The sequence below is a fragment of the Pseudomonas sp. FW305-3-2-15-C-LB1 genome, assembly GCF_058787615.1.
In genome coordinates this window covers 341,447-455,172 of the sequence record NZ_JBYSZX010000002.1, presented here as the reverse complement: position 1 = coordinate 455,172, position 113,726 = coordinate 341,447, and the positions used below count along the sequence as shown (strand labels likewise).

The following is a 113,726-nucleotide window of genomic DNA, read 5'->3' as shown; positions in this document are numbered from 1 at the left end:
TGAAGCCCGCGAGCCGTCGCCCAAGCGTGGCAAACGCACCGCTCCGGTGGTCGCGGAACCGCGCCAGGCCGACCTGGACCTGGACGTCAATGACGGCCCGAGCTTCAGCAGCCGCGATGATGATTTCCCGGACGAGAACGCCGGCAAGAATGCGCCGCGCCAATCCGTGAACGACCAGCCGGCCGCCGAAGAAGTGCTGGTGATCAGCGTGATCTGCCGCGACGCTGCTGGCTTCAAAGGCCCGGCCCTGTTGCAGAACATCCTCGAAAGCGGCCTGCGGTTTGGCGAGATGGATATCTTCCACCGTCACGAAAGCATGGCCGGCAACGGCGAAGTGCTGTTCTCCATGGCCAATGCGGTCAAGCCGGGCACCTTCGACCTGGACGATATCGATCTGTTCAGCACCCCGGCCGTGAGCTTCTTCCTCGGCCTGCCAGGCCCGCGTCACCCGAAACAGGCATTCGACGTGATGGTGGCCGCGGCCCGCAAGCTGTCCCAGGAACTCAATGGCGAGCTCAAGGACGACCAGCGCAGCGTGCTGACCGCCCAGACCATCGAGCACTACCGTCAGCGCATCGTCGAGTTCGAGCGTCGCGCCCTGACACAGAAGCGCTGAGGTCCGATCTTAAGCGTTGCCTGTAGAATCCGTGCACTAACATATTGAGCAGCTTCGGCTGCTCTTTTGCTTTATGAGAGAACACCCATGACCGCCGCCCACACACGCATCCTCGAACTGCGCGCTGAACTGGATCAGCACAACTACCGCTACCATGTCCTCGACGAGCCGAGCATTCCGGACGCCGAGTACGACCGCTTGTTCCACGAGCTCAAGGCCCTGGAGGCCGAGCATCCGGAACTGGTCACGCGGGATTCACCGACGCAGCGAGTCGGCAGTGCGGCGCTGTCGGCGTTCACCCAGGTCAAGCATGAGATCCCGATGCTCAGCCTGGGCAACGCGTTCGATGAAACCACCATGCTCGAGTTTGATCGCCGGGTCACCGAAGGCCTCGACCTGCCGGTGGGCGACCTGTTCGGCGTTGGCGCAGCGGTGGAATACAGCTGCGAACCGAAGCTGGACGGCCTGGCGGTCAGCCTGCTGTACCAGGATGGCGAGCTGGTTCGCGGCGCCACCCGGGGCGACGGCACCACCGGCGAGGACATCAGCGTCAACGTGCGCACCGTGCGCAATATCCCGCTGAAACTGCACGGCAGCGGCTGGCCGGCAACCCTGGAAGTGCGCGGTGAAGTGTTCATGTCCAAGGCCGGTTTCGAGCGACTCAACGCCGCGCAACTGGAAGTCGGCGGCAAGACCTTCGCCAACCCGCGCAACGCCGCCGCCGGCAGCCTGCGTCAGTTGGACTCGAAGATCACCGCCAGCCGCCCGCTGGAGTTCTGCTGCTACGGCGTGACCACCGACATCAGTGATACCCACATCGGCAACCTGCAACAGTTGAAGAAGTGGGGCATGCCCATCAGTCATGAGCTGAAGCTGGCCAAAGGCATTCAGGATTGCCTGGAGTACTACCGCGACATCGGTGAGCGGCGTAACAGCCTGCCCTATGAAATCGACGGCGTGGTGTTCAAGGTCAATAGCATCGCCTCCCAGCGTGAACTGGGCTTCCGCGCCCGCGAACCGCGCTGGGCCATCGCGCATAAATTCCCGGCCATGGAAGAGCTGACCGAACTGCTCGACGTGGAATTCCAGGTTGGCCGCACCGGCGCCGTGACGCCTGTGGCGCGCTTGAAGCCGGTCAAGGTTGCGGGCGTGACCGTGTCCAACGCCACCCTGCACAACATGGATGAAGTCGCGCGCCTGGGCCTGATGATCGGCGATACCGTGATCATCCGCCGCGCCGGGGATGTGATCCCGCAAGTGGTTTCGGTGGTCACCGAGCGTCGCCCGGAAAATGCCCGCGCCGTGCAGATCCCCGAAAGCTGCCCGGTGTGCGGCTCCCATGTGGAGCGCACGCAACTGGTCAAGCGCAGCAAGGGCAAGGAAACCGTCAGCGAAGGCGCGGTGTACCGCTGCGTCGGGCGCCTGGCCTGTGGCGCGCAGCTCAAGCAGGCGATCATTCATTTCGTCTCGCGCCGCGCCATGGACATCGATGGCCTGGGTGACAAGACCATCGAGCAACTGGTGGATGAAAAACTGATTGGCTCACCGGCCGACCTCTACAAGCTCAAGTACGAGCAGATCATCGACCTGGAAGGCTTTGCCGATATTTCCAGCAAGAAGCTGATCACTGCTATCGAAAACAGCAAGACCCCGACCCTGGCGCGGTTTATCTATGCCCTGGGCATTCCCGACGTGGGCGAGGAGACCGCCAAGGTGTTGGCGCGTTCGCTGGCATCCCTGGAGCGCGTACAGAAGGCCTTGCCGGCAGTGCTGACGTACCTGCCGGACGTGGGCCTGGAAGTGGCGCACGAGATCCACAGCTTCTTTGAAGACAGCCATAACCAGGACGTGATCGGTGCGCTGCTGTCGCCAGACGAATGCGGCCTGCAATTGCAGGACCAGGGCGACCTGAGTGCTGAATTCGCCGCCAGTACCACGCTGGGCGGCTTGCTCGACAAGTTGCATGTGCCAAGCGTCGGCCCCGGCGCCGCGCAGAAACTTGCGGACAAATTCGGCACCTTGGAAGGCGTGATCAAGGCCGACTGGCTGGATATGCGCCAGGCGCTGCCCGAAAAGCAGGCCAAGGCTGTGCGTGAGTTCTTCGATAACGCGGACAACGCCAACCATGCCCTGGCCATCGAGCAGCAGCTCAAGGACTTCGGCATGCACTGGCTGAGCGAGAAGAAGGTCGTCGAAGGCTTGCCCGAAGCGGGGCACACCTGGGTGCTCACCGGTTCCCTGGAGCTGATGAGCCGCGACGTGGCCAAGGAAAAACTCGAAAGCCTCGGCGCCAAGGTAGCGGGTTCCGTCTCGGCGAAAACCCACTGCGTGGTGGCGGGGCCGGGCGCCGGTTCCAAGCTGGCGAAGGCGAGCGAGTTGGGCCTGAAGGTACTGGATGAAGAAGCCTTCGTCGCCTTCCTGGCCAAGCACAACATCACGGTCTGATCCGGGCTTTGTGGCGAGCGGGTTCGCTGTGGAGAGCGGGCTTGCTGTGGCGAGCGGGCTTGCCCCGCGTCGGGCTGCGCAGCAGCCCCCTCCCAACCATCATCAAAGTGGAACGATCCTGAACAGAAAGTGATCTAGTCTCAGTCACTCAGGGAGAGATCGCCATGTTCCGCTACTTCGAGCAACTCAGTTCTCGCATCGCTGCCCCCTTCGTAGCCGGCACATCCCGCGACAGCAAGGTGTGGCAGTGCCGCTGCGGCCAATCTCTGTTCTTTCGCAACAGCCAGTGCCTGGCCTGCCAGGCGCTGCTGGGCTACCAACCCCAGCAAGCCCGGCTGGATTCCCTGCAGCCCGGCCCGGTCGAAGGCACCTGGCTGCAGGACGGCAACCTCGACGCCGGCGCCTTCCGTCGCTGCGCCAACCTCGACACCCCGGCCGCCTGCAACTGGCTGATCCCGGCCCACAGCACCGCGCCGCTGTGTGTGGCCTGTAGCCTGAACCGCACCATTCCTAACCTGTCGATCCCGGAAAACCATGAACGCTGGCGAAAAGTCGAAACCGCCAAGCGCCGGTTGGTCGCGCAATTGATCAGCCTGGGGTTGCAAGTGGTGCCCAAAAGCGTCGACGAAGACACCGGCCTGGCCTTCGATTTTGTCGGTATCGACCTGGAAGGCAACGCGCCCATGACCGGCCACGCGAACGGCCTGATCACCCTCGACATCAAGGAGGCCGACGACGCCCACCGTGAAAAGGTCCGCGTCCAGATGCGCGAACCCTACCGCACGCTGCTCGGTCACTTTCGCCATGAGGTCGGCCATTACTACTGGGATCGCCTGATCGCCAATACCCACTGGCTAGAACCGTTTCGCAACCTGTTCGGCGACGAACGTGCCAGTTATGCCGAAGCCCTCGACCAGCACTACCAGCACGGCCCACGTGCCGACTGGCAGCAAACCTGCGTCAGCGCCTACGCCACCATGCACCCCTGGGAAGACTGGGCAGAAACCTGGGCGCACTACCTGCATATGATGGACGCCGTCGACACCGCCCTCGGCTTTGGCATGAGCGCCCGCGAGATGGACCTGGACTACCAGCCATTTCCCCTCAGCACGCTCTATGATCCCGAACACCCTGGCGGCGCGGCATTCCTGTCATTCGTCAACGCTTGGATCGAACTGGCCGGAATGCTCAACGAACTGTCGCGCAGCATGGGCCAGCCGGATTTCTATCCCTTCGTGCTGCCACCGGCGGTGATCGCCAAGCTGCATTTCATTCACCTGGTGATCCAGGAAGAGGGCGGCCGAGCGGATGAGGTGGTACTGGCACAATGATGAGCACTGTGGGAGGGGGCTTGCCCCCGATGGCGCTGGGTCAGTCACCTGTTTATTGGCTGATGTACCGTCATCGGGGGCAAGCCCCCTCCCACAGATGCTGTTGGCGGTGACAAGTACTTGAACCCCTTCATATTTTTAATCCGTCCCCAACGGTTGTAACTTCCGATGAGATCGGTACAATGGCCCCGCTTGCCGAGAGGCAGGCGTCGTTATGGTGACCCCATCGGTCCCCCCGCAACGATTACCCGTGAACCTGGTCAGAGCCGGAAGGCAGCAGCCACAGCGGGAACATTGTGTGCCGGGGTGTGGCTGGTGGGGTTGCCTCCATAACGCTCTTCCTTGCAGTACCTGTTCAAATTCAAATCAAAAATGCTTTCACGCCATCTGCCATCGGGCAGTCCATGGCGGCATACTCCAGTGCCTGGCATCCGGAGACAGCACACGTGGAAAAAGTCGACGACCTCACTCGCGAAAAACTGCGGGAATGGCAGATGCGCCGCCTGGAGATCAAGGACCGCATTCAATCCCACCCTGAGCAGACCCTGGAATTGTCGAGGGTGCTGGACCTCATGGACGACGAACATGCGGAAATCCTCAGCCAGGCGGAAATGATCCGCTCTGCGCAAGTGGCTGATGAGCCCGCGCAGCCACCGCTGGCGGGCGCTTGCACGCTGCAATTGAACGTGGCCGCGCAGAGTGCCGAAGACTTGCGTCGCTTGCTCGATATGGCTGTGTTCGAACTCCAGCAACAGATCAATGCGATGGCGGCTGCGGCTGACGCAGGCCCTCATTGCGGCGGGATGTCGGGCTCGCTGGGCGAGTATCGGTTTGAACTGGGCGGTCAGGGCAATGCCTGACTCCCTGGTGGCGAGGCACTATGCAACCTGAACACTTCGATTTATCCAGCCCGGTCTTCCTGCCTGTCACGGAGCAAACCTGCACGGCTCTGCTCGGCTCGGACGGCGCCCAGGCCCTGGTCGGCCTGACGAATCCGGAGCTGGCCGCCGTACTGGTCATCCAGAACCTGGCCCAGGCCGCGGAAAAAGACCTGACCTGCGCAGGCGCCGAGCGCATCCTGACCAAGTTGCTCGACTGGTCGGTGGACACGCAGGCAGGGGGCGCCGCGACGCTGCTGTCCGAAGCCCAGCGACTGTTCGACCCGCGCAAGCTCTACTTCGGTTTCAACGCGCTGAAAAGTGTCAACCTGCGCCTGTTGTCGGCTGAAGAGGTCGCCGCGCGAGATTACCTGCTGCCTACGGGAAAATGGGATATCGGCTACAAGGTCCGCCACCTGCGCAGCAATGACCCCTTCAGCCAGCAGATGATCACACCCCGCCAGCGTGAGCGCTGGCTCAGCCCGGCCCAAGACAAACTGGTGCGTACCTTCCGCGCCAACCTCAACGAAGACCTGCACGTCCAAGGCTACGCCGGCATCGGCAAGAGCCACCTGCTCGGCGCCTTGATGGAGTGCCTGCGCCCCGCTCAGACCCTGGTGCTGGCCCGCACGGGGGCAAAACTGGCGACCCTGCGTGAGCGCATGGGGCTGGGGAAGGACAGCAAGGCGGGTTCGACCTTCGCTGCGTTCGCCAAGGCGCTGCTGCAGGGGCCACGCCCTACCGTGCAGGGCACGCCGGCCAGGTTGCCCGGCAAACATGAAGTGTCTGAGGCCCTGAATATCCACGGCTGGCGAGGGCACGAGGGCGTGGCGACGCTGGATATCTGTCTGAAGGTGCTCGAAAGCTATTGCCACTCCAGCCATCACAGCCTGTCGGCCAGGCACCTGCCGCATTTCAAGCACCCGTTGTCCAGCGTGGATACCCAGGCGTTGCTGGAGTATTCCAGCCGGTTGTGGACGTACCTGGAGGCCAACCCACAGTGGGCCGGCCAGACTGCTTTCGCGGCGCTATGGCTGATCAAGCGTGCGAGTCTCGAAGGCTGTGTGGTGCCGCCTCGCTATACCCATGTGTTGATCGATGAAAGCCAGGACATCCCGCCTTCGTTGCTGCAGATCATCGAGCGTGGCCGCCAAGTCTTGATCACCCTCGGCGATGAATACCAATTGGCCAGCGGTGTGATGGTGCGAAGAAAGCGCGAAGTCCGACACACCGACATCAATTATTCGGTGCGCTCGGGTCGCAACGTCGAGCGCCTGGTCAACCCGTTGATCAGTGTGCACTCACAAAAGTGCAAGACCCCCTTCGAAGGCGCACGGGACGCGGACGTCGGCATCGAACATTACCCCCAGGGCTTCGTACCGCCGGAAGGCTGCGTGGTGTTGACCGCCTCCCATTGGGACACCATGAAATGGGCCATCCAGTTGCAGCAGGCCAACTGCCCGTTCGGGTTCTTCGACACTGCGGCGCAGCAGGATCTGCAGCGTTTCATGATCAGCGTCATTGCCTTGTTCAAGCCGGAGTTCTACAGCAACGAGCACAACGACAACGGCCCTCACGCCTATTTCAGTGACATGCATGACTGGCAGCAGGTGCGCGACGCCAGCCAGTTCGACGAGGCGTTTCTGTGGGTCGAGAGCCAGCTGGAAAAAGGCTTCAATGTCGCCGACATCACGCGCTTGAACCGGCTGGGCGGCGTGCCCGGCAAACGTTGCCTGCTGATGCTGGCGGCAGAGGCGGGCGGAATGGAGTTTGACCGGGTGCTGCTGACGCCCGAGTTGCTGACCAACGTGAAGTTCAAGGACGCCTACGCGTTCGACCAACGGCTGTGCGAGGTGTATATCGCCATTTCCCGCGCGCGGATGCAGCTTTACCTGCCTTACGACGTGGTCGAGTGGATTGATTTCCACACGTATCAGAAAACCCGGGAGTTTCACGGTTACTGAGTGATTTAATTCGGCTGTTTCACAACTTTTGCAGGTCGCTCTGGACAACCCAAAACCACCTTGCTAGTTTCCGCCAGCTACTTGTTTCAGAGTGTGACAAGTACGTGAAGTTGATATTGAAGTGCCATCACTTCTTTAACTAACAAGGATGTCTGTGATGAAAAGCCTGCAAGGGTTGCCCCGTCTTATCAGTGCTTCGGTAGGCGCGCCCGGCAAAGCCCGCAACTTGCCCGCCGATGTGCAGTGCGTCCAGTACTTATTCAATCTGATCATTCCGAAAATGGGTTTCCCGCTGGCCGAAAACGGCAAGTGCGATGGCCAATTGGTGCAATGCATCAGCCAGTACCAATTCCGTCATCTCAAATATGCCCACCCTGATGGCGTGATCGACCCGACTGGTAAAACCTTCAACAGCCTGATCGAAGAAGCGGTGAAAGTGCCGGTGAAGGCGTTCCCGAGCATGCGTATCCCGAGCTTTCTGAATGTGTTCGGCAACAATCAGGGCGACGCAGTGCAGGCCACGGTCAATGTGTACCTGGACCGCATGCGCGCGATGATCGAGGCCGAGAAGCGCAACCGCCAATTGATGCTGCAGGCCACGTGCGACGGGGGCATGACCCTCAGCGAGACGGATTTCCAGAATGCCGCTACGCAGTTGGGTGGCGGTATTTCGGTGAACATCATCAAGGCCTTCGCCACGGTGGAATCCGGCGGCCGTTCGGGTTTCGGCCCGGCCAAGTTGCCGGTAATCGCGTTCGAAGGGCACCTGTTTCGCAAGTACACCAAGCACATCTACGACCAGGCGCATCCGCTGCTGTCCTACCCCTACAAGAAAAAAGCCGGGCCGCAGTGGCAGACCAATAACAAGGACCAGACCAAGGCCTGGGAAACCATGGCCACCGCGTTTGCGCTGGATCAGGAAGCCGCGTTGATGTCGGCGTCCTGGGGCATGTTTCAGATCATGGGCTTCAACTACGCGTCCTGCGGCTACAAGACGGTGTTTGAATTCTCTGCGGCATTAAAAGTGAATGCCGGTAACCAACTAAAGGCCTTCCTCGGTTTTTGCAGCAAGAGCCCGGCGTTGATGAAAGCCATGAAAGCCAAGGATTTTACCGGCATGGCGCGTAACTATAATGGCGAGGACTATGGCAACTATGACGTCCTTATGCAGAAAGCCTACGAGAAACTTGAAGGGAAAAAATAAGATGATCCGTTTTCTAGCGATGGGCCTGTTGTCGTTGTGTGCTGTAGCCCCTGCGTTTGCCGGTTCGCCCGCGTTGCATTCGGGCAAGTACGAAGGGCTGATGCTGGCGGTGACGCCTGAGCATCAGGTGGAAGGTTACTACTCGGAGGAGATGGGCGAAGGCGTGACCCGCAGTTGCGCGTTCTACCTGCAGGGCAAACCCGCGGCGTTGACCACCTGGGCCGACGCCACCTACCCCGGCAGCGTGGCACCCTCGTCCGATGGCGTGACCCTGACCGTGGCAGAAGGCCGCCAGCATCCGGGTTGCCTCAATGTGCTGATGCCGGAGATCGCCACCGGCCTGGACCTGAGCCAGACCGCCAACACGAAATGGATCGGCCTGGTGAAGGTGTCCGCCGACAAGGCTTACCTGCTGAAAAAACCAAGCGCCAAGGCCGCCAAGCGTCCGTACATCGTCAAGAATGACGTGGTCGGGGTGCTGGCCTTCAAGGATGGCTGGGCCCAGGTCGAGTTCATCAATGCCGATGACCGTTCGTTTACCGGGTGGATCAGCCAGGATCAGTACAGCCGCCTGGCGGCACCCAAAAGCTGATCAGCCGAAGGTTTCGCGCAACAACCCGGCAAACGCATCCCGTGCCAGGTGCCGCTGGGTGTCCTTGTGCCAGAACAGCAGGTTGTCCACCGCCTGCAGTTCCTCGAATCGGTACGACGCCAATTGGTTGGCCTGTTCATAGCGGGCCAGGATGCCCTCCGGCGCCAGTGCCACGCCAATTCCCGCACTGACACAACCGATGATCGTGCCCCAGCTGGCATAGCTGGCAATGGCCGGCTTGAACGCGTGGGGCTTGACCCAGTTCTCCAGCGCTGCCCGATAAGGGCAGCCGGGCGGCCATACCAGCAGGGTGCGGCCGGCCAGGTCTTCGGCGCTGTGGATCGGTGCGCTGGAGGCGCTGGCGATCAGCACCAGGCGTTCACTGTAGACCACGCTGTGTTCGAGCTTTGCGCGTTTGTTGCCCGCGGCCACCAGCGCCACGTCCAGGCGGTGGTGTTGCAGGTCATCGAGCAGTTCGCCCCAGGCGCCGGTCACCAGCTCCAGGCTGACATCCGGGTAGCGCCGATGGTATTCGGCCAGCAACGGCGGCAGGCGTCCGCTGGCGCTGGACTCCACAGCACCGATACGCAGGGTGCCACGGGGGATGGCATTGGCATCGACGGCGCGTTTGGATTCGTCCACCAGGGCAAGGATCCGTTCGCAATATTCCAGGAAGATCTCACCGGCCGCACTGATCGCCAGCCCGCGTCCGGCACGGATAAACAGCGGTGTGCCCAACTCGCTTTCCAGCTGCTTGATGCGCGTGGTGATGTTGGACGGCACACAATGCAATTGCACGGCGGCCTGGGCCACGCTGCCGGTTTGTGCCACGGCGCGCACCATTTTCAGTTGGGCCAGTTCCATTGCTCAGTTCCAGTGATTTCAGAAGTCAGAAACGGTTAATTGTCCTGCGCGTTGCTCGGGCGAAGACTGACGGCATTCCTTCCCCGTTTTCGGATGCCGTCGATGAACACCCCGTCACCCCTGAAGCTTACGCTAGTCATCGCCAGCGTCATCCTCTGTTGGGCCTATTCGCCGATTGGCGTGCACATGGGCCTGCACAGCTACAGCCCTGGCCAGCTTGCGCTGCTGCGGTTTCTGATCGCCTCGCTGTTCATGGCCGGCGTGGCGCTGGTGCTCGGCATCGGTCGGCCACGCCTGCGGGATCTGCCGTGGCTGTTGGTATTGAGTTTTTTCGGCGTGTTCCTGCACCACACCAGCCTCAATTATGGGCAGCAATTCGTGACGGCGGCGGCGTCCAGTGTGCTGGCACAATCGGCGCCGCTGTTCAGCGTGTTGATCGCGTTCTTCTGCTTGAAGGAGCGGGTCAGCCTCTGGCGCTGGAGCTGCGTGCTGCTGGGGTTGCTCGGCGTGCTGGTGGTGATCTGGGGCGATCACGGCGTGGGTGATATCGACCCGCGCGGCTTGCTGATTCTGCTGGCGGCAGTCTCATGGAGCCTGTACTTCGCCATCCAGAAACACTACGCCCATCGCTACAGCCCGCTGACGATGGCGTGCTACATGGTCTGGGCCGGCACCTTGATGCTCTGCGTGAACCTGCCGGGCCTGCCGGCTGCGGTGGTACAGGCGCCGTTGCCCGAGAACCTCGCGGTGCTGGTGCTCGGGGTTTTCCCCAGCGCCCTGGCGTACCTGGCCTGGGGCTATGTGTTGAAACATGTCGAGGTCAGCCGCGCCTCGGTAGCGATGTACCTGATCCCTCCGGCGGCGATGACGATGGCGGCCACGCTGCTCGGTGAGCACATCGCCCTGCAAGTGGTGCTGGGCGGCGTGATCGTGCTGGCCAGCGTGGCCGCCATCAGCCTGGAGGGGCGCTGGCGGTCAGTCGCTCAGGCAAAACGCGCGCAGCCGGTGGCCATCGAGGTCCTGGGCGACGAAGGTGTAGCCGAAATCCAGGGTGGTCGGTGACTGGATGATGGTTGCGCCGCGCTCTACCCATTGATCATGCAGCGCGTCCACCGCGGCCTGGTCAGCCAGGGACAGGCCCACTTCGCCGCCACCCCCGGTGAGCCGGGCCGCCGGTTCCACGGTATGACGCGACCACAGCCCCAGCTTTACGCCATTGTCGAGAATGAACAGCGCGAAGGTCGGGTTGAGTTCCACGGGCGGCTTGTCCAGCAGGCGGCTATAGAAGTTGGCGCTGGTGGCCGGGCTGTCGACGTACAGCAGGAAGTAATGGGCGAGGGTGTTCATGCAGGCTCCTTGGGAATGCGTGTTCGATTCGATGGAGCCAAGTCTATAAGGCGGCATTGTCAGTTTCTGTCAGGAGTCTCACCGGTGTAGAGCCGGATGATCTGCTCGATCTCGCCCGACTGCTGCATGCGCAGCAAGGTGCGCAGGATCAGCTGCACCGGCACATTCGGGTCGTTGCGCACGATGCAGCCCAGGCGCTGCTCATCAATCACCGCAACCTTGTGCAGCCGCTTGCCGACCGGCATGCGTTGGTTGAACCGCTCGAGCATCCATTCGTTGCTCACCGCAAACTTGAAGCGCCCGGCCACCAGTTTGTGCAGCACCTGCTCTTCGCTGCGCGCGTCGTCGCGGCTGAGCTGGCCGTTGGCGAACAGAGGGTCGAGGGACGCGTAGCGGTAATTGAGCACAGTGCCGATGGCCTGCGGTGCGAGTGTGTCCAGCTGTATCGGCTTCGGGGGGATGTGGGTGCTCACCAACAGGTTGCGCTGCACCATCAGCGGCACGCTCCAGACGTAATCGCCGGACGCGTCGTCGACCCAGGCCTGGGTGACATAACAGCGTACATCGATATCGCCATGCTCCATGGCGCTTGAGATACGCGCCCGTGCCAACACATGGAATTCGGCCGGCCGTCCGACCTGGGTAGCCAGGCTCAACATCAGGTCATACAAAATGCCCTGGGTGGGCCGGCCGCTGTCCAGTTGCACCATGGGCATCGCCCAGCTGTCGGAAACCGAGAAACGCAACGGTGCGGGCGCTGCCAGGCAAGCCGTGGTGATCATCCATAAAGCGCCCAGGACTACGCGCATACACACTCCGGGTTCAGGCCTTTTTGGGGCCAGCCAGGCAAGCTTAGTCAGATTAGGCGAGCGTGCCGGATGCAATTTCCCCCTTGCTCCGCTAGCATTACGGGCTTCCGCTTCCCAGTTGCGACGGTTTTCGATGAGTTATCAGGTTCTTGCACGTAAATGGCGTCCGCGCTCGTTCCGCGAAATGGTCGGCCAGACCCATGTGCTCAAGGCTCTGATCAATGCCTTGGACAGCCAACGGCTGCACCACGCCTACCTGTTCACCGGTACCCGTGGGGTGGGCAAGACCACCATTGCGCGCATCATCGCCAAATGCCTGAACTGTGAAACCGGTATCACTTCGACGCCCTGCGGCACCTGCTCGGTGTGCAAGGAAATCGACGAAGGGCGTTTCGTCGACCTGATCGAGATCGACGCCGCGAGCCGCACCAAGGTCGAAGACACCCGCGAGTTGCTCGACAACGTGCAGTACGCGCCCAGCCGTGGCCGCTTCAAGGTCTACCTGATCGACGAAGTGCACATGCTGTCCAGCCATTCCTTCAACGCCCTGTTGAAAACCCTGGAAGAGCCGCCGCCCTACGTCAAATTCATCCTGGCCACCACCGATCCGCAGAAACTTCCTGCAACGATTCTGTCGCGGTGCCTGCAGTTCTCCCTGAAAAACATGACCCCCGAGCGGGTGGTCGAGCATTTGACCCATGTGCTGGGCGTCGAGAACGTACCGTTCGAAGACGACGCGCTGTGGTTGCTCGGTCGCGCCGCCGATGGTTCGATGCGCGATGCCATGAGCCTCACCGACCAGGCCATCGCCTTTGGTGAAGGCAAGGTCATGGCCGCCGACGTGCGCGCCATGCTCGGCACCCTCGATCACGGCCAGGTCTTCGACGTGCTGCACGCGCTGATCGAAGGCGACGCCAAGGCGCTGCTCGAAGCCGTGCGCCACCTGTCGGAGCAAGGCCCGGACTGGAACGGCGTGCTCTCGGAAATTCTCAATGTGCTGCACCGTGTCGCCATCGCCCAGGCGCTGCCTGAAGGCGTCGACAACGGCCATGGCGATCGCGACCGTGTGCTGGCCCTGGCCCAGGCGCTGCCGGCTGAAGATGTGCAGTTCTACTACCAGATGGGCCTGATCGGCCGCCGCGACTTGCCCCTGGCGCCCGACCCGCGCGGCGGCTTTGAAATGGTGTTGCTGCGAATGCTGGCGTTCCGGCCCGCTGATTCGGCAGACGCGCCGAGACAGCCGCTAAAGCCAGTGGGGATCAGCCAGGCCACAGTTGATTCCGCCAAACCAGTGGCTGGCGCGGCGCAGGTCGCACCAGTGGTTGCTGCACCTGCACCTGCACCTGCACCGGTGCCTGAACCTGTGGCAGCTGCGCCAGTGGTCGAGCCGGCACCCGTTGTCGAGCCCGAGCCGGTCGTCGACCTGCCCTGGAATGATCCGGTCGAAGCAGACGCCGAGGCCGAGCAAGCGCCCGCCGTGGAGCCCGTGCTGGAAACCAGCGGCGAGCAGCCCGAACTGACACCGATGCCCACGCCGACTCCGGATAGCGTGGTGCCGGATGCCCCCGAATGGGTGTCTGCCCCCGTCCCCGAGCCGACCGTGGCCCAGGTGGAAGCCGCCACGCCGGGTATCGACCTCGACGACGAACCCCCGCTGGACGAAGACTACATCGAGCCGGACATGGATTCGGCCTACAGCTACCTGGACGACCTGGCCAGCGAGCACACCGCCGAACCGGCCCCCGAGCCCGAAGCGGAACCCGCTGCGGCCCCCGCCACCGGCCTGGCCCTGCAATGGCTGGAGCTGTTCCCGAAACTGCCGATCTCCGGCATGACCGGCAGCATCGCCGCCAACTGCACATTGATCTCCATCGAAGGCGACCACTGGCTGTTGCATCTGGACCCGGCCCACAGCGCCCTGTTCAACGCGACCCAGCAGCGCCGTCTCAACGATGCGCTGAACCAGTACCATGGGCGCACGCTGACCATCGCCATAGAGCTGATCAAGCCCGAGCAGGAAACCCCGGCCCAGGCCGCGACTCGTCGGCGCATCAACCGCCAGCGTGAGGCCGAGGATTCGATCCATGCCGATCCGCTCATCCAGCAAATGATGCAACAGTTCGGTGCGGTCGTCCGTCACGATACTATTGAACCTGTCGAAGCCCCGGTGCCCCAAGCGTCATAAAACCGGGCTACTTATTGATCCACGTACTTTTGAGGTGATTCCCATGATGAAAGGTGGCATGGCCGGCCTGATGAAGCAGGCGCAGCAGATGCAGGAAAAGATGGCCAAGATGCAGGAAGAACTGGCCAACGCCGAAGTCACCGGTAAAGCCGGTGGCGATATGGTCAGCGTGGTGATGACTGGTCGTCACGACATCAAGCGCGTGAGCATCGACCCGAGCCTGCTCGAAGGCGTCAGCGATGATGACCGCGAAGTGCTGGAAGACTTGTTCGCCGCGGCCGTCAACGACGCTGTGCGCAAGATCGAAGCCAACAGCCAGGACAAAATGTCCGGCGTGACCGCGGGCATGCAACTGCCTCCGGGCATGAAGCTGCCGTTCTGATCGGCGTGCTTTAGCTAGACTTCAATGCCAGGCCTTGTGCCTGGCATTTTTGTTTGTGCCAATTGGATCGAACCCGGGCACGCCACGCATGGTCTGCACCCTATACCGATGGATTCGATAAAGGAGCCCCTTCATGCCTCAAGAACCGACCCTGAACCAGCGCATCGTCCTGGTCTCGCGCCCCCAGGGCGCACCCACCCCGGAAAATTTCCGCCTGGAACGGGTGAACCTGCCGGAGCTGGCAGACGGCCAGGTCCTGCTGAAAACCCTGTACCTGTCCCTCGACCCCTACATGCGCGGCCGCATGAGCGATGCACCGTCCTACGCGGCGCCGGTAGAAATCGACGAAGTGATGACCGGTGGCGCTGTCAGTCGTATCGAGCAGTCGCGTAATCCGAAATTCGAAGTGGGCGACCTGGTGGTGGGTGCTACCGGTTGGCAGAGTCACAGCATTTCCGATGGTCGCAACCTGATGCCGGTGCCCAAGGGCCTGGCCAGCCCGTCGATGGCACTGGGCGTGCTGGGTATGCCGGGCATGACGGCCTACATGGGCCTGATGGACATCGGTCAGCCCAAGGCCGGGGAAACCCTGGTGGTGGCGGCCGCGTCCGGCGCGGTGGGCTCGGTGGTCGGGCAGGTAGCCAAGCTCAAGGGCTTGCGTGTGGTCGGGATCGCGGGGGGCGCAGAAAAGTGCCGCTATGCAGTGGACGAGCTGGGCTTTGATGCCTGCGTCGATCACAAGAGCGCGACCTTTGCCGATGACCTGGCGCAGACGTGCTTCAAGGGCGTCGACATCTATTTTGAAAACGTCGGCGGCAAGGTGTTCGATGCGGTGGTGCCGTTGTTGAATCCGAAGGCTCGCATCCCGCTGTGCGGGCTGATCGCCGGCTACAACGCCCATGAAGCCCCCAGCGGGCCTGATCGTTTGCCGGCACTGCAACGTACCTTGTTGACCAAGCGTGTGCGCATCCAGGGCTTTATCGTGTTCGATGACTACGGTGACCGCCAGCCTGAATTCCTCAGCGCCATGGCGCCGTGGGTGCGCGACGGCAAGATCAAGTTCCGCGAGGATGTGGTCGACGGTCTGGAGCAGGCGCCCGAAGCCTTTATCGGTTTGCTGGAAGGGCGCAATTTCGGCAAGTTGGTGGTACGCGTCGCGCAGGATTGAGTATTTGACGCTAATCCGGGGCGCGGGTATAAACCGCGTCTCGTTGTTTTGTCGGACCCATGCCCATGAGCTTCAGCCCCCTGATTCGCCAACTGATCGACGCCCTGCGCACATTGCCGGGTGTCGGCCAGAAAACCGCCCAGCGTATGGCGCTGCAACTGCTGGAGCGTGATCGCAGCGGCGGCACCCGATTGGCCCAGGCCTTGAGCCAGGCCATGACCGGCGTGGGTCACTGTCGCCAGTGTCGCACCCTCACCGAAGAAGAACTCTGCCCGCAATGCGCCGACCCGCGCCGCGACGACACGCTGCTGTGCGTGGTGGAAGGGCCGATGGATGTATACGCGGTGGAGCAGACCGGCTATCGCGGGCGCTACTTCGTGCTCAAGGGCCACCTGTCGCCCCTGGACGGCCTTGGCCCGGAAGCCATCGGCATTCCGCAACTGGTGGCGCGCATCGAAGAGCAGGGCACCTTTACCGAAGTGATCCTGGCCACCAACCCGACGGTGGAAGGCGAGGCAACCGCGCATTACATTGCCCAACTGCTCACCAACAAAGGTCTGATCACCTCGCGCATTGCCCATGGCGTGCCGCTGGGTGGCGAGTTGGAATTGGTCGATGGCGGCACGCTGGCGCATTCATTCGCCGGCCGCAAACCTATCGCGCTCTGACTCCATGACTTGATAACCAAGCAAGCGCTTGGTAATTTCGCTCCACCTCACCGTGGAGCTTGCCGATGTCTGCCTATCAGGACTACTTCGACCCCAGCCACCAATTGGTCCGCGACAGCGTGCGTCGCTTTGTCGAGCGCGAGATGCTGCCGGGTATCGAGCAATGGGAGGAGGCCGAAAGCTTTCCCCGGGAGTTGTACCTCAAGGCCGGAGCGGCGGGCATCCTCGGTATCGGTTATCCCGAAGCTTTCGGCGGCAGCCACGAAGGTGATCTGTTTGCCAAGGTCGCGGCCAGCGAGGAACTGATGCGCTGTGGCTCCGGTGGCGTGGTGGCAGGCTTGGGGTCGCTCGATATCGGTTTGCCGCCGGTGGTCAAATGGGCCAGGCCCGAGGTCCGCGAACGGGTGGTGCCCCAGGTGCTGGCCGGCGAAAAGATTATCGCCCTGGCAGTCACCGAACCGGGTGGCGGTTCTGATGTGGCCAGCCTGCAAACCCGGGCCATTCGTGACGGCGACCATTACCGCGTCAGCGGTAGCAAGACTTTCATTACCAGCGGCATCCGCGCCGATTTCTACACCGTCGCCGTCCGCACTGGCGGGCCGGGCTTTGCCGGGATCAGCCTGCTGCTGATCGAAAAAGACACTCCCGGTTTTACCGTCGGCCAGCCCCTGAAGAAAATGGGCTGGTGGGCGTCGGACACGGCTGAATTGTTCTTCGACGATTGTCGGGTGCCCGTAGGCAACCTGATCGGCGCCGAAAACATGGGCTTTGCCTGCATCATGGGCAACTTCCAGAGCGAGCGCCTGGCCCTGGCGCTCATGGCCAACATGACCGCGCAACTGGCCCTGGAGGAAAGCCTCAAATGGGCCGCCGAGCGCGAAGCCTTCGGCAAACCCATCGGCAAATTCCAGGTGATCAAGCATCGCCTGGCGGAAATGGCCACCGCCGTGGAGGTCTCTCGGGAGTTCACTTATCGGCAGGCAGCAAAGATGGCCGCCGGTATCAGCGTGATCAAGGAGATATCCATGGCCAAGAACCTTGCCACCGACACCGCCGACCGCGTCACCTACGACGCGGTGCAGATCCTCGGGGGCCAGGGTTATATGCGTGGCAGCCTGGTGGAGCGGTTGTATCGCGACAACCGTATCCTCTCCATCGGTGGCGGCACCCGTGAGGTAATGAATGAAATCATCAGCAAGCAGATGGGCTTCTGATCTTTAGTGCCTTTCAGTGCCTCATCGGGGGCAAGCCCCCTCCCACACTTGACCGGTTCACAGATCAAAATGTGGGAGGGGGCTTGCCCCCGATGGCGTCAGCCCAGGCAAGCGTTATTGTTCAGTCAGCGCAAACTGCGTCAGGCAGAATGTCGCAATCCCCATGTCCTCCAAACGTTGCGACCCCCCCAGCTCCGGCAAATCAATGATCGCCGCGGCCTCGAAGATCTTAGCGCCCATGCGGCGTACCAGGTTCGCCGCCGCGATCAGGGTGCCGCCGGTGGCGATCAGGTCATCGAACATCAACACCGAGTCGCCTTCGCACAGGCTGTCGGCGTGCACTTCGAGGAAGGCCTCGCCGTACTCGGTCTGGTAACCCTCGGCCAGCACGTCAGCGGGCAGCTTGCCCTGCTTGCGGAACAGGATCAGCGGCTTGTTCAGTTGGTAGGCGATGATCGAACCGATCAGGAAACCCCGCGCATCCATGGCGCCGATATGGGTGAAATCGGTCTCGACGTAGCGGTGGGCAAAGGTGTCGGCCACCAGGCGCAGGGCTCGGGGCGATTGGAACAGCGGCGTGATGTCACGAAAGATCACCCCGGGCTTGGGGAAGTCGATGACGGGACGGATCAGGGATTTGATGTCGAACGAATCGAAGGTCATCGTCGAAGAGTCCTGGGGCTGGAAACGGACTCGAAGTATACCTGCGGCCTCGCCGGTTGGCGCGGCCGCAAGTGTCTGCGTCAACCGTCTAACGAACCACCGGCCAGCGCGCACAACTGGATAGGGTCGAGGATATGCACTTCCTTGCCTTCGGCGGCGATCAGCTCGTTCTGCTGGAAACGGGTAAATACGCGGGACACGGTTTCCACCGCCAGGCCCAGGTAGTTGCCGATTTCGTTGCGCGACATGCTCAGGCGGAACTGGTTGGCCGAGAAACCCCGGGCACGGAACCGCGCCGACAGGTTGACCAGGAAGGTCGCGATGCGCTCGTCGGCGGTTTTCTTCGACAACAGCAGCATCATTTGCTGGTCGTCACGAATCTCGCGGCTCATTACGCGCATCAACTGGCGGCGCAGTTGCGGCAATTGCAGGGCCAGCTCGTCAAGGCGCTCGAAGGGGATTTCGCACACCGAGGTTGTCTCCAGCGCCTGGGCCGACACCGGGTGGATCTCGGTGTCCATGCCCGACAAGCCCACCAGTTCGCTGGGCAGGTGGAAACCGGTGAGCTGTTCTTCGCCGCTGTCGCTCAGGCTGAATGTCTTCAACGCACCCGAGCGTACTGCATAAACGGAATCGAACTTATCGCCCTGGCGAAACAGGAACTCACCTTTTTTCAGCGGGCGACCACGTTTAACGATCTCGTCCAGCGCATCCATGTCTTCCAGATTCAACGAAAGTGGCAAGCAGAGGGGGGCCAGGCTGCAATCCTTGCAATGAGCCTGGCTGTGAGCGCGCAGTTTAACTGGCTCGGACATTTCTTAAATCCTTGTGGGAAAACACACATAAGACGTAAGGGTAACGCACTGTGGGCTGGTGAGGCCAGCGTGTACAAAAAACCAGCAACGGTATAAAGAATTTTGTGTCGCCGCCGATACAAAGTCACGAATCCTTGAGCTTGGAGGCTCGATATCATGATTTCCATCGGTGCAACGAACGCTGCACGCACTCAGGTGCAGTCCTTTGCGGAGCCGAAAGACTTGGTAGCAGAAGCCAGGCTCGCCAAGGCTGCCAAAGCGCTCAAGGACCCTACTGAGGCGCCGCTGCGGGAAAAAAAGGACGAGGAGGGGGTGAAGGTGACCTTTTCCGGAGCTGCCTTGAAAGCCCTGACGGAGGCCAAGAAACCCAGCAGCGACATCGAAGACAGCGGTCTGCCGGATAACGTCCAGCAGGTTCTCAAGATGATTCGCAAGCTCAAGGAGCAGATCGCCGAGAAGCAGGCCGAACTGCAAGCCGTGATGGCGGACAAGAGCCTCAGCCCCGACGAGGCACGGATCAAGGTCAGCAATCTGCAAGGGGCGCTTGCCCAGTTGCAAGCGAGCCTGATGACCGCACAAACCTCCCTGGCCAAGGCCATGAAAGGCCTCAGCGGGGAAGACGCGTTGAAGGCCGGCTCCCTCGCTATGGCGTAGGGTGTTTCAGATCACCCGCGAAAACCGCTGCCTGTTCTGGTGTTCCAGGTAGGCATCGAACACCATGCACACCGAACGCACCAGCAGTCGCCCGGCTGGCAACACGCGAATGCCTTGGGCGTCGAGTTCGATCAGGCCATCCTCGGCCATCGCCGTCAGTTGCGGCCAGATGTCGTCGAAATACCCGCGAAAATCCATGTTGAAGGCTTGCTCGATCGTCTCGAATGCCAGGCTGAAATTGCAGATCAACTGCTGAATCACCTCCCGCCGCAAGCGATCGTCCGTGGTACAGACCAGGCCGCGACTGGTGGCCAGTTGCGCGCCGGCCAGGGTGTTCTGGTAGGCGTTGAGGTCACTGCTGTTCTGGCAGTACAGGTCGCCGATCTGGCTGATCGCTGACACCCCGAGCCCGATCAAGTCGCAATGACCGTGGGTGGTATAGCCCTGGAAATTGCGCTGCAGGGTGCCTTCTTCCTGGGCGATGGCCAACTCGTCGTCGGGCAGGGCGAAGTGGTCCATGCCGATGTAACGGTAGCCGGCCTGGGTCAGTTGCTCGATGGTGGTTTGCAGCATCAGCAGCTTTGACGCCGGGGACGGCAGTTCATCGGTGTTGATGCGCCGCTGGGGCATGAAACGTTCGGGCAGGTGAGCGTAGTTGAACACCGACAAGCGGTCGGGTTGCAGCCTGATCACCTCCTCCACGGTGCGCGCAAAATTGATCGGCGTTTGCTTGGGCAGGCCGTAGATCAGGTCGACATTGATCGAGCGAAATTGCAGGGTGCGTGCGGCATCGATCACCGCGCGGGTTTCTTCCAGGCTTTGCAGGCGGTTGACTGCCCGTTGTACCTCGGGGTCGAGGTCTTGCAGGCCGATGCTCACACGGTTGAAACCCAGTTCGCGCAGCAGGCCCATGGTGGCCCAATCCGCTTCGCGTGGGTCGATCTCGATGCCGTAGTCGCCCGAATCGTCATCCAGCAAATTGAAGTGCTGGCGCAGGCAGCTCATCACCTGGCGCAATTCGTCGTGGCTGAGAAAGGTCGGGGTGCCGCCGCCGAAGTGCAGCTGTTCCACCGGCTGTCTGGGGTCGAGGTGGCACGCCACCAGCTGGATTTCCTGCTCCAGGCGTTGCAGGTAGGCCTGGGCGCGGCCACGGTCCTTGGTGATGACCTTGTTGCAGGCGCAGTAGTAGCAGATGTTCGCGCAGAACGGCACATGCACATACAACGACAGCGGCCGCACCGCTTTGCGGCTGTCGCGCAGGGCGTGGAGCAGGTCGAAGGTGCCGACCTGGCTGTCGAATTGTACGGCGGTAGGGTAGGACGTGTAGCGCGGTCCCGCCAGGTCGTAGCGGTGAATCAGATCGGTATCCCAACGAATGGCGTCGAGCATGCGGGCGTTCCCCCGGATAGGCTAGTGGGCCGAGTCTAGGGGCGTGGCGGGGATGGCATCTTGATTTGCATCAACGGGGAGCGGCGCTATGCCACATGGCGATTTAGTGGCCCATCAACCAGTGCTGGTGCGGGCCGGGCAACGTCCAGATACCGAAGAGTATGACCAGCACGCCACCGGTCATCCGCACGCTGCGTTTGCGCAATAATGCAGTAACCCGTTCTGCGGCCAGGCCGGTAGCCAACAGCACCGGCCAGGTCCCCAGCCCGAACGCCAGCATCAGCAACCCGCTGTCCAGCGCATTGCCCTGGCTCGCTGCCCATAGCAGCGTGCTGTAGACCAATCCGCACGGCAACCATCCCCATAACGCGCCCAGCAGCAATGCACGCGGTACGTTGGACACGGGCAGCAAACGGTTGGCGACCGGCTGTATATAGCGCCATAGGCCGCGTCCGAGGCTTTCGATACGGGTGAGACCGCTCCACCAGCCCGCCAGGTACAGGCCCATGCTGATCAAGAGCAGGCCGGCGAGCACGCGCATGAACATCGCCGCCGGGCTGTTCGCCACCGCCCAGCCGGCGAGGCCGATCAACACGCCGGCCGCGGCATAGCTGAGGATGCGTCCCAGGTTGTAGGCCAGCAGCAATTGAAACCGGCGGCCGCGTTGCTCCTTGGGGATCGCCAGGGTCAGCGCGCCCATCAACCCGCCGCACATGCCCAGGCAATGGCCTCCACCGAGAAGGCCGAGGATCAGTGCAGAGACCAGCAGCGGCGCCAGCTCAAGCATGAGGCGGGTCTTTTGGTGGTTGTTCGGAGTGGTTGGCCTCTTCGACGCCGGCCAGGTGGTTCGGGTCCTGGTCGTCGAACAGCACGCTATGGGCCGGGCCGTCGAGGTCGTCGTACTGGCCGCTGTCCACCGCCCAGAAGAAGATGTAGATGGCCACGCCCACTAACAGCAGCGCCGCCGGGATCATTACGTATAAAGCTGGCATCTGCACTCCATGCCCGCACGGCTCACACTGGCAGCGGGCGGGTTACTGAGGGGGCTCGGGCGGCCGGCGCGCTCGGCAGGCGAGTCAGGCGCAGGGCATTGAGCACCACGGTCAACGAACTGAGGGACATGCCGATCGCCGCCCAGATGGGAGTGATCCAGCCCAGGGCGGCAAACGGCAGCATAAGGCCATTGTACAACCCGGCCCACAGCAGGTTTTCAATGATTACCCGGCGAGTGCGCCGCGCCAGAGTAAAGGCTTGCACCAGGGCGTCCAGGCGGTTTGACAGCAACACCGCATCGGCGCTGGTCTTGGCCAGGTCGGTGGCCGTGCCCATCGCCACGCTGATGTCCGCGGCGGCGAGTACCGGCACATCGTTGACACCGTCGCCAAGCATCAGCACTTTGCGGCCTTGCTTGTGCAGTTGCTGAAGGACTTGCAGCTTGTCATCCGGGCGCAGGCCGCCGTGGGCCTCGTCGATACCCAGCTCGGCGGCGACGCTGGCGACCATCGGCGAACTGTCACCGGACAGCAATAGCGTGCGCCAACCCCGCGCCTTGCACGCGGCCAGCAATGCAGGCGCATCACTGCGCAGGCGGTCGTCGAGCACGAACCAGGCCAGGGCGCCGTCGCGGTCGCCGAGCAATAGCCATTGGCCGCAAACCTCCGGCGCTGCCGGGATCGGGCAACCACTGAGTTCGCAGACAAAGCCCGGCTGGCCAATGCGCAATACGCGCTCGCCGACGCGACCTTCAAGGCCCAGTCCTGGCGAACTGACGACCTCATCGGCGGCCACTGGTGCCCGCCCAAAGGCGCGGGCAATCGGGTGTTCGGAGCGGTTTTCCAGGGCGGCGGCGAGGCTCAGGCACAGGTCGGTACTCAAGGTGCCCAGCGGGCGTATGGCTCTCAACGCCAGGCGCCCTTCGGTGAGGGTGCCGGTCTTGTCGAAGATCACCGTGTCGATCTGGTTGAGCCCTTCCAGCACATGGCCGCGCGTCAACAGCAGCCCGAGTTTGTGCAAGGTGCCGGTGGCGGCGGTGAGGGCGGTAGGTGTCGCAAGGGACAACGCGCAGGGGCAGGTCGCCACCAGCATCGCCAGCACAATCCAGAACGCCCGCGACGCATCCAGCTCCCACCACAGTAAGCCGATCAGCGCGGCGGCGATCAGCGAGCACAACAGGAACCACTGTGCGGCGCGGTCGGCGATCTGCGCCAGGCGTGGTTTATCGGCCTGGGCGCGCTCCAGCAGGCGCACGATGGCGGACAGGCGCGTGTCATGACCCAGGGCACGTACTTCGACGGTCAATGCCCCCTCGACATTCAGCGTGCCTGCCGTGACCGCATCGCCGCTTTGGCGCGGTTGCGGCAGGTACTCACCGGTGAGCAGGGATTCATCGATGCTCGATTGCCCGTCGAGGATCACGCCATCCGCCGGCAGCACGGCGCCGGGGTGCACCAGCACGCGGTCGCCCAGGGTCAGTTCGGGGAGCAGGATGCGCTCGCTCTGGCCGTCGGCCTTGAGTCGCAGGCACGAGGCGGGCAGCAGGTTCACCAGTTGCGCCGTCGCGGCGGCCGTGCGCTCCCTGGCGCGGCGCTCCAGGTAACGGCCGGCCAGCAGGAACAACGCAAACATGCCCACCGCATCGAAGTACAACTCGCCCACGCCGGTGATTGCCGTCCAGATGCCCGCCAGGTAAGCCCCGCCGATGGCCAGGGACACTGAGACATCCATGGTCAGGTGGCGCGTGCGCAAGTCGCGCAAGGCGCCCTTGAAAAACGGTGCGCAGCTGTAGAACACGATGGGTGTTGTAAGAAACATCGCCACCCAGCGCAGGATCACGTGCAGCTCCGGGCTCAGGTCGATATTGAATTCCGGCCAGGTAGCCATGGTTGCCATCATTGCCTGGAACCACAGCAAGCCGGCCACGCCCAATTGGCGCAGGGCCAGGCGATTTTCGCCGGCCAGCTGCTCGGCAGCGCGATCGGCCTGATAGGGGTGAGCGGCGTAGCCGATATGGCGCAGTTCACTGAGCAGTTGGCTCAATGGCAGTTGCCCATCAACCCAACGAACGTGCAGGCGGTGGTTGGACAGGTTCAACCGCGCCTCGGCCACGGCGGGCAGGCTGCGCAGGTGTTTCTCGATCAGCCAGCCGCAGGCGGCGCAGCTGATGCCCTCCATCAGCAGGGTGGTTTCGGCCAGCTCGCCCTCGTGGCGCACGAAGGGTTTCTGCACGTCGGCGCGGTCATACAGCGCCAATTCGTCCACCAGTTGCACCGGCAACGCCTCGGGGTTGGCCGAGGCTTCGCTGCGGTGCTGGTAATAACTTTCCAGGCCACCGGCCACGATGGCTTCGGCCACGGCCTGGCAGCCGGGGCAGCAGAGTTCGCGGCGCTCACCGAGGATGACCGTGGTGAAACGGCTACCGGAGGGGACGGGGAGGGCGCAGTGGTAGCAGGGGGTGGTCATGGCTTGGGAATCTATGGTGGCTGGTAGGGCCTCATCGGGGGCAAGCCCCCTCCCACATTTGACTGATTTCACCAATAGATATGTGTAAACCCAATCCAGTGTGGGAGGGGGCTTGCCCCCGATGCGCGAAGCGCAGGCTTTTTACTTTTTCAGGTCTTCGGCACCCTGCAACGGTTCATCACCCAGCAGCAAGTCCTTGTCGTGGCTGACTTGTTCTTCCTCGAACATGCGCCAGGTCCGGTCGCCTTCCACGCCGAGCAACTCGACGAACCGCCGGCCTTCGACCTTGTCGGTGACCTGGCCGATGTAGCGGCCGGGCTCGCTGTCGCTGCGGGCCAGGTTGATCTTGCGGTCTTTCTCCGGCTGGGTCGGGGAAATCAGGTTCAATTCCAGGGTTTTCGGGTTGCTGTAGCCGGTGAGGTTGACCTCGACTTCACCGGTCAGCTCATCCAGGTGCACCTTGGCGCGCAGTTGCAAGGTCTGGGCCAGCAGCTCGCGGTCCAGGGAGCGGTTGATGCCTTTGCCGGCCTCGTAGTAGTTGTCGTTGACCAGGTTGTCCGGGTTGTTGACCGCGATGGTCACCATGGACAGGGTCAAGGTCACCGAACAGGCCAGGATGCCGATGATGATCCACGGCCAGAGGTGCTTGTACCAAGGGCTTGCGGCGGTTGCTACGGACATTGTTCGGTTCCCTGTTAGCGGACTTGAGGGCCGATGAATCGGCTCTTGGCTTCAATATGGACGCTGGCGTCATCGGCATCGGTGAGGATGAATTTCACCTCGTTGGTGCTCGACGGCAATTGTTCCGGCGCACTCGACAGCTCCACCGGCATGCTGACGATATCGCCGGCCGCCACCTTGATCTCCCGGCGGCCTTGCAGCTTGAGGTCGGGCAGGCCGGCGGCATCGAGCACGTAGGTGTGGTCGCGTTGGTCCTTGTTCATGATCTTCAGGCTGTAGACGTTTTCGATGCGGCCTTCAGCGTTCTCGCGGTACAGCACGCGGTCCTTGCTCACGTCGAAACCCACCAGAGAGCGCATGAAGAACGCCGCCACCAGCAGGCTGATCATCGCCAGCAACACCAGGGCGTAGCCGATCAGGCGCGGGCGCAGCTTGTGGGTTTTCTGCCCGGACAGGTTGTGCTCGGTGGTGTAGCTGATCAGGCCGCGCGGGTACTCCATCTTGTCCATGATGTTGTCGCAGGCATCGATACAGGCGGCGCAGCCGATGCACTCGATCTGCAGGCCGTCGCGGATGTCGATACCGGTGGGGCACACCTGCACGCACATCGTGCAATCGATGCAATCGCCCAGGCCCTGGGCCTTGTAGTCGGTACCTTTTTTACGCGGGCCGCGCAGTTCGCCGCGGCGTGGGTCGTAGGAAACGATCAGGGTGTCCTTGTCGAACATCACGCTCTGGAAGCGCGCGTACGGGCACATGTAGATGCACACCTGTTCGCGCAGCCAGCCGGCGTTGCCGTAGGTGGCAAGGGTGAAGAAACCCACCCAGAAATACGACCAGCCATCGGCCTGGCCGGTGAAAAAGTCGAACACCAGTTCGCGGATCGGCGAGAAGTAGCCGACAAAGGTCATGCCGGTGACAAAGCCGATCAACAGCCACAGGGTGTGCTTGCTGAATTTGCGCAGGAATTTGTTGGCGCCCATCGGTGCCTTGTCGAGCTTGATGCGCTGGTTGCGGTCGCCTTCGGTGACCTTCTCACACCACATGAAGATCCACGTCCACACGCTCTGCGGGCAGGTGTAGCCGCACCACACGCGACCGGCGTACACCGTGATGAAGAACAGGCCAAACGCGGCAACGATGAGAATGCCCGAGAGCAGGATGAAGTCCTGGGGCCAGAAAGTTGCCCCGAAAATGAAGAACTTGCGCTCGGGCAGGTTCCACCACACGGCCTGGTGGCCACCCCAGTTCAGCCACACCGTGCCGAAGTACAGCAGGAACAGACCGGCCCCGCCGAGCATGCGCAAGTTGCGGAACAGGCCGGTGAAGGCGCGCGTGTAGATTTTCTCTCGCGAGGCGTAGAGGTCGACGGTTTTGGCAGGCGGGGTAACGTCATGTACCGGTATCTGGTTACTCATCATTGCATCCCACGGCGGTGGAGATTTGCCTTGGCCAGTACGTGCCAGCCGGGGTCAAATTAGGGGTGTTGCAGTGGTGTAATGATACGCCCCCGGTGGTGCTGAAAGGGGGCGACCTAAGTGATCTGGATCAATTGATCTGGCAAGTATGGCCGGTTTTGGCTGGCCCGGTTCTCTGAAACACTGCGGATCCAATGTGGGAGGGGGCTTGCCCCCGATAGCGGTGGATCAGCGACAGATGCACTGACTGACACACTGCAATCGGGGGCAAGCCCCCTCCCACATTGGTATTGCAGCGGCTTTTATTGCTCTTCAGCCTTCTTATCCCCATGGGACAAGCTGTACACATACGCCGCCAGCAAGTGCACCTTGTCATTGCCTTGCAGCTGTTCCTGCGCCGGCATCTGGCCCTGGCGGCCCCAACGGATGGTCTGTTGCAGTTGGGCGAAGCTCGAGCCGTAGATGAAGGCGCCCGGGTGGGTCAGGTCGGGCGCGCCCATGGCAGGAGTGCCTTTACCGGCCGGGCCGTGGCAGGCCACGCAGTTGGCGGCGAAGAGTTTCTCGCCGTTGGCCACATCGGCTTTCACGCCTTCGGGCAGTTTGCGCCCGTCGAGGTTGGTGAGCACGAACGCAGCCACATCGCTGACGCCTTGCTCCTTGAGGATATCCAACCAGGCCGGCATTACCGCATGACGGCCCTTCATGATGGTTTCCTTGATGGTGGCCGGCTCGCCGCCCCAGCGCCAGTCGGCATCGGTCAGGTTGGGGAAGCCATAGGCGCCCTTGGCATCGGAACCGTGGCACACCGAGCAGTTGGAGGCGAACAGGCGACCCCCCATCTTCAACGCTTGCGGGTCCTTGGCCACTTCTTCAATCGGCATCGACGCGAATTTGGCGAAGATCGGCCCGAACTTGGCGTCCGACCTGGCCATTTCCTTTTCCCATTCGTGCACGCCGGTCCAGCCGGTCTGGCCATTGGCGAAGGGGGTTTGCTTGTCGGTGTCGAGGTAGTTGTAGCCCGGCAGCAGGCCCTTCCAGTTGCCCAGGCCGGGGTACAGCGCCAGGTAGCCGAGGGCGAAGACGATGGTGCCGACGAACAGCATGAACCACCACTTGGGCAGCGGGTTGTCGTATTCCTCGATGCCGTCGAACGAATGGCCGACGGTCTCGTCGGTTTGCTCGGCGCGCTGGCCCTTGCGGGTCGACAGCAGCAGCCAGGTCAGGGCGAAGATGGTACCCAGACTGAGGACTGTGACGTACAGACTCCAGAACGTAGTCATTCTTTGTTACTCCTAGAAGCTTGCTCGACGTGCTTGATGGCTTCGGGATCATCCGCAAAGGGCAGCAAGGTCGCGTCTTCAAACTCCGACTTGCGCTTGGGGCTGAACACCCACAACGCCAGGCCGATAAAGGCCACCATCACCACAACGGTGCCCAGGCCACGAATCATCCCGATATCCATAGATCACCGTTTGCTTTTGATGATGGTGCCCAGGCCCTGCAGGTAGGCCACCAGTGCGTCCATTTCGGTCTTGCCCTTCACGGCGGCCGCTGCACCGGCGATGTCTTCGTCGGTGTAGGGCACGCCCAGGGTGCGCAAGACCTCCATCTTCTTCGCGGTGTCCTTGCCGTCGAGCTTGTTTTCCACGAGGAACGGGTACGCCGGCATTTTCGACTCAGGCACCACATTGCGCGGGTTGTACAGGTGCGCACGCTGCCAGTCATCGGAGTAACGCCCGCCGACACGGGCCAGGTCCGGGCCGGTACGCTTGGAACCCCACAGGAACGGGTGGTCCCACACGCTTTCACCGGCGACCGAGTAGTGGCCGTAGCGTTCGGTTTCGGCACGGAACGGGCGGATCATCTGCGAGTGGCAGCCGACACAACCGTTGGCGATGTAGACGTCGCGGCCTTCCAGTTCAAGGGCGGTGCGCGGCTTCATGCCTTCCACCGGCTTGTTGGTCACGTCCTGGAAAAACAGCGGAACGATCTGGGTCAGGCCGCCGATACTCACGGCGATGACCATGAAGAAGGCCAGCAGGCCGATATTCTTCTCGACTACTTCATGCTTCATCAGTGAGCTCCCACAACGGCGATCTTGGCGGCGGCTTCGGCTTCTGCCGGGTCGGCGGCACGCACGGTGCGCCAGACGTTGTAGGCCATCAGGAACATGCCGGAGGCAAAGAATGCACCGCCCAGGGCGCGCACGATGTAACCCGGATGGCTGGCTTGCAGCGCTTCGACGAAGGAGTAGGTGAGGGTGCCGTCATCGTTGATGGCTCGCCACATCAGGCCCTGGGTGATGCCGTTGACCCACATCGAGGCGATGTAGAGCACGGTGCCGATGGTGGCCAGCCAGAAGTGCGCGTTGATCAGGCCAACGCTGTGCATCTGCGGACGGCCGAACAGTTTGGGGATCATGTGGTACAGCGCGCCGATGGAGATCATCGCCACCCAACCGAGGGCGCCGGCGTGTACGTGGCCGATGGTCCAGTCGGTGTAGTGGGACAGCGAGTTGACGGTCTTGATCGCCATCATCGGCCCTTCGAAGGTCGACATGCCGTAGAACGCCAGCGACACCACCAGGAAGCGCAGGATCGGGTCGGTGCGCAATTTATGCCAGGCGCCGGACAGGGTCATCATGCCGTTGATCATGCCGCCCCAGCTCGGGGCCAGCAGGATGATCGACATCGCCATGCCCAGGGACTGTGCCCAGTCCGGCAACGCGGTGTAGTGCAAGTGGTGCGGGCCGGCCCAGATGTACAGGGTGATCAGCGCCCAGAAATGCACGATGGACAGGCGGTACGAGTAAATGGGACGTTCGGCCTGTTTCGGCACGAAGTAGTACATCATCCCCAGGAAACCGGTGGTCAGGAAGAAACCCACGGCGTTGTGGCCGTACCACCACTGGATCATCGCGTCCGTGGCCCCGGCGTAGGCCGAGTAGGACTTGAACAGGCTCACCGGCAACGAGGCGTGGTTGACGATGTGCAGCATCGCCGTTACCAGGATGAACGCGCCGTAGAACCAGTTGCCCACGTAGATGTGCTTGGTCTTGCGCTTGACGATGGTGCCGAAGAACACCACGGCGTAGGTCACCCACACGATGGCGAGCAAAATGGCGATGGGCCATTCCAGCTCGGCGTATTCCTTGGTGGTGGTGTAGCCCAGTGGCAGGGTGACGATGGCGCCAACGATGACTGCTTGCCAACCCCAGAAGGTGAAGGCCGCAAGGCTGTCGGAGATCAGTCGCGTCTGGCAGGTTCGCTGCACGACATAGTAGGAGGTGGCAAACAATGCACATCCGCCGAAGGCGAAGATCACCAGGTTGGTGTGCAGCGGGCGCAGGCGGCCAAAGGTCGTCCATGGCAAACCGAAATTCAATTCCGGCCAGACCAGTTGCGAGGCGATGAACACCCCGAGCCCCATGCCAAGGATCCCCCAGACCACCGTCATGATGGCGAACTGGCGGACTACCTTATAGTTATAAGCAGTCGGACTGATTGCTGTGCTCATTCTAAGGTTCCACGGTTTAGGTTTTTTTATAGGTAAAATCGGCCGCAAGTATGTAGAAAGCGAGGGGTCATTGCAACGCAATGACTGACCTGTATCAATGCGTTCCACGCCAGATTCTGCGCCCTTTCCATGTTTGGTGTAAGGACAAAATCGGAAATCGAAAGCTGATCGAGTGGACAGGAAAATTCGAGGGTCGCAACGAATGTCGTTGCGTACGCCAGGATCGGTCCGCTGTGGGAACAAGCGTAGACCCGAAAGTGAGGAGGGGAAAGTTGTGCTTTGGAGGGGTGTGACACTTGGTCGCGTACAGCGCCAGGGTTGCCGCCCCAAAATGGGGCGGCGATCAGAGGTTATTGCGCCTGGCTTTCTGGCGTTGCGCCATCAGCGTTGTGGGACAGGCTGTAAACGTAGGCGGCCAGCAGATGCACCTTGTCATTGCCTTGCAGCACTTCCTGCGCCGGCATCTGGCCCTGGCGGCCGTGGCGGATGGTCTGCTGCAACTGCGCGAGGCTGGTGCCGTAGATGTAGCCGGACGGTTTGGTCAGGTCGGGCGCGCCCATGGCTTCCATGCCGTGGCCTTCCGGCCCGTGGCAGGCGACACAGGTGGTGTTGAAGGCTGCCTGGCCGGCAGCCACATCGGCGCTGCTGTCGGCGGGCAGGGGCAACTTGGCCAGGTCGTGGCGAACAAAGGCCGCAACGTTTTTTACACCCTCATCGCCGAGCATGTCACCCCAGGCCGGCATCGCCGCGTGGCGACCGTTGAGGATGGTGGTCTTGATCGCCTCGGCCGAACCGCCCCAGCGCCAGATGTTGTCCGCCAGGTTCGGGAAGCCAAACGCGCCCTTGGCGTCCGAGCCGTGGCACACCGCGCAGTTGGAGGCGAACAGGCGACCGCCCATTTTCAGCGCTTGCGGGTCTTTGGCCACTTCTTCCACGGGCATGGCCGAGAATTTGGCGAAGATCGGCCCGAACTTGGCGTCGGCCTTGGCCATTTCCTTGTCCCATTCCTTGGCCTGGGTCCAGCCGTCTTCATAGCCCGGCAACACGCCTTTCCAGTTGCCCAGGCCCGGGTAGAGGATCAGGTAGCCGACCGCGAACACCAGGGTGCCGGCGAACAGCATGAACCACCACTGGGGCAGCGGGTTGTCGTATTCCTCGATACCGTCGAAGGCGTGGCCCATGGTCTGGTCGACGCTGCCCTTGGTCTCGCCCTTGCGGGTGCCGACCAGCAGCCAGGTCAAGCCGATCAGGCTGCCGAGGGTCAGTACGCAGATCCATGTACTCCAGAATAGGGTCATGGCCGGGTGCTCCTTATTGCAGGCTCTTCTTGAGCGTCGGATGGAGAGGGTTCATCGGCGAAGGGCAGCAGGCGCGCCTGCTCGAATTCCGCATTGCGCCGGTTGTTGAACACCCACAGCGACAGGCCGATAAAGGCGATGGCAACCACCAGCGTGCCGAGGCCGCGGATGGTGCCTGCATCGAATTCAAATCCCATGGCTCACCTCTTGCTCTTGATGGCGGTGCCGAGCACTTGCAGGTACGAGACCAGCGCGTCCATCTCGGTCTTGCCCTTGAGGCTGGCCACGGCGCCACTGATGTCGTCGTCGGTGTACGGCACGCCGAGGGTGCGCATCACTTTCAACTTGGTCTCGGTGTGGCTGCTGTCGACGGCGGCGGTGACCAGCCATGGATAGGCCGGCATTTTCGACTCGGGCACCACGTTGCGCGGGTTATACAGGTGCGCGCGGTGCCAGTCGTCCGAGTAGCGTGCGCCGACGCGCGCCAGGTCTGGACCGGTGCGCTTGGAGCCCCACAGGAACGGGTGGTCCCACACACTTTCACCGGCGACCGAGTAATGGCCGTAGCGTTCGGTTTCGGCGCGGAACGGGCGGATCATCTGCGAGTGGCACTGTACGCAGCCTTCGCGGATGTAGATGTCGCGGCCTTCCAGTTGCAGCGCGGTGTAGGGTTTCATGCCCTCCACCGGCTTGTTGGTCACGTCCTGGAAGAACAGCGGGACGATCTGGGTCAGGCCACCGATGCTCACGGCAAGCACCATGAGCAGCATCAGCAGGCCGACGTTCTTTTCAATCGTTTCGTGTTTCATCACAGACTCCTCAGGCCAACTGCGCAGTGGTGGCGGCTTCGACAGGCTGCGCCGAACGCACGGTGCGCCAGGTGTTGTAAGCCATCAGGAACATGCCGCTGAGGAAGATCGCACCGCCCACCAGCCGCACGATGAAGCCAGGGTGGCTGGCCACCAGGGTTTCGACGAAGGAGTAGGTCAAGGTGCCGTCTTCGTTGACCGCCCGCCACATCAAGCCCTGGGCGATACCGTTGACCCACATCGAAGCGATGTAGAGCACGGTGCCGATGGTGGCCAGCCAGAAGTGCGCGTTGATCAGGCCGAGGCTGTACATCTGCTCGCGGCCGAAGACTTTCGGGATCATGTGGTACAACGCGCCGATGGAGATCATCGCCACCCAACCGAGGGCGCCGGCGTGTACGTGGCCGATGGTCCAGTCGGTGTAGTGGGAGAGGGCGTTGACGGTCTTGATTGCCATCATCGGGCCTTCGAACGTCGACATGCCGTAGAACGCCAGGGACACCACGAGGAAGCGCAGGATCGGGTCGCTGCGCAACTTATGCCAGGCGCCCGACAGGGTCATCATGCCGTTGATCATGCCGCCCCAGCTCGGTGCCAGCAGCACCAGGGACATCACCATGCCCAGGGACTGTGCCCAGTCCGGCAGCGCGGTGTAGTGCAAGTGGTGCGGGCCGGCCCAGATGTACAGGGTGATCAGCGCCCAGAAGTGCACGATGGACAAGCGATAGGAATACACCGGACGCTCGGCCTGCTTGGGCACGAAGTAATACATCATGCCGAGGAAACCGGCGGTGAGGAAAAAGCCTACCGCGTTATGCCCATACCACCACTGCACCATGGCATCCGTCGCACCGCCATAGAGGGAGTAGGACTTGGTCAGGCTGACCGGGATTTCCAGGTTGTTGACGATATGCAGGATGGCCACGGTGATGATGAACGCACCGAAGAACCAGTTGCCGACGTAGATGTGCTTGGTGTTGCGCTTGGCCACGGTGCCAAAGAACACGATGGCATAGGCCACCCAGACAATGGTGATCAGGATGTCGATCGGCCATTCCAGCTCGGCGTATTCCTTGGAGCTGGTGTAGCCCAGCGGCAGGGAGATCGCTGCCAGCAGGATGACCAACTGCCAGCCCCAGAAGCAGAACGCGGCGATTTTCGGCGCGAACAGCTGCGTCTGGCAGGTACGCTGCACCGAGTAGAAGGAGCTGGCGAACAACGCGCAGCCACCGAAGGCGAAGATCACCGCGTTGGTGTGCAGCGGGCGCAGGCGGCCGAAGCTGGTCCAGGGCAAGTCGAAGTTGAGTGCAGGCCACACCAATTGGGCCGCGAGAAAAACCCCGAGCCCCATGCCGACGATGCCCCACACCACCGTCATAATGGCGAATTGGCGGACCACCTTGTAGTTATAGGCGGTACTTAAAGTAGTGTTCATGGTTCCCCATCCACGGTTCAACCCAAGCAGATGCGGCACTTGGGCTGGAGTTATAGGCAGACTAAAAAGCGAGGCAAGCATGGGCAAAGAGCACAAGGCCAGTATTGACGGGGATCAATGGGCGCAGTGTGTGCGGGAACATGGGTGGTTGTGGGATGTCGCGGCGGGGGCGGCTGAGGCTGCACCCGTGACGCTGATCCTGGCCCACGGCGCCGGTGCACCGATGGACTCATCCTTTATGAGCGATATGGCTGCACGCCTTGCCGGGCATGGCGTCAACGTGTTGCGCTTCGAGTTTCCCTACATGGCCCAGCGCCGGGTTGACGGCGGTAAACGCCCGCCCAACCCGGCCCCGAAGCTACTCGAATGCTGGCGTGAGGTGTATGCCGAGGTGCGACGTCATGTCGCTGGGAAACTGGCCATTGGCGGCAAGTCCATGGGCGGGCGCATGGCCAGTTTGCTGGCTGATGAATTGGGTGCCAATGGGCTGGTGTGCCTGGGCTATCCGTTCTATGCGGTGGGCAAGCCGGAAAAGCCACGCGTCGAACATCTGGTCGGGCTGAAGACGCCAACCTTGATCGTGCAGGGCGAGCGCGATGCACTGGGCAATCGGGCGGCGGTGGAAGGGTATGAGCTGTCGCCGAGCATCGAGGTGATGTGGCTGGTGGCGGGGGATCATGACTTGAAGCCGTTGAAGGCGTCGGGATTCAGTCATGAGCAGCATCTGGAAGCCGCGGCAGTGGGGGTGGCTGGGTTTTTGGCTGGCCTATAGGGCCTCATCGGGGCGGCGCGACGCTTCGACAAGCCCCTCCCACACTTGACCGTGTTCTCACATTCCAATTGTGAACACAGTCAAAGGTGGAGGGGGCTTGCCCCCGATAGCGACCTACCGGTTGAACCGCTCCACCAGCGAGTACTGAGTATTGGCGGTATGCGTCAGCTCTTCACTCAACTGCGCCGAGTTCAGCGCCTGCTCCGAGGTCTGGTCCGCCAACAGCGCAATGGTGCTGATGTTGCGGCTGATCTCTTCGGCCACCGAGCTTTGCTCTTCGGTGGCAGCCGCGATCTGGGTAGTCATATCGGTGATATGCGCCACCGCTTCACTGATGCCCACCAACGCCTGGTCCGCTTCCATCACCCGCGCTACACCTTCTTCGGCCTGGCGATGCCCGGCGTCCATGGTTTGCACGGCGGCAGCGGCGGTCTGCTGCAGCTTGGCGATCAATGCATGGATCTGCCCGGTTGACTCGGCGGTACGCTGGGCCAGTTGGCGGACTTCATCGGCCACCACCGCAAAACCACGGCCCATCTCCCCGGCACGCGCCGCTTCGATGGCGGCGTTGAGCGCCAGCAGGTTGGTCTGGTCGGCAATGCCCTTGATCACGTCGACCACACCGCCGATTTCATCGCTGTCCTTGGCCAACTGGGTCACAGTCACACCGGTCTCACCCACAGCCACGGACAGACGCTGGATCGCCTCGCGGGTTTCCCCGGCGATATCGCGGCCGCGACCGGTCAGGCGGTTGGCCTCTTGGGTCGCATCTGCCGTGCGCTGCACATGGCTGGCGACTTCCTGGGTAGTCGCCGCCATCTGGTTGACCGCCGTGGCCACCTGCTCGGTCTCGACGCGCTGGCGTTCCAGGCCGCTGGAGCTGTTATGGGCCAGGGTGTTGGACTGCGCGGCCTGGTCGTTGAGGTGCTCGGCAGTGTCCTGCAAACGCGTAAGGCAGGTCTTCAGACGCGCCTCCTGGCTGAGGATCGACATTTCCAGGCGCGCCTGGGCGCCACGGCTGTCGGTGTACATCTGCGCGATCAGCGGGTCGGAGGTAGTCTGCTCGGCCAGGCGCAGCAAACGCTTGAGGCCGCGCTGTTGCCAGCTCAGGCCGAGCAGGCCCAGCGGCACCGACAGCCCCGCCGCCAGGGCAAAGCCCCAGTGGGAGTTGAGCGAAGCGCCAATCATGAAACTCAACTGACTCACCAGGATAAACGGCAGCCAGTCCTGCAACACCGGCAACCACTTGTCCCGCTGAGGGATCGCCGACTTGCCCTGGTTGATGCGTTGGTAGAGCGCTTCGGCCCGGCGGATCTGCTCGGCGGTGGGCTTGATGCGCACCGATTCGTAGCCGACCACCTGGTTGCCTTCGAAAACCGGCGTCACATAGGCGTTAACCCAGTAGTGGTCACCGGTCTTGCAGCGATTCTTGACAATGCCCATCCATGGCAAGCCTTGTTTGAGCGTTGACCACATGTGCGCGAACACCGCCGCCGGAACGTCCGGGTGACGCACCAGGTTGTGCGGGGCACGCACCAGTTCGTCGCGAGAGAACCCACTGATTTCGACGAAGGCGTCGTTGCAGTAGGTGATCACGCCTTTGGCATCTGTGGTGGAGATCAACCGTTGCTGAGCGGGGAAGGTACGTTCGCGCTGGGTAACGGGTTGGTTATTACGCATGATTGTTCAATCCGCAAGGCTTTCAGGGGGTATCGGCAAGAACGGCGGTTTATTTAACTTATTTTTGCAACAATCGACGGGGTGCACGTTCCCCAGCAGGAGATCAACCGGCCAGCATCGGGTAGGTAAACAACCCGAAGTGAAGCAGATTCAAGCCAAAGTGCGTGGCCACCGCTGCGCCCAGGCCGCCAAACCGATAGGCCAGGCCGTAACCCACCCCGGCGATGCTCGCCAGCAATACCCAATGCCAGCCTGCGCCGATGTGCACCAGGCCGAACAGCAGCGAGGCCAGAAGCAGCGCCAGGTTCTCGCCGTAAGGGAGGTGTTTGAAACGTCGGCTCAAACCGCCCTGTACGTAACCCCGGAACAGGGCTTCTTCCACCAGCGTCACCAGCAGCAGGTTATTAAGTACCCAGAGCCAGGCCTGTTCCGGCCATTTCGGTGCCCAACTGATCACGCCCAGCAACGCCGCTCCGCCGAGGGCGGCGATGGCGGTGAGGGTCAACGCCAGGGCGGCCACGCAGATCGACAAACGCAACGAACGCCGCGCCACAATCCACGGGCAGGCCAGCAACAGCCAGAAGCCGATCAGCGGTTTGTCCTGGTTCAGGTACATCGAGAAGGGTACTGCATCTTCGGTGAAGCGCTGCGGGGCAATGCCACGCCCGTTATAGAAGCCGGGCAACCAGTGCATCGCCAGGCTCAGGGACAGTACGATAAACAACCCGTGGCCCAGGTAGCGTGCCCACGGCGTGCGTTGCTGGCGTACGGCGTAGCCGGCAATCAGCAGCAGGGCGACGGACACGCCCGCCAGCGCGCCCAATTGCCCGTAGATCAAGGCCAGTAGATAGCCAATGGAAAGAAGCGCCAGGTACAGCCAGGGCAATGCGATCATGGGAAATCCTTGGGAAAAACTGGGCGGCATTATAGCGATCTGTCCTACGGGCCCCACATGAAACTCCTCCATTCAGAGTGATTGCAAAACCTATCACCGGCTGGTTATAGTCCGAGCCTCTTCATCCCTTCACACAAGATCAGCCCATGCCTGCTTCCCAGCGCACAGCGGTAGTCGATTCAGCGGTCAACGCTGCGGTCGTGCCGTGCGGGGACAAGCAGCCTGCGCAGATCAGTCACTACCCTCCACCTGTCAGCAGCACGTCGGTGTACGCAGTCGTATCACCGCCGGGTGTTGGTATTGCGGGCTGATCATCTGATCGCTGTTCCCGTCTGCCCGCCTGAAAAAAACCTAATGCATTTCAGCGTCTGCTGAATCGGCTTTTTTTGCCTGATGACAGGTGGTAACCATGTCTGTTTTTTCGAAACAATCCGTGGCCGCGGCGGCCTCGACGAGCCTGTTTGTCCTGCTGTGGAGCAGTGGGGCGATCTTCTCCAAATGGGGCCTGGCCCACGCGTCACCCTTTGCGTTTCTGCTGATCCGTTTTGCCATTGCCCTCGGGGGCCTGGTGGTGCTGATACCGATCCTCAAGTTGAAACTGCCGCGCCCCGGCAAGCCACTGTTATACGCAGCGGCGACGGGGTTGGTGTTGTTGGGTGCCTACCAGATTTTCTATCTGTTGGCCCTGGACCTCAATGTCACCCCCGGCGTGATGGCAACCATCATGGGCGTACAGCCGATCCTCACCGTGGTGCTGATGGAGCGCCAGCGTTCTTTCAGCCGTGTGCTCGGCCTGGGCCTCGGGTTGGCGGGGCTGATCATGGTGGTGTATCAAGGCATCGGCCTCTCTGGCATGTCCCTGGCGGGCATGCTGTTCGGGTTGCTGGCCCTGGCCAGCATGACCTTTGGCTCGATCATGCAGAAACGCATCACCGACGAGCCCTTGGGCACGCTGCCGGTGCAGTACCTGGCGGGGTTGCTGCTGTGTTCGGTGTTTGTGCCGTTCCAGCCGTTCCATTTTGAACACAGCAGCAGCTTTTACCTGCCGGTGCTGTGGATGGGCTTGGTGGTGTCGTTGCTGGCCACGCTGTTGCTGTACCGCCTGATCGCCCGGAGCAACCTGGTGAATGTCACCAGTCTGTTCTATCTGGTGCCAGCGGTGACGGCGGTGATGGACTACCTGATCTTTGGCAATAGGCTTGGGATGTTGAGCCTGTTGGGGATGGGGTTGATCATCATCGGTTTGGTGTTTGTCTTCCGTAAGCGTTGACACTGTATTGTAGGAGCCCGGCAAGCCGGGCTCCTACAATTTTCGCGGCCGCAACACCAACCACAACGCCCCCGCAATCAACACCCCGCCATACAGATGCGCCATGGACAATGGCTCATCCAGCAACAACGCGCCCCACAACACCCCAAACGGCGGAATCATGAAGGTAACGGTCATCGACTTAACCGGCCCGATGGAGGTCAGCAACCGGAAGTAAAGAATGTAGGCAAACGCCGTACACACCAGCCCCAACCCCAGCAACGCTCCCCACACCTGCCATCCACCCCAACTCGCCGGCGGTTGGCTGATGGCGCTGTAGGCAAAGAACGGCAACAGGAACAACGTCGCGCCGAGCATGCTGCCCAGGGCCGACAGGCGGCTGTCCAAGCCACCGCGCTGATCCAGCCAGCGCCTTGCCAGGAACCCGGCAAAGCCATAACAGGTGGTCGCCAGCAAACAGGCCAGCGCCCCCATCAATAATTCCAGGTCAAACGCCACCGGCCCGGCGCGGGTCAGCACTCCCACGCCAAACAGGCCCAGGCACACCCCGGCGACTTTTGACGGGGTCAGGCGTTCGCTGAAGAACAACCCGCCAATCAACACGCCCATCAACGGCGTGGTGGCGTTGAAGATCGCCGAGTAACCCGCCGGCAGTACTTGGGCAGCGACTGAATACATGGTCGCGGGAATGCCGGAGTTGATCACGCCGAGCAGCAATACAGTCTTGAACTTGCCCTGGAAATCCCAGCTCACCCGCATCACCGCCAGGATCACCAGCAACCCGGCGGCGGCGATCGACACGCGGAAAAACGCCGTCGGCAGCGTGCCGATCTCCGGCGCGATAATGCGCATGAACAGGAAGCTCGCGCCCCAGATGGCGGCGAGCCCCAGCAGGTACAAGGTGTCGACAGGTCTCACGGAACACTCCTACCTCAATAAGGCCGCGAGTGTTGCATGACATGTCTAATGATTACAGGACAAACCGCGTCACCAGCCCATTCAGGTCCACCGCCAGGCGTGACAGTTCCTGGCTGGCGGCCGAGGTCTGGGTGGCACCGGCGGCGGTCTGGGTGGACAGGTCGCGGATGTTCACCAGGCTGCGGTCCACGTCACGTGCCACCAGCGCCTGCTGCTCGGCGGCGCTGGCGATCACCAGGTTGCGCTGGCTGATCTGCGAGATGGCTGCGGTGATTTTCTCCAGGGCGCTACCGGCGCTGTTGGCCCGTTGCAGCGTCTGGCCGGCGTGCTCGGCGCTGCTGTTCAGCGCTTCGACCGTATCCTGGGTGCCGCGCTGGATGCCGGTGATCATCTGCTCGATTTCTTCGGTGGAGTCCTGGGTGCGTTGCGCCAGGGAGCGCACTTCATCGGCTACCACCGCAAAACCACGCCCGGCCTCGCCTGCGCGGGCTGCTTCGATGGCGGCGTTGAGCGCCAGCAGGTTGGTTTGCCCGGCGATGCCGCGGATCACTTCCAGCACCTTGCTGATGTCCTGGGCTTGCACGGCCAGACCTTCGGCCTTGTTCGAGGCGCCGAGCACCTCGTCGACCAGGTTCTGGATCGAGCTGATGGTTTCGCTGATCTGGTAGTGGCCGTGCTTGCTGTCCTCGTCGGAGGCCTGGGACGCCTCGGCGCTGGACACCGCATTGCCTGCCACTTCGTCCACGGCCGCGCTCATTTCGGTGACGGCGGTGGCCGCCTGTTCGATCTCATCGTTCTGCGCCTGCAGGCCACGGGTGCTTTGTTCCATCACCGAGCTCATCTCCTCGGCGGCGGAGGCCAGCTGTTGCGCCGATTCGCTGATGCCCCGGATGGTGCCTCGCAATTGCGCCTGCATGGTCGCCAGGGCGTTGAGCAATTGGGCCGGTTCGTCCTTGCCGCTGACGGCGATGGGCTGGCTCAGGTCGCCGTCGGCAATGGTGCGGGCCACGCTCAGCGCCTGGCCGAGCGGGGCGGTGATGCTGCGGGTCAGCAGCCAGGCGAGCAACAAGGTGGCGATCAAGGCGAACACGATGATCAGGCCGACGATCCACTGTGCACTGGAATAGGTCTGCGCGGCGGAATCCACGGCGGTTTCCACGCCGTTCTGGTTGAAGACGATCAGGTCCTCCAGGCTCTTGCTGAGGATCACGCCCTGGGGAGCGAGGCGGGTGTTGAGCAGGTCAATGGCGTCTTGCTGCTGATCCTTGTCCACCAGGGTGACGATCTGTTCGACGAGGGCCAGGTAAGCGTTCACGTTACCTTCGAGCTGTTTGAGCATCTGGCGTTCTTCGTCGCTGCTGAGCAGGCTTTTGTGATGCTCGAGCAGGGTTTGCAGTGCGCTGCGCTGGCGGGTGATCAGGGCTTTGCTGTTGTCACGGATCCGCGATTCGTCGGTGGTCGCCAGACGCAAGGCTTCCAGGCGGATGCTGGCGACAAAGGCTGCGCTGTCGTGGATGTTCTCGATGCTCGGCATCCACGATTGCTCGATGACCAGCGCGCTTTGGCGCAGCTTGGCCATCTGGCCCAGGCCGAACATGCCCACAATCACCAGCAAGCTGGCCAAAACCCCAAAACTCAGACTGGCACGCAGACCGATCCTCATGTTCCTCAATGACATCTCTATGCTCCTTGGGCGATTAGAACCTGTTCCCGGATCGGTCTTCGGACCTTGTTAGGGTGGGAGAGGGCGCGCTATATATCAAAGTGCCATCAAGGTGGTAATCAGGGTTTCCCTTAGTTGGATCCAACGGTGTATTTGGAGCAGAGCTCCGAGGGAAGTACGCGGGATTCCGGCGCTAAGCGGCAAGGCCGCGTCGTTGTGGGCGTATGGGGAAAACAATGTGCGACTTTTCAGTGTGTTTATTGACCAATTGGTCGAATTAAATAAATTGAAAATAAATGTACAAAATGAACGGAGTTGTACAAGGCTGCACAAAAAATGACTCTTCTCCTGTGTTCGTACACTGGCTAAGCTCAGGGCTTCCCGATGCCCGCTCGAGGTTTCCCGCATGTCGCAATCCGCCCTCGCCATTGCCCAGATGATCCTCGATGGCTTCGACGATTACCGCGAACACTTCCGCCAGATCACCGACGGCGCCCGCGAGCGTTTCGAAAAGGCCCAGTGGCAACAGGGCCAGGCGGCGTCGGCGGCGCGCATCAACCTCTATGAGGAAAAGGTCTCCGAGGTGACCCAGCGGTTGCGTGAGCACTTCAATGACGCCGCGCTGCTCGACATCGATGTGTGGCCCGTGGTCAAAAGTGCCTACATCGGCCTGATCGACCTGCGCTTCGACGATGAACTCTCCGAGACCTGGTACAACTCGATCTTCTGCGGCCTGTTCAGCCACGACCTGATCAGCGACGGCTGCATGTTCATCCACACCACCCGGCCCAGCCTGCGCCGGGCACGGGCCGCGCAGACGCGCACCTACACGCCCGCCGGGCAAATCCCGCAAATGCTCGCGCAGATCTTTGCCGACTACCGCTTCAGCGAACCCTACGCCGACCTCGCAGCCGACCTTCATCGCCTCGAGACCCAGCTGCGGGAAAACCTGCCGGACTGGGTGTGCAAGGACCCGGACCTCAAGGTCGAGCTGTTTTCCTCGGTGCTCTACCGTAATAAAGGCGCCTACCTCGTCGGGCGCATCTACACCCGCGACGAACAATGGCCGCTGGTGATCCCGCTGCTGCACCGTGAAGGGCAGGGCATCCAGATCGATGCGCTGATCACCGATGAAGCCGATGTGTCGATCATCTTCTCGTTCACCCGCTCCTACTTCATGGTCGATGTACCGGTGCCGGCGGAATTCATCGGCTTTCTCAAGCGCATCCTGCCGGGCAAGCACATCGCCGAGTTGTACACCTCCATCGGCTTCTACAAGCACGGCAAGTCGGAGTTCTACCGCGCCCTGATCAACCACCTGGCGACCACCGACGATCAGTTCATCATGGCCCCCGGCGTGCGCGGCATGGTCATGAGCGTGTTCACCCTGCCGGGCTTCAACACCGTGTTCAAGATCATCAAGGACCGTTTTTCACCGTCGAAAAACGTCAACCGCGCCACGGTGATCGAGAAGTACCGCCTGGTCAAAAGCGTCGATCGGGTCGGACGCATGGCTGACACCCAGGAGTTCGCCGATTTCCGTTTTCCCCTGAGCAAATTCGAACCCGAATGCCTCGTCGAATTGCTGGAAGTCGCCGCTGGTACCGTCGAAGTCGAAGGCGATACGGTGCTGATCCGTCACTGCTGGACCGAACGGCGCATGACCCCGCTCAACCTCTACCTCGACAACGCCAACCCCGCCCAGGTGCGCGAAGCTTTGGAAGACTACGGCCTGGCGATCAAACAGCTGGCGGCCGCCAATATCTTCCCTGGCGATATGCTGCTGAAGAACTTCGGCGTTACCCGCCACGGTCGCGTGGTGTTCTACGACTACGACGAAATCTGTTTTCTCACCGAAGCCAACTTCCGTCACATCCCCGCACCGCGCACCCCGGAAGATGAGATGGCCTCAGAACCCTGGTACTCCATCGGCCCGCTGGATGTGTTCCCCGAGGAGTTCCCGCCGTTCCTGTTTGCGGATGCTGGTCAGCGCAAGTTGTTCGATGAGCTGCATGGTGAGCTGTACAACGCCGATTATTGGAAAGGCCTGCAGGAGGCGATTCGCGCCGGTAAGGTGATTGATGTGTTTCCTTACCGGCGCAAGGAACGCGATCAATTTTCCTGAACTTGAATTACTGAGCGATCGTTATTCAGAAAATACCCAATTGGTTTTTGGTCGACCTGACGCCCATATTTTCCAAGTGATCCTGTGCGGGTCTCATATGCTCCTTTGTGGGTAGATAGTGGCCCGAGGTGCTGGATAAGTGAGTTTTCCCTGTGATGGTTTGCTTTAAGTAGCCGGCACTGACGATATTGTTCGACTGACCGGGACCGACGCCGATTTCGGCGATGGCGGGGTGGGAAACCATCTTTGGCGCAACATTTTTACTGATGTTGGCGATCGCCATTTGTCCGTCTCCCGTCACAACAAACTTGGTAACCGTATTCGGTGTCTTCGCCACGTTCAGATCTTCTGACTTTTTTACGTTTGTCACTGTGGCCGTGGCGTTTCGGGGGTTTGTAGCCGCTCCCGCCAGATGCAGCTCAGCGTTCAGGTCTCTTGCCTTAGTATTGGGTAGCTTCGGATAGTTCTTGGAGGTGTAGGAAGACCCAGAGGGGGCTGAGGTCCAGGAACTGTTTGCCGAGTAGGATGTAGGTGCAATGTCCTGGTATTTGTTGGCGTAACTATGAAGGTTTTGGGCGGATGCGTTGTAGTAACGGCTGGAGTCAATGGGCATATGAAATCCTCAGATGTTAAAGGTGAAATCAATCCGGTTTTTGCGGTGGCGTCACAGGCTGCTCATGAAACGCATTCCTCGTACTGCCTGACTGGTCGTGTGAAAGCTCGAGATTCGATTTGCCCTCAAATTAGTGGGCGGTGTCGAGTAGGTCCGGGAGGACGCGTTGTGCGATGGCTTCTCGGTGTACGCGGGCGGGAACTCATAGGGGGGGGGTGGTCCCTGCGGTGCCGAGCGCGGTTGGGCTCGCATGGCTTGATCGTAGCTGGGTAGATGAGATTGGCTGTTTGTCGATTCGATAGGCATAAAAGCTCCGGTTTCATAAGCGATGCAGTGACCTGCCAGAGATTTCTGGCGGGTTGATTTGATCCTGCGTACTTCACTTAAACCATCGGATTTTTACTGTGAAAGGGTCGGATGAGCGACTTGCTCGTGTATGAAATATGTTCATTTGGAGGCGCTACGCGGCCAGTCACTGACTGAGCGTCTCCAGAAATGCCGAAATCTGCGACAATCGCCCCTCGTTTTTCCGTCCGTAGCTATGCAGGCGTGCCCTGCCTCACTCAGAAGACCTTTGCCGCCCTGATGACCGACCAAGCGCCCACCATCGACCAACTGCTCAAAACCCTTGATCACGCCATGCTCGCCGACCGCCACCGTTTGCGTCGGCAGTTGCTTGAGTTGCGCAAAAAGCCCGACGAGGACAAGTTGGTGCAGTGGGTCGCGCGCATGCAGGCGTCCTGCGCACAGGTCACGGCGCGGCGCGCCAGCCTGCCGGTGATTCGTTATGACGACAGCCTGCCGATTGCGGCCAAGCGCGATGAAATCAAAGAAGCGCTGAACAAGCACCAGGTGCTGATCATTGCCGGCGAAACCGGCTCGGGCAAGACCACCCAGTTGCCGAAGATCTGCCTGGAAATCGGTCGCGGCCAGTTCGGTCTCATTGGTCATACCCAGCCCCGCCGGATCGCCGCACGCAGCGTGGCCAGCCGGGTCGCCGAAGAGTTGGCCACGCCATTGGGCGCGCTGGTCGGCTATCAGGTGCGCTTTGAAGACCAGAGCGATTCCAACACCCTGATCAAGCTGATGACCGACGGCATCCTGCTGGCAGAAACCCAGAACGACCGCTACCTGGAACGCTACGACACCATCATCGTCGACGAAGCCCACGAACGCAGCCTGAACATCGACTTCCTGCTGGGCTACCTGAAAACCCTGTTGCCACGTCGCCCGGACCTGAAAGTCATCATCACCTCGGCGACCATCGACCTGGAGCGTTTCTCCAAGCATTTCGACGATGCGCCGATTGTCGAGGTGTCGGGCCGCACCTTCCCGGTGGACACCTGGTATCGCCCACTGACCCTGGAGCAGGACGAGGAGGGCAACCGCGTCGAGGACGACCTCACCGTCGACCAGGCGATCCTCGCCACCCTGGATGAAATAGCCGCCTATGAGCGCAGCGAGCGGCGCAGCCCGGGCGATGTGCTGGTGTTCCTGCCGGGCGAGCGCGAGATTCGTGACGCTGCCGACATGCTGCGCAAGGCCCAGCTCAAGCACACCGAGATCCTGCCGTTGTACGCGCGCCTGTCGCCAGCCGAGCAGCAGCGCATCTTCCAGTCCCATCCGGGCCGACGTGTGGTGTTGGCAACCAACGTCGCGGAAACCTCGCTGACTGTGCCGGGCATTCGTTATGTGATCGACAGCGGCACCGCGCGCATCAGCCGCTACAGCTACCGCGCCAAGGTGCAGCGCCTGCCGATCGAGGCGATTTCCCAGGCCAGCGCCAACCAGCGTAAAGGCCGTTGCGGCCGGGTCGAGCCGGGCATCTGCATTCGTTTGTACAGCGAAGAAGATTTTATCGGCCGCCCGGAATTTACCGACCCGGAAATTCTGCGCACCAACCTCGCCGCCGTGATCCTGCAGATGCTGCATTTGCGTCTCGGCGAAATCACCGACTTCCCGTTTATCGAACCGCCGGACGGCAAGGCGATCAGCGATGGTTTCAACCTGCTGCAAGAGCTGTCGGCGGTCGACCGCAACAGTCAGCTCACCCCGCTGGGCCGCCAGTTGGCGCGCCTGCCGGTGGACCCGCGCATGGGCCGCATGTTGCTGGAAGCCGCCAAGCTTGGCAGCTTGCAGGAAGTGCTGATCGTCGCCAGCGCCATGTCGATCCAGGACCCGCGTGAGCGCCCGCCGGAGCGTCAGCAGGCCGCCGACCAGGCCCACGCACAGTGGAAGGACCCGGATTCGGACTTCGCCGGCCTGGTCAATTTGTGGCGCGGTTTTGAAGAGCAGCGCCAGGAGCTCACTGCCAGCCCGCTGCGTAACTGGTGCCGCAAGAACTTCCTCAATTACCTGCGCCTGCGCGAGTGGCGTGATTCCCATCGCCAGTTGAGCCTGATCTGCCGCGACATGCAGTTGAGCGTCAATAAAGAGCCGGCGGATTTCCCGAAACTGCACAAGGCGGTGCTGTCCGGTTTGCTCAGCCAGATCGGCCAGAAAACCGAGGACGGCGATTACCTGGGCGCGCGTCAGCGGCGTTTCTGGATTCACCCCTCGTCGGGCATCGGCAAGAAGCGCCCGCAATGGCTGATGACCGCCGAACTGGTGGAAACCACCAAGCTGTATGCGCGCATGGTCGCCAAGATTGACGCCGACTGGATCGAACCGCTGGCCGGGCACCTGATCAAGAAAAACCACTTCGAGCCGCACTGGGAGAAAAAACGCGGCCAGGTCGTGGCCTTCGAGCAGATCACCCTGTTCGGGCTGATTGTGGTCGGGCGCCGTCCGGTGCATTACGGGCCGGTCGACCCGGTGGTGTCTCGCGAACTGTTTATCCGTGAAGGCCTGGTGCGTGGCGAGATCCAGTCGCGGGCCAAGTGCCTGGCGGCCAACCAGCAATTGCTGGAGCAGCTCGACGAGCTGGAGGCCAAGGCGCGCCGGCGCGACATTCTGGCCGACGAGGAAACGCTGTTCGCCTTCTACGATGCGCGCCTGCCGGCAGAGATCCACCAGACCGCGACCTTCGACAGTTGGTACAAGGTCAACAGCCAGAAAGACCCGCAACTGCTGATCATGCGCGAAGAAGACGTACTGGCCCGCGAGGCCAGCGAAGTCACCGCTGCGCATTACCCGGACACCCTGCATTTGGGTGACCTGGAACTGGCCTTGAGTTACCACTTCGAACCCAACCACCCGCGTGACGGTGTGACCTTGCGCGTGCCGGCGCCGCTGTTGCCCGCCTTGCCGGCGGAGCGCCTGGAGTGGTTGGTGCCGGGGGTGATCGAAGCCAAGTGCATCGCCCTGGTGCGCAACTTGCCCAAGGCGCTGCGCAAGAACTTCGTGCCGGTGCCGGACTTCGTCAAGGCGGCCCTGCAACGCATCGAATTCGGCCAGGGCTCGTTGCCCCAGGCCCTTGGCCGCGAATTGTTGCGCATGACCGGGGTGCGGGTCAGCGATGAAGCCTGGGCCGAAGCCGCGCAGCAGGTGGAAAGCCACCTGAAGATGAACCTGGAAGTGGTCGACGGCCAGGGCAAGTTCCTCGGTGAAGGCCGGGATCTCGCCGAACTGACGGCGCGCTTTGCCGAGGCCAGCCAGGCCGCGCTGGCCGTACCGCAAACTGCAAAAAGCCAGCAGCCGGTGGAGGCCAAGGTGTTCGCGGCGGTAGCCGAGAAGACGCAACAGAAGATCGCCGGGTTGTCGATGACGGTGTATCCGGCGCTGGTGGAGGAAAACGGCACGGTCAAGGAAGGGCGTTTCTCCACGGCGGCCGAGGCTGAGTTCCAGCATCGCCGTGCCTTGCAACGCCTGCTGATGCAACAACTGGCGGAACCGGCGAAATTCCTGCGCGGCAAACTGCCGGGCCTGACCGAACTGGGCCTGATGTACCGCGAGTTGGGCCGGATCGATGCGCTGGTGGAAGACATCCTGCTGGCCAGCCTCGACACCTGCGTGCTTGAAGGCGAAGCCAGCCTGCCGCGGGATGGCGCAGGTTTGGCGGCCCTGGCCGAGCGCAAGCGCGGCAGTTGGACCGAACACGCCGAGCGCCTGGCGCGCCTGACCCTGGAGGTGCTGAAACTCTGGCACGGTCTGCAAAAGCGCTTCAAAGGCAAGATCGACCTGGCCCAGGCCGTGGCCTTGAACGACATCAAGCAGCAACTGAGCCACCTGGTGTACCCCGGTTTTGTAAGGGAAACCCCGGCGCAGTGGTTCAAGGAATTGCCGCGTTACCTCAAGGCCATCGAGTTGCGCCTGGAGAAATTGCCGAGCCAGGTGCAGAAGGATCGGGTGTGGAGCGGCGAGCTGGGCGGCCTGTGGACGCAGTACGAAACCCGCCTGAAAAAACATGCCCAGGAAGGCAAGCGCGATCCCCAGCTGGAGCTGTATCGCTGGTGGCTGGAGGAATACCGGGTGTCGTTGTTTGCCCAGCAACTGGGTACCAAAGTGCCGATTTCCGACAAGCGCCTGAGCAAGCAGTGGAGCCTGGTAGAAGCCTGATATTTGCACGGTTTCCAGGGCAATACAGGTCCAGTGTGGGAGGGGGCTTGCCCCCGATTGCGGTCTGTCATTAAAGGATGTGTTGACTGGCCCACCGCTATCGGGGCAAGCCCCCTCCCACAGATAGCGCCAAATTCCGAGGGTTGTGGCAAACTTCGCGGTTATAAATGCCGGGATCGTCGCGAAAGGCTGCGGCGCGATGGAATAAAGCGATGCCAGTTTGGTGTCCGCGGAGCGGAATCGGACTACTTACAGTTTGGTACGACGGTACCAATATCTTCTGCCTGACAGATTTAGAGGAACGACCGTGCATAACGTCGTCATCAGCGGCACTGGCCTGTATACCCCGGCCAACAGCATCTCCAACGAAGAGCTGGTGCAGTCTTTCAATGCTTACGTGCAACAGTTCAACAGCGACAACGCCGCCGCCATCGAGCGCGGTGACGTGCAGCCGCTGACCGAATCCAGCGCCGCCTTCATCGAAAAGGCCTCCGGCATCAAGAGCCGCTTCGTGATGGACAAGGACGGCATTCTCGATCCGCAGCGCATGGCCCCGCGCCTGCCCGAGCGCAGCAACGACGAATGGTCGGTGCTCTGCCAGATGGCCGTCGGCGCCGCTGAACAAGCTCTACAGCGCGCGGGCAAAACCGCTGCCGACATCGACGGCGTGATCGTCGCCTGTTCCAACCTGCAGCGTGCCTACCCGGCCATCGCCATCGAAGTCCAGGAAGCCTTGGGCATCGAAGGGTTTGGTTTTGACATGAACGTGGCCTGTTCCTCGGCCACCTTCGGCATCCAGAACGCCGCCAACAGCATCCAGCTGGGCCAGGCGCGGGCGATCCTGATGGTCAACCCGGAGGTCTGCACCGGCCACCTGAACTTCCGCGACCGCGACAGCCACTTCATCTTTGGCGATGCGGCCACCGCCGTGGTCCTGGAGCGCGCCGACCTGGCAACCTCCGAACACCAGTTCGACGTGGTGAGCACCAAGCTGCTGACCAAGTTCTCCAATAACATCCGCAACAACTTCGGCTTCCTCAACCGCACCGCGGAAGAGGGCATCGGCGCGCCGGACAAACTGTTCGTACAGGAAGGCCGCAAGGTGTTCCGCGACGTATGTCCGATGGTCGCCGAGCTGATCGGCGTGCACCTGGAAGAGAACCAGTTGAACGTGACCGACGTGAAGCGCTTCTGGTTGCACCAGGCCAACCTGAGCATGAACCACCTGATCGTCAAGAAACTGCTGGGCCGCGAAGCCACGGTGGAAGAAGCGCCGGTGATCCTCGATACCTACGCCAATACCAGTTCGGCGGGTTCGGTGATTGCGTTCCACAAGAATCAGGATGACCTGCCCAAGGGCTCCGTGGCGGTGCTCAGCTCGTTTGGCGCGGGCTATTCGATCGGCAGCGTGATCCTGCGCAAACGCTAAGACAGGCGAGGTCTTGAATGGCAGCAGCGGACGACGCGCACCTGCTTGAACGCCTGCTCAAGGGTGAGCAGCGGGCCTACAAGGAATTGGTCACCACCTACCAGAGCGCCATGCGGGCGGTGGCCTATGCCATCGTCGGCCAGCGTCACGCCGACGAAGTCGTGCAGGACGCCTGGCTGTCAGTGGTGCGCAACCTGGCCAGGTTCGAAGGCCGTTCCAGCCTCAAGACCTGGCTGCTGACCATTACCGCCAACGCTGCCAAGGGGCGCTACAAGCAGAACCGTCGCGAAGTGTTGCTCGACGATCTGCCCTCGCCCCACGGCACTATCGGTGACGATCGCTTCACCCCCGACGATGGTCACTGGGCCGTCGCCCCGTATGCCTGGCACCAGGACACCCCGGAAGCCTTGCTCACCGAGGATGAACTGCGCAAATGCCTGGAGCATACGATCCTGAGCCTGTCGGAGTTGCAGAGCAGTGTGCTGGTACTGCGTGAGCGCCAGGGCCTGGAGTTGGAAGAGATCTGTAATCTTCTGACGTTGTCGCTCTCCAATGTCCGTGTGCTGTTGCATCGGGCACGGCTTAAAGTCTTCGCCACGGTGGAGCATTTTGAGGAAACGGGCGAATGTTGACCTGTAAAGAACAAGTGGCACGTTCCAGTGACTATCTCGATGGGCAGTTGACCTTTCGCGAACGTCTGCTGGTGCGTCATCACTTGATGTTCTGCCCGAACTGCCGCCGGTTTATCCGCCAGATGCGCCTGATGCAGGCGACGCTGAGGATAATGCCGGACGAACCGGTAGACGGTGTGGAGGCCTTGGCGCAGCGTCTGGCTGACGAGCGGCTCAAGGATCATAAAGGCGGGGAATAAACAGGCTCGCGTGGGTGGAGCGAACGGATGATGGGGACCGATCCACCTACGCAAGACTGGTACAGCCACCTCGGGCCGTCCTGGCCCAAGGCTTTCAACACTTACTGTTAGAACTTGGCTTCTGCATCCAGCTGCAGGGTGTTGGTGTTGGCATCACGCTGGGTGCGGCTGGCATAGTCGGCCTTGGTCAGGAAGTACGTGGCACCGAGGGCGAAGTTCTTGTCGATGTCGTAGCTGACCTTCATCTTGTGACCGCGCGAACCGGTGGTGCCGTTGGCGAAGTCCGAGTCGGTGAAGGCACCCACCACGGCATTACGCTGAATGTCGCGGTAGTTGTAGTCCAGGTTGAAGCCGAACACTTTCGACTTGGCGCCGATCAGCCAGGCGGTGTCCTGGTCGGTCACGGCGTCGTTGTTTTTCACGTACTGGCCGTAGAACGCCAGCGGTACAGCCAGGCCGCCAATGTCGGCTTGGGCAAAGCCTTCATACAGGCGGAACTGGTTGTCGGCCGAGTTACCGTTGACCGCCAGTGCGCAAGGCGTGGTGGTGGTTGTGCAACGGCTGTCCTTGTCATTCTGGTAGGCGTAGACGCTGCCGCCCAGGGTCATTTTCAGGTTGTCGGTGACCGAGAAGCGTGTGCCCAATTGGCCAGAGGTCAGGCGCAGGTCGTGACGGAACTGCACGCCGTCGCCGTCGACGTTGTCCTTGAGGTTGTAGTTGCCGAGGCTGCCGAACAGTTCGGCGCTGCTGCCCAGTGGGTATTTGTAGGTCAGGGCCAGGCCTTCAGGGTTGATGTCGCTATCCCAGATGACGTCGCCCATGTTCACCCACGGTTGCAGCATCTTGCCGCCGATCACGTGCAGGTTCTTGATCTGGTCCGGGTGGTAGTCGATGTAGCCGAGGTCCAGCCAGATCGACTTCTTGTCGAAGTAGTTGTCCTGGTCCTGGTTGGTCGAGCGCGCATCGTCGCTGCTGCCGGTGGCAATACGGATACCGGTGTCGACCTGCGAGTTGATCTCGGTGTAGGCGCCCAGGCGGGCACGGATGCGCTGACGGTCCTTGTCACGGCCGCCGTTGTTGGATTCGCCCTGGATTTTCACGGTTTCCTGACGGAAACGTACGTCACCCTTGAACTGAGTCTTGGCGGCCCAGGCCAGCTTCTGGTCAAAGCTGCTCAGCTCATTGGTTTTCTTCGCGGTGGCCGCGATCTGTTCGTTGGTCTCTTGTTGAGCTTGCCGTGCGATCTGCTGTTCTTTCTGGTCTTTGGCCAATTCGCTTTGCAGTTCGGTGTACTGCGCTGCGGTGATCTGGCCGTTGGCCTTGAGCATGTCGAGCAATTTAGCGTCGACTGCAGCGCTGGCCGGAACGCTCAGGGCCAGTAACAGGCCGCCGCACAGGACCGCCGCAGTTTTAGTGGAAGCAAGACGCATATCAATCTCCGAAAGTGAGGAGGGATGGCAAACCATCCAGGACACAACCGACCGATGACGGACGGAAAATAGCCGCCGGGTAGAACCAGGCGCTCTAAAAACAGGCGTCAGTATCGCGACCGTTTATGACGGCGCAGTGGCGAAGTGATGTCATCTAGATGACAAATTATTTATGTTCGGAACTATTGGTTTAGAGCCTTGTCGTGCGAATCGGGGATGTGCCAGGGCTGGCAATCGGCGATACTCGCCAGGCTTTCACGCCCCGAACCAGTGAGGATGCCGATGCCGCTGCAACGCCTGGACAGCCTGTCCGAAATTGCCCCGCAAGCCTGGGATGCGCTGGTGCCGCAGGGGCAGCCGTTCGTGCGGCATGCGTTCCTGAGTGCCTTGGAAGACAGCGCCAGCCTGGGCCCGCAATCGGGCTGGCAGCCGGAGCATTTGCTGCACTGGGAGGGTGAGCGGCTGGTGGCGGCGTTGCCCAGCTATCGCAAATGGCATTCCTATGGCGAGTACGTGTTCGATCACGGCTGGGCTGATGCCTGCGAGCGCGCCGGTATCGACTATTACCCCAAGTTGCTCACGGCGGTACCCTTCAGCCCGGTCAGCGGTCCGCGCTTATTGGCCGCGAGTGCCGATGACGGTTTTGAGCTGCTCAAGAGCCTGCCGGGTTACCTCGAGATCGAGGAGCTTTCCAGCGCCCATATCAACTTCACGGATGACCTGGCCGATGCTGCACTGGCCCGGCAAGCGGGCTGGTTGCAACGCCTGGGCTGTCAGTATCACTGGCAGAACCGGGGCTACCGCGACTTCCAGGACTTCCTCGACGCCTTGAGCTCGCGCAAGCGCAAACAGATGCGCAAGGAGCGCGAGCAAGTGGCGGGGCAGGGGATCGATTTCGAGTGGCTGCAAGGCCATGAACTGAGCGAGGCGCAGTGGGATTTTGTCTACGCCTGCTACGCCAACACCTATGCCGTGCGCCGCCAATCTCCCTACCTGACCCGCGCTTTCTTCAGCCTGCTGGCCGAGCGCATGCCCGAAGCGATCCGCGTGGTACTGGCCAAGCAAGGCTCGCGTCCGGTAGCCATGGCCTTCAGCCTGCTCGGCGGCGACAGTTTCTACGGCCGCTACTGGGGCTGCCTGGCAGAGTTTGATCGCCTGCACTTCGAAACCTGCTTCTACCAGGGCATGGACTACGCCATCGCCCACGGCCTGCAACGCTTCGATGCGGGGGCGCAGGGCGAGCACAAGTTGATCCGTGGGTTCGAGCCGGTGATCACGCGGTCGTGGCACTACCTGCGCCATCCGGGACTGAAGAATGCCGTGGAGGATTTTCTCGAGCGTGAACGGGTGGGGATCGTGGCGTATGCACAGGAGGCAAGGGCAGCCCTGCCTTATCGGCAGGGCTGAGCTGCTGGTCTTGTGGCGCTTCCATGCAAGGCTGAAATTGCTATTCTGTATGTACAAAAGTACATACAGGTCGTGCCATGCTATTGAGTGGGATGAATCCAAAAATAAAGCCAATATTATTAAACACGGCATCGATTTCAATGACGTTCCAGATATCTTCAGGCACCCGATGCTGGCCTTACGCGATGATCGAGCGGATTATGGCGAAGAGCGTTGGATCAGTATTGGCTGGATCAAATTGTTAGTGGGTGTGGTCGTATATACCGAGCGGCATGGTGGTGTGATTCGCATCCTTTCTGCCCGAAAAGCAACCAAGAAGGAGGCCAAATACTATGACGCAAACATCGAAAACTGACTGGGAGCGCTTGGCCAAAATGAGTGATGACGAGATCGATACCAGCGATATTCCTGAGCTGGATGCCGATTTTTTCCGGCGTGCCGAGTTACGTGTTCCAGTGAAGCAGGCGGTCACTATCAGGCTGGACGCTGATGTACTGGAGTGGTTCAAAGATCAAGGATCTGGTTACCAGACGCGTATTAACCAGCTATTGCGTCAGTACATGCAGGCCCATCAAGGGTGAATGGCTGTCCGATAAGAGCAGCCCTGCCTTATCGGCAGGGCTGAACCCGTTTGCCTCAGCCCGGCGCCTCCTTGCCCAGCCATCGATAAGTGAACCCACCGATCACCGCACCCAGGATCGGCGCGAGCCAGAACATCCACAATTGCTGGATCGCCCACCCGCCGACGATCAGTGCCGGGCCGGTACTGCGGGCCGGGTTGACCGAGGTATTGGTCACGGGAATGGAGATCAAGTGGATCAGGGTCAGGGCCAGGCCGATGGCGCAGGGTGCCACGCCCTTGGGGACGCGGCGGTCGGTGGCGCCCAGAATGATCACCACAAACATGGCCGTCATCACCAGCTCACACACAAACCCCGCCGCCAGTGAATACCCGCCTGGCGAATGTTCGCCATAGCCGTTGGACGCCAGGCCCGATGCCAGTTCGAACCCCGGCTTGCCGCTGGCAATGAAGTACAGCAACGCAGCGGCGACCGTGCCACCGACCACCTGCGCGACGATGTACGCCGGTAACTCCCTGGCCGGAAACCTTCCGCCCATTACCAGCCCCACCGATACTGCCGGGTTGAGGTGACAACCGCTGATATGCCCGATGGCCACCGCCATGGTCAGCACCGTGAGCCCGAAGGCCAGGGACACGCCCAACAACCCGATCCCGACTGCGGGAAACGCCGCGGCCAGCACCGCACTCCCGCACCCGCCCAACACCAGCCAAAACGTACCCAACCCCTCTGTGACTGAACGCTTGAACAAAGACATGCAACCCGTCCTTGATAGATCGCTCTACCCAATCAGTAAATCAGTGATGCTCCCTGCAGATTTACTTCAGCGCCCGTCTGGGCACTGCACTGAGTACAGCACGGCTATGGCACAAATCCAGGGCTCTAATGTGGGAGGGGGCAAGCCCCCTCCCACAGGTTGGATCGGAAAGGGGTTGTAAGGGTCAGTCGATGCCGACGAAGCCGCCGGTCTGGTGCTGCCACAACCGTGCATACAACCCACCATGGGCCAGCAGTTCGGCATGGCTGCCGCTTTCGGCAATCTGGCCTTTCTCCAGCACCACCAGGCGGTCCATCCGCGCAATGGTCGACAAGCGGTGGGCAATCGCGATCACGGTCTTGCCCTGCATCAGGGTTTCCAGGCTTTCCTGGATCGCGGCTTCCACTTCCGAGTCCAGCGCTGAGGTGGCTTCGTCCATGATCAGGATCGGTGCGTCCTTGAGCAGTACGCGGGCGATGGCGATACGTTGACGCTGCCCGCCGGAGAGTTTCACGCCGCGCTCACCGACATGCGCATCCAGCCCGGTGCGGCCTTCGGAGTCCGACAGCAATGGGATGAACTCATCCGCGCGCGCCTTGTGCACGGCGGCCCAGAGTTCTTCGTCGGTGGCATCGGGCTTGCCGTACAGCAGGTTGTCGCGGATCGAGCGGTGCAGCAGCGACGTGTCCTGGGTGATCATGCCGATCTGTTCGCGCAAGCTTTCCTGCGCGACGTCGGCGATGTTCTGGCCGTCGATCAGGATACGCCCGCCTTGCAGGTCGTACAGGCGCAGCAGCAGGTTGACCAGGGTCGACTTGCCCGCACCGGACGGGCCGATCAGGCCGATCTTTTCACCGGCCTTGATCTCAAGGTCGAGGCCGCCAATGATCCCGCTCTTCTTGCCATAGTGGAAATCCACCTGCTCGAAACGCACTTCGCCATGGGGCACGCTCAGGCGCGGGGCATTGTCGCGGTCGATCACCGCCAGCGGCTGGGCGATGGTCTTCAGGCCATCCTGCACCTGGCCGATGTTTTCGAAAATGCCGTTGACCACCCACATGATCCAGCCGGACATGTTGACGATTCGGATCACCAGGCCGGTGGCCAGGGCGATCGCGCCAACCGAAATCAGCGACTGCGTCCACAGCCACAGCGCCAGGCCAGTGGTGGTCACGATCAGCAGGCCGTTCATGGTGGTGATCACGATGTCCATGCTGGTGACCACGCGGCTGGCCAGCTGGGTTTTTTCGGTCTGCTCGATGATCGCTTCCTTGGCATACTCCTGCTCATAGCGGGTATGGGCGAACAGCTTCAAGGTGGTAATGTTGGTGTAGCCATCGACGATGCGGCCCATCAATTTGGAGCGCGCCTCGGAGGAAATCACCGAGCGCTCCTTCACCCTTGGCACAAAGTAGCGCAGCGCCAGGCTGTAGCAGAGGATCCAGGTCACCAGCGGGATCATCAGGCGCCAGTCGGCCTCGGCAAACAGCACCAGGGAGCTGATGGCGTAGATCGCCACGTGCCAGATCGCATCCACCGCCGCCACGGCGGAGTCGCGCAGGGAGTTGCCGGTTTGCATGATGCGCTGGGCAATACGCCCGGCGAAGTCGTTCTGGAAGAAATTCAGGCTCTGCTTGAGCACGTAGCTGTGGTTCTGCCAGCGGATCAGGCTGGTCATGCCGGGGCTGATGGTCTGGTGCACCAGCAGGTCATGCAGGGCGCCGAAGATCGGGCGCAGCAACAGGGCGACCACGGCCATCCAGATCAGCTCGGTGCTGTGCACCTGAAAGAAGTCGGCGGGCGGCGTGCCCTGGGCGAGGTCGATGATGCGGCTCAGGTAGCTGAACAGCGCCACTTCGATCAGCGCGCCGATCAGGCCCACCACCAGCAAGGCGGCGAAATGCGGCCACACCTGGCGCAGGTAGTAGAGGTAGAAGGGCAGGACTTTATCAGGCGGGGCGGCGCTGGGGGCGTCGCGGAAGATGTCGATCAGTTGTTCAAAGCGACGATAGAGCATTAGGTATGACGCCCGCCGTGCGGGCTCTCCTTTCAAATGCGCACGCAGCCTTGTGGGCTGCGCGCGGAACTGCCTGCCAGGCTCAGTCGAGGCGCTTGGCCGACTTGATCACGACAGGATCGATTGGCACGTTCTGCATGCCTTGCTTAGTGGTGGTCTGGGAGTTGACGATGATGTCGACCACGTCCATGCCCTTGACCACTTTGGCGAACACGGCGTAACCGGCATCGCGGCCTGGGTCGAGGAACGCATTGTCGGCGACGTTGATGAAGAATTGGCTGGTGGCCGAGTTCGGGTCATTGGTGCGCGCCATCGACAAGGTGCCACGTACGTTATGCAGGCCGTTGCTGGCTTCGTTCTTGATTGGCGCGTCGGTCGGCTTCTGCGCCATCTGCGCGGTGAACCCGCCGCCCTGGACCATGAAACCCGGGATCACACGGTGGAAAATCGTGTTGGTGTAGAAGCCCTTGTCGACATAGGCCAGGAAGTTCTTGGTGCTGATTGGCGCCTTGACCGGGTCCAGTTCGATCTCGATATCGCCGTTGGTGGTGGTGATCAATACGTGGGGCGCCTTGGCGGGCTCGGCGGCCATCAGGTTGGCGGCGAACAGAACAGAACCGGCAAAGAAGGCGATTTTTTTCAGCATGGGTCAGTGATCCTGGGTAGTGGTTTCGACTGTCTTTAGAAATTCGAGCAAGGTTGCGTTAAAGACTTCGGGTTGATCCAAGGGCGTGGCATGGCGGGAATCTTCTATCACCACCAGTCGCGCATCGGGCAGCAGTTTTACATAGTTTTGTTTCTGCGCCACAGGGGTGTAGTCGTGGTCGGCGCTGATGACCAGCGTAGGACAGGTAATGCGCGAAAGATGTTCCTGCACCCCCCATCCCACAATCGCATCGAAGCTGGCGAGATAAGCACGTTTGTCGTTCTTTGCCCAGCGTTCGGCCATTTTGCGGCGCAGGTCGGCCTGGTGCGGTTTTGGGAAGAGCCGTTCGCCCAACGCCTTGCCGATTGTGGAGAGGCTCAGCAAGCGTGCCAGGCTCCAGCGCTTGGCCCACTGCCAGTAATCATCGGCACTGCGCACCTTGACCTCGGGGGCGCTGTTGACGATGCAGAGGCTCTTGACCCGCGCCGGTTCGTCCACGGCCAGTTGGAAAGCGATCATGCCACCCATGGACAAGCCCACCACGTGGGCCGGTGGCAGGTCCAGGTGTTCGAACAAGGCGATCAGGTCGTAGGTGAAACCCGGGATGCTGTAGCGTTCGCGCGGTTTGTCCGAGCGGCCGTGGCCGCGCACGTCCACCACGATCAGGCGGTAATGCCGGGCCAGCACTGGAATCTGCAGTTCCCAGTCCTGGCTGCTGGAGCCCAGGCCGTGGATCAGCACCAGCGGCGTGCCGTGGCCATATTCCTCGTAGTGCAGGCTGCATCCTTCATGGTCGAACCAGGCCATGGGCGAACTCCGTTTCAGGCTTGCCGGGGGGCGGCGAAGGGCGCGTCCAGCGGTGCAGTGTCAAAGGTGCGCAGCAGTTCCACGAGGATCTGCGTGGCAGGCCCCAGGGGTTTGTCCTTGTTTGAATACAGGTAGAACGTGGGGTGGCGGCTACCGCCCTGTTCCAGCGGCAGTTGCTTGAGAACGCCTTCGGCGAGTTCGCGCTCGATCATGTGCCGGGGCAACCAGGCGAAGCCCAGGCCGCTGCCGACAAAGGCGGCGGCGGTGGCCAGGCTGCCGACGGTCCAGCGCTGTTCGGCGCCGAGCCAACCCACATCGCGCGGTTGCTGGCGGCCGGAGTCGCGGATCACCACCTGCATCTGGCTTTCCAGGTCCTGGAAGCTCAGTTCGCGGTTCATGCGGTGCAGCGTGTGCTCGGGATGGGCCACTGCGACAAACTCCACGTCGCTCATTTCCGTGCCCAGGTAGCCGGGGATACTGAACCCGCAGATCGCCAGGTCGGCGACGCCTTCCATCAGCAACTCTTCAACGCCAGACAACACCTCTTCCCGCAGGCGCACGCGGCAGCCACGGCTCTGGGGCATGAAGGCGGAAAGAGCGCGCACCAGGCGCGCATTCGGATAGGCCGCGTCCACCACCAGGCGCACTTCGGCTTCCCAGCCCTGCTCCATATGGTGGGCAAGGTCCTCCAGCTGGCTGGCGTTTTTCACCAGTTGCCGGGAGCGGCGCAACAGCACTTCACCAGCGTCGGTGAGTACCGCCTTGCGCCCGTCAATGCGCAACAGCGGTACGCCAAGCTGGTCCTGCATGCGGGCCACGGTGTAGCTCACCGAGGACTGCGAACGGTGCAGCGCTTCGGCCGCCTGGGCGAAGCCGCCATGGTCGACCACGGCTTGCAGCGTGCGCCATTGATCGAGGGTAACGCGGGGCGCTTTCAAGATGGGCTCCTCTTGTCCTAAGCTGGCTGTCCTTATTGGAGACTGCCGAATGAGAAAATTCTGTTGTGTGTTGCTGGCGCTGCTGCCGATGAGTGCGTTTGCCTACCCCATCGACGTGACCAAGAAGATCGACGGCGTGAGCATCGATTACACCGCCTCTGACGTGGACGGCGACATCAGTTCGATCCAACTCAATAACTACGGCACCCACGATGCCGTGTGCTCGGTAACCTTCACCAACGGCCCGGAATCGCCGCGTCGCCGCACGGTCACGGTGCCGGCGGGCAAAAGTACCAACACCACGGTCAAGTTCAACCGCGCCATTATCAAGATGCGTATCGCCCTGGCCTGCACGCCGAAATAAGCCGAGGGCGGAGCATGCTCCGCCTTTGAACAAATTTATAGATGGGTTATAGCAGTTTTTTGCGCTTTTTAATCGAATTGGCTCTGTTTAATCTTCACTCCATCGACTTACAGCAATTACAGATGGAGCCTACAACGCCATGTCCAACGTTCTGATCATCGAAAGCAGCGCTCGCCAGCAGGATTCGATTTCCCGCCAACTGACCCAGCAATTCATCAGCCAATGGCAGGCCGCTCACCCGACAGATCAGATCACCGTCCGTGACGTGGCGCTCAACCCGGTTCCACACCTGGATGCCAACCTGCTCGGCGGCTGGATGAAGCCGGCCGATCAGCGCAACGCCGACGAACAGGCGTCCCTGGATCGTTCCAACGCATTGACCGACGAATTGCTCGCCGCCGACGTCCTGGTGATGGCTGCGCCGATGTACAACTTCGCGATCCCCAGCACCCTCAAAGCCTGGCTGGACCACGTGTTGCGTGCGGGTGTGACCTTCAAGTACACCGCCACCGGCCCTCAGGGTCTGCTGACTGGCAAGCGCGCCATCGTGCTCACCGCTCGCGGCGGCATCCACACCGGCGCCAGCTCCGATCACCAGGAACCGTACCTGCGTCAGGTCATGGCCTTCATCGGGATTCATGACGTCACCTTCATTCATGCCGAAGGGGTGAACCTGAGCGGTGACTTCCAGGAAAAGGGCATCAACCACGCCAAGGCGCTGCTGGCCCAGGTGGCTTGATCCTTTAATCGTCACATAATCGCGCAGTGTTTATATCGCTCCACGCCAACCCTTCAAGTACGCGTAACGAACCTCCCTTTGCACTTTTGCTCCTGAGTGCTACCGCCCGACTGACGCTTTAGCGAGGTCGGGTTTTTTTTGCCCCGAGTTTCTTCAACCGTCGAAAACCGTTAATGTCCCGCCCATTCGAAACGAGGCGCGCATGGGCTACTTACTGGTTGTTACCCTGATTCAGGCATTTTCCTTCAGCTTGATCGGCGAATACCTCGCCGGTCACGTCGACAGCTACTTCGCCGTGCTGGTGCGTGTGCTGCTGGCCGGGCTGGTGTTCATCCCGCTGACCCGCTGGCGCTCGGTGGAACCGGCCTTCATGCGCGGCATGCTGGTGATCGGCGCGCTGCAGTTCGGTGTGACCTATGTGTGCCTGTACTTGAGCTTTCGTGTGCTCACCGTGCCGGAAGTGCTGCTGTTCACCATTCTCACGCCGTTGCACGTGACCCTCATCGAGGACGCCCTCAACCGTCGCTTCAACCCCTGGGCACTGGTCGCCGCACTCGTGGCGGTAGCAGGCGCAGCGGTGATTCGCTTCGACCAGATCACCCCGCATTTCCTTGGCGGTTTCCTGCTGCTGCAATTGGCCAACTTCACCTACGCCGCCGGCCAGGTGATGTACAAGCACCTGGTGGCGCGCTACCCCAGTGACCTGCCGCACTACCGGCGCTTTGGTTACTTCTATGTGGGCGCGTTGTTGGTGGTGTTGCCGGCATTCCTGCTGTTCGGCAAAGCTGACTTCCTGCCGGAGGCGCCGCTGCAATGGGGCGTGCTGGTGTTCCTTGGCCTGGTCAGTACGGCGCTGGGCATGTACTGGTGGAACAAGGGCGCCTGCCTGGTGCAGGGTGGCACCCTGGCGGTGATGAATAACCTGCATGTGCCGGTGGGGTTGCTGCTGAATTTGCTGATCTGGAACCAGCATGAACCGCTGGGGCGGTTGGCGTTGGGTGGGGTGGTGATTCTGGGGGCGGTGTGGATCAGTCGGTTGGGCGCGAAGGCGCCCAACCGCTCCCTGGTTTAGCCAGCGCGACTTTCAGGGGCCGGCAAATGACTGGCCCCCAACACCGCCGGCAACACCCCGGCGCGCAAGTCATTGCCACTCGGCTGCTGATACAGACTCAAGCCAAATTCCGGCAACACCGCCAGCAGGTAATCAAAGATATCCCCCTGGATCCGCTCGTAATCGGCCCATGCCGTGGTGCGGGTGAAGCAGTAGATCTCCAGCGGCACGCCCTGGGCAGTGGTCTGCATCTGGCGCACCATGCAGGTCATGTTCGGCTGGATGTCCGGATGGCTTTTCAGGTAGGCCAGGGCATAGGCGCGGAAGGTGCCGAGGTTGGTCATGCGGCGGCGGTTGGCCGACAGTTGCGCGCTGTGGCCCTGGGCTTCGTTCCAGGCCTTGAGTTCGGCCTGTTTTCGCCCGATGTAGTCGGTGAGCAGGTGCACCTGGGTCATGCGCAGTTCTTCGTCGTCGCGCAGGAAGCGCACGCCGCTGGCGTCGATGAACAGGCTGCGCTTGATGCGGCGCCCGCCGGAGGCCTGCATGCCGCGCCAGTTCTTGAACGACTCGGACATCAGGCGCCAGGTGGGGATGGAGACGATGGTCTTGTCGAAGTTCTGCACCTTGACCGTGTGCAACGTGATGTCTACCACATCACCATCAGCGCCGACCTGGGGCATTTCGATCCAGTCGCCGACCCGCAGCATGTCGTTGCTGGTCAACTGCACGCTGGCGACGAACGACAGCAACGTGTCCTTGTACACCAACAGGATCACCGCCGACATCGCACCCAGCCCCGACAGCAGCAACAGCGGCGAGCGGTCGATCAGGGTGGCGACGATGATGATCGCGCCAAACACGAACAGCACCATCTTCGCCAACTGCACATAGCCCTTGATCGAGCGGGTGCGCGCGTGTTCGGTGCGGGCGTAGATGTCCAGCAGGGCGTTGAGCAGGGCGCTGATGGCCAGCACCAGGAACAGGATGGTCAGCGCCAGGGCCACGTTGCCGATGAACAGGATGGCGGTCTTGCTCAGGTCCGGCACCAGGTACAGGCCGAACTGGATCACCAGTGACGGCGTCATCTGCGCCAGGCGATGGAAGACCTTGTTGTGCCGCAGGTCGTTGAGCCAGTGCAGGGACGGTTGCCGGCCAAGCAGTTTGACGGCGTGGAGGATGAGGTAGCGCGCCACTCGTCCGAGCACCAGGGCCACCACCAGCAACACCAGCAAGCCGAGGCTGGCGTGCAGCAGCGGGTGTTCATCGAGGGCGCCCCAGAGGTCCTGGGCGTTGAGCCAGAGCTGTTTGATATCCATGGGTGAAACCGATTCTTCTGTGGGACAAGACGGGGCGATTAGAGCATTTAAGTGCAACAAAGTTGACGCCATGGACAAATGTCCTGACAAAAAAGCGGCCGATTCACACCGTTCACGTAAAGAAACTCGGTTTGGGCGCCCGAAACCGGTAACCTATGCAGCTGATTTTTTGTATTTCTTCGAGGTAGCACCCGTGTTTTCCCAATTCGCCCTGCACGAACGCCTGCTCAAAGCCGTGGCCGAGCTTAAATTTATCGAGCCTACGCCTGTGCAGGCAGCGGCCATCCCGCTCGCGCTCGAAGGGCGTGACCTGCGGGTGACAGCTCAAACCGGGAGTGGCAAGACCGCCGCTTTTGTCCTGCCTGTGCTGAACCGCCTGATCGGTCCGGCCAAAGTGCGCGTCAGCATCAAGACCCTGATCCTGCTGCCGACCCGCGAGCTGGCCCAGCAGACCTTGAAGGAAGTCGAGCGCTTCTCCCAGTTCACCTTCATCAAGTCCGGCATCATCACCGGCGGTGAAGACTTCAAGGTCCAAGCCGCCATGCTGCGCAAGGTGCCGGACATCCTGATCGGCACCCCGGGGCGCATGATCGAGCAGCTCAACGCCGGCAACCTCGACCTCAAGGAAGTCGAAGTGCTGGTGCTGGACGAAGCCGACCGCATGCTCGACATGGGCTTTGCCGACGATGTACAGCGCCTGGTGGGCGAGTGCGTCAACCGCCAGCAGACCATGCTGTTCTCCGCCACCACCGGCGGTTCCACCCTGCGCGAGATGGTCGCCAAGGTGCTGAACAATCCTGAGCACCTGCAGGTCAACAACGTCAGCGACCTGAACGCGACCACGCGCCAGCAGATCGTCACCGCCGATCACAACGTACATAAAGAGCAGATCCTCAATTGGCTGCTGGCCAACGAGACCTATCAGAAAGCCATTGTGTTCACCAACACCCGCGCCGCCGCCGACCGCATCTACGGCCGCCTGGTGGCCCAGGAATACAAGGCGTTCGTGCTGCACGGCGAGAAAGACCAGAAGGACCGCAAGCTGGCCATCGACCGCCTCAAGGCCGGCGGCGTGAAGATCCTGGTGGCCACCGACGTTGCCGCACGCGGCCTGGACGTGGACGGCCTGGACCTGGTGATCAACTTCGACATGCCCCGCAGCGGCGACGAATACGTGCACCGTATCGGCCGTACCGGGCGTGCCGGCAACGATGGCCTGGCCATCTCGCTGATCTGCCATGGCGACTGGAACCTGATGTCGAGCATCGAGCGCTACCTCAAGCAGTCGTTCGAGCGCCGTACCATCAAGGAGGTCAAAGGCACCTACACCGGGCCGAAGAAGGTCAAGGCCTCGGGCAAGGCCGTTGGCGTGAAGAAGAAAAAGACCGACGCCAAGGGCGATAAGAAGAAAACCGGCGCCAAGTCGCCCACCAAGCGCAAGATCGCCAACCGGCCGAAGACCGACAACCTGTCGCTCGTCAGCAAGGACGGCATGGCACCGCTCAAGCGCCGCAAGCCGCAAGCCCCGGCTGCCGAATAAGGCGAGGGTGATGTGAAAAAACCGGACGATTGTCCGGTTTTTTTATGCCCTCAGTCTTTGGCTTTGGCGGCGGCTTCCTTGAGTTCCTTGAGCCGGGCGTCGATCAACTGGCATTTGTCGGGGAACTCCGCGCTTTGCGTATCCAGGTCCATCTTCTGCAGTTCGTCGTTGATCTCCTTGGCCTTGGTCGGATTCTGTTCGGTCAGCCTGGTCACTTCCTGAGCCAATTGCTCGCGCTTGCTCGTGGCTTCGTCGGGCGTACAGGCCCAGGCGGGCAGGGCGCTAAACAGCGCGGCCGCGACGGCAAGGTTCATCAGGGTTTTCATGGGTACACCTCCTTGGCGGATATGAGCTGTTGAGGCCGCGAACGTCTGGAAAGTTCAGAGAAATAACGTCCGTCTATTCGGCTGAACGGTGACCGACAGGGCGTGTCACACCTCTAGACAGGCTATTTTCCACCCGCCTGCAGGAGGAATCAGGATGACGACTTACAACTGGGATCTGATCGAACGTCTGCTGCATGAAGTGCAGAACGGCGAGGGCAGCTTCGCCCCACGCAAATACGCCGAGCAGGAAGCGGCCGAGAAGGCCACGGCGGGCGAGTCCACCGGTAACCTGGACGCGCTCAAGAAGACCGCGGCAGATTATGAAGCGCTGTTGTTCAAGCGCGGCTTCATCGAGTCGCGCCCTGAAGAGGAGGGCGGCAATGGTGAGAATTTCATCCTGACTCCGCTCGGCGCGCAGCTGTTGGCGCTGATCGACAGTTCGATCCCGGGCAATGATCACCCGCGCCAGGTGCTGGACGAACAGGCGGATGCACTGGACCCAACGACCTTTGCCGAAGTGGCCTCCAAGGCGCAGATCGCCTGACCCGCTACGCCCGGCACCGAGTACGGTGCCGGGCGAACCTGTCAGATCGGTAATCTGCCGCTAAGCTGGCTGACAGCCGGCCCTGCCTAATCTGCTGCCATTCAACCCATGGAATTGAATCGGCATGCACTCCACCACTACCCGACGAACCTTCGTCAAAGGCCTGGCCGCCGGCAGCTTGCTCAGCGGGCTAGGGCTCTGGCGCAGCCCGGTCTGGGCGCTCACCAGTCCCGGTCAGCCCACCGTGCTGGCGGGTACCGAATTTGATTTGTTCATCGACCAGATGCCAGTCAACCTCACCGGTCGCAACCGTACCGCGCTGACCATCAACGGCAGCCTGCCTGGCCCCTTGCTGCGCTGGCGCGAAGGCGACACGGTCACCGTGCGCGTGAAGAACCGCCTGGCCGAGCCGACGTCGATCCACTGGCACGGCATTCTCCTGCCGTCGTCCATGGACGGTGTGCCGGGCTTGAGCTTCAAGGGCATCGAGCCGGGTGGGGTGTTTGTCTACCAGTTCACGCTCAAGCAGCACGGCACCTACTGGTACCACAGCCACTCGGGGTTTCAGGAGCAGCAGGGTGTGTATGGCCCGTTGGTGATCGATCCCAGGGAGCCCGAGCCCTTCACTTACCAACGTGACTACGTGGTGATGCTGTCGGACTGGACCGATGAAGACCCGGTTGCGCTGATGAAAACCCTCAAGAAACAGTCCGACTACTACAACCTGCACAAACCCACCGTGGGCGATTTCGTGCGGGACGTGGGCAAGCAGGGCTGGTCGGCCACCGCCGCCGATCGCCTGATGTGGGCGCAGATGAAGATGAACCCCACCGACCTGGCCGACGTCAGCGGCGAGACCTACACCTACCTGCTCAACGGCCAGCCACCGGAACGCAACTGGACTGGCCTGTTCCGGGCGGGCGAGACCCTGCGCCTGCGCTTCATCAACGGCTCGGCGATGAGCTATTTCGATGTGCGCATCCCGGGGCTGAAAATGACGGTGATCGCCGCCGATGGCCAGCCGGTGCAGCCAGTGAGTGTCGATGAGTTCCGCATTGCCGTGGCGGAGACCTTTGATGTGCTGGTCGAACCTACCGCGGCCGCCTACACCCTGTTTGCGCAGTCGATGGACCGCAGTGGTTACGCCCGCGGCACGCTGGCCCTTCAAGCGGGAGCAATCGCGTCGGTGCCGGCGCTGGACCCGCGCCCCTGGATCACCATGGACGACATGGGCATGGGCGGCATGGACCACGGCGCCATGGCGGATATGCCGGACATGGCGGGCATGGATCACAGCGCCATGTCGATGCAGGCCCATCCGGCCAGCGAGCAAGGCAACCCGCTGGTGGACATGCAGGCCATGAACCCGGTGCCCAAGCTCGACGACCCCGGCATCGGCCTGCGCAACAACGGCCGGCGTGTCCTGACTTACGCCGACTTGCGCAGCACCTTTGAAGACCCTGACGGCCGCGACCCCAGCCGCACCCTTGAGCTGCACCTCACCGGGCACATGGAGAAGTTCGCCTGGTCGTTCAATGGCGTGAAGTTTTCCGATGCCGAACCCTTGCAGCTCACGTATGGCGAGCGGGTCCGGCTGGTGCTGGTCAACGACACCATGATGAGCCATCCCATTCATCTGCATGGCTTGTGGAGTGATCTGGAGGATGAAAACGGCCAGTTCCAGGTGCGCAAGCACACCATCGACATGCCGCCGGGCTCGCGGCGCAGCTACCGGGTAACCGCCGATGCGCTGGGGCGCTGGGCCTATCACTGCCACCTGCTGTACCACATGGAAATGGGCATGTTCCGAGAGGTGCGCGTGCATGAATAAGGACGCAAGCATGAGCCATCGTGTTTTATTCGCCGTTATCGGGCTGGCGTTCGCTCCGTTGGTGCAGGCCGACGAGTTCCAGGGCATGAGCCCGGCGACACCGGCGCTCACCGAGAGCCGCACACCGATCCCGGCGCTGACCGATGCTGATCGCGCGGCGGTGTACAACGCCCCCGGTGGGCACAGGGTTCATGACAGTGGCGTCAATTCGCTGCTGCTGATCAACCAGTTGGAATGGCAGGGCGGTGACGGTGCAGGCGCGCTGAACTGGGATATCAAAGGCTGGGTTGGCGGCGATATCGACCGTCTGTGGCTGCGCAGTGAAGGCGAGCGCAGTGCCGGCCGCACTGAAAGTGCCGAGGTGCAGGCCCTGTGGGGGCACGCCATCAGCCCGTGGTGGGACCTGGTGGGCGGCGTGCGCCATGACTTCAAACCGGGCGACGGCCAGACCTGGGCGGCGTTCGGCGCCCAGGGCATGGCGCTGTACAACTTCGAAGCCGAAGCCACGTTGTTTGTCGGTGATGCGAGTCGTACCGCTGCTCGCCTGGAAGGCGACTACGACATCCTGCTGACCAACCGGCTGATCCTGCAGCCCACCGCTGAACTCAACTTCTATGGACGCAACGACCCGCCGCGCGGCGTCGGTTCGGGCCTGTCGGACAGTGAGCTGGGTTTGAGGTTGCGTTACGAAGTACGCCGTGAGTTCGCGCCCTACGTGGGCGTCAGCTGGAACCGCAGCTACGGCCAGACCGCGCAATACGCACGGGATGAAGGCGAAGACATCAGCCAATGGCGCTGGGTGGTCGGTGTGCGTCTGTGGTTCTGACGGTTTTACCCATCCTATAACTCACTCGCCGCCATGAGCGGCCTGGAGCCTTGCATGTCATTGTTGAAAACTACTGTGCTGTGCGCCGGACTGATCACCAGCCTGGCGGTATCAGCTCATCCAAAGCTGCTGTCGTCCACACCATCGGATGGGGCCAAGGGGGCGCCACCCGCCGTGATTGAACTGCGTTTCTCGGAAAACCTGCTGACGCAGTTTTCTGGCGCCAAACTGACCATGACCGATATGCCCGGCATGTCTCACTCGCCGATGCCGGTGAAAGCCAGCGTCGCCGCCAGTACCGATCCCAAGGTGATGCTGATCAAGCCGGCGTCCGCGCTGACGGCGGGTACTTATCGGGTGGATTGGCGCGCGGTGTCGTCCGATACGCATCCGATCCTGGGGAATGTGATGTTCAGCGTCCAGCCATGAGTGAGGCGGTCTCGATATTCCTGCGTTTTGCGCTTTATCTGGATTTGATGCTGGTGTTCGGCCTGGGGTTGTTTGGCCTCTATGGCGACCGCCGCCTATTGAATCTGCAGCCGCTGTTGCGGCTGGCGGCGTGCCTGGGCGTACTGCTGTCGGTGGCGTCGCTGCTGGTCATGACCCAGGCCATGAGCGGCGCTGAAGATTGGCAAACGCTGTGGCCGCACCTGCAGATGATGCTCTGGCAGACCGAGCTGGGCTGGACCTGGAGCTTGCGAATGGTGGCGTTGGTGCTGGTTGCGCTCAATACCGGACTGGCGCCGCTGTTCGGCGCGATTGCGCTGGTGACGCTGGCGTGGGCTGGACACGGCGTGATGCATGAGGGTACGCAGGGGTTGTGGCACGTCCTCAGCGACAGTGCGCACCTGCTGGCGGCGGCGGGTTGGGTCGGCGCGCTGGCTGCATTCGGGTTGGCGCTGAGGAGTACCTCGTTACCGGCGCTCCACAGGCTGGCCCACGCGCTGGCGGCGTTCGAGCGGATGGGCATGCTGTTCGTAGCGGTGCTGATCGGCACGGGCGTGGCGAATTATCTGTTTGTGGTCGGGCCGAACCTCGATGGCATCACCGGGGGCACCTACGCGCTCCTGTTGTGCGTCAAGTTGGGCGTGTTCGGTGTGATGCTGGGGCTGGCGGCGCTCAATCGCTCGCAATTCACGCCGTTGCTGCAACGCGCCCTGGCGGCGGGCGACACTACCGTGGCAGTCAAAGCACTGCGTCGCAGCATTGCGCTGGAGTCTGCCGCAGTGGTGTTGATCCTGGCGCTGGTGGCCTGGCTGGGGACGTTGGTGCCCGGTTAGGACTGCGCGCTCTTCAAGCATTTAAGTGCCTGGAAATCACTGCGGACCTTGTCGATTTTCTGCGTGAGTTTCTGCCGTTGTTGCAGCGTACTTTCGGCCATCACATCGACAATCAGGCTGCGCGCCGCCGCTTCCGTCCGGGCATAGGCCGTTCTGTACTCCGGGGTCCACAGGCTTTCGCGGTCAACCAGCAACTGCTGGATCTTCTGCGGGAAATCGGCACTGCGGCGTTGTTGCACGGCGTCGATAAATTGCGCCTGCCAGCGGGCGCGATTGCCGATCCATTCCCGGTTCTGCTCGCCCAGGGCGATGGACCACGCGGTTACGCGGTTCTGCTGGCTGGCGCTGAGCGGGCCGATCCAGGCGTCCAGGCGTTTATTCATGCGTTCGGCGCGCTCCTTGATCTGCTGTGCCAGGGGCGGCTTGAGGTATTCGTCCTGGCGTTTGCGCAGGTCCTTGGCCAGCGCGTCGTTCATGTCCTTGACCTGCTGATCATCCAGGCCCTGTAGCAGTTGGATGGCGGAGGGGGTGATCTCGTGGGCGATTTCGTTGATGGCCTGCTTGGCCTCGACGGTACGGGCCTGCAAGGCAGCGTCGGTGACCTGATTGTCATCGGCCATCCGCTGCAGGCGGTCCAGCCAATCCAGGTAACCCGGCAATTGCGTGGTGCAGTGCCAGGCCAGGTGCTGCTTGAGGGTGTCGTTGAACCAGCTCTTCTGCCCGGCGTTCATGTCCAGGTAGTCGTTGAGGGTCCAGGGGATGATCACGTCCAGGTTGCGGTAGGCCAGGCCCACGCGATTGCAGCCGGCGAGCACCAGGCTCAGGCTCAGTAATAGCATCAGTAGTTTGAGCCGACGCAGCATGGGCGGGTCCTTCGCAGAGTGGGTTATCACATGTGAACCCGCAGCGGTTGCAACAGTTCAGCCCATCAATAAAACGACCGCGCAGCCTTCAGCGTCAACAGGCCATCGCATTGCGAATTGTGTCCGGAGTAGGCCGAGCAATCCCCGCCGCTGAGGCTGGAGTCGCTGTAGATCAGATTCAAATCAACGCCCATCCACTCCCGGGAGAATTGCACCGACCAGTCGCTGAAGCTGCGAATGGAGCCGCCGTCCACCGAAACCGGAGTGCCCAACTGATGGGTGGTGTATTTCATACTGACGCCGATGCCAAATGGCTGCGTGCCACCGAGGTCGGCGAACAGGGTGCTGTCCTGGCGGTCCGGGTCGTTGCTGAAGGACGCCCCGAAGCGGTTGCCCAACAGGTTCAGGCCGCCGTAGAACTCCTGGCTGTCGAGGGGGCTGAGCTTGGGGTAGCTGTAGTGGATCAGGCCTACTTCGTAACCCAGGGTCTGGTCGAAGGGGTGTTTGAAACCCATGTAGGAATCGATTTCGAGGTTGCTGGACGAAGACAAGCCCATGTTGGGTGAAAACTGACCGAAGTACAGGCCACTGTCGTGGCTCAGGTCCAGCCCGCCATGGAACGAGTCGCTGCCGGGGGAGGTGGGCTTGACCAGGCCCTGGGCCATGCTTCGGCTGGGTGTGGTGCCCAATTTCAGGTCGAAATCGCCCAATTCACGCTGGAAGACCTGCGCTTCGGCGAGGGGGCTGGCAACCAGGGCAAAGACCAGGAAGATGCAGGATTTGAACATGCTTCACTCCATGAAAAGCGAGGAGCAGTGACGGATGAAATCGGGCAGATGCCCGTGCTAGACGTGTGCAAGCATACCGGCGAATGGCAGGCGGTGAGGCCCGTTCGTCGATTAGAGGTATAGCGGGGGGGACTTGAGGCTCTAGTCCTAGCGCCTTGAAAGTCAAGACGCTTAGGGACCAGGGGGATTGCGCGGTATTACTTTTTACCCAGGCTGATCTGCTTGGACGGGCCGAAAGTCTGGCCGCTTACGCCCTTGGCAATTTGCTGGATTTCGCCGCCGGACTTGAGGAACGCCGCAATCTGGCTGTTGATCGACTCGCTGGTTTCAACGGCGGGAGCTGGCTTTGCTTTGCTGTTGGATGCTTTTACGCGCATGGCGGCCACTAACCTGTAGAAAATTAACTTGGCCAGGCATCGTACAGGAATGACTTGACAATTGCTTGGTAAATATCCTCCTGGAATAAGTGTCGGGTGTGGAAATAGCCAAAGTTCATCTTTGAAATAAGCCTCTAACTTACTGTTTTAACTCGAAACCACGGGGATGGAGGGCGTTCGGCAGCGCTGGAAAATTCAGTCCAGTAATCGGACGAGCGGGGCTGTGCCATTGGAAGGCCACGCCAGCCCGCGATTTTTCAGGCGCCCGCGCGTGGCGAGCGCAACTCGGGTAGAATGCCGCCGACGTAATGAGGGGTTTGGACATGGCTTTAGTCGGGCGCTACAACAGCTTGCAAGTGGTTAAACATACTAACTTCGGTTTGTACCTGGACGGTGCGCAAGATGGCGAAATCCTCTTGCCCAATCGGTATATCCCCAAAGATATTCCCAGTGAAGATGAAGACTGGCTCAACGTTTTCATTTATCTGGACAGCGATGACAAACTTATCGCCACGACTGAAAAACCCAAAGTTCAAGTCGGTGAATTCGCCAGTTTGAAAGTGGTGGAAGTCAACAGTATTGGCGTGTTCCTCGACTGGGGGTTGCCCAAGGATCTACTGCTGCCGTATTCGGAAGAAAAGCGCCAGTTGACGGCCGGTGAATACTGCGTGGTGCATGTCTATCTCGATAAGCACACCAAGCGCATCACCGCCACTGCACGCCTGGATCGCTACCTGGACAAGACACCGTCCAACTACCAGGTGGGCCAGGAAGTCGATCTGCTGGTGGCCGAAGCCACGGACATGGGTTTCAAGGCGATCATCAACAACAAGCACTGGGGCCTGATCCACAAGAACGAAGTGTTCAAGTTCCTGCGCCCGGGCAAGGAAGAAAAAGGCTTTATCAAAGAGATCCGTGCCGACGGTAACATCAGCCTGAGCCTGCAACCGGTTGGCCAGGAAGCGGCCTCCAGCCTGAACTCGAAGATCCTCGCCAAGTTGCGTGAAAACAACGGCACGTTGCCGGTCAGCGACAAGAGCGACCCGGCGGTGATCAGCAACTTGTTCGGCGTGAGCAAGGGCAACTTCAAGAAGGCCATCGGTGCGCTGTATAAGCAGGGCCAGATTGTGATTCATGCCGATCGCATTGAACTAAGCTGAGTGCGTTCTGCTCTTCTGTAGGCGCCCATTGGCGTCTACAGAGGCCGCCTCAATGAATAAGAAAACGCTGTTCGCCTACCTCGGCACGTTGCTCGCCTTCCTGATACTGGACGGCCTCTGGCTCGGCGTCATCATGGGCCCCACCTATAAGTCCCTGTTGGGTCCACTGATGCTGGATCAACCTCGGCTGTTGCCCGCAACGCTGTTCTATCTCCTTTATGTGCTCGGTTGCGTCGTGTTCGTGGTCTTGCCCAGCGCAAGCTGGCAACGCGCCGCCCGCCTGGGCGCCTTGCTCGGCCTGGTCGCCTACGGCACCTATGACCTGAGCAACTGGGCCACGCTGCAAGGTTGGTCCGCTCGATTGGCGATCATGGACATGGCCTGGGGGACGTTCCTGACCGCCGCATGCTGTACGGTGGGCTACCTGTGTGCACAACGAGTGCAACGCTGATTGTGTACAGGATATCTGTGCACCGTTGCTGAGCGTGGCGCCGCCCTATAGCCCGTTATCAGTCCCTTTGGAGCGCCGTGCCAAAGGGATTGCGTTCAATTGGCACGCATTCTGCTGACTATCTCGTATACAAACCATGCCGCCTCCCGTATGCACCCCGTGACGGAAGCGCAGGCCGGTATTTCGAGGAGCCCAGCGATGACCGAACAATTGCCCAAAGGCTACAGCCCACGCCTGTACAACCAGGACTTGGGCCCGCTGCCGCAAAAGTGGAACTGGTACAACATCTTCGCCTTCTGGATGAGCGACGTGCACAGCGTCGGCGGCTACGTGTTCGCCGCCAGCTTGTTCGCCCTGGGGCTGGCCAGTTGGCAGGTGTTGATCGCCTTGCTCGTGGGGATCTGCATTGTGCAGTTGATCGCCAACCTGGTGGCTAAGCCAAGCCAGCAGGCTGCGGTGCCTTATCCGGTGATCTGCCGGCTGGCGTTTGGTGTGTTTGGCGCGAATATTCCGGCGGTGATTCGCGGCCTGATCGCCGTGGCCTGGTACGGGATTCAGACGTACCTGGCGTCGAGTGCCTTGATCATCGTGGTGCTGCGCTTCTTCCCACAGATGGCGGTGTATGCAGAGCCGCATTTTGCAGGCCTGTCCTACCTTGGATGGTTTGGTTTCCTCAGCCTGTGGGTGTTGCAAGCAGCGGTGTTCTGGGCGGGCATGGAGTCGATCCGCCGTTTTATCGATTGGGCCGGGCCGGTGGTGTACGCGGTGATGTTTGCCCTGGCCGGCTGGATCGTGTGGAAGGCCGGTTGGTCGAACATCAGTTTTACCCTGGCGGAAAAATCCCTGTCGGGCTGGCAGGCGTTTGGCCAGGTCGTTGTGGCGACGGCGCTGGTGGTGTCGTATTTCTCCGGGCCAACATTGAACTTCGGTGACTTCAGCCGTTACTGCCGCAGCATGCAGGACGTACGACGCGGCAACTTCTGGGGGCTGCCGGTGAATTTCCTGGCGTTTTCCCTGGTGACCGTGGTGATTGTCTCGGGCACCTTGCCGGTGTTTGGTGAAATGCTGCATGACCCGATCGCCACCGTGTCGCGCATCGACAACAGCATGGCCGTATTGCTCGGGGCCTTTGCCTTCGTCACCGCGACCATCGGCATCAATATCGTCGCCAACTTCGTGTCCCCGGCGTTTGACTTCGCCAACGTCGCACCGAGCAAGATCAGCTGGCGCGCCGGCGGGATGATCGCTGCCGTGGCGTCGATCTTCATCACCCCGTGGAACCTGTTCAATAACCCGCTGATGATCCACTACACCCTGGACATCCTCGCGGCGTTTATCGGGCCGCTGTTCGGGATCCTGCTGGTGGATTTCTATTTGATCAAAAAACAGCAGATCGACGTGGATGCACTGTTCGATGACAGCCCCAGCGGGCGCTACTACTTCGACGGTGGCGTGAACTGGACGGCGATCAAGGCATTGGTGCCCGCGACGCTGGTGGGCGTCGCGATCACCTTCACCCCGGCCTTGCAGGGCATGGCCAACTTTGCCTGGTTTACCGGGTGCTTCCTGGGTGGGCTGTTTTTCCTGGTACTGGCGCGACGTGAACAGGTGCGTGTGCCTGCGCCGCTGGTTGTCGGCTGATCAACACCGAGCCCGCCACCAACAAGCCTGCCCCGGCGACCACCAGCGCCGGTTGCAGGCCACCGCTCAGGTGGCTGCTGACTGACGCCAGCAACGGCCCGCTCAATTGGCCGATGGCAAAGCTGGCGGTCAACAGCCCGGTGCTGCGCTGGTAGCCATGGGGCGCGACGTCCCGCAGCCGGGCCATCACCAACTGCATGCAGGCCAGGAACGGCCCGCCACACAGCAAGACCCCCAGTGCCAGGCCCCAGCCATTGCCCAGCAAGCAGGCAAACACCCCGGCCGCTTGCAGCCATAGCGTGGTCATCAGCCAGCGGCGCGTGGTGTTCGGGTCCTTGCGGCGCAGGGTCGCCACCACCACACCGATCGCGGCGGCCAGGCCGAAGCACGGCCAGAACAGGTCGGCCTGCCAGGCCCCCTTGAACTGCGGGTTGGCCATCTGCGACAGGAACGTCGCCGGGATGATGTAGCCCAGGCCGAACAGTACGTAGATCCAGCACAAATGCGCGATGCTGCCATTAGTGCCCGCGTCGGAGTGGCCGCTAAGGGGGGCGGCGGCAGACGGCTTGGGCAGGAAAGGCAGAATCGCCAGCAACATCACCAGCGCCACTGCGCCATACACCAGCCACAACGTTGCGGAGCTTTGCCCCAGCAGATTGGAGCCCACCGCCAGCAAGCCCGTCAGCAAAATCCCCAGTCCCGGACCGGCAAACACCAAGGCACCCAGGCGCGGACGTCCGGCGGCAATCGCCAGCGGCTGGCTCAGGCTGGTGATCATCACCAATGCCCAGGCACTGGCGACGCCGGTGCCAAAGCGCAGCAACAGGTGTGGCCAAAAGCCATGAGCCCAGTACGACGCCAGGGTCAGCAGCACGCACAGCCACAACCCGCCAAACAACCGGCCACGGACGTGGTGATGGCTGCGCGCGAAGATCGAATCCACCGCGCCGACGAAGTAGCCCAGGTAATTGGCGGCGGCGATCAGGCCCGCACCGGTCAAGTCGATCTGCCCCTCGCTGAGCAGGTGCGGCATTTGCGGGGTGAGGGCGAAGCGGCCAATCCCCATCGCCATCATCAAGGCGACAAAGCTGGCAGTTAAGCGAATCAAGGGAGACATGGTCAGATTTCCTGCGGCTAAGCGAATACCTTCAGGCTAAGGTGGATTGACTTTCTGTAAAATTGAATAATAGTGAGCAACTTGTTCAGTTTTGGAGAAACTCATGGAGTTCAGTCAATTGCGCATTTTCCAGGCCGTGGCGGAAGAGGGCTCCATTACCCGTGCGGCTGACCGCTTGCACCGGGTGCCGTCGAACCTGTCGACGCGCCTCAAGCAAATGGAGGAGCAGCTCGGTGTAGAGCTGTTCGTGCGTGAACGCCAGCGCTTGCAGCTTTCTCCTGCGGGCAAGGTGCTGCTGGACTACAGCACTCGTCTACTGGCCCTGCATGATGAAGCCCATGGCGCCGTGCAAGGTGGGCAACCGGCTGGCGATTTCGTATTGGGCAGCATGTACAGCACGGCCGCGGTGCATTTGCCGAAGCTGTTGGCGGGCTATCACAAGGCTTATCCGATGGTGAACCTTCAGGTGCAATCGGCGCCCAGCGGGGAGTTGCTCGAAGGGTTGATCACCGGTCGCCTGGATGCGGCCTTTGTGGACGGCCCCATCACCATCGCCTCCCTGGACGGCATCGCCCTGTGCGAAGAACGTCTGGTGCTGATTTGCGAAGCCGATCATCCCCCCGTGCGTGGGCCTCAGGATGTAGCGGGGCGCTCGGTGTTCACCTTCCGTCGCAGTTGCGCCTACCGCACCCGCCTGGAGACCTGGTTCTCCCATGAGCGCGTGGCCATGGGCCGGGCGATTGAGATCGAGTCCTACCAAGGCATGCTCGCCTGTGTGATCGCCGGGTCGGGCGTGGCGCTAATGTCCGAATCGATGCTCGACAGCCTGCCTGGCAAGGACAGCGTGTCCGTTCATCCGCTGACAGGGCCTTTTGCCACTGCGACCACCTGGCTGATGTGGCGAAAGGGTATGCTCGGCGCTAACCTCAACGCATGGATCGACCTGCAGCAAGCCGGCAACGCTGCGGTTGTGCAAGACACCCGCGCCATCGCTTGAGCGATCCGTCAGGATTTTGATGAATTCAGTAATAGTTCGTTGTGTTTTCGTTCAAGCAATACGTAGGACTTAGGGCTACTATCACTGTAGGAAAGGGCGACAGAACTTGCGCCTACTCGCATTACCCTCAAAGGGGGCAACCATGAAAGAGAAAATTCAAAACTGGCTCCATGACCTGGGTGTTGCACTGGGCTTGATCGAGCCTCCGCTGCAGCCGGTGCCGATTCGCACAGATGACGAGCAGCGTCGTCCACGTCGGCGATAAAACGCGACCTGTAAATCGCCTCAGAATCCATGTGGGAGCGGGCTTGCTCGCGAAGGCGGTGTGTCAGTCAACATTTTATGTACTGACACACCGCCTTCGCGAGCAAGCCCGCTCCCACAGTCGTTTTGCACCAGGCCAAAGAAATGTGCGACAGCTAACGTCGCCCCGTTTTAGGGTGAGCATCCGCCTCTCTTCAAGCGTTTTGACTAATGGTCAGAATCGGACTACCTGTCAGTCGGAATCAGCTGGCTTATCTAATTCTAGAAATACCCATAGCTTGAAACTCAAGCGCCTATTCATAGCGCCCCAACGTTTTATTGAGTACCTCTTTTCGAGGTGTCAGTCAGAGTTGTTGGAGACAAAGCTATGTTGCTCTCTTCGGTTCCTCCGGTCGCCGCGTCACTCATCACCACAACCGACTGTGTTTTACACGCTGCGCCTGTGTCGAAAGGCTGGAGGGCCGACGCGCCCAGAAACGTCGTGTTTCTTTCGCCGGCATTGACCAGGCAGGCGCTGCTGATACAGATCGCGCTCCTGCGTCCAACAACCATCATTGTTGGAGACCAACCCATCGATGCAGATGTCCTGGAGCAATGGCGTACCTCCCACCCCTTTGGAAACCTCTGTTTGATCCGCAGGGGCACGAGTTTGGACAAGATACGACTGGACCTGTGTGAATCCCACGCCATTCAAGTACTCAACACCCCAGGGGTGAATGCGCCGCATGTGGCCGCCTATATCCTGCGTTGGCTGAGACTGGCGGATGGTTCCATCCCCCGTGACGTGCGTGTACTGGGATACGGCAATGTGGGGAAAGAACTGGTCAACCTGTTGCTTGATCGAGATCCCAATGTTCGGATCAGAGTGCTGGTCCGGCCAGGTCGAGCGTCGGATACTCTCGGCAATCCCGCCTCCGACAGTCGAGTGTCATTTGTCGTGGACTGGTTCGAGGCCTTGGAGGGCGCCGCCGCTGTCGCAGTATGCGTATCCCTCAATGACGAGTCCGTTCATCGCCTCGATCGGGTCCTCATTCAGTGCCTGCACCGCCAAGCCCGCCTGATCTGTGTCGCCAAGCCGGACGTCTTCAGCGACGGTGCGTTGTACGCCCTGGCCGAGGCTGAACATATCCAGCTGGTATTGGACTATGGGCCTGCGACACTGGATGAGTTCCGACAACGCACACAGAGGCTCGGCTGTGAGGTCTCCACTTGGTACCGGCCTGCGACGCTGACTACCCAGGCGTCAACTACCGAGGCCTGCCACCGCGACCTTGACTATGCCGTTTCAATACAGCTGAGTTTGATGGCCTTGCGCGGTCTGGTGAGGCGTAAACTTGCACAGTCATTGACGCTCCCTTCTCTGCCCGCAGCGGCCAGTGCGCCGCGTGTTTCAATCATCGGCAGAGGCATTAATGGCCTGTTCCTGGCCGTGATGCTCCGGTTGGCGAATTATCAGGTCACGGTGTATGGGGGAGATCAGAAGAGCGATGGTGTCAGTTATGCCGATCCGTACTTGGTCGTTGAGTGCAATCGTGCAGGTATCGAGCTGTTTGACAAGTTTCTGGCTGACAACCCAACGCTGGCGAAATTCGCGCAGGCTCGGGATGTTGAGGTTTCGAGCTACGGCCTGGAACTTATCCATCTGAAGAAGGAGATCAAAGCGCTTTTGGGAAGCTCCGGGGTTCGGTTTCCATCACAGCCTTTAAGTCCGGTCCAGATCGCCGCGCAGAGCAGGGAGCACTTCATCGTTATAGCCTGTGAGGAGGAAGGCGTGTCGATAGTTTACTGTTGCGCCCACCACCACATCGCAGCCGGAGGAACCTACGCCGCCGGCACAACGCAAGGACTGTTATGGGCCTCCCTGGTCCAGGAGATCATCCAGGCAAACCAGAACCTGGCGGTTGAATGAAAAAAACGGGCGCGACATCCGACGTCGCGCCCGCTGAAGAAACCCCTCTAAAACCCGCTGTCTCTCAAACCGCGCTGGCCGCCACGCCCTCTGGCCGACGCGACAACACACTCACCACCACAAAGCTCACCAGCCCCACCGCCAGGCTGTAATAGATCGGCGTGTTCGCATCCAGCCCATCCTTGATCATGAATACCAGCGCGGTCACAAAGCCCAGCGTCATGGAAGTAATTGCCCCGGAGGTGGTGGCGCGCTTCCAGAAGATCGCGCCGATCAGCGGGATCAACATGCCGCCCACCAGCAGGTTATAGGCCAGGGTCAGGGCGCTGATCACATCGCTGACTACCAGTGCGATGCCCAGCACGGCAACACCTGTCAGCATCGTGAACAGGCGGTTGACGGCCAGGCTCGACTGTTTGCCGCCACGCAGGCGCGGCAGCAGGTCTTCGGTCAGTACGGTGGAGGCAGCGAGCAGGCCGGCGCTGGCGGTGGACATCATCGCCGCCAGTGCCGCGGCAATCACCAGGCCACGGATGCCATCTGGCAGCGAGGCTTTCACGATAGCGGCAAACGCATTGTTGACGTTGTCCAGGTCCGGGATCAGCACGTGCGCGGCCATACCGATCAGCGCACAGGCCAGGCCGTAGAGGATGCAGTAGAAACCGGCGAAGGTGCCGGCGTACTGGGCGACCTTTTCATCACGGGCGGTGAACACCCGCTGCCAGATGTCCTGGCCGATCAGGATGCCGAAGAAGTAGATCATGAAGTAGGTGATGATCGTGTCCCAGCCGATGGCGGTGAAGCTGAAGCTCGACGCCGGCAGCTTCGCGACCAACTCATCCCAGCCGCCGACGCGGTACAGGCAGATCGGCAGCAGGATAAACATCAGACCGACGGTCTTGATCACGAACTGCACGATGTCGGTCAGGGTCAGCGACCACATGCCGCCGATGGTCGAGTACACCACCACCACGCCACCGCCGAGCAGCACCGAGATCCAGAACGGCAAGCCGAACAACACCTGCAACACAGTGCCGATGGCCAGGATCGACGTCACGCCGATCATCAGTGCATAAGCCAGCATAATCACAGCGCTGGCCTGGCGGGCCATGGGGTTGTAGCGTTTTTCCAGGACCTGGGTCACGGTGAAGATCTTCAGCTTCAACAGCGGCTTGGCCAGGAACAGGTTCAGCGCAATGATGCCCATGCCCAGCGCGGCACACAGCCAGAAGCCGGAAATGCCATGCACATAACCCAGGCGCACGGTGCCGACGGTGGACGCACCGCCCAATACCGTGGCGGCCATGGTGCCCATGTACAGCGACGGGCCCAGGTTGCGCCCGGCCACCAGGTAGTCTTCGTGGGTCTTGGCGCGGCGCATGCCGTAGTAGCCGAGCACGAGCATGCCGGCGGCGTAGATGAGTACGACGAATAAATCCAAAGCCATGACGGCGGTTCTCCGATTATCTTTTTTATGGGCGATCAGGCGGCGGGTTGCAGCGCCGGTTTAACGCGCGCATCCGTGCGCTTGCTGCGAGGGTCGGCGGGCCCGTAGACGGCCGCCGGTTCCGGGAACACACGAAGCAAGGTCAGGTACACCACCGAGGCCAGTCCCAGCGTCACCGGCAGGCTGATATCGATGCCGTCGGCCAGGTTGCCCAGCGGCCCGACAAACTGCCCCGGCAGGTTGACGAAGCACAGACCCACCAGCGCACTCGGAATCCACGCCCCCAGCCCGCGCCAGTTCCAGCCATGGCTGAACCAGTAGCGACCGCCGGTTTCTCCACGGGTGAACACCTGCAAGTCATCCGGGCAGTAAAAGCCGCGACGCACGATCAGGCCGATGATCATCATCACCATCCACGGCGTGGTGCAGGTGATGATCAGCACGGCGAAGGTCGACACGCTCTGCACCAGGTTGGCGGCGAAACGTCCGATAAAGATGAAGGCAATCGACATCACCCCAATCAGCAAGGTGGCCTTGACCCGTGACAGCAGGCGCGGGAACACACTGGACATGTCCAACCCGGTGCCATACAGCGAGGTGGTGCCGGTGGACATGCCGCCGATCACCGCAATCAGGCACACCGGCAGGAAGAACCAGGTCGGTGCCACTGCAAGCAAACCGCCGACGTAGTTATTCGCCGCGATGTAGTCCGGTGCCTTGATCGCCACGATGGTCGCGGTGGCCAGGCCGAACAGGAACGGGATCAACGTCGCGATTTGTGCCAGGACCACCGCCAGCATGATGTGCATTTTCGGCGTTTCACGCGGGATGTAGCGCGACCAGTCGCCGAGGAACGCGCCGAAGGAAATCGGGTTGCTCATGGCGACCAGCGCGGCGCCGATGAAGGCGGCCCAGAAGCCGGTCTGCCCCAGCGCGACGGAGCCTGCGAAGTGGCTGTCGAAAGCCGGCGCGAAGGCGAAGATACCCAGCAGGAACAACAGGCTCGCCGCCCACACCGCAATGCGGTTGACCCACAGCATGAAGCGAAAGCCGTAGATGCACACCGTCAGCACCAGAATGGCGAACACCCCGTAGGCCAGCCCCAGGGTCAGGTCGGTTTCCGGTAGGCCGATCAGACGTTTCGCACCGCCCACCAGCGCATCACCCGAACTCCACACCGACAGTGAGAAGAAGGCAATCGCCGTCAGCAGCGACAGAAACGAGCCGACGATCCGCCCGTGCACACCAAAATGCGCACCGGAAGACACGGCGTTGTTGGTGCCATTGATCGGCCCGAACAGGCCCATGGGCGCCAGGATCAGCGCACCCACCAGCACGCCCAGCACAATCGCCCAGACGCCGGCCTGGAATGACAGGCCAAACAGCACGGGAAAGGAGCCCAGCACGGCGGTGGCAAAGGTATTGGCACCGCCGAAGATCAGTCGGAACAGATCCTTGGGGCCGGCGGTACGTTCGTGGTCCGGGATCTGCTCGACCCCGTTGGTTTCTATTTTTCGAATACTTTTATCGTTGTTTTTATTATTCATGATCAGCTCCGATCACATTGGCTAAGGGGGCGGCAGCCCTTCCGGCATAGCGGACAAATGTTCGTGACAGGCCAGCCACAGGCCTTGTTTTTGTTGTGCGCCAGATCCTTGCCGTGTGAAGACAATGGTCTCGCGTTCCTGGCTTTTGAATTGCTCCCCGTTCATGCGCAGCTCGGTGGCCACGTCATGGATAAATATCGCCACGTCGCCCTGCAGGCTGACCACGGCGTTGCTCGAGGTGCACGACAGCACTTCGAACCCCTCGTCCCGACGCCAGCTGTCCCACAACGCCTGGTAGGCATCGCGGCTGAGCAGCGGCTGGGGGAGGGTGTAGAACACAAAGCTGGCATCGGCCGTGAACGCGCCGAAGTAGGCGGCGCGATCATTGCGGGCGAAGGCCGCCACCAGCTCGGCGGCGGCTTGCAGCACCTCGTGCGTGCTCATCAGCGGTGCGCCACGCCCGGCAATACGCAGAGCATTTCGTACAGCAGGTTGGCACCCAGCAACGAGGTGTTGCCGGTGGTGTCGTAGGGCGGCGAAACTTCTACCAGATCACAACCAATCAGGTCGAGACCTTGGCAGCCACGGATGATCTCGATGGCCTGGATGGTGGTCAGCCCGCCGATTTCCGGGGTGCCGGTGCCCGGAGCCCAGGCCGGGTCGATGCCGTCGATGTCGAAGCTCAGGTACACCGGGCCGCCGCCGACCTTTTCACGCACTTCGGCCATCAGCGGTGCGAGGGAGTGGTGCCAGCATTCTTCGGCCTGGACCACGCGGAAACCCTGTTTGCGGCTCCAGTTGAAGTCTTCGGCGGTGTAGCCCTGGGCGCGCAGGCCGATCTGCACCACACGGTCGCAGTCCAGCAAGCCTTCTTCCACGGCGCGGCGGAAGGTGGTGCCGTGGGCGATTTTCTCGCCGAACATATGGTCGTTCACATCGGCGTGGGCATCGATATGCACCAGCCCGACCTTGCCGTGTTTCTTGTGGATCGCCCGCAGGATCGGCAGGGTGATGGTGTGGTCGCCACCCAGGGTCATCGGGATCACGTCGTGTTCGAGGATCTCGTCGTAGGCTTCTTCGATGATGCGCACGGCGTCGAGCAGGTTGAAGGTGTTGATCGCCACGTCGCCGATGTCCGCCACCGACAGCGAGTCGAACGGTGCGGCGCCGGTGGCCATGTTGTACGGGCGGATCATCACCGATTCGGCACGGATTTCACGCGGCCCGAAGCGGGTGCCGGCGCGCAGCGAGGTGCCGATGTCCAGGGGCACGCCGATGAAGGCAGCGTCCAGGCCCTTGGCGGTTTGCAGGTGGGGAAGTCGCATCATGGTGGCGATGCCGGCAAAGCGCGGCATTTCGTTGCCGCCCAGTGGTTGGTGGAAAATCTTGTCCACGGGAGTGCCTCATCGTTGTTTTGTTTATTAGGGGTCGATTCTGCGAAATACAGGGAAACGAAAGAATCGGCAGGGGCAAATACTTAGTTCAGATTTTTCTAAACTAATGCCTGGGGTAAACTGCGTTTCAATGTGGGAGGGGGCAAGCCCCCTCCCACAGGATTTTGTGTGCCTCTGGAGCCGCCCATGGCCAACGCCTTGCCCGACCTGAAACTCCTGCGCATCTTCGTCAGCGTCGTGCGTCACCAGGGGTTCGCCAATGCCCAGCACGAACTCAACCTGTCCACCTCGGCCATCAGCACCTACATGAGCCAGCTGGAATCGGCATTGGGCCTGGTGCTGTGCCATCGCGGCCGCGGCGGGTTCAGCCTCACCAGCAAGGGCGAGCTGTTCCATCAGGAAACCCTGCGCCTGCTCGGTGAGCTGGAAGGCTTCGAGCAATATGCTGCCGCGTTGAAGGGCGAGTTGCGCGGCACCCTCAAGCTCGGCGTGCTCGATTCCACCGTCAGCGACAAGGCGCTGCCGTTCGCCGAGGTGATAGGCGCCTACAGCCTGGAGCACCCGGCGGTGCATTTGCACTTATCGGTGATGAGCCCCTACGAGCTGCAACTGGGCGTGCAGGACAACCGCCTGGACCTGGCCATCGGTGCCTTCTCCAACCGCATGAGCGGGCTGATCTACATGCCGCTGTACCGCGAACAGCACTGGCTGTATTGCAGCACCCGGCATCCTTTATTCAATGAACGACGTATCCCGGAACAAGTGATTACCCAGCAACGCATGGTCGGACGCGGCTACTGGAGCCAGGCCGAACTGGCGCGCCATGGCTTCAAGCACAGCGCGGCGACAGTGGAAAGTATGGAGGCGCAACTGATCCTGGTGTTGTCCGGTGCCTATATCGGGTACTTGCCCGAACACTATGCCCAGGCCTGGGCCGACAAGGGTGATTTACGTGTGTTGCTGCCGGCGACCTTCGGCTACCAGGCGCCGTTTTCGATGATCATGCGCCGTGGTCGCAGCCGTGAACCGCTGATCCAGACCTTTCGCGACCTCCTCAAAGCCCAGCTCAACCAGGCCTGAAAATCATGTCCAGATCCCAATGCTCCCGTTGTCTCAGGCCTGCCACCCACTGCCTGTGCCCGTTGATCCCCAGCCTGGAAAGCCGCACCCGCGTGTTGCTGTTGCAGCACCCGAGTGAGGTCAACCACGCGCTGAATACCGCAAGGCTGGCCGCGCTGGGCTTGAACAATGCGCAATTGGTGGTGGGGGAGGTGTTCGACGATCTGGCGACATTGTTGAACCCCCCCGGTTATCAGGCGCGGCTGTTGTTTCCGTCGGACGATGCGCAACCCTTGCAACGCTATGCGCCGGACGAACAGCCGATGTTGCTGGTGGTTCCCGACGGCACCTGGCGCAAGGCGCGCAAATTGCTGTACCTCAACCCTTTGCTGGCGGCGTTGCCGCGAGTGACCTTGATGGGCGATGCCGTATCACGCTATCGATTGCGCAAGGCGCCCGGGCCCGGTGCATTGTCCACCGTCGAAGCGATTGCGCAGGCCCTGCAAGTATTGGAAGCCCCCGCCTCCTTCGAGCTATTGCTGCGCCCGTTCGACGCACTGATCGAGCGGCAGATTGCAGCGATGGGCGCAGCGGTCTTCGAGAAGAACCATGGCTGAATCAACGCGCTACATAGCTACCGGAGCCGTCGACAAGTAGTGGATAGGCTGATCATTTCAAGGAGTGTGAAATGATTGAGCCGTTAGCGACACAACAGCAGGAAGACCCGTTGGCCACGTTCATGACGCAGCAGCGAGCGAGGCTGCCCCTGGTCTCAGGCGACGAGTGGGCGACCCTGCAAACCGTGGACGCCTTGCAGGAGAAATTCGCCGCGTTCATGGCCGGGCTGGATGACGATGGCCAGCAAGAATATGTACGCCTGCAACGGGCCTTGATCGAGGCCCAGGCGCAGGTCGAACGAAACATTCGTCAATTCGTCACAAACTTTGAACACCAGAGTCTGGAGCGTTTGCGAACGGGCCTCAAAGACCTCACCGGCCATGTCGTTGATCCCAAGGCCCAGCACATCACCACCACCTATTCCTACGACCGCTTCAATGAGCCCAAGGTCGTCCGGCTTTCGCTGTGGGACGCCGCCTGCATGAACTATGACGGCCTGACGGGTTGGGATTACCCCGGCCATGACGGCGTGGCAACGTCCAGCGGGCTCAGTATCGACCTCAGCCCCGAGAGTTTCATCGCATTGGTGCGCGAACTCAATCTCGGTGGCCAACTCAGAACCCTGCTCGACGACAGCCTGGACAAGGCCAAGCCGTTGGGCCAGGCGATTGTGAGCCTGGGGCGGCTGGAGTTTGAGTTCGCCCTGATTGAAGCCCTGAGAGACTCGAACACCACCCGAATCGACCGGGAAAAATACCGGCATATCAAACAAGCACTGGATCAGGACGAGGAGTGGGGGCGCTGCGAGGAAATGCAGCTGTTCATCCCCGATGGCAAGGACAACATCGGTTGGGTGCCTCAATTCATCGGTAACACCGGGCAAATACTCAGCAGGCCGCCGGGGGACAGCCTGAACATCCCCCACCTGGTGTTTTCCGTTAACGGTTGCAAAGGCGCCTTCAGTTACTTTCCCCGTCGGCCGGGCGGGGGCGATCTGCGCCATTTCGACAACCACCGGGAAGCCTGCCAGGAGTTTTATGTGGCCTTCAGTGCTTTCTACCGGCAGGGCAGGGTGGCGTGGTTGTACGGGGTCATGTCACAGCCCGACAGCGAGCGCTTGACCAGACTCAGACGAGGCGCCACGCGCGAAACCGGACTCAGTCCTTTTGCCGAGGCATTACAGGATTTGTTTCTTAAGGTGTTCGAGTCTCGTCTGGAGGACCGGACCGGCTATACCCGCAAGGTCGTGACCAAAGCACCGCCGGTCAGTTTGGGTGATCTCCATCTGGCGCGCATTGGCGCCAACCTGAAGGGCCTGGCCAACGAAAAACCGGGATTTCTGACGACCCTTGCCGGTATCGCTCGCACCGTTATCAGTGAGGTGCTGGAGCTATTGCTGATGCCGGTACCCGGGCCGCTCAAGGGTTTGGCGCGTGTGCGGGCAGTCGCGTTGTTCGCGGCGCTCGGTGAGGGGGTGCTCAACGGTATTTCCAGCGTGCTCGAGGGGCATGCTGGCGAACTGGTCCTGGCTTTTTCCGACTTGGCCGACCTGTTGATCAGCGGGCGGCTGCATAGCCGCCTGGCGTTCAGTGTAAGGCGGCGCCATCAAGCCTTGTATCAACGCCTCTCGCAAATACCCGCCGCCAGCATCAAGGACAGTACGGGGCTGAGTAGCCCCCAGTTGCTTGAGCGCATGCTGCTGCCCTCCCAGGCGCCTGCGCATGAGCTGCAGGCCGTGCTGGAAACCAGCGGCACATCACGAGAGCAACTGGAGCGTGTCTGGGCAGGCGAGCGCCCATCAGCCTCTCTGGTGGAAGCGGCGCATCGGTTCAACGCCGATCGGATGATTGACTGGGTGGCCGGCTTGGTCGATTCCAACCGGCCAGTGCCCATGGGGGCGTTCGAAGTCCTGGGCCCTTTGCTGACCCAGCTGCCGGCGTGGCCGCTGGATACAGCGTTGAGAATCGTGAATGCGCAAGGCCAGGAGTTGCGACGCTACAGCAGGGATACGGCCCGGCCCACGACGGTCGTGATCACGGTCACCGCCCTGGAGAACCACCGGTTTGGCTATTCGACACCGCAGCGCATCACCGCGCACCTGTCCCACGCGGTGGTACAGCTTTTACCGTCAAGTTTTTCCGCCGGCGAACAGGCCGTTCGTCGGCAACTGGCAGCCCAGGCCCAGGCGTCGCGGTTCGATCTGTTCGAAGCCCTGACCCGGTTTGCCGATATCCATCGTTCGGCCGCTACACGCGCGTCGGTGTCCGTGCGCAAGTGGTTGCCCGACAGCGTTGGGCATGACTACCCGGTGCCCGAGGTGATCGAGGTGCTGCGCGCTTTGCATCCCGACGTCAGCTTGCCGAGATTGCTGGAGGTGCTGGATCAGCATCCGCTGTCGCCCGATCAGCAAGCCCGTCTGCTTGAGGTCCGACAACAACCCGAGGGACTGTACGATGGGCTCAAGGCCGCCGCGCAGATGGCGCGCGCCGAGGCACTCATTGACCGGATCTACCACCGCCGCCGGTTTGACCCGCAAACTCAGGCGTGGGTCCAGGCGTTCGCCCGCAGTGCCTTGGGCACTCTTGGCAAACGCCTGATTGTCGGCCCTCCAACCTATGTGCCCCTGGACCGTGACAGATATGCCGTGTTGGTCCTCGACCATGGCGAGGGAGAATTTTCGCCCTACGATCCGTGTAGACAGAGTGCCGGTGTGCAGCAGGGCGGCGCGGATGCGTTTTTCCGGGTAATGCTGAGCCAACTCTCCGATCATGATCGTGCCAGGTTCGGCGCTGATATGCCGGCAGCCATCACCGGGTTTCGTCATCAAGTGGCCCAGGCCATGCTGCGCAATCGTGCACCGCAAGGCACGTTTTACCCGGTGCTGCGCGAGATCACACAGTACGCGAGCGACGTCGACGCCACGCGTATGGCCTCCGAGCCTGATGCGATGGGTTTGTACCGTTTGGCGTCGGACCGCTATTTGTTCATCGACAGTCAATATTTCAAAGTGACCCAAGCGGATCAGACCCAACCCTGGCGTATCCGCCATCCTGCCCTGGACGACGCGTATGCGCCGGTATTGAGCCATAACGGCGCGGGCGCCTGGCGCCATGAATGGGAGAACCCGCTGACCTGGGACGGGCAACAACCTTTTTACCGCCTGGGGCCCAGGTTTCGCGCATTGGCCCCGGATGCCATCGACAAGGTTCAGCAGATCAGCGGCGTGACCCCGGACATACTGCGCAAGGTGCATGTGCGCAGCGAACCGCCGCCGGTGCTGCTGGTGGAGGCATTCGAGCGCTTGAATATCTTTGAACGGGTCAAGGACGGGCTGGAACAAGGTGCGGAGTTTATCGTCCAGGTGCTTGACGAAATAACCCCTGACGCGGCTGATGCGCTGGTCGGTCGGGCGGGTGTTGCGCGTGAAGATCAGGTCACGACCCTGGAGAGCAAGGTGCACATGGACAAACTGCAGATGCATGCGCAGTTTTTCGATGTGCTGCGCCGCAAGAACCAGCGGTCCGATGACCCTTCGGTACAGGTGATAGTGCGTCAGTTCCCTGGATTGACCGTGGGGATTGCGCAGGACTGGGTGCAACATGCTTCTGCGTCTGAGTTGGAGCGCCTCCGGGAGGGGCGCGTACCGCACACCTTGGCGCAAGAGGCGCGGTGGTGGTCCCGTTGGTTGCGGGTCTGTGGCGCCCTGGAAGGCGTGCACCTGTCGCCGTTGGCGAATGACGACAGTTCTCGGTTGATCCTCCATGAGCTGGCTGGTCTGAAGGGGTGGCCAGCATCGCTGCGGGTTGAACTCTGGGACGCCCGCCGCGTGATCGACAGCGTCGGTCCCGATGATGCTGGCCTTCGGCGGGTCTTGAAACCGAGCGTCGGGCAGTACCTGGCCTACGTCCAACGGGCGGATGGCAGCTTGCAGGCAATGGGCGCGCGCGCGCCCTTCCTGGAGGCCTTGCTCAACGCACTGCCTCTGGCCGAGCGGCAGGCGTTGGGCTACACCCACCCCGGCGCGCTGGAGGAGTTGCGCGCAGAGATGGGCGCCCGCCTGGGGCAGGATTGGTCGGGAATCCAAGCGACACTCAACATGCGGCCAATGCCATCGAGGCTCGCGCCACCCCGCCTGATCAATGGTCGCAAAGGCTATCCACTCAGTGGTGGAACCGAATTCGGGCCGACAGAGCGTGAACAGATCTCACGTATGCGTGAGTTGTACCCTTCTAAAACGGACGCCGAGGTGTGGGCGATGATAGCGGAGGCGGGTGACACGGTCGCTATGCGTGAAGAGATGATCACCAAGCAAGTCAAAGAGCGAGATCAGCTGTACAGGGATTTGCAAGCGTGGCGGGATCAGGCGTCGACAGCCCAGCCGGACAGCGCATCGGCCCGATCACGGGCGTTGGCGGTTGAGCGAATTCAGCGTTGCTGGGCCAAGGAAGCTGTCACGCCGGGAGTGGCCGAGAAGCTCAACCTGGACGATCTGGATTTGGCAAGCTTGCCGACCCTGCGCGCGCACTTTGGTCATGTGACTATGCTGAGTGTGAGAAACAACCGATTGACGGAGTTGCCGGAGCGCTTTCTTTTCAACTTTCCGGCGCTGCGTGTTCTTTATCTCAATGGTAACCAACTCACGCATCTTCCCAATCTGGACCTCCACGCACGCCTGGCAGTGCTCAATCTGTCGAACAACCACCTGCGGTTCAACTATGTGGACGAGGAACGACTGGCTGAGCTGACGGAACTCAGAAGCCTTGATTTGTCGGGAAACCCACTTGGGCAAGGACGACGCTTGAACGTGTATAGGTTGACGAACCTGCGGGAGCTGAACCTGCGCAATTGCGCGTTGAACCAATTGCCGCGCGGTGCCGTGAGTCTCTCCACGTTGGGCAGCTTTGACCTGCGTGACAATCAAATACAGGACCTGGCCGAGACGGACCTGTTCATTTATCCCGAAGTCCATCAGGGAATGAACTTGAGAGGTAATCCGCTTTCCGCCGAGGCGCGACAGTTGTTACGCCGAGTGGGCGAGCGTCGGGGACCTCCCGGTGTTGATTTCGGACTATGGGAGCCGACGGTTCCTTTTGATCGGCGTCCCGACCGCTGGTTGGCGCTGCTCCCTCCTGGAGAAGTACAAGCGCGCCAACTCGATTGGGCGTACTTGCAAAACCAGCCAATGGCGGATTATTTCTTTGAGTTGCTGGCAAGCATTGCCGAATACCCGCAGTTCCTTGACCCTCACCACCGTGTGATGAGGGAGATCATTTCTCACCGAGTCTGGGGGGTGATTGACGATGCGATGTCCCATGAGGGCATGGAGCGAATTGCTTACTTACCGTGTTATCGCACCCTTCGCGGAGGGATTGATGGTTGCCTGTTGTGCTTGCATCAACTTGAGTTGCAAATAGCTCCCTTACGAATACTCGATGCCGGCGTCCAAACGGCCGGGCCAAATCTGTTGCATTACTACCGTGCACTGCGTCGCCTTGAATACATAGATCAGTATCTTTCCAGGCACTTTGAGCCCCAGGGCATGGCATTCGCTTGCACGCGGGTCCTGAGTTATCGCATCGCCCTGGCATCGAGCCTGAATTTGCCGCAAGTACTCCCCCAGCGTTTTGAGGCGGCTGTGCCGGATGCCCGTTCAGTCAATACCGTGCGCACGGCGGTACTGAATAATGAGACGGGAACGAACTGGCCTGAGTTGTTACAGAAAGAGCCTTTCTGGGTGCATTTTATTCAACATAAATATGCCGCAGATCTCGAATTCAAGCTCCGCCGTTTCCAGAAACTATTGGAGGTTGCTGATCAACAACTGGCGAGCGGCTTGATCAGTGAAGGGCAGTACGTGAATCGTCTCAATGGCGTGCGGGACGCGAGGGCATCAGCCGAAAACAAGCGGATTCGGGACTTTACCCACCAGGAATGGACAGCGTTCGTGATCGGATGATTCTTCATGCTTATACCCTAACGCAATAAGCACCGCACTTTGCGTGATATGGCCCGCCAGGCTTTCCCGGTATGATGTGCGCCCCGCAGTCTGGATTGCGAATACGCCATGACCTTGCAGTACCCTACAATCGCCGATTGCGTCGGCAACACGCCCCTGGTCCGCTTGCAACGCATGGCGGGTGAAACCAGCAATACCCTGCTGCTCAAGCTCGAAGGGAACAACCCGGCCGGTTCCGTGAAGGACCGGCCGGCGCTGTCGATGATCACCCGCGCCGAGTTGCGCGGGCAGATCAAGCCTGGCGACACCCTGATCGAAGCGACGTCGGGTAACACCGGGATTGCCCTGGCCATGGCCGCTGCGATCAAGGGCTACAAGATGATCCTGATCATGCCCGACAACGGCAGTGCCGAGCGCAAGGCGGCGATGACTGCCTATGGCGCGCAGTTGGTGCTGGTCACCCAGGAAGAAGGCATGGAGGGCGCGCGCGACCTCGCCGAGCGCATGGCCGCCGAAGGCCGTGGCCTGGTGCTTGACCAGTTCGCCAATGGCGACAACCCCGAGGCGCACTACACCAGCACCGGCCCGGAAATCTGGCGCCAGACCCAGGGCACCATCACCCATTTCGTCAGCTCCATGGGCACCACCGGCACCATCATGGGCAACTCGCGCTACCTCAAGGAGCAGAACCCGGCGATCCAGATCGTTGGCCTGCAACCGATGGAAGGCGCGGCCATCCCGGGTATCCGCCGCTGGCCCGAAGAGTATCTGCCGAAGATCTACAACGCCACGCGCGTGGACCGCATCATCGACATGGCCCAGCGCGAGGCCGAAGACACCACCCGCCGCCTGGCCCGTGAAGAAGGCATCTTCTGCGGTGTATCCTCCGGTGGCGCCGTGGCCGGTATGTTGCGCCTGTCCAAGGAGGTGGAAAACGCGGTGATCGTCGCGATCATCTGTGACCGAGGCGACCGCTACCTGTCGACCGGCATCTTCGACGAACCCAACTGATGGCCAGGCACGAGAGAGGCCTGCGCTTCCAACCGACGGGCGGCAGCCGGGCCCCGCAGATTCCGGTGGGCAAGAAACAACGCCTGACCATCGAGCGCCTGGCCAATGACGGCCGTGGCATTGTGTTCTTCGAAGGGCGCACCTGGTTTGTGAACGGCGCGCTGGCCGGCGAAGAAGTCGAAGCGCGGGTGCTGGGTGCCCACGGCAAAATCGTCGAGGCGCGCACCGAGCGCGTCTTCAAGGCCAGCGAGCTGCGCCGCCCGGCGCCGTGCGCGCACGTTGGCCGTTGCGGCGGTTGCAGCGTGCAGCATTTGCCCCATGCCGAACAGCTTGCCCTGAAACAGCGCATGCTCGCCGAGCAACTGTCCCGCGTGGCGGGCGTGGAACCGCAAGAGTGGGCCGCACCGTTGAGCGGGCCGGAATTCGGCTACCGTCGCCGCGCCCGCGTGGCCGTGCGTTGGGATGCCAAGGCGAAACACCTGGACGTCGGTTTTCGCGCCGTGGCCAGCCAGGACATCGTCGCCATCGATGACTGCCCGGTGCTGGTACAGGCCTTGCAACCGATCATGCAGCGCCTGCCGAACATGCTGCGCCGCCTGAGCAAACCGCAGGCCCTGGGGCATGTGGAATTGTTCAGCGGTACGTCCATTGCGGTGTTGCTGCGGCATATGGCGCCGCTGTCCGAAGCGGACCTGCAGGTATTGAACGAATTCTGCGCTTTCCATGAGGCGCAGTTGTGGCTGCAGGGCGAGGGCCAGCCGGCGCCGGTTGACACCGATGCTGTGTTGGGCTTTCCACTGGAACAGTGGAATCTGGAACTGGCTTACCGGCCAGGCGACTTTGTGCAGGTCAACGCCGGCGTCAATGCCGCGATGGTTGCCCAGGCCCTGGAATGGCTGGCGCCACAACCCGACGAACGGGTGTTGGACCTGTTTTGTGGCCTGGGCAATTTTGCCTTGCCACTGGCGCGCCAGGTACGCGAAGTGGTGGCGGTGGAAGGTGTGCAGACCATGGTGGACCGGGCGGCCGCGAATGCCGTCAGCAACGATTTGCACAATGCGCAGTTTTTTCAAGCCGATTTGTCCCAGCCTTTGATTGACGCAGAATGGGCCAAACAGGGCTTTTCTGCGGTACTCTTGGACCCACCCCGTGACGGTGCGCTGGAGGTTGTGCGCAAGCTTGCGACCTTGGGCGCCAAGCGTCTGGTGTATGTGTCCTGCAACCCGGCCACGCTGGCGCGGGACACGGTTGAGTTGGTCAGGCAAGGCTACCGGCTAAAACGTGCCGGGATCCTCGACATGTTTCCGCAAACCGCGCATGTCGAGGCCATGGCGTTATTTGAAGCGGGCTAGGATGCCTGTTTAATCCGACTGGCCTGCGTTCTCCAGGGCCTTTGATCTGCCAGGGAGTCCGCAGTAAACGTCGGCGATGATTTTGGCGCATCGAAGGTGCGTCGTAGGGAAGGTAAGCAAGATGGTACAGGTGAGAGCACACCAGCCGATCAACACCGACGGCAGTATCAATCTCGAGGCATGGCTGGACCATGCCATCAGTGTCGATCCGGCACTGGACCGTGAAGCCTTGAAAGCAGCCTGCGAGTTCGCTCGTGAGTCTGAGCAGCAAGACAATGCGGCCAAGAACCTATGGGCCGAAGGCACTTCCAGCTTTCGCACCGGGTTGGAAATCGCTGAGATCCTCGCCGATCTCAAGCTGGACCAGGATTCGTTGATCGCCGCCGTGCTCTATCGCGGCGTGCGTGAAGGGCATATCCCGTTGCCCACCGTCAGCCAGCGTTTCGGCACCGTGGTGGCCAAGCTGATCGACGGCGTGCTGCGCATGGCGGCGATCAGTGCCAGCCTGAGCCCGCGCCAGTCCATGGTGCTGGGCACCCAGGGCCAGGTCGAGAACCTGCGCAAGATGCTGGTGGCGATGGTCGATGACGTGCGCGTCGCCCTGATCAAGCTGGCCGAGCGTACCTGCGCGATCCGTGCGGTGAAGACCGCCGACGACGAAAAACGCAACCGTGTTGCCCGCGAAGTCTTCGACATCTATGCGCCGTTGGCGCATCGCCTGGGCATCGGCCATATCAAGTGGGAGCTGGAGGACTTGTCCTTCCGCTACCTCGAACCCGATCAATACAAACAGATTGCCACGTTGCTGCATGAGCGGCGGCTGGACCGTGAGCGCTTCATTACCGATGTGATGAACCAGCTGCGCTCCGAGTTGCAGGCCACTGGCGTCGAAGCCGACATCAGCGGCCGCGCCAAACACATCTATTCCATCTGGCGCAAAATGCAGCGCAAGGGCCTGGCCTTCAGCCAGATCTACGACGTGCGTGCGGTGCGCGTGCTGGTGCCGGAAATGCGCGACTGCTATACCGCGCTGGGGATCGTCCACACCCTGTGGCGGCACATTCCCAAGGAGTTCGACGACTACATCGCCAACCCCAAGGAAAACGGCTATCGCTCGTTGCACACGGCGGTGATCGGCCCCGAGGGCAAGGTGCTGGAAGTGCAGATCCGCACCCACGCCATGCACGAAGAGGCGGAACTTGGGGTATGCGCGCACTGGCGCTACAAGGGCACCGACGTCAAGGCCGGGTCCAACCAGTACGAAGAGAAAATCTCCTGGCTGCGCCAGGTGTTGGAATGGCACGAAGAACTCGGCGACATCGGCGGCCTGGCCGAACAGCTGCGCGTGGATATCGAGCCGGACCGGGTCTACATCTTCACCCCCGACGGCCACGCCATCGACCTGCCCAAGGGTGCCACGCCGCTGGACTTCGCCTACCGCGTGCACACCGAGATCGGCCACAACTGCCGGGGCGCCAAGATCAACGGGCGCATTGTGCCGCTCAACTACAGCCTGCAGACCGGTGAACAGGTCGAGATCATCACCAGCAAGCACGGTACGCCGAGCCGCGACTGGCTGAACCCGAACCTGGGCTACATCACCACGTCGCGGGCGCGCGCGAAGATCGTCCACTGGTTCAAACTGCAGGCGCGCGACCAGAACGTCGCTGCCGGTAAAACCTTGCTCGAGCGCGAACTGGCACGCCTGGGCCTGCCCCAGGTGGACTTCGACAAGCTGGCCGAAAAGGCCAACATGAAGATCGCCGAAGACATGTTCGCCGCCCTCGGTGCCGGCGATCTGCGCCTGGCCCAACTGGTCAACCTGGCCCAGCAACTGGTCGAGCCGGAACGCGGCAGCGAACAGCTGGAACTGATCCCGCGCAAGGCCACCGGCTACAAGCCCGGCAAGCGTGGCGATATCCAGATCCAGGGCGTGGGCAACCTGATGACTCAAATCGCCGGCTGCTGCCAGCCGCTGCCGGGGGATGCCATCGTCGGCTATATCACCCAGGGCCGCGGTGTAAGTATTCACCGCCAGGATTGCGCCTCGGTGCTGCAACTGGGCGGGCGTGAGCCGGAGCGGATCATCCAGGTCAGCTGGGGGCCGGTGCCGGTGCTCACTTACCCGGTGGACATCGTCATCCGTGCCTACGACCGTTCCGGGTTGCTGCGTGACGTGTCGCAGGTGTTGCTCAATGAGCGGATCAACGTACTGGCGGTCAACACCCGCTCGAACAAAGAGGACAACACCGCGCTGATGTCCCTGACCATCGAGATTCCGGGACTGGACGCACTGGGACGGTTGCTGGGGAGGATTTCCCAGTTGCCGAATATCATCGAGACGCGGCGTAACCGTACCCCATGATGTATACGCTCGAAGACCTGCTGCACCTGATGAATCGCCTGCGGGACCCGCAGTACGGGTGCCCGTGGGACATCAGGCAAACCTACGCCACCATCGTCCCGCACACGTTGGAGGAGGCCTACGAAGTCGCCGACGCCATCGAGCGCGGCGACTTCGATCATCTGCAAGGTGAGTTGGGCGACCTGTTGTTCCAGGTGGTGTACTACAGCCAGTTGGCGCGGGAAGAAGGGCGCTTCGAATTTGCCGGGGTGATCGACAGCATCACGCGCAAGCTGATCCGTCGCCATCCCCATGTGTTCCCCACCGGCGACCTGTATGCGCCGCTGGATATCCCGCAGTTGAGCGAAGAACAGGTCAAGGAACGCTGGGAGCAGATCAAGGCCGAGGAGCGCGCGCAGAAGTCCGACGCGCCGGAGCAGCTTTCCCTGCTGGACGATGTACCCACCGCGTTGCCGTCCCTTTCCCGTGCCGCCAAATTGCAAAAGCGCGCCAGCCAGGTCGGGTTCGACTGGCCCTGCGCCTTGCCGGTGGTGGATAACGTGCGCGAAGAGCTGGATGAAGTGCTCGAAGCCATGGCCGATAACGACCCGGCGGCGATTGCCGATGAGGTTGGCGACCTGCTGTTTGCGGCGGTCAACCTGGCCCGTCACCTCAAGGTCGACCCGGAAACTGCGCTACGGGGCGCCAATGCCAAGTTCGAACGACGCTTCCGATTTATCGAACAGGCATTGCGCGATACCCGCCGTCCCATAGAAGATTGCACCCTCGAAGAGTTGGACGCCCTGTGGGGCGAAGCCAAACGTCAGGAAAAGAATGTGTCCAGCTGCGGTTGAGCAGTTGCCTAAGTGAGTAAGCACCATGAGCCTTTCCCTTCGCGACCAGTTGCTCAAAGCAGGTCTGGTCAATCAAAAGCAGGCCAAGCAGGTCGGCAAAGAGAAACAGAAACAGCAGCGCCTGGTCCATAAAGGCCAGATCGAGGCCGACGACACCCAGGCCCGTCTGGCGGCCGAGGCGCACGCCGAGAAGGTCAAGCGCGACCAGGAACTGAACCGCCAGCAGCAGGAAAAAGCCGAGGCCAAGGCCCGCACGGCCCAGGTCAAGCAACTGATCGAGACCTCGCGCCTGCCCAAGCTGACCACCGAGGACTACTACAACTTCGTGGACGACAAGAAGGTCAAGCGCCTGTCGGTCAACACGCTGATGCGCAACAAGCTGAGCAACGGCTCCCTGGCGATCGTGCACCACGGTGGCGGTTATGAGGTGATCCCGCGTGAAGCGGCGCTGAAGATCCAGGAGCGCGCACCGGAGCGTATCGTGCAGCTCAATATCCTTACCGAAAGCCAGGTGCCGGATGAAGATGATCCCTACGCCGCTTACCAGATCCCGGATGATCTGATGTGGTAAGTCTGTAAGCCTTGAGCGGGCTTGCCTGTGGTGAGCGGGCTTGCCCCGCGTTGGGCCGCGAAGCGGCCCCAAAACACAAACCCCGCTCAAAAGGCGGGGTTTGTGCTTTCAGCGCCGCGTGTTACCAGTCCACGGCATAACTCACGCTGAAGGTCCGACCTTCGGCATTCGGGTACGGTGCTCGCGCGTTGGCCTGGGCAAACATGTTCTGGTAATTGCGGTTGCTGAGGTTGTAGATCGCCCCCTCCAGGCGACCCACAGGCAAGCGTACCGAACCCAGCAGGTCGACCAGGGTGTAGCCCTGGATATCGCGGCCATTGTTATCCTTGAACGCGGCGTCATAGTCGGCCAGGCGCATGGCTTGCAGGCGCAGGCTGAAGTCGTCGTGGTCATAGCCGACAAAGGCGGTGGTCTTGGCGGGGGAGATGCGCGTGGCCGGCAAGTCGATCCATTTGCCGTTTTGGCGGGTCTCGCCTTTGGCATACGCGTAAGTACCGCCGACCGACCACTGGTCAGTGACGTTGTACGTCAGGCTGGTTTCAATGCCGCGCACGCGTTCTTTCTGGTTGACCAGGCGCAGCACGCGATCATTGGCGTCATAGAACTGGGTGACATCCGAAGTGTTTTCATACGCCGTGACGTTGGCCAGCCATTTGTCCCAGTTGCCACGCCAGCCCAGCTCATAGCTGTCGACCTTGAGGGCTTGGGCATTGAGCTTCTGAATGTCGTACTGGCTGTTGACGTCCCGCAGGAAACGTTGGATGTCCGGCAGGGAAAAACCCTGGCTGTAGTTGACGAATACATCCTGGTTTTCGCTCAGGTGATACACCGCCCCGAGGTTATAGAGGGTGTCGTCATATTTGAGGGTGCCGCCCGGCAGGGTAGCGCGGTTACCGGTCTGAACGATTTCGCCATAGGCAATGCTGTCGTCGATCCGGCTCTCGATCCACTCGCGGCGCACACCGCCACGCAAGGTCCAGTCGTCGATGTCGTAGGACAGTTGGCCAAAAATCGCCTTGGTGGTAGTGGTGATGTCCGGCCCCATCTCGAACGTGGTGCCGGTCTTGGTGTAGGTCAGGCCATTGACTCGGTACTGGTCGCCGCGCTGGCGTGAGGTTTCGTGATCATAGTCAGCGCCCCAGACCAGATTGCCGGTCGCCGGGCCGATATCCGGCATTTGCGTGTCGATGGCTGCGCGCACGCCATAGACGTCCTGCACGCTGTTGTTGTCGGAAACCCCTGCGCGACCGCGGGACAGGTCGGGGAAAAACAGCGCGTCGGCCCGGCGCCAGTAGCTTTCGACCTGCAAGCCCTGTCCGAAGAACGCTTTGTCGGAGTAGTTGAGGTTGACCGCCTGGTTGTGTGTGAACGGTTGATCGTCCAGGTCCAGGCCTTTGACCGCAACGGCGGTGTTGGTGATGCGTGGGTTCTTGGTGTAACGGGTGTCCTGTTCGTCTTTGTAATCTTGCAGGGACAGGCTGATCTTCTTGTCGTCATCCAGCGTGTAGCCGAAGCGACCTTGCAGGTCGTAGGTCTGGGTATCCATGTTGCTGCCCTGGGACGTGTCCTGGGGAATGCGCTTGCCGTTGCCGTCGAACTGGTCGTTGCGCTGCACGCCGTTCGCCGATACGTACCAGTCCAGCGGGCCCTTGCGCCCAGTAGCGCTTTGGAACGCCTCGTAGGCAAAGCCCTTGTGACTGAAGTTATTGCCGCTGGTCATGCCGATCTTGCTGCTAAAGGCGAGGTCTTCACCTTGGTTACGCTTGGTGATGATATTGATGATGCCGCCTGAGGCGCCCGCGCCATAAACGCTGCTCGCTCCGGAGATCACTTCGATGCGCTCGATGCTTTCCGGCGCAACGCTGTTGAGCTGGCGGAAGTTGTCGCGTGTTGCGTTCTGGGACACGCCGTCGATCAGGATCAGCGTATTGCGTCCGCGCAGGGTCTGGCCGAAGTTGCTCATGCCACCGCTGGAAGGGGCAATGCCTGGCACCAATTGCCCGAGAATATCCGCAACCCGGCGCCCCGCGGCTGTTTGCTGGCGGATCTGGGTTTCGTCGATGACCTGTACGGAGCCTGGAATCGCGGCAATGCTGGTTTCACTGCGCGTGGCCGAGACGACGGTGGCCTGCAATTGCAGGTTGGTGGGCTCGGCCTCGGACTGATCGGCCCAGGCCGGTGCGCTTATCGATCCCATCAGTGGCAGCAGCGCTGCCCATTGCGACTTTCTCATGATCTTGCCTTTCAATTATTAGACGTATTGACAGAAAAAACAGGCATAGCGGGTGTTCGGGTGAACGAGCGGATGATGCGGATACCCAGGGCGGCCAAGGCGTACGTGAGTGCAACCAGCCAGAAGCTGTGTGCCAGGCCTACCATCCCCATGCCGATACCACCCAGCAAGGCACCGCCTAGCGCTCCCGCCTTGGCGGCGCTGTTGCCGATGCCCAGGGCAAACCCCTGTTGGGCGGGCGCAACGGTATTGGCGATCAACGTATAGGCGACCGGCAGCAAGGCGCCTTGCCACATGCCCCACAACAGCCGGCTGGCGATGAAGCCCAGCCATTCGCTGGCCAGCGCCGTGCACGCCAGGGTCAAGGCGCAGGCCCAGGTGACCCATTCGATGATGCGCAGCGTGTGTGCGGGCGGGTGTCGGTCAAACAGGCGACCCCAGAGCGGTGCGGACAGGGCCAGGGTCAGTGCGCTGGCGGCATAGCTGGCACCGATCAACCAGCCTGGCGCATGCAGGACGTCCGCGACGTATAGGGCGTAAAACGGCTGAGGCATCATTTTGGCAGCCTGGATCAGTACGATGATCCCCAACATTGCGCCGAGCCAGCCTTTGGGCAGGGCGGTGGGCGTGGTGGCATGAGTCTTTCGCAGGCGCTGGGTGTCGCTGGGCAAGAACAGGCTGACCAGCGCGCATACCAGGCAGACGGCGGTAGCGCTGTAGCACAGCAGGGCGAATCCGGAGATATCCATCAGCCAGCCACCTAACACCGGACCGGCCAGCGAACCCACGGCGGTGGCGGATTGCAGGCGAGCCATTATGTGTCCGCGCCCACTGTCGCCGCAGCACGCCAGCGCATAGGCTTGGGCGGCCGCGATAAAACCCGCCAGTGCACCTTGTGCCACGCGGATCGCGACCAGCAGCCAGGGATCGAAGGTCAGGGCGGCCAGCGCCTGACAGGCCGCCAGCGCCAGCAGCGCCCGAATGATCATCGGCTTGTGCCCGGTTCTGTCGCCCAGGCGACCCCACAGGGGCGTCAGGATCATTGCTGCCATCATCGGTCCGGCGTATACCAGCGACGACAGCAGGCCGGTGTAATGGGCGCCGGCATCGCCAAGCAGCCTCTGGATCTGCAAAGGCCAGAAGGGGCCGCTCATTTCCATGGCACCCATCGACACCAGCTGGATGACCACCAACAACCGCAGTGCAGTGCTGTTAGCCGGCATGTGCGGCGCCGCTCAGCGGGTTCGGCAGGCGCCCGACGATATCGGCGTGACTGTCCAGCAGCCGCATCCGCATGAACGACTTGGCTGGCCACGGCTGCTCCAGCAGCGCTGCACGTTCGGTTTCCCAGCGTTGGGGAGCGACTTCGTTGCGCATGCGATCAAAGCACTGGCTGACTTGGGCCGCGAGTTCGTTCCACAGTTGTGCCTGGGGAATATCGAAGTAGCGGGCACTGAGCAGCACCAGCTCGCCCAGGTGGCACATGAATACCGTGTGCAGCAGCTTGTCACGGACAAAACCGGCATCGTCGTAAAGGGTCATCCCGGGATCATGCAGTTCGATGTCCAGGCCGTGGGCATGCAAGGTCTGGCGGTCGATGCGAATATCGCCAAAATCACGCAACAGCAGACGGCTCAACTGCCCGTCTGCGGCCATGACCATGAAGGCGTTCTGCTGATGGGCCTCGAACGCCACACCGTAACGCAGGTACATCCCCAGCAGGGCCGGCACAGTGATCGCTGCATAGTCTCGAAAGAACGCGAGCATGGCCGGTGCATTGTCCTGGCCTTTGCTCAAACGTACCCACTGTCTCAGCAAGGGCTGCCCGTGTTGGTCGATGGCAAACAGGCTACCTACCGGAACAGCCATTTCACCCGGTTGTAGCAGGCTCTGGGGGTTGTCGCGGTAGAGCACGGCCAGGTGGCGGGCGTGTTCGTCATTCACTGGTTGGGGGTTGAAATGCACGCCGATCCGCTCGGGAACGATGTTCAGGATGTTCTGGATCGCGGGTTCGCGCGCGAGGATCGTTTGCAGCAAGTGACTGATCCGCGGCCCCATGCGCGCCGAGCGTGGCGATACCGTGCGCTGTACGCTGGTCAGGCGCAGTGAGACCGGGAGCTTGACCATGGGCGCGCCGCCCTGGCCATCAGGCAATACGGTCCGGAAGGACATGGTGGGGTGGGCGGTAAACGCGACGATGTCGGTCAGCACCAGCAGTCGGTCGCCGATTTCGTTGGCGAACAACCGGGGCAGTTCCTGTTGGGCTTGCCAAGGGTGCGCAGGCAGCGGCAAATACTCGCTGGCTTCCAGGCCCTGGGCCGTCAGCGCTGCGGTCAATTGCTGCGCAGCACGTGGAAAGTGGGCTTGCCACCATTGCCAGTAATCAGCGGTATCGGCCAGCGTTTCCACGTGGGCGTACTGGTGGTGCAGCGCGCACAGCAACACCGGGAAGCGCGCTTCGAACTCCGGTGAGAAGTCGATGACCTGGTGGGTGTCCAAACCCAGTTTGGTTTTGTAGTTGGGGTGCCAGGGGTGGCCCAGCGTGCCCCACTGCTCAAGCACGGAAGTCGGGTTGGTAACGCTTGGCTCATCCTTGAGATGACTCAGCAGGTTGTCCTGATGGGACGGGCCCATCGAGGCGTGCAGCCTCAGGCTCCATTGCTCGTGGAAGGCCAGGCAGAGCGTATCGTTGACAAAACTGTCGTCGATCTCGCTGTTCAGGCGGCTCAAGACCTGCGGGGCGGCAGGTGTTTCGAGGGTGTCGTTGAGCAGCGTCAGCAATTGCGATGGGAATTGGATCTTCCGTGCGGCCTGTCCAGTTTGCACAAGCGTCACCGCGCCACGCAGGTCCCAGCTGGCCATGCGCCCGGCACGCAGGTGGTCGAAACGCAGGCAGGCGTGATCGGACAGCGGCAGGTGGTGGCGGCCTTGCTCGTCCTGGGTGAGTGTATCGGGGGCCAGCAGGCCTTCACGGAACAGGGCCTGGATCAGGCGTTGAAAGCTGCGTTCGGCGGCGGGTGCGAGGGTGTCGATCAGGGCGTCGAGGGTGACGTTGTGAGTCTGGAACTGGGGCGTAACCAGTGCTTCACCCCAGCGTTTGAGCAATTGTTGGTCCGGCGTATTGCTGCATCCGTTCGTCATGATGAATTCCGTTTTCATGGGCGTGCTGAAAGGTGGTGGATATTATCGAGAATCATTTCCAATTGTCTATTTGCTGATACAATTTTACTGAATCGTTTATGCCCGCCGTGCAATTTGCCAAAACGAAAAACCCCGCTCGATGGCGGGGTCGTCGGGGGTAGGCCCTACAGCTGCGTGGGGCTGGGGCCTACGAGATTTCAGGTGTTCAGGAGCTTTGTGTCTGGCGTCTCATCTCAAGGGCTTCGAGCTCGTTTTTATAATTATGAGCGTCGCTCTCGTTGTGAAACATGCCGACCAACAGGTCTTGCTGGTGTACATCCCAGATGTGAATCCCATGGCCCAGTGCTTCGTGGGACATATGTTCGTCGTCGCGTTCAGTTACTTTTACAGTCATCTGCTTGCTCCAATCTCTGGTGGATCTGCGGCAAGTCGTCGCAGGCCTTTGTTATATGTTTTGTTAGCTTGCTAAGTAAACCGACTTTTCGCGCAACAAATCATTGCAGCAAACGCAACAGTGCTGCAGGCCGCGTAAACCGCGACATTGCGCCGCAGGGTGCTGAGTTTTATGACGAAAGTTTCATGTTCAAGTCAGGCATTGAACCCTTTGTTGGCCCGGCTATCGCCATCGGGGGCAAGCCCCCTCCCACATTTTGATCGGTGAACACAACCCAGTGTGGGAGGGGGCTTGCCCCCGATAGTGGTAGAGGTTTGAACACCAAATCCATAGGCGAAAAAAAGCCCCGCATTCGCGAGGCTCGTTGTTCCAGCTACCGATCAGCTACCTTTGACAGCCTTGCCGTCAACAGTGCCGTCCTGCAGCATGATGTTGTATTCCTTGCCATCGGTTTCTACCTGGCGCAGGGCAACCAGAATGCCGCCCTGGTCCTTGGCAAACCACATCTGGGTGATGCGCTTGCTTTGCGTCGGGTCACGCACGCGCTCGACCTTGATCGCGTCGATGGAGCCAACCTTGGTCTGGACTTTTTCCGGGCCGATCACGCGGAAGTCGTAGGTGTCGACGTCGGTGCCTTCGACCACGTTGTAGCTCATGCTTTTCTTGCCGGCGGCCACATCGCGTTGCAAGGCCAACTGGTAGGTCGACTTGTCGAGCATGCCGCTTTGCAGGGGCACGTTGACCGGGTCTTTGTTTTCAAAGCCGGTGACTTTCTTGGCGGTCTGGTCGAAATCCAGATTGATTTTCTTCGCCTTGCCCAGGCCGCCGCGTTCGAAGGTGTAGCTCTTCGGTTGCAGGGTGTCCTTGTCAAACAGGATCACGCTGGTTTCGGTGAGGCTGGCGATCATCATGGAAGCCTTGAAATTCAAGGTCCAGGAGCCGTCGCCGTTCTTGGCCAGGCTGCGTTCGGCCGAACCACTCATGGGCAACTGTTTCCAGTCGGCGGTGTAGCTGACGGAGAAGGGGTGAAGGTCTGCTGCTTGCACGGCTGGCAAGGCGAACAGCGCAAAAGCGAAGAGCAAGGCGCGACGCATAAAATCTCCTAGGTTCGAATCAAGTGGCCGCTGGCCGCGAGTAACTGACCGTCCAATAATGCACCCTGGTCACCAAGAATCAACCGCCCCTCGGCAAACCAGCGAACGGCCAGCGGGTAAATCCTGTGTTCCTGGGCGTGAACCCGTTGCGCAAGCGTCTGCGCCGAGTCGTCAGACTCTACCGGAACCACTGCCTGTACGACCAGAGGCCCGCCATCGAGTTCCTCGGTGACAAAGTGCACGCTGCAGCCATGCTCGCTGTCGCCGGCCTCGAGCGCACGCTGGTGCGTGTGCATGCCTTTGTACTTGGGCAGCAGGGAAGGGTGGATATTCAACAAGCGCCCGGCGTAATGCCGCACGAAGTCAGCGCTGAGGATGCGCATGAAGCCGGCGAGTACTACGAGCTTGGGGTTGAAGGCGTCGATCAGTTCGATCAAGGCGCGGTCGAAGGCCTCGCGACCGTCGAACGCCTTGTGATCCAGCGAGCGGGTGTCGATACCCGCGTCCCTGGCGCGTTGCAGGCCGTAGGCGTCGCTGCGGTTGGAGATCACCGCAGCAATGCGCACCGGGTTGTCGCCGGTGCGCGTGCTGTCGATCAGGGCCTGCAAGTTACTGCCGGTGCCGGAGAGCAGCACCACGACATCACAGGTCTGAGACATTAATGAGCCTTGAGATTCTTCAGCTCAACCTGAGCCGCGCCTTCGGCAGCGGTGGCGATCTGGCCGATGACCCAAGGCTGCTCGCCGGCTTCGCGCAGTACGTTCAGCGCGGTTTCAACGTGCTCCTGAGCCACGCAGATGACCATGCCGACGCCGCAGTTCAGCACGCGGTGCATCTCGGTTTCGTCGACGTTGCCTTTCTCTTGCAGCCAGTCGAATACTGCCGGACGCTGCCAGCTGGCCACGTCAACGATGGCCTGGGCGCCTTTTGGCAGCACGCGCGGGATGTTGTCCAGCAGGCCACCGCCGGTGATATGGGCCATGGCCTTGACGGCGCCGGTGTCCTTGATCAGCTTGAGCAACGGCTTGACGTAGATGCGGGTCGGGGCCATCAGCAGGTCCGTCAGCGGCTTGCCGTCGAGCTGGGTGTTCTCGATCTCGGCGCCGGACACTTCGATGATCTTGCGGATCAGCGAGTAACCGTTGGAGTGCGGGCCGGAGGATGGCAGGGCGAGCAGGGCATCGCCGGCGGCAACCTTGGAGCCGTCGATGATCTCGGCTTTTTCCACGACGCCGACGCAGAAGCCGGCCAGGTCGTAGTCTTCACCTTCGTACATGCCTGGCATTTCAGCGGTTTCGCCGCCGACCAGGGAGCAACCCGACAGTTCGCAGCCGGCGCCGATGCCGGTGACCACTTGGGCCGCGGTGTCCACGTTCAGCTTGCCGGTGGCGTAGTAGTCGAGGAAGAACAACGGCTCGGCGCCGCACACCACCAGGTCATTGACGCACATGGCGACCAGGTCGATGCCGATGGTGTCGTGCTTGTTCAGGTTCAGCGCCAGGCGCAGCTTGGTGCCCACGCCGTCGGTGCCGGACACCAGCACAGGCTGCTTGTAGCCGGCCGGGATCTCGCAGAGGGCGCCAAAACCGCCCAGGCCGCCCATGACTTCGGGGCGCGCAGTGCGCTTGGCGACGCTCTTGATGCGTTCGACCAATGCTTCACCGGCGTCGATGTCTACACCGGCGTCCTTGTAGCTCAGGGAGGGTTGCTTGCTCATGATCCAGGCCTTTAGGGGGGATTTCTGGGTAACGACCGAGCGAGCGGGGGCTTTTATAAAGGCCACGCCGTTGACGGTCTGCGAAGGCGCGCGATTTTATCAGGCTTGAGGGGCAGCGGCCATCCTCGGGCCGACGGGCAGGGGCATATGGCGTTAAAAAAATGCTAATCGGGTCTGCTTTGGTGCGTATTAAGGTATAGCCTTTACTGCGCTAGCGTTATGACAGTACGAAAACTTACCAAGACCCTGTGAATGTTTTATCGGTCGCCGTGGTCACAGCCTTGGCAAACCGAGTTCACGCGGTCTGTTCCAGCCGCTAAATTTGTCGTTCGGGAATCTTCCATGCGTCTGTGTAAATTCTTCTTTGTAGGCTGCTTGTCGTTGGTCAGCCTGGCGAGTCATGCCGAAACCCTCAATGGCCTTTACCAAGTACTCGAACCCGTCAGCAGTCAGTCGCCGCAAGAGCGTGACCAGGCGACCCAGCGCGCCGTGCAGACCCTGGTGATCCGCCTGACCGGCGACGCCAAGGCCGCCGAGGGGCCGGGTCTGGCGGCCGTTCGCAAGGATCCGCAACAAATCATCAGCCAGTACGGCTACGACGCCGGCCCGCCGGAAAGCCTGCAAGTGGATTTCGACCCAGTGAGCACCGATCGCGTGCTGCGCGAAGCGGGCCTGTCGATCTGGGGCAGCAATCGGCCGTCGATCCTTGGCTGGTGGCTGAACGACTCCACCGAAGGCAGCAGCCTGGTGGGTGATGGCCAGACCGTCGCCCAGGCGCTGCGCCGTGCCGCGCAACACCGTGGCCTGCCGTTGCGCCTGCCGCTGGGCGACCTGGATGAGCAGGTGGTCGCCACCGCACCGAACCTGGAAAGTGCTGACGCCACACCGTTGCGCGCCGCTTCCGAACGTTACGGCGCCGACGCTTTGCTGGCCGTGCATGCGCGTCAGGAAGGCAACCAATGGCAAGCCAAATGGCGCCTGTGGCTGGGCGACAAGAGCGAGCAGGGCGCCGCGCAAGGGGCCGACACCGGCGCTGTAGCCGACGCGGTGATGCTGGCGATCAGCCAAAAGCTCGCGCCACGCTTTGCGGTCAAACCCGGCGTGAGCACCGAACAATTGCTGGAAGTGCAGGGCATGACCCTGGAGCGTTATGCCGCGCTGGGTCACCTGCTGGAGCCTTTCGGTGGCCAGCCGCAGTTAGTGGATGGCAATCGCATCGTATACCGCGTCAATGGCAGTGCCGATCAGTTGCGTACCCAGTTGAGCCTGGCCAAGTTGCAGGAGATTCCTGCGGGTGAGGCACCGGTCCCGCAACCGGTGGCGGAGGGTGCGCAGCCGGCTGCTGCACCAGAACCTCAGGCGCAAATGCGTTTTCGCTGGTAGCAGTTTTCTTCTTTATATAGATGGAGTGGTTTATGGCGGATACGCGTCGTTGGGTGTGGCTTGGCGGGTTTGTCCTGCTGTGCGTTTTTGTGTTCCTGCTGCATTCGATCCTGACGCCATTCCTGGTCGCGTTGCTGCTGGCTTACCTGTTCGATCCGGTGGTGGATCGCCTGGAAAAAGCCGGGTTGTCGCGGACCTGGGGCGTGGTGGCGGTGTTCGCCCTGTTTACCTTGATCATCACGGCGTTGGTGCTGGTGCTGGTGCCGATGCTGGCCAAGCAGTTGTTCCGCTTGTATGAGCTGGCGCCGCAGATGCTCGATTGGCTGCAGCACACGGCGATGCCGTGGGCCCAGGCCAAGTTGGGGTTGGCGGATGGTTTCTGGAAGTTCGACAAGGTCAAGGCGGCCATCAGCGAACATATGGGCCAGACCACCGATATTGTCGGGGTCATCCTCAGCCAGGCGACGGCGTCCAGCCTGGCGTTGATCGGCTGGCTGACCAACCTGGTGCTGATCCCGGTGGTGGCGTTCTACCTGCTGCGCGACTGGGACATCATGATGGCCAAGATCCGCAGCCTGCTGCCGCGCAACCGTGAGGAGCGCATTGTTTCGCTGGCTGAGGAATGCCATGAGGTGCTCGGCGCCTTCGTGCGCGGGCAGTTGCTGGTGATGCTGGCCCTGGGGATCATCTACGCGGCCGGCTTGATGGCTATCGGCCTGGAGCTGGGTCTGTTGATCGGCCTGATCGCCGGCCTTGCCGCAATCGTGCCTTATATGGGGTTTGTGATTGGGATCGGCGCGGCGCTGGTCGCGGGCTTGTTCCAGTTTGGCGGGGACTTGTACCCGATGCTGGGGATCGTGGCCGTCTTCATGGTCGGCCAGGCGTTGGAAGGCATGGTGCTCACGCCGTTGTTGGTCGGGGATCGGATTGGTCTGCATCCGGTGGCGGTGATCTTTGCGATTCTGGCGGGTGGTGAGTTGTTTGGCTTCACGGGCATCCTGCTGGCGTTGCCGGTGGCGGCGGTGATCATGGTGCTGGTGCGCCATGTGCACGATCTATACAAGGATTCGGATGCTTATACGGGGGTTGAAGATCCCGACCTGTAACTCTATCTTCACAAACCCGGTCAAGGCCGGGTTTGTCTTTTCTGGGGGCGGTCCGTCAAACAATCTGCATAAATCCAACAAGTTAACGCAAACCTTTGATTTTGCTTGGGGTCTGTTGCATTGTGCGCCCGGCGTCACGGGTATAAACTTTGCAAACTTTACACAGAGGCCACTAACGGTTCGTTCGGAGCCGTTCAGTCAGCATGAAACCGATTCAGCTGCCCTTGGGTGTGCGTCTGCGTGACGACGCCACCTTCATCAACTACTACCCAGGCGCCAATGCCGCTGCACTCGGCTATGTCGAGCGGCTCTGCGAAGCCGACGCCGGGTGGACTGAAAGCCTGATCTATCTGTGGGGCAAGCACGGCGTAGGGCGTACCCACCTGTTGCAGGCTGCGTGCCTGCGGTTCGAGCAGATGGGCGAACCGGCGGTGTACCTGCCGTTGGCCGAGTTGATGGATCGCGGTATCGGCATCTTCGATCACCTTGAGCAATACGAACTGGTGTGCCTGGATGACTTGCAGGCGATCGCCGGCAAGGCGGATTGGGAAGAAGCGCTGTTTCACCTGTTCAATCGCTTGCGTGACAGCGGTCGGCGCCTGCTGATTGCCGCGTCGACTTCGCCACGCGAGTTGCCGATCAAGCTGGCCGACCTCAAGTCGCGCATGACCCTGGCGCTGATCTTCCAGATGCGCCCGCTGTCCGACGAAGACAAATTGCGTGCCCTGCAATTGCGGGCCTCCCGTCGCGGCCTGCACCTCACCGACGAAGTCGGGCACTTTATCCTTACTCGAGGCACCCGCAGCATGAGTGCGCTGTTCGATTTGCTCGAGCAGCTCGATCAGGCGTCCTTGCAGGCTCAAAGAAAATTGACGATCCCTTTTCTCAAGGAAACGTTGGGCTGGTAACTCATTGAATTTACGCGGTTCGCCATTTTACGGGCGCCAGAAAACCTGCGTTTCTGCCGGCTGGGCATCGCATTCGAACCGATAAATGGAATTACGGCTTAGATGTCATAGTCCAATCGCGAAGTCACATAGAGCACGATTGAATTTGCAAATCGATGTGATAGAAGGCATAGTCTCGACTTCTTTACATATCAGCCACGGTCGTGCCCATGCTAAATCGCTTCGCACCCCTCGTGCCCCTCGCACTCGTTACCCTGTTGTTTGGTTGCGCCTCCCACCCTCAGCAGGTGGTCGATCAGCAGAAACCACAGGTTCAAAATCAGGCAAAATTCGTTGCTGCACAATCTGCCTCTGTTTATGAGGAAGAAGTCGCAACGGAAAAGGAACTGGCCGACTTCGCCGGCAACAAGCCTTATCAGCTTCCAGTCCTGGCCGACAGCATCCTCGAACGCGGCATGTCCCTGATCGGTACCCGTTACCGTTTCGGTGGTACCTCTGAAGCCGGTTTCGACTGCAGCGGTTTCATCGGCTACCTGTTTCGTGAAGAGGCCGGCATGAATCTGCCGCGCTCCACCCGCGAAATGATCAACGTGAATGCACCGTTGGTCGCACGCAACAACCTCAAGCCTGGCGATCTGCTTTTCTTCAGTACGGCAGGCCGTGGTCGTGTGAGCCACGCCGGTATCTACCTGGGCGATAACCAGTTTATCCACTCCAGCAGCCGTCGCAGTGGCGGTGTCCGGGTCGATAACCTGGGTGACAGCTACTGGAGCAAAACCTTCATCGAAGCCAAGCGCGCACTCGCCATGGCCCCGACGACGGTTACCGCTAGCAAGTAAACTTAAAGTGATACTTGAAGTTTGACGTGTAAGCGCTAGAATCCCTGGACATTGTTGTAATCCGTTCGCGCGAGCTTTGCTTGCGCGTTCTGGTTTTCAGCGTTCGGCAGCGAAAGCCGCATCCAGACCAGGATTGTTCTGCACATGTCGACCTCGGCCCGCCTGATTCTCATTGTTTGCGCCGCGCTCCTCAGCGCCTGCGCAAGCCGCACACCGCCGCCCGCTCCCGTAGCGGTGAAGCCCAAGCCGGTGTTCAACTATTCCACCCAGAATTTCTCGCCCGCAGCTGAAGACGTACTCTTCCGCGCGCTGGGCCTGGTCGGCACGCCTTACCGTTGGGGCGGCAACACGCCGGACTCCGGGTTTGATTGCAGCGGCCTGATCGGGTTTGTCTTCCGCGATGCCGCCGGGATTTCCCTGCCGCGTACCACCCGCGAGTTGATCGTAATGCGCGCGCAGGACGTCAGCGAGCAGAACCTGCAGACCGGCGACCTGCTGTTCTTCGCCACCGGTGGCGGTTCCCAGGTCAGCCACGCCGGAATCTACGTGGGTGAAGGGCGCTTTGTGCATGCGCCACAAACCGGCGGTACGGTGAAGCTGGACACGTTGTCCAAGGCCTATTGGCAGAATGCCTATTTGAGCGCCAAGCGCGTTTTGCCGGGCAACCTGGCACGCAATCCTTAGCGCCAGACTCGAATCGAAATGTGGGAGGGGGCAAGCCCCCTCCCACAGTTGTTTTGTGTCGACTTCAAGTTGCTTTAATTGACGCTCCACCCCCAACCTACTACCCTTCGCCGCTTGTTCCAGGTGCTCTGTGACCCACGGGTCGACAGAGTGAAACAGGGAAGCCGGTGAGTGAGCGCACTTCTACACAGTGCCGCCGCGATTCCGGCGCTGCCCCCGCAACGGTAAATGAGTCAAGACGCTGCCTTTTGCCACTGTATCGCCTGCGATATGGGAAGGCGCAGCGTTGGCCTGCCTTCAGCCAGCACGCCACTCATGAGCCCGGAGACCGGCCTGCAACATCCAACAGCATCACGGTGGGCGATGCTTGGCTGTCTGCTTTTCTTTTTTCCTGCCCGCCGTTTTTGTCCAGCCCCAACGGAGAGCTGCCATGACCGATTCCCCCGACCGCGACGAACGCCACCTGGCGCGCATGCTGCGCAAAAAAGCCGTGATCGACGAGCGCATCGCCAACTCCCCCAACGAATGCGGTCTGCTGCTGGTGCTGACCGGCAACGGCAAAGGTAAAAGCAGCTCCGCGTTCGGCATGTTGGCCCGTGCCATGGGCCACGGCATGCAGTGCGGTGTGGTGCAGTTCATCAAGGGGCGCAACAGCACTGGAGAAGAATTGTTCTTCCGTCGCTTCCCCGAGCAAGTGCGCTTCCATGTAATGGGCGAAGGCTTCACCTGGGAAACCCAGGACCGCCAGCGCGACATCGCCGCCGCCGAGGCCGCCTGGGCAGTCTCCCGCGAATTGCTGCAGGACCCCTCCATCGGCCTGGTGGTGCTGGACGAACTGAACATCGCGCTCAAGCACGGCTACCTCGACCTGGACCAGGTCCTCAGCGACCTGCAAGCCCGTCCACCGATGCAACACGTGGTGGTCACCGGCCGTGGCGCCAAGCCCGAGTTGATCGAAATGGGCGACACCGTCACCGAAATGGGCATGCTCAAGCACGCGTTCCAGGCCGGTATCAAGGCACAGAAGGGCGTCGAACTTTGAATCAGCCCCGTCATTGCCCTGCCGTTTTGATCGCCGCTCCGGCGTCCGGCCAGGGCAAAACCACCGTCACCGCCGCGCTCGCCCGTTTGCACCGCAACCTGGGGCGCAAGGTGCGCGTGTTCAAATGCGGCCCGGACTTTCTCGACCCGATGATCCACGAACGCGCCAGCGGTGCGCCGGTGTATCAGTTGGATATGTGGATGGTGGGCGAGCAGGAAAGTCGTCGTTTGCTGTGGGAAGCGGCGGGGGAGGCAGACCTGATCCTGATCGAAGGCGTGATGGGCCTGTTCGACGGCACACCCTCCAGCGCCGACCTGGCGCGACACTTCGGCGTGCCGGTGCTGGGGGTGATCGACGGCACGGCCATGGCGCAGACCTTCGGCGCGTTGGCATTGGGCCTGGCGCGCTATCAGCCGGATCTGCCATTCGCCGGTGTATTGGCCAACCGTGTCGGCACCCTGCGTCATGCGCAACTGCTCGAAGGCAGCCTCACCGAGGGCCTGCGCTGGTATGGCGCATTGTCACGCGAGACCGGTATCGAACTGCCCAGTCGCCACCTCGGCCTGGTGCAAGCGAGCGAACTGAATGACCTCGATGTACGCCTGGACGCCGCCGCCCAAGCGTTGGGCAGCAGTTGCGAAGTCGCCTTGGCGCCGCCGGTGACGTTCGCTGCGCCCCAAGTGATCGAGGCTGAGCCGTTGCTCAAGGGCGTGCGCATTGCCGTGGCCCGCGATGAGGCCTTCGCCTTTACCTACGGCGCGAGTCTCGACCTGCTGCGCGCAATGGGCGCTGAGCTGACGTTTTTCTCGCCGATTCACGATCGCCAATTGCCTGATGCCGACAGCCTCTACCTGCCCGGCGGTTACCCGGAATTGCACCACCAGGCGCTGTCGGAAAACATCCCGATGCTCGACGCCATTCGCGCTCACCACGCGGTCGGCAAACCCTTGCTTGCCGAATGCGGCGGCATGCTCTACCTGCTGGACTCGCTGACCGATGTCGACGGCATCCGCGCTGAACTGCTCGGCCTGTTGCAGGGCGACGCGGTGATGCAAAAGAAACTGGCGGCCTTGGCCCTGCAAAACGTCGAATTACCGGAAGGCACCCTGCGTGGCCATACCTATCACCACTCCCTGACCACCACTGAATGGCAACCGATTGCCCGTGGCCTGAGCCCCAATGGCGGGCGCGGTGCCGAGGCGGTGTATCGGCAGGGGCGGATGACGGCGTCCTACGTACACTTCTATTTCCCATCCAATCCCCAGGCGGTGGCCGCATTGTTCGCGCCCGATCCAGCACTATGAGCGACAACGCTTTTCCCCAGGCCGACCGCGACGCCGTCTACCGCGCCATCGCCGAACGCCGCGACATGCGCCACTTCAGCGGCGGCACTGTCGCCCCCGAGCTGCTCCACCGCTTGCTCCAGGCCGCACACCAGGCGCCCAGCGTCGGCCTGATGCAGCCCTGGCGCTTTATTCGCATCAGCGATCGCCAGTTGCGTGGGCAGATTCAACAGGTGGTGGAAGAAGAACGCGTACGCACCGCCGAAGCCCTGGGCGAGCGTTCCGATGAGTTCATGAAGCTCAAGGTCGAAGGCATTCACGACTGTGCCGAAGTGCTGGTAGCGGCGTTGATGGATGATCGCGAGCGGCACATCTTCGGGCGTCGCACCCTGCCGGAAATGGACATGGCGTCTTTGTCCTGTGCTATCCAGAATTTGTGGCTGGCGGCGCGGGTCGAAGGCCTGGGCATGGGCTGGGTCTCGTTGTTCGAACCCCAGGCGCTGGCCGATCTGCTGGGTTTGCCGCCCGGTGCGAAACCCCTGGCCGTGTTGTGCCTGGGGCCGGTGGCCGAGTTCTACCCGGCACCGATGTTGCAGCTCGAAGGCTGGACCGAGCCTCGACCGTTGAGTGACATGTTGTATGAAAATGCGTGGGGAGTGAGTCAATGAGTGTGGCCTTGCTGTGTGTCGCTGCAGTCGCGCTGGATGCGCTGCTGGGCGAACCCAGGCGCTGGCATCCGCTGGTGGCGTTCGGCAATTTTGCCGGGCGCATCGAGCAACGTTTCAATACCGGTGGCCGTGGCTGGCGCAGCCATGGCGTGACCGCGTGGTTTATCGCCGTGGTGCCGCTGACGCTGCTGGCCACGGCCTTGTCGTGGGCGCCTTACATTGGCTGGGTACTGGAGATCCTGGCGTTGTACTGCGCCCTTGGCATGCGCAGCCTTGGCGAGCATGTGATCCCGGTGGCCCAGGCCCTGCGCAGTGATGACTTGGAGGCGGCGCGCAAACGCGTGAGCTACCTGGTCAGCCGCCAGACCAGCGAGCTGGACCGCACCGAAGTCGCCCGTGCCGCCACCGAATCGGTGCTGGAGAACGGCAGCGATGCGGTGTTCGCTGCGATTTTCTGGTTTGTGGTGGCCGGTGTGCCGGGCGTGGTGCTTTACCGCCTGAGCAACACCCTCGACGCCATGTGGGGTTATCGTAACGAGCGCTTTGAGCGCTTTGGTTGGGCGGCGGCAAAAATCGA

General features: G+C 61.4%; 103 protein-coding genes, 1 other RNA gene and 1 riboswitch (2 of these 105 running past the window's edge). Of the genes, 57 read left to right on the top strand and 47 right to left on the bottom strand.

The window, feature by feature from the left end; genetic code table 11:
• The 8 genes from zipA to AC3WP7_RS05860 all read left to right on the top strand — a co-directional run.
• A protein-coding gene (zipA, locus tag AC3WP7_RS05895; RefSeq protein ID WP_071491386.1) for a cell division protein ZipA crosses the window boundary here: on the top strand, positions 1-616 show its 3' portion. The gene continues 248 nt to the left of window position 1, outside the view; only the last 616 of its 864 coding nucleotides appear in the window; the start codon falls outside the window, past its left edge; it ends in the stop codon at positions 614-616.
• A gap of 87 nt (positions 617-703) precedes the next feature.
• Positions 704-3,061 (top strand): NAD-dependent DNA ligase LigA, encoded by a 2,358-nt coding sequence (ligA, locus tag AC3WP7_RS05890; RefSeq protein ID WP_102592788.1) that lies wholly within the window; start codon positions 704-706, stop codon positions 3,059-3,061.
• Positions 3,062-3,225: 164 nt separating this feature from the next.
• Entirely contained in the window at positions 3,226-4,392 is a 1,167-nt protein-coding gene (locus tag AC3WP7_RS05885; protein ID WP_102592789.1) for a zinc-binding metallopeptidase family protein, read from the top strand.
• Between the two features lie 224 nt (positions 4,393-4,616).
• An RNA gene (ffs, locus tag AC3WP7_RS05880) (signal recognition particle sRNA small type) lies at positions 4,617-4,713 on the top strand.
• 125 nt (positions 4,714-4,838) lie between these two features.
• The gene (locus AC3WP7_RS05875; protein ID WP_093122035.1) at positions 4,839-5,252 is read left to right on the top strand and encodes a hypothetical protein; all 414 of its coding nucleotides are present in this window, start codon (positions 4,839-4,841) and stop codon (positions 5,250-5,252) included.
• A gap of 20 nt (positions 5,253-5,272) precedes the next feature.
• Positions 5,273-7,234: a hypothetical protein gene (locus AC3WP7_RS05870; protein ID WP_102592790.1), complete on the top strand. Its 1,962-nt coding sequence runs from the start codon at positions 5,273-5,275 to the stop codon at positions 7,232-7,234.
• A 157-nt stretch (positions 7,235-7,391) separates the two neighbouring features.
• Complete coding sequence (locus tag AC3WP7_RS05865; protein ID WP_058427350.1) at positions 7,392-8,438, top strand: N-acetylmuramidase family protein; 1,047 nt, start codon at positions 7,392-7,394, stop codon at positions 8,436-8,438.
• A 1-nt stretch (position 8,439) separates the two neighbouring features.
• Entirely contained in the window at positions 8,440-9,030 is a 591-nt protein-coding gene (locus AC3WP7_RS05860; protein ID WP_102592791.1) for an SH3 domain-containing protein, read from the top strand.
• Here the strand turns inward: AC3WP7_RS05860 and AC3WP7_RS05855 are convergent, their stop codons facing one another.
• Complete coding sequence (locus AC3WP7_RS05855; RefSeq protein WP_071491380.1) at positions 9,031-9,894, bottom strand: LysR family transcriptional regulator; 864 nt, start codon at positions 9,892-9,894, stop codon at positions 9,031-9,033.
• 102 nt (positions 9,895-9,996) lie between these two features.
• On the opposite strand from AC3WP7_RS05855, the gene AC3WP7_RS05850 reads away from it, so the two are divergent.
• A complete protein-coding gene (locus AC3WP7_RS05850; RefSeq protein ID WP_102592792.1) occupies positions 9,997-10,956 on the top strand; it encodes a DMT family transporter in 960 nt (319 codons plus the stop codon).
• Here the strand turns inward: AC3WP7_RS05850 and AC3WP7_RS05845 are convergent.
• Both AC3WP7_RS05845 and AC3WP7_RS05840 read right to left on the bottom strand, forming a co-directional pair.
• Positions 10,870-11,241 (bottom strand): VOC family protein, encoded by a 372-nt coding sequence (locus AC3WP7_RS05845; protein WP_071491378.1) that lies wholly within the window; start codon positions 11,239-11,241, stop codon positions 10,870-10,872. The two genes, AC3WP7_RS05850 and AC3WP7_RS05845, sit on opposite strands and share 87 nt — an antisense overlap.
• Before the next feature lie 59 nt (positions 11,242-11,300).
• Entirely contained in the window at positions 11,301-12,050 is a 750-nt protein-coding gene (locus AC3WP7_RS05840) for a substrate-binding periplasmic protein (protein ID WP_102592793.1), read from the bottom strand.
• Between the two features lie 133 nt (positions 12,051-12,183).
• Between AC3WP7_RS05840 and dnaX the strand changes: the two genes are divergently transcribed.
• From dnaX to AC3WP7_RS05815, 5 genes are all read left to right on the top strand, one after another.
• Positions 12,184-14,235 carry a DNA polymerase III subunit gamma/tau gene (gene dnaX, locus AC3WP7_RS05835; RefSeq protein WP_102592794.1) on the top strand — a complete coding sequence of 684 codons (2,052 nt, stop codon included), beginning with the start codon at positions 12,184-12,186 and terminating at the stop codon, positions 14,233-14,235.
• Between the two features lie 43 nt (positions 14,236-14,278).
• Positions 14,279-14,617, top strand: a complete 339-nt coding sequence (locus AC3WP7_RS05830; protein WP_017527493.1) for a YbaB/EbfC family nucleoid-associated protein — start codon at positions 14,279-14,281, stop codon at positions 14,615-14,617.
• 133 nt (positions 14,618-14,750) lie between these two features.
• Complete coding sequence (gene curA / locus AC3WP7_RS05825; protein WP_093529380.1) at positions 14,751-15,785, top strand: NADPH-dependent curcumin/dihydrocurcumin reductase; 1,035 nt, start codon at positions 14,751-14,753, stop codon at positions 15,783-15,785.
• A gap of 65 nt (positions 15,786-15,850) precedes the next feature.
• Positions 15,851-16,453, top strand: a complete 603-nt coding sequence (recR, locus tag AC3WP7_RS05820) for a recombination mediator RecR (RefSeq protein WP_015885312.1) — start codon at positions 15,851-15,853, stop codon at positions 16,451-16,453.
• Positions 16,454-16,518: 65 nt separating this feature from the next.
• A complete protein-coding gene (locus AC3WP7_RS05815; RefSeq protein WP_093122070.1) occupies positions 16,519-17,667 on the top strand; it encodes an acyl-CoA dehydrogenase family protein in 1,149 nt (382 codons plus the stop codon).
• Between the two features lie 114 nt (positions 17,668-17,781).
• On the opposite strand, the gene AC3WP7_RS05810 is transcribed toward AC3WP7_RS05815, so the two are convergent.
• Both AC3WP7_RS05810 and fnr read right to left on the bottom strand, forming a co-directional pair.
• The gene (locus AC3WP7_RS05810; protein WP_071491373.1) at positions 17,782-18,330 is read right to left on the bottom strand and encodes an adenine phosphoribosyltransferase; all 549 of its coding nucleotides are present in this window, start codon (positions 18,328-18,330) and stop codon (positions 17,782-17,784) included.
• A gap of 80 nt (positions 18,331-18,410) precedes the next feature.
• Positions 18,411-19,145, bottom strand: coding sequence for a fumarate/nitrate reduction transcriptional regulator Fnr (gene fnr, locus AC3WP7_RS05805; protein ID WP_071491372.1), 735 nt, complete (start codon positions 19,143-19,145; stop codon positions 18,411-18,413).
• Between the two features lie 156 nt (positions 19,146-19,301).
• On the opposite strand from fnr, the gene AC3WP7_RS05800 reads away from it, so the two are divergent.
• Positions 19,302-19,799: a hypothetical protein gene (locus tag AC3WP7_RS05800; protein ID WP_102592795.1), complete on the top strand. Its 498-nt coding sequence runs from the start codon at positions 19,302-19,304 to the stop codon at positions 19,797-19,799.
• Positions 19,800-19,805: 6 nt separating this feature from the next.
• On the opposite strand, the gene hemN is transcribed toward AC3WP7_RS05800, so the two are convergent.
• From hemN to ccoN (AC3WP7_RS05730), 14 genes are all read right to left on the bottom strand, one after another.
• Complete coding sequence (gene hemN, locus AC3WP7_RS05795) at positions 19,806-21,188, bottom strand: oxygen-independent coproporphyrinogen III oxidase (RefSeq protein ID WP_093122076.1); 1,383 nt, start codon at positions 21,186-21,188, stop codon at positions 19,806-19,808.
• Positions 21,189-21,291: 103 nt separating this feature from the next.
• Complete coding sequence (locus AC3WP7_RS05790; protein ID WP_093122081.1) at positions 21,292-21,975, bottom strand: sulfite exporter TauE/SafE family protein; 684 nt, start codon at positions 21,973-21,975, stop codon at positions 21,292-21,294.
• Positions 21,968-22,180: a cbb3-type cytochrome oxidase assembly protein CcoS gene (gene ccoS / locus AC3WP7_RS05785; protein WP_092242829.1), complete on the bottom strand. Its 213-nt coding sequence runs from the start codon at positions 22,178-22,180 to the stop codon at positions 21,968-21,970. Before ccoS ends, AC3WP7_RS05790 begins: the two co-directional genes overlap by 8 nt.
• A 22-nt stretch (positions 22,181-22,202) precedes the next feature.
• Positions 22,203-24,647: a heavy metal translocating P-type ATPase gene (locus AC3WP7_RS05780; RefSeq protein WP_102592796.1), complete on the bottom strand. Its 2,445-nt coding sequence runs from the start codon at positions 24,645-24,647 to the stop codon at positions 22,203-22,205.
• 141 nt (positions 24,648-24,788) lie between these two features.
• The gene (locus tag AC3WP7_RS05775; RefSeq protein WP_071491367.1) at positions 24,789-25,328 is read right to left on the bottom strand and encodes a FixH family protein; all 540 of its coding nucleotides are present in this window, start codon (positions 25,326-25,328) and stop codon (positions 24,789-24,791) included.
• A 14-nt stretch (positions 25,329-25,342) separates the two neighbouring features.
• Positions 25,343-26,746, bottom strand: coding sequence for a cytochrome c oxidase accessory protein CcoG (ccoG, locus tag AC3WP7_RS05770; RefSeq protein WP_071491543.1), 1,404 nt, complete (start codon positions 26,744-26,746; stop codon positions 25,343-25,345).
• 302 nt (positions 26,747-27,048) lie between these two features.
• Complete coding sequence (gene ccoP / locus AC3WP7_RS05765; protein WP_071491366.1) at positions 27,049-28,026, bottom strand: cytochrome-c oxidase, cbb3-type subunit III; 978 nt, start codon at positions 28,024-28,026, stop codon at positions 27,049-27,051.
• Positions 28,023-28,208, bottom strand: coding sequence for a CcoQ/FixQ family Cbb3-type cytochrome c oxidase assembly chaperone (locus AC3WP7_RS05760; RefSeq protein WP_003175465.1), 186 nt, complete (start codon positions 28,206-28,208; stop codon positions 28,023-28,025). Before AC3WP7_RS05760 ends, ccoP (AC3WP7_RS05765) begins: the two co-directional genes overlap by 4 nt.
• A 3-nt stretch (positions 28,209-28,211) precedes the next feature.
• Complete coding sequence (gene ccoO / locus AC3WP7_RS05755; protein WP_003193167.1) at positions 28,212-28,820, bottom strand: cytochrome-c oxidase, cbb3-type subunit II; 609 nt, start codon at positions 28,818-28,820, stop codon at positions 28,212-28,214.
• Positions 28,820-30,262, bottom strand: a complete 1,443-nt coding sequence (gene ccoN, locus AC3WP7_RS05750; RefSeq protein WP_071491365.1) for a cytochrome-c oxidase, cbb3-type subunit I — start codon at positions 30,260-30,262, stop codon at positions 28,820-28,822. The genes ccoO (AC3WP7_RS05755) and ccoN (AC3WP7_RS05750) overlap by 1 nt, the downstream gene beginning before the upstream one ends.
• 350 nt (positions 30,263-30,612) lie before the next feature.
• On the bottom strand, positions 30,613-31,560 hold the full coding sequence (gene ccoP / locus AC3WP7_RS05745; RefSeq protein WP_102592797.1) for a cytochrome-c oxidase, cbb3-type subunit III: 948 nt from the start codon (positions 31,558-31,560) through the stop codon (positions 30,613-30,615).
• Positions 31,557-31,757, bottom strand: a complete 201-nt coding sequence (locus AC3WP7_RS05740) for a cbb3-type cytochrome oxidase subunit 3 (RefSeq protein WP_010208563.1) — start codon at positions 31,755-31,757, stop codon at positions 31,557-31,559. The genes ccoP (AC3WP7_RS05745) and AC3WP7_RS05740 overlap by 4 nt, the downstream gene beginning before the upstream one ends.
• 3 nt (positions 31,758-31,760) lie before the next feature.
• On the bottom strand, positions 31,761-32,369 hold the full coding sequence (gene ccoO / locus AC3WP7_RS05735) for a cytochrome-c oxidase, cbb3-type subunit II (RefSeq protein WP_017735321.1): 609 nt from the start codon (positions 32,367-32,369) through the stop codon (positions 31,761-31,763).
• A gap of 10 nt (positions 32,370-32,379) precedes the next feature.
• Entirely contained in the window at positions 32,380-33,804 is a 1,425-nt protein-coding gene (gene ccoN / locus AC3WP7_RS05730; RefSeq protein ID WP_058427329.1) for a cytochrome-c oxidase, cbb3-type subunit I, read from the bottom strand.
• 79 nt (positions 33,805-33,883) lie between these two features.
• Between ccoN (AC3WP7_RS05730) and AC3WP7_RS05725 the strand changes: the two genes are divergently transcribed.
• Positions 33,884-34,576 (top strand): alpha/beta family hydrolase, encoded by a 693-nt coding sequence (locus AC3WP7_RS05725; RefSeq protein WP_102592798.1) that lies wholly within the window; start codon positions 33,884-33,886, stop codon positions 34,574-34,576.
• A gap of 114 nt (positions 34,577-34,690) precedes the next feature.
• On the opposite strand, the gene AC3WP7_RS05720 is transcribed toward AC3WP7_RS05725, so the two are convergent.
• Both AC3WP7_RS05720 and AC3WP7_RS05715 read right to left on the bottom strand, forming a co-directional pair.
• Positions 34,691-36,256 carry a methyl-accepting chemotaxis protein gene (locus AC3WP7_RS05720; protein WP_058427327.1) on the bottom strand — a complete coding sequence of 522 codons (1,566 nt, stop codon included), beginning with the start codon at positions 36,254-36,256 and terminating at the stop codon, positions 34,691-34,693.
• Between the two features lie 103 nt (positions 36,257-36,359).
• Positions 36,360-37,151 (bottom strand): CPBP family intramembrane glutamic endopeptidase, encoded by a 792-nt coding sequence (locus tag AC3WP7_RS05715; protein ID WP_102592799.1) that lies wholly within the window; start codon positions 37,149-37,151, stop codon positions 36,360-36,362.
• 409 nt (positions 37,152-37,560) lie between these two features.
• Here AC3WP7_RS05715 and AC3WP7_RS05710 point away from each other — a divergent pair, with 409 nt between their 5' ends.
• Positions 37,561-38,421 carry a DMT family transporter gene (locus AC3WP7_RS05710; RefSeq protein WP_102592800.1) on the top strand — a complete coding sequence of 287 codons (861 nt, stop codon included), beginning with the start codon at positions 37,561-37,563 and terminating at the stop codon, positions 38,419-38,421.
• A gap of 33 nt (positions 38,422-38,454) precedes the next feature.
• On the opposite strand, the gene AC3WP7_RS05705 is transcribed toward AC3WP7_RS05710, so the two are convergent.
• A complete protein-coding gene (locus tag AC3WP7_RS05705) occupies positions 38,455-39,339 on the bottom strand; it encodes a DMT family transporter (protein ID WP_102592801.1) in 885 nt (294 codons plus the stop codon).
• A 52-nt stretch (positions 39,340-39,391) separates the two neighbouring features.
• Positions 39,392-41,002, bottom strand: a complete 1,611-nt coding sequence (locus AC3WP7_RS05700; RefSeq protein WP_371917400.1) for a methyl-accepting chemotaxis protein — start codon at positions 41,000-41,002, stop codon at positions 39,392-39,394.
• A 406-nt stretch (positions 41,003-41,408) separates the two neighbouring features.
• Between AC3WP7_RS05700 and aceK the strand changes: the two genes are divergently transcribed.
• Positions 41,409-43,127 carry a bifunctional isocitrate dehydrogenase kinase/phosphatase gene (aceK, locus tag AC3WP7_RS05695; protein ID WP_092242849.1) on the top strand — a complete coding sequence of 573 codons (1,719 nt, stop codon included), beginning with the start codon at positions 41,409-41,411 and terminating at the stop codon, positions 43,125-43,127.
• A gap of 25 nt (positions 43,128-43,152) precedes the next feature.
• Here the strand turns inward: aceK and AC3WP7_RS05690 are convergent, their stop codons facing one another.
• Positions 43,153-43,740 (bottom strand): hypothetical protein, encoded by a 588-nt coding sequence (locus AC3WP7_RS05690; RefSeq protein ID WP_092242852.1) that lies wholly within the window; start codon positions 43,738-43,740, stop codon positions 43,153-43,155.
• A gap of 585 nt (positions 43,741-44,325) precedes the next feature.
• Here AC3WP7_RS05690 and hrpA point away from each other — a divergent pair.
• The 4 genes from hrpA (at position 44,326) to AC3WP7_RS05670 (ending at position 50,537) form a co-directional block, all read left to right on the top strand.
• Positions 44,326-48,237: an ATP-dependent RNA helicase HrpA gene (gene hrpA, locus AC3WP7_RS05685; protein WP_102630113.1), complete on the top strand. Its 3,912-nt coding sequence runs from the start codon at positions 44,326-44,328 to the stop codon at positions 48,235-48,237.
• A gap of 307 nt (positions 48,238-48,544) precedes the next feature.
• On the top strand, positions 48,545-49,666 hold the full coding sequence (locus AC3WP7_RS05680) for a beta-ketoacyl-ACP synthase III (RefSeq protein ID WP_071491358.1): 1,122 nt from the start codon (positions 48,545-48,547) through the stop codon (positions 49,664-49,666).
• A 17-nt stretch (positions 49,667-49,683) separates the two neighbouring features.
• Positions 49,684-50,298, top strand: a complete 615-nt coding sequence (locus tag AC3WP7_RS05675) for an RNA polymerase sigma factor (protein ID WP_092242857.1) — start codon at positions 49,684-49,686, stop codon at positions 50,296-50,298.
• Complete coding sequence (locus tag AC3WP7_RS05670) at positions 50,292-50,537, top strand: anti-sigma factor family protein (protein ID WP_071491356.1); 246 nt, start codon at positions 50,292-50,294, stop codon at positions 50,535-50,537. Before AC3WP7_RS05675 ends, AC3WP7_RS05670 begins: the two co-directional genes overlap by 7 nt.
• Before the next feature lie 107 nt (positions 50,538-50,644).
• Here the strand turns inward: AC3WP7_RS05670 and AC3WP7_RS05665 are convergent, their stop codons facing one another.
• A complete protein-coding gene (locus AC3WP7_RS05665) occupies positions 50,645-51,967 on the bottom strand; it encodes a putative porin (RefSeq protein WP_028617432.1) in 1,323 nt (440 codons plus the stop codon).
• A gap of 282 nt (positions 51,968-52,249) precedes the next feature.
• On the opposite strand from AC3WP7_RS05665, the gene AC3WP7_RS05660 reads away from it, so the two are divergent.
• Genes AC3WP7_RS05660 through AC3WP7_RS05650 form a run of 3 tightly spaced genes read left to right on the top strand, consistent with a single transcriptional unit; the run spans position 52,250 to position 53,955 of the window.
• Entirely contained in the window at positions 52,250-53,374 is a 1,125-nt protein-coding gene (locus AC3WP7_RS05660; RefSeq protein ID WP_092242859.1) for a GNAT family N-acetyltransferase, read from the top strand.
• A 49-nt stretch (positions 53,375-53,423) separates the two neighbouring features.
• Positions 53,424-53,729, top strand: coding sequence for a BrnT family toxin (locus AC3WP7_RS05655; RefSeq protein ID WP_102592806.1), 306 nt, complete (start codon positions 53,424-53,426; stop codon positions 53,727-53,729).
• The gene (locus tag AC3WP7_RS05650; RefSeq protein ID WP_093514034.1) at positions 53,707-53,955 is read left to right on the top strand and encodes a BrnA antitoxin family protein; all 249 of its coding nucleotides are present in this window, start codon (positions 53,707-53,709) and stop codon (positions 53,953-53,955) included. The genes AC3WP7_RS05655 and AC3WP7_RS05650 overlap by 23 nt, the downstream gene beginning before the upstream one ends.
• A 55-nt stretch (positions 53,956-54,010) precedes the next feature.
• Here the strand turns inward: AC3WP7_RS05650 and aqpZ are convergent, their stop codons facing one another.
• From aqpZ to AC3WP7_RS05625, 5 genes are all read right to left on the bottom strand, one after another.
• Positions 54,011-54,712 carry an aquaporin Z gene (aqpZ, locus tag AC3WP7_RS05645; RefSeq protein WP_102592804.1) on the bottom strand — a complete coding sequence of 234 codons (702 nt, stop codon included), beginning with the start codon at positions 54,710-54,712 and terminating at the stop codon, positions 54,011-54,013.
• A gap of 184 nt (positions 54,713-54,896) precedes the next feature.
• Positions 54,897-56,729 carry an ABC transporter ATP-binding protein gene (locus AC3WP7_RS05640; protein WP_092242864.1) on the bottom strand — a complete coding sequence of 611 codons (1,833 nt, stop codon included), beginning with the start codon at positions 56,727-56,729 and terminating at the stop codon, positions 54,897-54,899.
• 82 nt (positions 56,730-56,811) lie between these two features.
• Positions 56,812-57,375: a peptidylprolyl isomerase gene (locus AC3WP7_RS05635; protein WP_071491351.1), complete on the bottom strand. Its 564-nt coding sequence runs from the start codon at positions 57,373-57,375 to the stop codon at positions 56,812-56,814.
• 3 nt (positions 57,376-57,378) lie between these two features.
• Positions 57,379-58,182: an alpha/beta fold hydrolase gene (locus AC3WP7_RS05630; protein WP_093122127.1), complete on the bottom strand. Its 804-nt coding sequence runs from the start codon at positions 58,180-58,182 to the stop codon at positions 57,379-57,381.
• A gap of 14 nt (positions 58,183-58,196) precedes the next feature.
• Entirely contained in the window at positions 58,197-59,120 is a 924-nt protein-coding gene (locus tag AC3WP7_RS05625; RefSeq protein WP_071491349.1) for a PA3225 family LysR-type transcriptional regulator, read from the bottom strand.
• 49 nt (positions 59,121-59,169) lie between these two features.
• On the opposite strand from AC3WP7_RS05625, the gene AC3WP7_RS05620 reads away from it, so the two are divergent.
• The 3 genes from AC3WP7_RS05620 (at position 59,170) to AC3WP7_RS05610 (ending at position 61,295) form a co-directional block, all read left to right on the top strand.
• Positions 59,170-59,484 (top strand): hypothetical protein, encoded by a 315-nt coding sequence (locus AC3WP7_RS05620; protein ID WP_058425359.1) that lies wholly within the window; start codon positions 59,170-59,172, stop codon positions 59,482-59,484.
• Positions 59,485-59,623: 139 nt separating this feature from the next.
• Positions 59,624-60,223: an FMN-dependent NADH-azoreductase gene (locus AC3WP7_RS05615; protein WP_071491348.1), complete on the top strand. Its 600-nt coding sequence runs from the start codon at positions 59,624-59,626 to the stop codon at positions 60,221-60,223.
• A 202-nt stretch (positions 60,224-60,425) separates the two neighbouring features.
• Positions 60,426-61,295: a carboxylate/amino acid/amine transporter gene (locus AC3WP7_RS05610; protein WP_092242869.1), complete on the top strand. Its 870-nt coding sequence runs from the start codon at positions 60,426-60,428 to the stop codon at positions 61,293-61,295.
• Here AC3WP7_RS05610 and AC3WP7_RS05605 read toward each other — a convergent pair.
• Positions 61,292-62,590: a mechanosensitive ion channel family protein gene (locus AC3WP7_RS05605; protein ID WP_092242872.1), complete on the bottom strand. Its 1,299-nt coding sequence runs from the start codon at positions 62,588-62,590 to the stop codon at positions 61,292-61,294. The two genes, AC3WP7_RS05610 and AC3WP7_RS05605, sit on opposite strands and share 4 nt — an antisense overlap.
• Before the next feature lie 193 nt (positions 62,591-62,783).
• Here AC3WP7_RS05605 and AC3WP7_RS05600 point away from each other — a divergent pair, with 193 nt between their 5' ends.
• Entirely contained in the window at positions 62,784-64,130 is a 1,347-nt protein-coding gene (locus tag AC3WP7_RS05600) for a DEAD/DEAH box helicase (protein WP_102593239.1), read from the top strand.
• A 50-nt stretch (positions 64,131-64,180) separates the two neighbouring features.
• Here the strand turns inward: AC3WP7_RS05600 and AC3WP7_RS05595 are convergent, their stop codons facing one another.
• Positions 64,181-64,456 carry a hypothetical protein gene (locus tag AC3WP7_RS05595; protein ID WP_092242875.1) on the bottom strand — a complete coding sequence of 92 codons (276 nt, stop codon included), beginning with the start codon at positions 64,454-64,456 and terminating at the stop codon, positions 64,181-64,183.
• A 154-nt stretch (positions 64,457-64,610) separates the two neighbouring features.
• Here AC3WP7_RS05595 and AC3WP7_RS05590 point away from each other — a divergent pair, with 154 nt between their 5' ends.
• The 5 genes from AC3WP7_RS05590 to copD all read left to right on the top strand — a co-directional run bounded on the left by AC3WP7_RS05590 (position 64,611) and on the right by copD (position 68,937).
• The gene (locus tag AC3WP7_RS05590; RefSeq protein WP_092242878.1) at positions 64,611-65,000 is read left to right on the top strand and encodes a transcriptional regulator; all 390 of its coding nucleotides are present in this window, start codon (positions 64,611-64,613) and stop codon (positions 64,998-65,000) included.
• A 124-nt stretch (positions 65,001-65,124) separates the two neighbouring features.
• Positions 65,125-66,831 carry a copper resistance system multicopper oxidase gene (locus tag AC3WP7_RS05585; protein ID WP_102593233.1) on the top strand — a complete coding sequence of 569 codons (1,707 nt, stop codon included), beginning with the start codon at positions 65,125-65,127 and terminating at the stop codon, positions 66,829-66,831.
• Positions 66,832-66,841: 10 nt separating this feature from the next.
• On the top strand, positions 66,842-67,657 hold the full coding sequence (locus AC3WP7_RS05580; RefSeq protein WP_102593234.1) for a copper resistance protein B: 816 nt from the start codon (positions 66,842-66,844) through the stop codon (positions 67,655-67,657).
• Positions 67,658-67,711: 54 nt separating this feature from the next.
• Positions 67,712-68,086, top strand: coding sequence for a copper homeostasis periplasmic binding protein CopC (gene copC / locus AC3WP7_RS05575; protein WP_092242886.1), 375 nt, complete (start codon positions 67,712-67,714; stop codon positions 68,084-68,086).
• A complete protein-coding gene (gene copD / locus AC3WP7_RS05570) occupies positions 68,083-68,937 on the top strand; it encodes a copper homeostasis membrane protein CopD (RefSeq protein ID WP_102593235.1) in 855 nt (284 codons plus the stop codon). The genes copC and copD overlap by 4 nt, the downstream gene beginning before the upstream one ends.
• Here copD and AC3WP7_RS05565 read toward each other — a convergent pair.
• From AC3WP7_RS05565 to AC3WP7_RS05555, 3 genes are all read right to left on the bottom strand, one after another.
• Positions 68,934-69,800, bottom strand: a complete 867-nt coding sequence (locus tag AC3WP7_RS05565) for a DUF6279 family lipoprotein (protein WP_102593236.1) — start codon at positions 69,798-69,800, stop codon at positions 68,934-68,936. The genes copD and AC3WP7_RS05565 overlap by 4 nt on opposite strands.
• A 65-nt stretch (positions 69,801-69,865) precedes the next feature.
• The gene (locus AC3WP7_RS05560) at positions 69,866-70,588 is read right to left on the bottom strand and encodes a TorF family putative porin (RefSeq protein ID WP_092242894.1); all 723 of its coding nucleotides are present in this window, start codon (positions 70,586-70,588) and stop codon (positions 69,866-69,868) included.
• A 197-nt stretch (positions 70,589-70,785) separates the two neighbouring features.
• Entirely contained in the window at positions 70,786-70,965 is a 180-nt protein-coding gene (locus tag AC3WP7_RS05555) for a PFL_1563 family small protein (RefSeq protein ID WP_003193095.1), read from the bottom strand.
• 323 nt (positions 70,966-71,288) lie between these two features.
• On the opposite strand from AC3WP7_RS05555, the gene AC3WP7_RS05550 reads away from it, so the two are divergent.
• The 3 genes from AC3WP7_RS05550 to AC3WP7_RS05540 all read left to right on the top strand — a co-directional run bounded on the left by AC3WP7_RS05550 (position 71,289) and on the right by AC3WP7_RS05540 (position 74,217).
• Entirely contained in the window at positions 71,289-72,125 is an 837-nt protein-coding gene (locus AC3WP7_RS05550) for a CvfB family protein (RefSeq protein WP_102593237.1), read from the top strand.
• A gap of 52 nt (positions 72,126-72,177) precedes the next feature.
• Positions 72,178-72,576 carry a DUF2177 family protein gene (locus tag AC3WP7_RS05545; protein ID WP_092242896.1) on the top strand — a complete coding sequence of 133 codons (399 nt, stop codon included), beginning with the start codon at positions 72,178-72,180 and terminating at the stop codon, positions 72,574-72,576.
• 198 nt (positions 72,577-72,774) lie between these two features.
• The gene (locus AC3WP7_RS05540) at positions 72,775-74,217 is read left to right on the top strand and encodes an NCS1 family nucleobase:cation symporter-1 (protein WP_092242900.1); all 1,443 of its coding nucleotides are present in this window, start codon (positions 72,775-72,777) and stop codon (positions 74,215-74,217) included.
• Here AC3WP7_RS05540 and AC3WP7_RS05535 read toward each other — a convergent pair.
• The gene (locus AC3WP7_RS05535; protein ID WP_102593238.1) at positions 74,129-75,334 is read right to left on the bottom strand and encodes an MFS transporter; all 1,206 of its coding nucleotides are present in this window, start codon (positions 75,332-75,334) and stop codon (positions 74,129-74,131) included. The genes AC3WP7_RS05540 and AC3WP7_RS05535 overlap by 89 nt on opposite strands.
• 103 nt (positions 75,335-75,437) lie before the next feature.
• Between AC3WP7_RS05535 and ptrR the strand changes: the two genes are divergently transcribed.
• The 3 genes from ptrR (at position 75,438) to AC3WP7_RS05520 (ending at position 78,504) form a co-directional block, all read left to right on the top strand.
• On the top strand, positions 75,438-76,331 hold the full coding sequence (gene ptrR, locus AC3WP7_RS05530; protein WP_093514026.1) for a putrescine utilization regulator PtrR: 894 nt from the start codon (positions 75,438-75,440) through the stop codon (positions 76,329-76,331).
• 142 nt (positions 76,332-76,473) lie between these two features.
• Positions 76,474-76,596 (top strand): PA1414 family protein, encoded by a 123-nt coding sequence (locus AC3WP7_RS05525; protein WP_003193089.1) that lies wholly within the window; start codon positions 76,474-76,476, stop codon positions 76,594-76,596.
• A 366-nt stretch (positions 76,597-76,962) separates the two neighbouring features.
• On the top strand, positions 76,963-78,504 hold the full coding sequence (locus AC3WP7_RS05520; RefSeq protein ID WP_102592249.1) for an amino acid dehydrogenase: 1,542 nt from the start codon (positions 76,963-76,965) through the stop codon (positions 78,502-78,504).
• A gap of 64 nt (positions 78,505-78,568) precedes the next feature.
• Here AC3WP7_RS05520 and AC3WP7_RS05515 read toward each other — a convergent pair whose 3' ends face one another.
• The 4 genes from AC3WP7_RS05515 to speB are packed head-to-tail and all read right to left on the bottom strand — an operon-like array spanning position 78,569 to position 82,892.
• Positions 78,569-79,951 (bottom strand): sodium:solute symporter family protein, encoded by a 1,383-nt coding sequence (locus tag AC3WP7_RS05515; RefSeq protein WP_092242910.1) that lies wholly within the window; start codon positions 79,949-79,951, stop codon positions 78,569-78,571.
• Positions 79,952-79,986: 35 nt separating this feature from the next.
• On the bottom strand, positions 79,987-81,498 hold the full coding sequence (locus AC3WP7_RS05510) for a purine-cytosine permease family protein (protein WP_092242912.1): 1,512 nt from the start codon (positions 81,496-81,498) through the stop codon (positions 79,987-79,989).
• A 21-nt stretch (positions 81,499-81,519) separates the two neighbouring features.
• The gene (locus AC3WP7_RS05505) at positions 81,520-81,942 is read right to left on the bottom strand and encodes a YybH family protein (RefSeq protein ID WP_092242915.1); all 423 of its coding nucleotides are present in this window, start codon (positions 81,940-81,942) and stop codon (positions 81,520-81,522) included.
• Entirely contained in the window at positions 81,942-82,892 is a 951-nt protein-coding gene (gene speB, locus AC3WP7_RS05500) for an agmatinase (RefSeq protein WP_033900672.1), read from the bottom strand. The genes AC3WP7_RS05505 and speB overlap by 1 nt, the downstream gene beginning before the upstream one ends.
• 186 nt (positions 82,893-83,078) lie before the next feature.
• On the opposite strand from speB, the gene AC3WP7_RS05495 reads away from it, so the two are divergent.
• The 8 genes from AC3WP7_RS05495 to AC3WP7_RS05460 all read left to right on the top strand — a co-directional run bounded on the left by AC3WP7_RS05495 (position 83,079) and on the right by AC3WP7_RS05460 (position 96,657).
• Complete coding sequence (locus tag AC3WP7_RS05495) at positions 83,079-83,972, top strand: LysR family transcriptional regulator (RefSeq protein ID WP_017134867.1); 894 nt, start codon at positions 83,079-83,081, stop codon at positions 83,970-83,972.
• Positions 83,973-83,977: 5 nt separating this feature from the next.
• The gene (locus AC3WP7_RS05490; RefSeq protein WP_093529449.1) at positions 83,978-84,568 is read left to right on the top strand and encodes a tRNA-uridine aminocarboxypropyltransferase; all 591 of its coding nucleotides are present in this window, start codon (positions 83,978-83,980) and stop codon (positions 84,566-84,568) included.
• 71 nt (positions 84,569-84,639) lie between these two features.
• On the top strand, positions 84,640-90,525 hold the full coding sequence (locus tag AC3WP7_RS05485; RefSeq protein ID WP_102592248.1) for an NEL-type E3 ubiquitin ligase domain-containing protein: 5,886 nt from the start codon (positions 84,640-84,642) through the stop codon (positions 90,523-90,525).
• A 108-nt stretch (positions 90,526-90,633) separates the two neighbouring features.
• Positions 90,634-91,536 carry a cysteine synthase CysM gene (cysM, locus tag AC3WP7_RS05480; RefSeq protein WP_058425337.1) on the top strand — a complete coding sequence of 301 codons (903 nt, stop codon included), beginning with the start codon at positions 90,634-90,636 and terminating at the stop codon, positions 91,534-91,536.
• The gene (gene rlmD / locus AC3WP7_RS05475) at positions 91,536-92,888 is read left to right on the top strand and encodes a 23S rRNA (uracil(1939)-C(5))-methyltransferase RlmD (RefSeq protein ID WP_102592247.1); all 1,353 of its coding nucleotides are present in this window, start codon (positions 91,536-91,538) and stop codon (positions 92,886-92,888) included. Before cysM ends, rlmD begins: the two co-directional genes overlap by 1 nt.
• Positions 92,889-93,009: 121 nt before the next feature.
• Entirely contained in the window at positions 93,010-95,253 is a 2,244-nt protein-coding gene (relA, locus tag AC3WP7_RS05470) for a GTP diphosphokinase (protein ID WP_071491326.1), read from the top strand.
• Entirely contained in the window at positions 95,253-96,086 is an 834-nt protein-coding gene (gene mazG, locus AC3WP7_RS05465; RefSeq protein WP_092242930.1) for a nucleoside triphosphate pyrophosphohydrolase, read from the top strand. The genes relA and mazG overlap by 1 nt, the downstream gene beginning before the upstream one ends.
• Before the next feature lie 25 nt (positions 96,087-96,111).
• Entirely contained in the window at positions 96,112-96,657 is a 546-nt protein-coding gene (locus AC3WP7_RS05460) for a DUF2058 domain-containing protein (RefSeq protein WP_028617375.1), read from the top strand.
• 121 nt (positions 96,658-96,778) lie between these two features.
• Here AC3WP7_RS05460 and AC3WP7_RS05455 read toward each other — a convergent pair whose 3' ends face one another.
• From AC3WP7_RS05455 to purM, 7 genes are all read right to left on the bottom strand, one after another.
• Positions 96,779-98,890 (bottom strand): TonB-dependent receptor, encoded by a 2,112-nt coding sequence (locus tag AC3WP7_RS05455; protein ID WP_102592246.1) that lies wholly within the window; start codon positions 98,888-98,890, stop codon positions 96,779-96,781.
• An 11-nt stretch (positions 98,891-98,901) separates the two neighbouring features.
• Positions 98,902-100,113 (bottom strand): MFS transporter, encoded by a 1,212-nt coding sequence (locus AC3WP7_RS05450; protein WP_092242935.1) that lies wholly within the window; start codon positions 100,111-100,113, stop codon positions 98,902-98,904.
• A complete protein-coding gene (locus AC3WP7_RS05445) occupies positions 100,103-102,031 on the bottom strand; it encodes an IucA/IucC family protein (RefSeq protein WP_093514082.1) in 1,929 nt (642 codons plus the stop codon). Before AC3WP7_RS05445 ends, AC3WP7_RS05450 begins: the two co-directional genes overlap by 11 nt.
• A gap of 205 nt (positions 102,032-102,236) precedes the next feature.
• A complete protein-coding gene (locus tag AC3WP7_RS05440) occupies positions 102,237-102,425 on the bottom strand; it encodes a hypothetical protein (protein ID WP_071491322.1) in 189 nt (62 codons plus the stop codon).
• Between the two features lie 380 nt (positions 102,426-102,805).
• Entirely contained in the window at positions 102,806-103,519 is a 714-nt protein-coding gene (locus AC3WP7_RS05435; protein ID WP_058424959.1) for a DUF3108 domain-containing protein, read from the bottom strand.
• Positions 103,520-103,527: 8 nt separating this feature from the next.
• Entirely contained in the window at positions 103,528-104,178 is a 651-nt protein-coding gene (gene purN, locus AC3WP7_RS05430; protein ID WP_071491321.1) for a phosphoribosylglycinamide formyltransferase, read from the bottom strand.
• A complete protein-coding gene (purM, locus tag AC3WP7_RS05425; protein ID WP_016976515.1) occupies positions 104,178-105,236 on the bottom strand; it encodes a phosphoribosylformylglycinamidine cyclo-ligase in 1,059 nt (352 codons plus the stop codon). Before purM ends, purN begins: the two co-directional genes overlap by 1 nt.
• A 342-nt stretch (positions 105,237-105,578) precedes the next feature.
• Between purM and AC3WP7_RS05420 the strand changes: the two genes are divergently transcribed.
• The 9 genes from AC3WP7_RS05420 to cbiB all read left to right on the top strand — a co-directional run.
• Positions 105,579-106,619, top strand: coding sequence for a DUF2066 domain-containing protein (locus AC3WP7_RS05420; RefSeq protein ID WP_102592245.1), 1,041 nt, complete (start codon positions 105,579-105,581; stop codon positions 106,617-106,619).
• A gap of 32 nt (positions 106,620-106,651) precedes the next feature.
• The gene (locus AC3WP7_RS05415) at positions 106,652-107,725 is read left to right on the top strand and encodes an AI-2E family transporter (RefSeq protein WP_058424955.1); all 1,074 of its coding nucleotides are present in this window, start codon (positions 106,652-106,654) and stop codon (positions 107,723-107,725) included.
• A gap of 203 nt (positions 107,726-107,928) precedes the next feature.
• Positions 107,929-108,633: a DnaA regulatory inactivator Hda gene (gene hda, locus AC3WP7_RS05410; protein WP_058424954.1), complete on the top strand. Its 705-nt coding sequence runs from the start codon at positions 107,929-107,931 to the stop codon at positions 108,631-108,633.
• 209 nt (positions 108,634-108,842) lie between these two features.
• Positions 108,843-109,472: a C40 family peptidase gene (locus tag AC3WP7_RS05405; RefSeq protein WP_092242943.1), complete on the top strand. Its 630-nt coding sequence runs from the start codon at positions 108,843-108,845 to the stop codon at positions 109,470-109,472.
• Positions 109,473-109,616: 144 nt separating this feature from the next.
• Positions 109,617-110,156 carry a C40 family peptidase gene (locus AC3WP7_RS05400; protein ID WP_071491318.1) on the top strand — a complete coding sequence of 180 codons (540 nt, stop codon included), beginning with the start codon at positions 109,617-109,619 and terminating at the stop codon, positions 110,154-110,156.
• Positions 110,157-110,260: 104 nt separating this feature from the next.
• Positions 110,261-110,507: riboswitch (cobalamin riboswitch) on the top strand.
• A gap of 79 nt (positions 110,508-110,586) precedes the next feature.
• The gene (gene cobO / locus AC3WP7_RS05395) at positions 110,587-111,198 is read left to right on the top strand and encodes a cob(I)yrinic acid a,c-diamide adenosyltransferase (protein WP_010208674.1); all 612 of its coding nucleotides are present in this window, start codon (positions 110,587-110,589) and stop codon (positions 111,196-111,198) included.
• The gene (locus AC3WP7_RS05390; RefSeq protein ID WP_102592244.1) at positions 111,195-112,502 is read left to right on the top strand and encodes a cobyrinic acid a,c-diamide synthase CobB; all 1,308 of its coding nucleotides are present in this window, start codon (positions 111,195-111,197) and stop codon (positions 112,500-112,502) included. Before cobO ends, AC3WP7_RS05390 begins: the two co-directional genes overlap by 4 nt.
• Positions 112,499-113,149, top strand: a complete 651-nt coding sequence (gene bluB / locus AC3WP7_RS05385) for a 5,6-dimethylbenzimidazole synthase (protein WP_071491316.1) — start codon at positions 112,499-112,501, stop codon at positions 113,147-113,149. Before AC3WP7_RS05390 ends, bluB begins: the two co-directional genes overlap by 4 nt.
• Positions 113,146-113,726: the 5' portion of an adenosylcobinamide-phosphate synthase CbiB gene (cbiB, locus tag AC3WP7_RS05380; RefSeq protein ID WP_092242953.1), read on the top strand. It continues 328 nt past the right edge of the window; only the first 581 of its 909 coding nucleotides appear in the window; it begins with the start codon at positions 113,146-113,148; the stop codon falls past the right edge of the window. The genes bluB and cbiB overlap by 4 nt, the downstream gene beginning before the upstream one ends.

Excerpts from the sequence above, each read along its gene's own strand:
- ligA (WP_102592788.1), top strand. The coding sequence starts at position 704 with ATGACCGCCGCCCACACACGCATCCTCGAACTGCGCGCTGAACTGGAT.
- AC3WP7_RS05885 (WP_102592789.1), top strand. The coding sequence starts at position 3,226 with ATGTTCCGCTACTTCGAGCAACTCAGTTCTCGCATCGCTGCCCCCTTC.
- AC3WP7_RS05870 (WP_102592790.1), top strand. The coding sequence starts at position 5,273 with ATGCAACCTGAACACTTCGATTTATCCAGCCCGGTCTTCCTGCCTGTC.
- AC3WP7_RS05865 (WP_058427350.1), top strand. The coding sequence starts at position 7,392 with ATGAAAAGCCTGCAAGGGTTGCCCCGTCTTATCAGTGCTTCGGTAGGC.
- AC3WP7_RS05860 (WP_102592791.1), top strand. The coding sequence starts at position 8,440 with ATGATCCGTTTTCTAGCGATGGGCCTGTTGTCGTTGTGTGCTGTAGCC.
- AC3WP7_RS05855 (WP_071491380.1), bottom strand. The coding sequence starts at position 9,894 with ATGGAACTGGCCCAACTGAAAATGGTGCGCGCCGTGGCACAAACCGGC.
- AC3WP7_RS05850 (WP_102592792.1), top strand. The coding sequence starts at position 9,997 with ATGAACACCCCGTCACCCCTGAAGCTTACGCTAGTCATCGCCAGCGTC.
- AC3WP7_RS05845 (WP_071491378.1), bottom strand. The coding sequence starts at position 11,241 with ATGAACACCCTCGCCCATTACTTCCTGCTGTACGTCGACAGCCCGGCC.
- AC3WP7_RS05840 (WP_102592793.1), bottom strand. The coding sequence starts at position 12,050 with ATGCGCGTAGTCCTGGGCGCTTTATGGATGATCACCACGGCTTGCCTG.
- dnaX (WP_102592794.1), top strand. The coding sequence starts at position 12,184 with ATGAGTTATCAGGTTCTTGCACGTAAATGGCGTCCGCGCTCGTTCCGC.
- AC3WP7_RS05830 (WP_017527493.1), top strand. The coding sequence starts at position 14,279 with ATGATGAAAGGTGGCATGGCCGGCCTGATGAAGCAGGCGCAGCAGATG.
- curA (WP_093529380.1), top strand. The coding sequence starts at position 14,751 with ATGCCTCAAGAACCGACCCTGAACCAGCGCATCGTCCTGGTCTCGCGC.
- recR (WP_015885312.1), top strand. The coding sequence starts at position 15,851 with ATGAGCTTCAGCCCCCTGATTCGCCAACTGATCGACGCCCTGCGCACA.
- AC3WP7_RS05815 (WP_093122070.1), top strand. The coding sequence starts at position 16,519 with ATGTCTGCCTATCAGGACTACTTCGACCCCAGCCACCAATTGGTCCGC.
- AC3WP7_RS05810 (WP_071491373.1), bottom strand. The coding sequence starts at position 18,330 with ATGACCTTCGATTCGTTCGACATCAAATCCCTGATCCGTCCCGTCATC.
- fnr (WP_071491372.1), bottom strand. The coding sequence starts at position 19,145 with ATGTCCGAGCCAGTTAAACTGCGCGCTCACAGCCAGGCTCATTGCAAG.
- AC3WP7_RS05800 (WP_102592795.1), top strand. The coding sequence starts at position 19,302 with ATGATTTCCATCGGTGCAACGAACGCTGCACGCACTCAGGTGCAGTCC.
- hemN (WP_093122076.1), bottom strand. The coding sequence starts at position 21,188 with ATGCTCGACGCCATTCGTTGGGATACCGATCTGATTCACCGCTACGAC.
- AC3WP7_RS05790 (WP_093122081.1), bottom strand. The coding sequence starts at position 21,975 with ATGCTTGAGCTGGCGCCGCTGCTGGTCTCTGCACTGATCCTCGGCCTT.
- ccoS (WP_092242829.1), bottom strand. The coding sequence starts at position 22,180 with ATGCCAGCTTTATACGTAATGATCCCGGCGGCGCTGCTGTTAGTGGGC.
- AC3WP7_RS05780 (WP_102592796.1), bottom strand. The coding sequence starts at position 24,647 with ATGACCACCCCCTGCTACCACTGCGCCCTCCCCGTCCCCTCCGGTAGC.
- AC3WP7_RS05775 (WP_071491367.1), bottom strand. The coding sequence starts at position 25,328 with ATGTCCGTAGCAACCGCCGCAAGCCCTTGGTACAAGCACCTCTGGCCG.
- ccoG (WP_071491543.1), bottom strand. The coding sequence starts at position 26,746 with ATGAGTAACCAGATACCGGTACATGACGTTACCCCGCCTGCCAAAACC.
- ccoP (WP_071491366.1), bottom strand. The coding sequence starts at position 28,026 with ATGACTACGTTCTGGAGTCTGTACGTCACAGTCCTCAGTCTGGGTACC.
- AC3WP7_RS05760 (WP_003175465.1), bottom strand. The coding sequence starts at position 28,208 with ATGGATATCGGGATGATTCGTGGCCTGGGCACCGTTGTGGTGATGGTG.
- ccoO (WP_003193167.1), bottom strand. The coding sequence starts at position 28,820 with ATGAAGCATGAAGTAGTCGAGAAGAATATCGGCCTGCTGGCCTTCTTC.
- ccoN (WP_071491365.1), bottom strand. The coding sequence starts at position 30,262 with ATGAGCACAGCAATCAGTCCGACTGCTTATAACTATAAGGTAGTCCGC.
- ccoP (WP_102592797.1), bottom strand. The coding sequence starts at position 31,560 with ATGACCCTATTCTGGAGTACATGGATCTGCGTACTGACCCTCGGCAGC.
- AC3WP7_RS05740 (WP_010208563.1), bottom strand. The coding sequence starts at position 31,757 with ATGGGATTTGAATTCGATGCAGGCACCATCCGCGGCCTCGGCACGCTG.
- ccoO (WP_017735321.1), bottom strand. The coding sequence starts at position 32,369 with ATGAAACACGAAACGATTGAAAAGAACGTCGGCCTGCTGATGCTGCTC.
- ccoN (WP_058427329.1), bottom strand. The coding sequence starts at position 33,804 with ATGAACACTACTTTAAGTACCGCCTATAACTACAAGGTGGTCCGCCAA.
- AC3WP7_RS05725 (WP_102592798.1), top strand. The coding sequence starts at position 33,884 with ATGGGCAAAGAGCACAAGGCCAGTATTGACGGGGATCAATGGGCGCAG.
- AC3WP7_RS05720 (WP_058427327.1), bottom strand. The coding sequence starts at position 36,256 with ATGCGTAATAACCAACCCGTTACCCAGCGCGAACGTACCTTCCCCGCT.
- AC3WP7_RS05715 (WP_102592799.1), bottom strand. The coding sequence starts at position 37,151 with ATGATCGCATTGCCCTGGCTGTACCTGGCGCTTCTTTCCATTGGCTAT.
- AC3WP7_RS05710 (WP_102592800.1), top strand. The coding sequence starts at position 37,561 with ATGTCTGTTTTTTCGAAACAATCCGTGGCCGCGGCGGCCTCGACGAGC.
- AC3WP7_RS05700 (WP_371917400.1), bottom strand. The coding sequence starts at position 41,002 with ATGAGGATCGGTCTGCGTGCCAGTCTGAGTTTTGGGGTTTTGGCCAGC.
- aceK (WP_092242849.1), top strand. The coding sequence starts at position 41,409 with ATGTCGCAATCCGCCCTCGCCATTGCCCAGATGATCCTCGATGGCTTC.
- AC3WP7_RS05690 (WP_092242852.1), bottom strand. The coding sequence starts at position 43,740 with ATGCCCATTGACTCCAGCCGTTACTACAACGCATCCGCCCAAAACCTT.
- hrpA (WP_102630113.1), top strand. The coding sequence starts at position 44,326 with ATGACCGACCAAGCGCCCACCATCGACCAACTGCTCAAAACCCTTGAT.
- AC3WP7_RS05675 (WP_092242857.1), top strand. The coding sequence starts at position 49,684 with ATGGCAGCAGCGGACGACGCGCACCTGCTTGAACGCCTGCTCAAGGGT.
- AC3WP7_RS05670 (WP_071491356.1), top strand. The coding sequence starts at position 50,292 with ATGTTGACCTGTAAAGAACAAGTGGCACGTTCCAGTGACTATCTCGAT.
- AC3WP7_RS05665 (WP_028617432.1), bottom strand. The coding sequence starts at position 51,967 with ATGCGTCTTGCTTCCACTAAAACTGCGGCGGTCCTGTGCGGCGGCCTG.
- AC3WP7_RS05660 (WP_092242859.1), top strand. The coding sequence starts at position 52,250 with ATGCCGCTGCAACGCCTGGACAGCCTGTCCGAAATTGCCCCGCAAGCC.
- AC3WP7_RS05655 (WP_102592806.1), top strand. The coding sequence starts at position 53,424 with ATGTACAAAAGTACATACAGGTCGTGCCATGCTATTGAGTGGGATGAA.
- AC3WP7_RS05650 (WP_093514034.1), top strand. The coding sequence starts at position 53,707 with ATGACGCAAACATCGAAAACTGACTGGGAGCGCTTGGCCAAAATGAGT.
- aqpZ (WP_102592804.1), bottom strand. The coding sequence starts at position 54,712 with ATGTCTTTGTTCAAGCGTTCAGTCACAGAGGGGTTGGGTACGTTTTGG.
- AC3WP7_RS05640 (WP_092242864.1), bottom strand. The coding sequence starts at position 56,729 with ATGCTCTATCGTCGCTTTGAACAACTGATCGACATCTTCCGCGACGCC.
- AC3WP7_RS05635 (WP_071491351.1), bottom strand. The coding sequence starts at position 57,375 with ATGCTGAAAAAAATCGCCTTCTTTGCCGGTTCTGTTCTGTTCGCCGCC.
- AC3WP7_RS05630 (WP_093122127.1), bottom strand. The coding sequence starts at position 58,182 with ATGGCCTGGTTCGACCATGAAGGATGCAGCCTGCACTACGAGGAATAT.
- AC3WP7_RS05620 (WP_058425359.1), top strand. The coding sequence starts at position 59,170 with ATGAGAAAATTCTGTTGTGTGTTGCTGGCGCTGCTGCCGATGAGTGCG.
- AC3WP7_RS05615 (WP_071491348.1), top strand. The coding sequence starts at position 59,624 with ATGTCCAACGTTCTGATCATCGAAAGCAGCGCTCGCCAGCAGGATTCG.
- AC3WP7_RS05610 (WP_092242869.1), top strand. The coding sequence starts at position 60,426 with ATGGGCTACTTACTGGTTGTTACCCTGATTCAGGCATTTTCCTTCAGC.
- AC3WP7_RS05605 (WP_092242872.1), bottom strand. The coding sequence starts at position 62,590 with ATGGATATCAAACAGCTCTGGCTCAACGCCCAGGACCTCTGGGGCGCC.
- AC3WP7_RS05595 (WP_092242875.1), bottom strand. The coding sequence starts at position 64,456 with ATGAAAACCCTGATGAACCTTGCCGTCGCGGCCGCGCTGTTTAGCGCC.
- AC3WP7_RS05590 (WP_092242878.1), top strand. The coding sequence starts at position 64,611 with ATGACGACTTACAACTGGGATCTGATCGAACGTCTGCTGCATGAAGTG.
- AC3WP7_RS05585 (WP_102593233.1), top strand. The coding sequence starts at position 65,125 with ATGCACTCCACCACTACCCGACGAACCTTCGTCAAAGGCCTGGCCGCC.
- AC3WP7_RS05580 (WP_102593234.1), top strand. The coding sequence starts at position 66,842 with ATGAGCCATCGTGTTTTATTCGCCGTTATCGGGCTGGCGTTCGCTCCG.
- copC (WP_092242886.1), top strand. The coding sequence starts at position 67,712 with ATGTCATTGTTGAAAACTACTGTGCTGTGCGCCGGACTGATCACCAGC.
- copD (WP_102593235.1), top strand. The coding sequence starts at position 68,083 with ATGAGTGAGGCGGTCTCGATATTCCTGCGTTTTGCGCTTTATCTGGAT.
- AC3WP7_RS05565 (WP_102593236.1), bottom strand. The coding sequence starts at position 69,800 with ATGCTGCGTCGGCTCAAACTACTGATGCTATTACTGAGCCTGAGCCTG.
- AC3WP7_RS05560 (WP_092242894.1), bottom strand. The coding sequence starts at position 70,588 with ATGTTCAAATCCTGCATCTTCCTGGTCTTTGCCCTGGTTGCCAGCCCC.
- AC3WP7_RS05555 (WP_003193095.1), bottom strand. The coding sequence starts at position 70,965 with ATGCGCGTAAAAGCATCCAACAGCAAAGCAAAGCCAGCTCCCGCCGTT.
- AC3WP7_RS05550 (WP_102593237.1), top strand. The coding sequence starts at position 71,289 with ATGGCTTTAGTCGGGCGCTACAACAGCTTGCAAGTGGTTAAACATACT.
- AC3WP7_RS05545 (WP_092242896.1), top strand. The coding sequence starts at position 72,178 with ATGAATAAGAAAACGCTGTTCGCCTACCTCGGCACGTTGCTCGCCTTC.
- AC3WP7_RS05540 (WP_092242900.1), top strand. The coding sequence starts at position 72,775 with ATGACCGAACAATTGCCCAAAGGCTACAGCCCACGCCTGTACAACCAG.
- AC3WP7_RS05535 (WP_102593238.1), bottom strand. The coding sequence starts at position 75,334 with ATGTCTCCCTTGATTCGCTTAACTGCCAGCTTTGTCGCCTTGATGATG.
- ptrR (WP_093514026.1), top strand. The coding sequence starts at position 75,438 with ATGGAGTTCAGTCAATTGCGCATTTTCCAGGCCGTGGCGGAAGAGGGC.
- AC3WP7_RS05525 (WP_003193089.1), top strand. The coding sequence starts at position 76,474 with ATGAAAGAGAAAATTCAAAACTGGCTCCATGACCTGGGTGTTGCACTG.
- AC3WP7_RS05520 (WP_102592249.1), top strand. The coding sequence starts at position 76,963 with ATGTTGCTCTCTTCGGTTCCTCCGGTCGCCGCGTCACTCATCACCACA.
- AC3WP7_RS05515 (WP_092242910.1), bottom strand. The coding sequence starts at position 79,951 with ATGGCTTTGGATTTATTCGTCGTACTCATCTACGCCGCCGGCATGCTC.
- AC3WP7_RS05510 (WP_092242912.1), bottom strand. The coding sequence starts at position 81,498 with ATGAATAATAAAAACAACGATAAAAGTATTCGAAAAATAGAAACCAAC.
- AC3WP7_RS05505 (WP_092242915.1), bottom strand. The coding sequence starts at position 81,942 with ATGAGCACGCACGAGGTGCTGCAAGCCGCCGCCGAGCTGGTGGCGGCC.
- AC3WP7_RS05495 (WP_017134867.1), top strand. The coding sequence starts at position 83,079 with ATGGCCAACGCCTTGCCCGACCTGAAACTCCTGCGCATCTTCGTCAGC.
- AC3WP7_RS05490 (WP_093529449.1), top strand. The coding sequence starts at position 83,978 with ATGTCCAGATCCCAATGCTCCCGTTGTCTCAGGCCTGCCACCCACTGC.
- AC3WP7_RS05485 (WP_102592248.1), top strand. The coding sequence starts at position 84,640 with ATGATTGAGCCGTTAGCGACACAACAGCAGGAAGACCCGTTGGCCACG.
- cysM (WP_058425337.1), top strand. The coding sequence starts at position 90,634 with ATGACCTTGCAGTACCCTACAATCGCCGATTGCGTCGGCAACACGCCC.
- rlmD (WP_102592247.1), top strand. The coding sequence starts at position 91,536 with ATGGCCAGGCACGAGAGAGGCCTGCGCTTCCAACCGACGGGCGGCAGC.
- relA (WP_071491326.1), top strand. The coding sequence starts at position 93,010 with ATGGTACAGGTGAGAGCACACCAGCCGATCAACACCGACGGCAGTATC.
- mazG (WP_092242930.1), top strand. The coding sequence starts at position 95,253 with ATGTATACGCTCGAAGACCTGCTGCACCTGATGAATCGCCTGCGGGAC.
- AC3WP7_RS05460 (WP_028617375.1), top strand. The coding sequence starts at position 96,112 with ATGAGCCTTTCCCTTCGCGACCAGTTGCTCAAAGCAGGTCTGGTCAAT.
- AC3WP7_RS05455 (WP_102592246.1), bottom strand. The coding sequence starts at position 98,890 with ATGAGAAAGTCGCAATGGGCAGCGCTGCTGCCACTGATGGGATCGATA.
- AC3WP7_RS05450 (WP_092242935.1), bottom strand. The coding sequence starts at position 100,113 with ATGCCGGCTAACAGCACTGCACTGCGGTTGTTGGTGGTCATCCAGCTG.
- AC3WP7_RS05445 (WP_093514082.1), bottom strand. The coding sequence starts at position 102,031 with ATGACGAACGGATGCAGCAATACGCCGGACCAACAATTGCTCAAACGC.
- AC3WP7_RS05440 (WP_071491322.1), bottom strand. The coding sequence starts at position 102,425 with ATGACTGTAAAAGTAACTGAACGCGACGACGAACATATGTCCCACGAA.
- AC3WP7_RS05435 (WP_058424959.1), bottom strand. The coding sequence starts at position 103,519 with ATGCGTCGCGCCTTGCTCTTCGCTTTTGCGCTGTTCGCCTTGCCAGCC.
- purN (WP_071491321.1), bottom strand. The coding sequence starts at position 104,178 with ATGTCTCAGACCTGTGATGTCGTGGTGCTGCTCTCCGGCACCGGCAGT.
- purM (WP_016976515.1), bottom strand. The coding sequence starts at position 105,236 with ATGAGCAAGCAACCCTCCCTGAGCTACAAGGACGCCGGTGTAGACATC.
- AC3WP7_RS05420 (WP_102592245.1), top strand. The coding sequence starts at position 105,579 with ATGCGTCTGTGTAAATTCTTCTTTGTAGGCTGCTTGTCGTTGGTCAGC.
- AC3WP7_RS05415 (WP_058424955.1), top strand. The coding sequence starts at position 106,652 with ATGGCGGATACGCGTCGTTGGGTGTGGCTTGGCGGGTTTGTCCTGCTG.
- hda (WP_058424954.1), top strand. The coding sequence starts at position 107,929 with ATGAAACCGATTCAGCTGCCCTTGGGTGTGCGTCTGCGTGACGACGCC.
- AC3WP7_RS05405 (WP_092242943.1), top strand. The coding sequence starts at position 108,843 with ATGCTAAATCGCTTCGCACCCCTCGTGCCCCTCGCACTCGTTACCCTG.
- AC3WP7_RS05400 (WP_071491318.1), top strand. The coding sequence starts at position 109,617 with ATGTCGACCTCGGCCCGCCTGATTCTCATTGTTTGCGCCGCGCTCCTC.
- cobO (WP_010208674.1), top strand. The coding sequence starts at position 110,587 with ATGACCGATTCCCCCGACCGCGACGAACGCCACCTGGCGCGCATGCTG.
- bluB (WP_071491316.1), top strand. The coding sequence starts at position 112,499 with ATGAGCGACAACGCTTTTCCCCAGGCCGACCGCGACGCCGTCTACCGC.